Here is a 98,973-nt window from a genome sequence, read left to right on the forward strand (position 1 = left end):
GTGAGTCAATAAATTTCCTATTTGATCGATTTCAATGATCAAAAGTGATGCCTTTCAAATTCACTTAGCTGGCCTGGCGAAGGGTTCGCAGAGCCTCAATCCCTTATATGTTTTTTCGGGGGATGAGCCACTACTCATGATGGAGGCTGTGGATAGCCTTCGCGTATTTGCCAAAACCCAAGGATTTACTGAACGCGATGTGATGGTGCAGGATCGCTACTTTGATTGGCCCTTGTTGTTAAGTGTTGGGCAATCCATGTCTCTATTTGGCGATAAGCGCTTTGTGGAACTACGCATGCCCACTGGCAAACCTGGTCGTGAAGGGGCGGATGTATTAAAACAATTTGCAAATGGATTGGGATCACCCGGTTCAGAGATTGATGTGATTGTATGCATGCAGCTTCCGCGCTTGGATATGAAAACCAAGAGCTCAGCTTGGTTTATGGCCCTTGATGAGGCCGGAATGGCAGTACAAATTGATTCGATTGAGCGTAGTCAATTGCCCCAATGGATTGCTAAGCGAATGTCACTGCAGTCGCAATCGGTTGAACCTGGGGAAGTGGGGCAGCGCAGTTTGCAATGGATGGCCGATCAAGTGGAGGGTAATTTAATCGCCACTCATCAGGAGATTCAGAAGCTGGGGCTTTTATATCCCAGCGGAGTGATTTCCGATGAGCAAATTCGTGCTGCAGTTCTGAAGGTTGCTCGCTATGACCTATTTGAACTAACAGAAGCACTACTTTCTGGTGATGCGGCACGTCTGAATCGAATGGTGGATGGCCTGCAAGGTGAGGGTGAGCCCTTGCCTCTGATTCTGTGGGGGATTAGCGATGAGTTAAGAACGCTTAATCGGGCTCAAGCTGCGCTTGTAGCCGGAGAGAGTTTGCCAACCATCTTTCGCAACTATCGAATTTGGGGAAAACGTGAGAAGCTTTACCCGATGGCTCTCAAGCGCATTCAACCCAAGAAACTCAAACAAGCGCTAGTACTTGCGGCCAATTTAGATAAGCAGGCAAAGGGTCTATGGGTTCGGGATCTTCCAGCCAATCCTTGGGATGGATTGCGACTCGTTGGGAGTTTATTGCGTTAGAGTATCAACTATGGCAAATGAGATAAACCAAACGATTGAGCAAATGATGCTGACTATTGGTCAGCAAGCGCGCCTCGCTTCAAGGGCGATGGCCAGGGCCAGTTCGCAACAAAAGAATCAGGCATTAAGTAATATTGCAAAGGCGGTTCGACGGGATGTCGCAAAGATTTTGGCGGCCAATGCGCGTGATGTGGAGCGAGCCAAGGCCAGTGGTCATGATGCCGCCTTTGTGGATCGCTTAACCATGACCGAGAAGTCGATTGAGACCATGGCCTTGGGCCTTGAGCAAATCGTGACTCTGGGTGATCCGATTGGTCAGATCACTCCATTTAAACAGCAGCCCTCTGGTATTTTGATTGGGCAAATGCGCGTGCCACTCGGTGTGATTGGCATTATTTACGAATCACGTCCCAACGTAACGATTGATGCCGCAGCGCTATGCTTAAAGTCAGGAAATGCTGTCATTTTACGAGGTGGATCGGAGGCGATAGATTCGAATACATTCTTAGCTGGATTAATTCAGGAGGGGCTGGCTGCCGCTCAATTGCCAGCCAATGCCGTGCAGGTTGTACAAACGACTGATCGGGCTGCGGTTGGAAAAATGATCACCATGACCGAGTACATTGATGTAATTGTGCCGCGGGGTGGCAAGAGTTTAATTGCGCGCCTGATGCAAGATGGCCGAGTGCCCATGATCAAACACCTCGATGGTATTTGCCATACCTTTGTAGATGAGGCTGCGGATGTCGATTTAGCGATTAAGGTCTGCGATAACGCGAAGACCCAGCGCTACGCTCCCTGCAATGCGATGGAGACGCTACTTGTTCATGGCAAGATCGCGCCTCAGGTTTTACCTAAGCTTTGCCGAATTTATCAAGACAAGGGCGTGGAGTTGCGGGTAGATGTAAAAACACGTTCATTGCTTGAATCGAATCAATTGACTAACTTGGTCGATGCTACTGATGAGGATTGGCGCACCGAGTATCTAGCTCCGATTTTGTCGATCAAGATTGTTGAGAGTCTTGATGAAGCGATGGATCACATTGAGCACTATGGCAGTAAGCATACCGATGCGATCATTACCCAAAATCAAGAGCATGCTAATCGTTTCTTACGAGAAGTCGATAGTGCGAGTGTGATGGTCAATACCAGTACTCGGTTTGCAGATGGTTTTGAGTATGGTTTGGGTGCCGAGATTGGGATTTCCAATGACAAGTTGCATGCGCGTGGCCCGGTTGGTCTTGAGGGGCTGACCTCCTTGAAATACGTGGTCATGGGTCACGGTGAAGTTCGTCAGTAATTTTAATAAAGAGAGTCTATGTTTGATGGTTATCTTTGGGCAAAAACCCTTCATATTGTTCTAATCGCATCTTGGTTTGCAGGCCTTTTTTATTTACCCCGTATTTTTGTGAATCTGGCACAAGAAACGAATGAGGTCGCCTATGAGCGTTTAATCGGGATGGCAAAACGACTCTACCGTTTTATGACCATCCTGATGATGCCAGCGGTCGCTTTGGGACTCATTTTGTGGCTGTATTACGGAGTTGGCCGCGGCTCGATCTGGATGCATGTGAAGGTGCTATTGGTGCTGATTGTGATTGCTTACCATTTGCAATGTAAACGTCTCCTTAAGCAATTTGTTCAAAAACAAAATACCAAAAGCCATGTGTGGTTCCGATGGTTTAATGAGGCCCCAGTGTTGCTGATGTTGGTGGTTACTGCTCTCGTAGTGATTAAGCCCAACTAATCCCCATTGTGAAATTTTTCATTGTTTGTCCGGGCGGGCTTGAAACAGTTTTAGCTCAGGAGCTTCAGGAGATTGTTGCTCGACCTGAGATAAAAGCATTGGGGCGATCATCGGTTGATCCAGCCCCCTCAAGCCTAACTGGCGGAATGGGGGTTGAGGGACCGCTTGCCATAGCAATGGCAGTAAATCTGCATTCACGGATTGCTAGTCGTGTTTTACTGAAGATGGCCGACGGACCCTATCAATCCGAGGATGACCTTTATCGCCAAGCAAAAGCGATTGGTTGGGAAGATTGGTTTTCCTCGAATCAAACACTTCGGGTCGATATTACAGCGCAACGATCGCCATTGAAGAGTCTGAACTTTGCTACTTTGCGGATCAAAGATGCGATTGTTGATCGTTTACGTGAGCAAACGGGTGGGCGCCCAAATATTGATACGGTCAATCCCGATGTTCGAATTCAGGTTCATCTGACGCAACAACACGCCACGATCTATTTGGATACCTCGGGTGAACCTTTGTTCAAACGCGGCTGGCGGGAGGAAAAGGGTGAGGCGCCCTTAAAAGAGAACTTAGCTGCTGGGATTTTGCGATTAACCAACTGGCAAGCCTCAATGCCGCTTTATGACCCGATGTGCGGCAGTGGTACTTTTTTGATTGAGGCTGCCCAAATAGCCTTGCATATTCCAGCGGGGGCGCTACGAGCGCGTATATTTGGCTCATCAAATCAAAATGCGACCGTATCGTGGAAGCAATCGGTTGTGCAAACTGGCTTTGGCTTTTTACGACTCAAACCCTTTTTGAGTTCTTTGGAGAAAAAGAACTGGCAGACACTTTGCGATGTTGCGAAGACGAAAATACATCAGCATCAAAATGATGCCATTGCTATCAGTGGCAGCGATATCAACGAGAGAATGATTGCGATGTGTAAGGCAAATTGGCAACGCGCGCAGTTACCTGGATTGCCTGTGGTTCGACAATTAGATGCTATTGCGATTAGGACCACCGTTGATTTAAGCGAAGGGCAAAAGGGGGTGATGGTATTTAATCCACCTTATGGAGAGCGCCTAGCCATGAAAGGTGGCGACTCCGATCGACCCCATAGCTTTGGTGATAGCAAGGCTGCATACATGCAAAAACGACGTACGAGCCGAGAGCCTTTAATAAAAGAGCCGATTGATCCGAAGTTTGCAACGCTACTCGATCAGTTTGGTAAGCAGCTGAAAGACCATTTTGCGGGTTGGGAGATCTTTGTTCTTACTGCAGACATGGGCTTACCGGGCCATTTACGCATGAAAGAGTCTAAGCGCACCCCATTATTTAATGGCCCCTTGGAATGCAGGCTTTTCAAGTTTGAGATTCGGGGGCGAAGCGATCCTCAGAAATCGTAAAATGAAGTTTCAATCTGAAAGAAATAACAAATGGAATATAAAACCTATATGTGCCTGATCTGCGGCTGGATCTACGATGAAGCCAAAGGTTGTCCGGATGATGGCATTGCGCCTGGAACTTTGTGGAAAGATGTTCCCATGAACTGGTCGTGCCCCGAGTGTGGTGCGCGCAAAGATGATTTTGAGATGTGCGTGATCTAATCATCTAGATCTTCTTGATTAATACTATGAGCCAAAACGATCAACTCTTCACACGCGCCCAGAAAACGATTCCGGGTGGCGTGAACTCTCCAGTGAGGGCATTTCGGCAAGTGGGAGGCACCCCCCGATTCATCAAGCGTGCACAGGGCCCTTATTTTTGGGATGCCGACGATAAGCGCTATGTTGATCTCATCATGTCTTGGGGCCCTATGATTGTTGGGCATGCAAACCCCGAGGTGGTGGAAGCAGTGCAGCGCGCAGCGACTCAGAGTTTTAGTTATGGTGCCCCGACCGCAGGGGAGATTGATCTTGCTGAGCGCATTTGTGAGCTAATGCCAGCAATCGAGCAAATTCGCTTGGTTTCAAGTGGTACCGAAGCGACCATGAGTGCTCTGCGTTTAGCCCGCGGTTATACCAATCGCGATTTAATTATCAAGTTTGAGGGCTGTTACCACGGCCATGCGGATAGCTTGTTGGTCAAAGCCGGTTCTGGTTTGCTCACCTTTGCCGATTCCACTAAGAATGCACCTTCATCGGGTGGGGTGCCTCAGGATTTGGTGAAACATACTTTAGTGCTCCCCTATAACGACGTTGGCGCTTTAGAAGAGGCCTTCAAGCGCCATGGTGATCAGGTCGCTGCATTAATTTTGGAGCCCATTGCTGGCAATATGAACTTGATTCGTGCGACCCCCGAGTTTGTCAAGGCGGTTCGTTCGCTCACCCAGCAATATGGCGCCGTATTAATTTATGACGAGGTAATGACGGGATTTCGGGTGGCCTTGGGCGGTACCCAATCTTTGCATGGCATTAAGCCTGATTTAACCTGCCTTGGGAAGGTCATGGGTGGCGGTATGCCCATGGCAGCTTTTGGCGGCAAGCGAGAGATCATGACAAAACTTGCTCCCTTGGGCAATGTCTATCAAGCGGGCACCTTATCTGGTAACCCCGTTGCAGTGGCTGCGGGAGCGAAGACCCTGGAGATTATCTCGCGACCCGGGTTCTTTGAATGCCTGACCGAGCAAACCAAAAAATTGATGGCAGGATTACAGCAAGAGGCCAATCGAGCCAAGATCCCATTCTCGGTTGATAGTGTTGGGGGTATGTTTGGGTTTTATTTTTCGCAGACGGTACCAACTTCATACGAAGCAGTGACCAAAACCGATATTGAAGCCTTCAAACGTTTCTTTCATGCGATGTTGGACGAAGGTGTTTACCTTGCTCCCTCTGCCTATGAGGCTGGATTTACATCGATTGCACACGACAACGCAGTGGTCGATGAGATTATTCGAGCAGCTCAGCAATCGTTTCAGAAGATTTAATACGCTCACATCCGTAGCGGGTGATCATAGCCCGCCACACTGACTGTCTTAATCGTAAGCGATTTGGAATCCCCAACCAAACCCTTGAGGCTCATAGTTTCCAAGTGGTTAAGATCGATTGCAGTTAGGGTGCCACCCCATACGCAGCCAGTATCAATTCCAATGACGCCTTGGCGATTGAGTAAGCCAAGTGTTGACCAGTGACCAAAGACAATCGGTATCGATTTTGTTTTACGCTCTGGAGCCTCAAACCATGGGAGATAGCCAGCCGGGCCGCTTTCTAATCCCTCTTTACTCTTGAATTCCATTTCGCCTTGAGGAGTGCAAAACCGAATCCGGGTTAGGGTATTCGTGATTAAACGTAAACGATCAAAGCCAGTCAATTTTTGATCCCAGCGATTCGGTGTATTGCCATACATTTGGGCCAAGAAATCACGATAGTTTTTATGGCGTAGTGCAATCTCCACCTCATGGGATAAAGATAAGGTTTTCTTAAGACTCCATTGGGGTAGCACCCCTGCGTGTACCAGCAAGACTTTCCCATTGCTCAGCGCCATGGGTCGGTGCCTTAGCCAATCAATGAGCGCTCGCCGGTCGGGCGCTGCCAAAATATCATCAATCGTATCGAGTGGTTTGGTGTCACGAAGCCCTGCATCGCATGCCAATAAATTGAGATCATGGTTTCCTAAAATGCACTCCGCTATCCCATCCTCTTGAAGTTGCTTCAGGCGTCGCAGAGTCCCTAACGAGTCTGGACCACGATTAACGAGATCTCCCAGAAAAATGAATTTAGAACCACGAGGGAGTTTCTTGATGAGTTGATTGAGGGGGTTTAAGCAACCCTGTACATCACCAATCGCAAAGATGCGCGTCATTACTCAAGCCACTTTTTTCACAACGTTGTAGCGAATCAAGGTCGCCTTACGGGCTTCATCATGATCGATAATGGGTCGGGGGTAGTCTTTGCCCAAAACAATACCCGCTGCCTCGAGTTCAAGCTGACCTGCTAGCCAGGGCGCATGAATTGATTTATTGGATAGCTTTTCAAGGGCGGGAATGTAGCGGCGGATAAACTTACCATCGCTATCAAAGCGCTCAGACTGGGTGATGGGGTTAAAGATACGGAAGTAGGGCTGAGCATCGCATCCAGAAGAGGATGCCCATTGCCAACCACCATTGTTAGAGGAAAACTCAAAATCGTTCAGATGCTCTGCAAAATACTGCTCACCCCAGCGCCAATCAATACCCAGGTCTTTACATAAGAAACTGGCCACGACCATCCTTAAGCGATTGTGCATATAGCCCGATTGATTGAGTTGGTGCATGGCCGCATCAACTAATGGATAGCCAGTTTGGCCATCGCACCAGGCTTTAAAGAGTTTTTGTGCTTTAGCACCTTGTTCCCAAACAATCTTGTCATAGTCGGGCTTAAAGGATTGGCCGCTGGCAAGGCGAGGGTGATTGGCCAAAATCATGAAATAGAAGTCTCTCCAGATGAGTTCGCTCAGCCAAGTGCTTGCACCAAGGCTGCCTGCCAGCATTCGACGATGAGCCTCGCGCACCAAACCCCGGATCGATAGGAGACCAAAGCGCAAGTAAGTCGAGAGGTAGCTGACCCCTTTGGTTGCTGGGAAGTCTCGGCCAATGTTGTATTGATCAATTCGTTTTAGAAAGTCACTCAAAAAGAGCTCGGCACCTCTCTGACTTGGGGGCAGATATTTTTCTATACCAGTCGGTCTAAATCCCATCGATTCCAGCGAAGGGATGCCGGTATCGATGCTCTTGGGAATGGGAGCATATCGACCCTGTAAGCCAGCATTAGGTAGATCACAGACGAAGGGCTCAAGATCCGATGGATTGAGTTTCTTAAGCCACGCATTCTTGTATGGAGTGAAGACCGAGAATACTGTTTCAGAGTTGGTTAACACTTCGGACTTCTCAAAAATAACCTGATCCTTAAAATGCTGGAACTTCACTCCATCTGTTGCGAGCGTTTTCGCAATGGTCTCATCACGCAAAATTGCCGAGGGTTCATAGTCATGATTCGTAAAGACTGCTTGCACACCAAGTTGTTTAGCTAAGGTGGGGATCAGTTCGGTTGGATTGCCATGACGAGCAATAATTCCACCTCCTTGGGCTCTTAGCGTTTTATCTAGATCTTCAATCGTTTGCCAAATGAAATCCACCCTGCGATCAAAGCCCCGGCCTTTAGAGAGTAGGGGGTTCAGAATCGTGGTGTCAAAGATAAAACAGACCCAGACCTGTTGATGCTTTTTTAGGGCGTAATGAAGAGCCGCCTGATCATATAGGCGTAAATCACGTCGAAGCCAAACTAATGCACTAGTCATAGGCTCTATCTTATTCGGGAATGCGATTTTGATTATGATGCCCCCATGGATAGCCTATTTTTTATTATCTCGAAGATTGTTCAATTCGCAATTGAGCCTTTAAACCTGATTTTCTTGGTTACCCTTCTAGCATGGTTCTTTCTTGCCATTCGCAAGCCCGTCTTCACCAATCGCCTTTTAGTACTTGCAGTCATTGGATTCTTTGGCGTGGGTTACATGCCCATTCCTGAGTCTTTGATCCGCATTCTGGAAGATGCCGTTCCTAAACCATCGATCCAGAATCTCAACCCCGACCAATTTGCTGGAATCATTATTTTGGGTGGGGCTATCGAGGGTGAAGATGTTGCTGTTGATCGTGGTGAGATATCTCTTAAATCATCGGCTGAGCGAGTGACGAAGGGACTAGAGCTCATTCGTAAATATCCTGATAAGCCATTTATCTTTAGCGGTTTTTCGGGAAGGGTAAATCCAAGAGGGATGTCAGAGGCCGATGCCTTTAAGCGATTGATTCAAGAGCAAGGGCTTGCGGATAGTACAAATGCTACCGCCTTTTATGAGAATCAATCACGCAATACTTATGAAAATGCCATTTATTCAAAAAAGATTATCGATGCCATTTATCTACTATCCCCAAACCCACAGTTAAAACCGTGGCTATTAGTCACCTCCGCGAGTCATATGTATCGCTCTGTGAAGATCTTTGAAAAGCAAGGTATTCCAGTGATTGCTGTCCCTGTCGATTACCAAACAGCCAATACCTTGCAATGGCGCGAATTTGATTTAACGGAAGGTGCATTTCTGTGGAATAAGCTATTGCACGAATATATTGGGATTGCAGCCTATCAATTGACTAGAAAAATATCACTTTTCTGAATTCCTGAGGCTTGCTAGAATGAGTTGTGAGCCAAGCTAATGCCTTCTCCTCATCTAGTTCCTTTGCTAATCAGTTCTTGTTAGCCATGCCGGGAATGCTGGACGAAAATTTTTCAGGTTCCTTGGTTTATCTTTTGGAACATAGTGATAAGGGTGCTATGGGATTGGTGGTGAATCGCCCGACCGATATAGTACTTTCAACCCTGTTTGAGAAAATTGAGCTAAAGCTCGAAATCGCACCACTCCTTGATCAGCCGGTTTATTTTGGTGGCCCCGTTCAGGTTGAGCGAGGATTTGTTCTGCATCCGACTGATCTTGCTGAGAAGTACTCATCTTCATTAATCATTGCAGATGGTCTCACCATGACCACATCTAAGGATGTCCTTGAGGCAGTAGCAAATGGCTCTGGACCCGAGAAGTTTCTGATGACCCTAGGCTATGCCGGTTGGGGTGCAGGACAACTCGAAGAGGAGATTTCTTTGAATGGGTGGATCAATATCGCCATCCCAAATGATCAAATGCAAACGATTATTTTTGATACGCCATATATCGATCGTTATCAAAAGGCAATGCAGGTTCTAGGCTTTGATCTGGCAAGCCTCTCTGGAGAAGCGGGGCATGCCTAATGATGCTTCAAATCCAGTAACGATTGTTCTAGGATTTGATTACGGCACTAAGCGGATTGGGATAGCAGTTGGTAATTCGTTGACAGGAAGCGCTCAAGCTTTAGATGTAATCCAAAATATCAACCCTGATCAAACCCATCAAAAAATTAAAGAGTTAATTCATGAGTGGCAACCAAGTTGTCTAGTGGTGGGTTTACCATTGCATCCAGACGGGGCAGAACATGCGATGACCAAACGCTCACGATCGTTTGGCCAACAGCTTGGTAAGCAATTTGGTAAGCCGATTCACTTTATCGATGAGCGCTATTCCTCAGTGTTACTAGAACAAGACTCCCAGTATCAAGGGGCTTTAGATTCGCATGCAGCCGGATTACTTTTAGAGCAGTTCTTTCGTGAGCGCAGTTAAAATTAGGGTGCTCACTAATTTAAGCGAAAATAGCTCTCATGAACGCTGAAGCCCTCTATCAAGACCTACTCCGGCACCTGAAAGTGGGTTTGTTTTCGAAAGCCTCGAATCCTCCTGTTTACTTAGCTGGCTTGGCGATTGGCGGGGCCTGGATTGCAAAGCGCTTGGCAAAAGATCTTAATCTTCCTCAGCATGGGGTGATTAATGTCTCCTTTCATCGCGATGATTACGCCGAGAAGGGTGTTCGAGCGCTTGAGAGTGCCAATACTATGCCAACCGAGCTAGCATTTGATGTAAATAATGCCCACATCGTCTTGATTGATGATGTGCTGTTTACAGGACGAACGGTACGCGCCGCACTGAATGAGTTGTTTGATTTTGGCCGGCCTGCTCAGGTATCTTTGATGGTCTTGGCTGACCGTGGGGAACGTGAATTACCAATTTCAGCCGATTTTGCTGCGCAGTCAATATCACTCCCACGTTCACAAATCTTGGTTTTAGAACAAGATGCGAATGCGCACTTTCATTTTCAGATTGAGGAGCGACTCAATTGACGCTGCAGTCTCAACCGAATCCGATGACCAATCAATTGAACCGAGATGGCAAGCTGACCCATCTGCTTACTTTGGAGGGGATGCCAAAAGAGCAAATTCTGTACATCCTTGATACCGCAAAGCAGTTTGTCAGCGTTACATCGCCCAATCGAGAAGTAAAAAAAGTGCCTTTACTTCGTGGCAAGAGCGTCTTTAATTTGTTCTTTGAGAACTCCACTCGAACGCGAACTACTTTTGAGATTGCAGCCAATCGCCTCTCGGCCGATATTATTAATTTAGATATTCCAACCTCATCGACTTCCAAAGGCGAAAGCCTGATGGATACAATCGATAACCTAATTGCGATGCAGGCTGACATTTTTGTGGTGCGCCATAACATCTCAAAAGCTCCAATTGAAATCGCCAATCATGTTCCAGAGCATGTGCATGTGATTAATGCTGGGGATGGTAGCCATCAGCATCCCACGCAGGGCCTGCTTGACGCCTACACGATGCGACACTTTAAGCAAGATTTCTCAAAACTGAAGGTGGCCATCATTGGGGATATTTTGCATAGCCGTGTAGCCAAGTCGAATATTCATGCTCTAACGACCTTAGGTTGTCATGACATTCGTGCGATTGGACCTGAGAGTTTATTACCAAGTGATTTAGCTAAAGACTTAAGCGCGCTGGGTGTGAAGATCTTCCATAAAGTGGAAGACGGCATTAAAGATGCAGATGTTGTGATGACCCTGAGAATCCAAAAGGAGCGCATGGATCAAGGTCAGGTACCAGAGGGTGCAGCGTTCTTCTCTCAATTTGGCCTCAATGCCGAACGTTTGGCATTAGCTAAGCCTGATGCGATCGTGATGCATCCAGGCCCCATGAACCGTGGAGTTGAAATTGACTCCGCCATTGCCGATGGTAAGCAATCGGTGATATTGAACCAAGTTACTTTTGGGATTGCCATTCGCATGGCAGTAATGTCGATTGTTGCTGGTAATTAGGATTTGGCGTTGACCAACAATTTGGCATTGAGCAAAAACCCTAGCTCTTCTGGGTATCAAAATTGGCTCATCCTATCCCATGGTTTTAATATGGATGGGCGTGCTGCAAGTCAAACGATCACCGATAAGATTCCGTATTTGATGGATGCCGGTATTCAGTTATCCGTACTAAGCGCTATTACAGGAAGCAAAGACCGCCGATTTTTTCATCAGCAGTTGATTGCCTGGGGACCTGCCGCATTTCGTTTTGACTTTCGCCATTGGTTTGCTAATCGCTTTGGCCGAGGAGTGCTCTACAAAATCATTACACCGCTAATATCGATTGTTTTATCACCACTCATTTTGCTAGAGAAACTTGTGTGGGGATATTCAAGTCAGTGGTCATGGGCGTTTCCAGCCTACCTTGCTGGACTGCGGTTAATACGGCAGGGTAAGGTTAACCTGATTTATTCAACGGGTGGCGCTTGGTCTGCCCATTTAGCAGGACTATGGTTAAAAAAGAAAACGAATCTTCCATGGATTGTTGAGGTTCATGATCCTTTGGTGATTCGTCTGGATGAAACTGACCAAGGAATGGAGATTCCCAAAGAGCCGGATGCGAAAAAGAGGTATTGGCTTGAACAGCAAATTTGCCAACACGCAGACTTGGTATGGTGGTTTACGGAGGGCGCTTTGCACTATGCCAAAAAGCGTAATCCCAATTTAGGCAATCAGAGCTATGCCAAGGGCGTCATGATTATTCCCGGCGCCAACCCCCCAGATGTGGATACTGTGATTGCTCAAACAATGCATCACTACGGTTCTCATTTAAACATTGCGCACTTTGGGTCCTTGGCAGATGATCGGTCTCTCACACAAGTATTAGCGGTGCTCCCCCAGTTTTTTACCGAATATCCTCAGGCAAGAGATCAGATTCGATTACATATTTATGGTGCGCAATTAGATAGAAAGAGTAAGGAGTGGTTAAATCAATCCCCCTATCAAGATAATGTGATTGAGCACGGACGCCTTGAGTTTGATCCGAGCACAGGCCTCACAGGAAGACAGCGGATTGCAATCCAGATGCAGCAATCGGATATCTTGCTCTTACTGCATGGTAGTACCGAGTGGTGCCGCGAATACATTCCATCCAAGTTATATGATTATTTTTGGACAAGCAGGCCAATTTGGGGCTTGGTTTATGAAAATCTACAGCTTGATACCTTACTCAGTAGGCGAGAGTCATATGTTTCTGATGCAAAGAATCCTGAGGCAATTCTCAATTCGTTGAAGAAAATATACTCCGATTGGATCGCAAAAACCTTACCTGAGCCTTCTATTCCAGCCATCTCAGTTGAAGAAGCGGTTGAGAAAATTTTGAGTGAAGTTAGGAATTCAAAGTAACATAAATAGTGATGACTAATAATTTACCGAACATTGTTCTTTATTGCTGTACGTTTTCACGGGATCTATTGCGAACCGTTCGTATGGCCGAGAGTGTGACTAAGCACAATAAGTCAAAAATACCCTTTTATATTTCAGTGCCCGATGATGAGGTCGATCTATTTAGGGGGAAATTAAAGGATATCCCAGTCACCATTTTTGGTGAACAGGAAATTTTTCGAGCAAATCCGAAATTGGATATCAAAAAGCTTTATGAGGTTCCTGGGGGTATTCGACAGCAGGTAATTAAGTCAGAGTTCTGGCGTTTGGGAAAATCAGAGAATTATTTAGTATTAGATGCTGACTGTGTCTTTATCCGAGACTTTGATGAGTCAGATTTCATAGCCAAGGACAATATTCCATATTCAGTGATTCACGAGGGACGTGATTTATTGCAGGCAACCAATCAATTTGGGCCAGAGAGAACCCGTGAGCATTTCTTAGCCGATCGCGAGCCCATCAAGGCTGCGATAGGTCGACGTGGAATTACCTATGATTATGGTTACGCCCCCTTTTTATGGAGTGCGAAAGTCTGGAAATCATTTGATGAGAACTACCTAACACCCAAAAATCTGAATTTCCTAGATGCAATTTTATATTGTGGGTCTGAATTTACCTGGTATGGAGAGTCACTGGTTAATTATCAGGCGATACCCATTTATCCCAGAGAGCAACTCTTTCGCCATTATCACTACGAAAATCAGCTATGGATTGATCGCACCCTTGGGTATACCGAAGCGAAATTAGCCAAGGACTACATGGGCGCTGTTTACCAATCGAACTGGCAAATTTGGAAGCATTATGGCGGTAAGAAAAAGTCAGCAATTTCTTTGGCATGGCGATTTATTCGTAGGGGGCTACAAATTTTGATATTCAAAATCAAAATTATTATCAATCTTCTATTTCATTAGAGTGAATGTTGCGAATGAATTATGAGTCGACTGGATTTGAGCCAAATTACTCTGTTTTGTTTTGAGACCAGAGAGCCATTGCTTGCAGAGTGGGCTATCAAACAATGTCTATCCCGGGTTGATTTTAAGAATGTGGTGCTAGTTACTAATGTATCTTTGGTAAAAAATCCTTTGCCAGAGATTGAGTATGTTCAGGCGCCCAAAATTCGATCGGTAAAGGATTATTCAAAATGGATGATGACTGGGTTGAGGAATTATGTATCAGGCTCTCATGTTTTAGTGATTCAGTGGGATTCATTTGTTACTAATCCCAATCTATGGAGTAATGATTTTCTAAACTATGACTATATTGGCCCTGTCTGGCCTCATCACCCTGAAACTCCAGTCGGCAATGGAGGATTTTCATTAAGGTCGGCTCGACTTCTGAGCGCTTTATCGGATCCAGAAATGAGAATTGGTCATCCTGAGGATTACTACATCTGCGCTGAGAATAAGAAATTACTCGAAGAAAAATATGGCATTCAATTTGCCCCAGTTGCGATTGCGGAACAATTTGCGGTTGAGCGCACAGCATGGCACCCAGCGTTTGGATTTCATGGGCTATTCAATTTCGGGCGAGTTTTATCACCACAGGATATGGAAGTAGTTTTGAGAATGATACCAACCTCATTTCTTAAGGGATTAGATGCCTATGATTTAGCCAATTATTTATATGACAAAGGGCAGATCCACCTTTTTCATTTACTTGCAAAGAAAATTAAGTTTTCCAAAAAAATGCGTTATCGATATTTAAGTCTTAAGTTTCGATACCTCTTTTCTTGATTAAAATCATTCTTTTTAATAAGGCATATTGTGATCTTACTAACCGGTGGCGCAGGATTTATTGGGGGCAACTTTGTGCTTCGCTCCACGACCGTGCAAAATAGCGGTTTAGTTAATCTTGATAAGTTAACTTATGCTGGGAATTTGCAAACCCTCCAATCGATTTCTGGTATGCCAAATTATCACTTTTATCAAGGCGATATTAGTGATCGAGCATTGGTGGCTCAAATACTAGAACGGTACCAGCCTGAAGCGGTGATTAATTTTGCAGCAGAGAGCCATGTAGATCGTTCAATTCATGGGCCTGGAGACTTTATTCAAACCAATATTGTGGGGACCTTTAATTTACTCGAATCAGTTCGAGCCTATTATGAAAAATTAGGTGATGATCAAAAGAATAAGTTTCGGTTCTTGCATGTCTCAACCGATGAGGTTTACGGTACCCTAGATCAAACAGATCCACCATTTGCCGAAACGAATCCCTATGAGCCCAATAGCCCATATGCAGCATCCAAGGCAGCATCTGATCATTTGGTGCGCGCCTGGTTTCATACCTATGGCCTACCTGTTTTGACAACCAATTGCTCAAATAATTATGGACCATATCAGTTCCCAGAAAAGTTGATCCCATTAGTGATCCATAACGCGCTTAAGGGTAAGCCATTGCCAGTGTATGGCGATGGAAAGCAAATTCGCGACTGGTTGTATGTGGAAGATCATTGCGATGCAATTCAGGCGGTGTTGGAGCGAGGACGTCTTGGCGAGACCTACAACATTGGGGGCAATAACGAAAAAACGAATGTTTCGGTGGTGGAGACCATTTGTCGTATTTTGGATCAATTGCGACCCCGGGCAGATCAGAAGAGCTATTTAGAGCAGATCACCTTTGTTAAGGACCGCCCTGGCCATGATCGACGCTACGCGATTAATGCCTCGAAGATCGCAAACGAATTGGGTTGGAAGCCAAAAGAGACCTTTGAATCCGGTATTCAAAAAACGGTGCAGTGGTATTTGGACCACCAAGATTGGGTCGAGGGTGTTGTTTCTGGCTCTTATCGCGACTGGGTTGCAAAGCAATACAATTAAATTGCTCATGAAAAATCTTGTATTTGGTAAAGATGGTCAGCTAGGCCGGGCATTTCAGTTGGCATTGGGCGATAGCGACTCTATTTTTATCGGTCGGCAAGAATGTGATTTATCGAATAGTCGCGCAATCCTTGAATGCCTTCGCGAGATAAACCCTGATTGCATTATCAATGCCGCTGCCTACACGGCGGTTGATAAGGCAGAGGAGGAAAAGGAAGTCGCATTTGCAGTAAATGCATTAGCCCTGAAGGCAATAGCTGAGTATTGCGCTGCTCATCAAAAAAAGCTGATCCATTTTTCATCGGATTATGTATTTGATGGGATGAAATCATCACCTTACGTCGAGAGCGATCTTTGCATGCCTCTAAGCGTATATGGCAAGAGTAAATATGCTGGTGAGTTGGCCATTATTGAAGCATTTGCTTCCCAGCCGATGCCATTAGGCAAAGCAAGTAGTTACTATTCGATTCTCAGAACGAGTTGGGTATATGGTGATGGGGCAAACTTTATACGTACGGTCTTGCGATTGGCTAAGGAGAGAAGCTCGCTCAATATCGTTGCCGATCAGTTTGGTGTGCCAACCTCAACCGATTGGCTGGCAAAGCTTACTATCGACGTCCTTCAAGAGTCTCAATGGGTATCAGGTGTTTATCATGCTGTTCCAGCAGGTCGCACCAGTTGGTATGAGCTTGCGCGGTTTGTCGTAGAGTATGCTCAATCCCTGGGTGTACAGTTTGCGCTCGATGTTGGCCAGATTCTTCCAATTCCGGCTAGTGATTACCCACTACCCGCAAAACGACCGATGAACTCTCAGTTGTCTACGCGTAAGCTGGCAGATGCCTTACCAAGTTACCAAAATCTACTCGCCCAAGATTGGAAAATAAGCGTGGAGTCATACCTTTTAAATTTAAAGTCGCAGGGCCTGCTTTAACCATAAGTGAGCCGGTGCATAGTTTAAGATGCACATATTCGATGCAAAAGGCTGATTGATGAGTATTCAACGAAAGGGCATTATTCTTGCTGGGGGCTCAGGTACCCGCCTGTACCCAGTGACCCAAGCTGTTTCAAAGCAGCTGATGCCGGTTTACGACAAACCCATGATTTACTACCCCTTAACGACCTTGATGCTCTCGGGGATTCGGGAGATTTTGATTATTTCTACCCCGCACGATACCCCCCGTTTTCAGGAGCTTTTGGGTGATGGAAGTCAGTGGGGTGTGCAATTTCAATACGTGGTTCAACCATCACCGGATGGATTGGCGCAAGCATTCATCTTGGGAAAATCATTTATTAATCATCAGCCTAGTACCCTGGTGCTTGGCGATAATATTTTTTATGGTCATGAACTGGTTAACCAGCTCCATCGAGCATCTGAACAGGATCATGGTGCAACGGTTTTTGCCTACCACGTACATGATCCCGAGCGTTATGGTGTAGTGGAATTCAATGATCAACGCAGAGCACTGTCGATTGAAGAAAAGCCCAAGCAAGCTAAAAGTAATTATGCGGTGACGGGACTTTACTTCTATGATGAACAAGTGTGTGAGATTGCTGCTTCCATTAAACCAAGCGCCCGAGGGGAGCTTGAGATCACGGATGTGAACCGGGTCTATTTAAACCAAAATCAACTTGAAGTTGAAATCATGGGCCGTGGCTATGCCTGGCTAGATACCGGCACTCATGACTCTCTACTCGATGCTGCCGGTTTTATTGCGACGCTGCAAAAGCGTCAAGGTTTAATGGTGGCTTGTCCCGAAGAAATTGCCTATCGTAATGATTGGATTAGCGCAGCAGACGTAGAACGAATTGCCGCACAACTGAGTAAAAATAGCTATGGTCAGTACCTCCGAAAAATACTCGCCGAGTCTCATTAAGAGCAATGACCTCACCACTTAAGCTAACAGCTAAAAAAACGTCGCTACAAGATGTATTGGTGATTAAGCCAAAGGTCTTTGGTGATGAGCGAGGGTGGTTTTATGAGTCCTTTAATCAGCAGGAGTTCTTAACCGCAACAGGTATTGCTACTCCTTTCGTGCAAGATAACCATTCGCTTTCAAAGCAAGGCATTTTGCGAGGCCTTCACTATCAAACCCAGCATGTCCAAGGCAAATTAGTGCGGGTAACCCGCGGTGCTGTTTTTGATGTCGCAGTCGATTTACGACAATCATCTCCCACTTTTGGTCAATGGTTTGGTCTTGAGCTTAGCGCCGATAATCATCTGCAGCTTTGGATTCCACCTGGCTTTGCTCATGGCTTTCTGGTTTTATCTGAATATGCTGAGTTTTTGTACAAAACAACCGACTATTACGATCCAAGTAGTGAGCGGTGCTTGATTTGGAATGATTCGACCCTTGCGATTGAGTGGCCAATTGATCAAATTGGCGGTGCACCGCAACTCAATGCAAAAGACTCAGCGGGCCTTTTTTGGGATGAGGCGCCCAAGTTTTAAATGCAGCAAGCGCAATCCCCCCATTTTTTATTGGTCAAGCTATCTTCATTAGGGGATGTGCTCCATAACCTTCCGATTGTTTGGGATATTCGGCAGCATTATCCAAATGCCACAGTCGATTGGGTGGTCGAGGAGGCGTATGTCGATCTTTTAAAGCCCCTTCAATCAAGCAATAGTTTTAAAGGGATTGACCGGATTATTCCAATTGGTTTGCGGCGCTGGAAAAGAAATATTCTGAGCGTGAGACATTGGCAAGAATTGAGGCAATTTATTCATGTTTTACAGCAAGATCAATACGACGTCATTATTGATTCGCAAGGATTAATGAAGTCGGCAGTAGTAGCTAAGTTAACTCATCGTACGCAAGCGGGGAAAATTACTGGGCTTGCGAATGCGACCGAATTTTCAGGATATGAGCCTTTAGCTAGAATGTTTTACTCCGACTCGGTTACCGTACCCAGAAAGTGCCATGCAGTTGATCGCTCACGTTATCTTCTAAGTTCTGCTTTAGATATTGCTCTAATTACGCGTTCGTCTATTCCCAAGTTCTACCCAGAGTCTTTTGTAAAAGACCTTACTAATCAAGATTTGAGTCCTGAAATTGCAAAGCATTTAAAAACCCCTTATGTTTTATGTTTTCATGCGAGCGCCCGGGCTGCGAAGCGGTGGGATATCCAAGGCTGGATTGCAGTTGGGAAGTTTTTATTAGAGCGGGGCTTACACCCAGTATTTCCATGGGGGAGCCCCCATGAGAAACAAATCAGTCAGCAAATTGTTGAGGGGATTGGTGGTGGTGATTGTGGCGCTATGGTGCCCCCAGCTTATTCCATCACGCAGTACTTTGAAATTACCAGTCATGCCCGATTAACAATCGGTGTGGATACGGGCTTAACTCATTTGGCCGCAGTACTAGGTCGCCCCACGATTGAAATCTATTGCGACTCTCCAATTTGGAAAACAGAGGGATATTGGTCAAATCAAGTGATTAATCTTGGCGACATAGGTCAGCCGCCCAGCATTGAGAGTGTTCTCAGTGGAATTGAGCGTTTGATCTCATCCTAAATGATTAACGTAGTAGCGCGTTAATCGCAATTAAGTCCTCATCGGATAGATTGGCGGCCTGGGCTTTTAGGCGCAATGCATTCATGATGGTGTCATAGCGTGCCTTATAGAGAGAGGCACGCGTGGTAAAGAGTGTATCTAAGGCAATTAAGACATCGATGTTAATGAGGGTGCCAACGTTGTAACCTAACTTACTGGATTCCACTGCGGTAGCCGAGGATTTCTCAGCTGCTTCCAGTGCCTTAACAGTAGCTAAACCACCATAGAATCCGGTAAAGGCTTGGCGAGTTGCCTGGGCAGCGGTACGACGTAAATTGTCATAATCTGCCTTTGACTTATCAAAAAGTGCTGCATTTTGTCGAATGACGGACATATTGAAACCACCCGACACGATAGGCAGTGTCATTTGTAATGCCAGGGTATTGTTATAAATATTTTGGGTTGGTAGGGGGTTAAAGTTCAGAGCAGAACCATTCGATTGGTTAAAACCCGCAGTCCCCACAAAGTTAACGCTTGGATAGTTTGCGGCGAGGGAGGCCTTATATACACTCTCGGCTAATTGCACACTGAGTTGACCCGCTAATACTCCATAGTTGGCATTTTCGGATTGCGTAATCCAATCCTCCAATGCTTGGCCCGGGGGGAGTTTGGGGCTGACACTTTCCGCAATCGGAACTCCCTTGATATCTTTATTCCGCGCTCTTGGATCGGCCACCACTCCAGCAATCGAAACGTCTTTTGCCATTGGTTTAATGTGTTTGACGGGATGGCCAATTAGCTGTTCAAGGACCCCACGTTTAACGACCAGGTCTGCATGAGCAGCAATCTCTTGAGCATTAGCGACATCAAAGCGTGCCTGAGCATCATTGGCATCAACGATCGTAGCCGAGCCGATCTCAAACTTGGCTTTTGCAGCCTGCAGTTGCTGACGAATTAACTCCTTTTTACTCTTGAAGAGCTCAACATTGTCTTGGGCCGTCAATACATCAAAATAGGCTTGGGATACTCGTATGACCAAATCCTGTTGAGCCTGATAGAACTGCAGATCAGAAATTTTGCTGTTGAGGTCGCCTTGTTTAAATAGTTGTACCCCACTTAAGTTAAAGACTGGCTGGGTCAGCGTCACGGTATAACTACGTTGATCAAAAATTCGGTTACTTCCCTCACCGTGCTGGAAAAACCGCGTTGCCGTTGGGTTAGCCGAGACCTGGGGTAACAATACGGATAGGCCTTGCCAGTAAAGTTCTTTTCGGGCCGCTAAATTAAAGCGTGCGCTGTTGATGACCGGATCATTAAATGCAGCCTCCTGATAAAGGCTAAGGAGATCTAAGGTTCGACCCTCGAGTGCTTTGCGGTTTTGGGGGTCCGTTAAATTCGACGAAATCGGCGGAATTGGAATAGCAGTTTGTGGCGGCGCCTCGAGCTTTAGAAGGTCTTGAGGACTTAAGGTCTTGGGTAATTCATTATTTGCTGGCGTGACAGTGACCGATCCTTGATTATTAGTTTGTGCTAATACCTGGCTAGATACCATCCATCCAGCCAGTCCAATGAGGGCAATAATCGGGAACCGTTTCATCGAATGCATGATCCGAAGTTTAAGCCCAAACGCTAAATTCATGAGTTTAGGGGTTTAAGGCTTTAGTATTGATGCCTATGGATCCATTACTGCTATTCAAAGCCCTGATCCTCGGGATTGTTGAGGGCTTAACCGAGTTTTTACCTATCTCGAGCACCGGGCACTTAATCTTGGTGGGGGATCTCTTAAATTTTAATGATGAGCGTGGCAAGGCCTTTGAAATCATTATTCAGTTTGGCGCCATTTTGGCAGTGTGCTGGGAGTACCGTGAGCGCCTATTCAAGGTGACCAATACCTTTTTCTCGAGTAAACAATCGCAAAAGTTTGTTTTGCATGTGGTTATTGCTTGTATTCCAGCCATGGGGCTTGGTCTGATTTTTGGTAAGTTCATCAAGGCTCATCTGTTTTCACCAGTCCCTGTGGCAAGCGCATTTATTGTGGGCGCCTTTGTGATCTTCTGGGCAGAGTACCGTCAAACCAAAGCGTCGACCATGAAGAAAATCGATAGCATTGACCAGTTAACTGCGATCGATGCCCTAAAAGTGGGGCTAGCCCAATGCGCGGCTCTCATACCAGGTACCTCACGCTCTGGAGCCACAATTATTGGCGGGATGCTATTTGGCTTGCCGCGAGCCGTTGCAACCGAATTCTCCTTCTTTTTAGCAATCCCGGTCATTGGTGGGGCAACTGCGTATGAGTTGCTCAAGATTGCAAACTCACCCCAAGCATTTGGTTTTGCTGATTTTGCACCTACCCTTTTAGTTGGTTTTGTCGCAGCCTTTATCTCCGCATTTATTTGTGTGCGCTGGCTGATTCATTATGTTGCGCATCACAACTTTATCCCCTTTGCTTGGTATCGTATTATTTTTGGCGTTTTAGTTTTGGTGACCTCGTACACCGGTCTTGTCGCTTGGTCTAACTGATAGTTATAGAGTAAAAAATATGAACCTTTCAATCGATGCTATACAAGCCAATATTCAGTTGGCCTTGGCACCTGTCTTTCTCCTCACGGCTGTTGCTACCTTAGTTGCTGCGATCACAGCACGCCTGGCGCGTAATGTAGATCGGATGCGCTTTATTCAGAATCAGCTGTATGGCGATCAGCAGCTTAGTCAAAAGCTGAAGACACATTATGAGAAAGAAATTGATGAGTTCAAGACCAGGGGAAGGTTATGCACTCTAGCCATTTTCTTTGATGTCTTAGCAGGCGTTTTAATTTCTCTGACTGTTCTTGAGCTATTTTTAGTACAAACCGGTGCCGGAAAATTAGTCAATGTGGGTTATGTTCTGATCACCTTTGTTGCTGGTTTGGTCTCATTTGTGGTTTCTCTAACACTTATCTTGGTTGAAGTTGTCTTTGCCTATCGCTCAACGAGTTGGGATATGCCTGCACAAGAGATATCTCAAATGCCCACAACACCCAAGGAATAAAATCAGGCGAAATTCTCGATTTTTGAAAGACAACGATGTCCATCAATCAAAACAAAATCCTCATCTCCGGCGGCGCAGGCTTTTTAGGCTCTCATCTCACTGAACGCCTGCTTCGTGAGGGTAATGATGTTTTGGTGGTGGATAACTTTTTTACCGGTAACAAACAGAACCTTGTGCATTTGATGAGTAATCCAAAATTGGAGATCATGCGCCATGATGTGACCTTTCCTTTGTATGTCGAGGTTAATCAGATCTATAACTTAGCGTGTCCAGCCTCCCCAGTTCACTATCAATACGACCCCGTGCAAACGACTAAAACTAGCGTGCACGGTGCAATTAATATGCTCGGTTTAGCTAAGCGGACCCGCGCTCGTATTTTGCAAGCCTCTACGAGTGAGGTCTATGGTGATCCAGAGGTGCATCCCCAACCAGAAGGCTATTGGGGTAGAGTCAATCCGATTGGCATTCGGTCCTGCTATGACGAGGGTAAGCGTTGTGCTGAGACCCTATTTTTTGACTACTTTCGCCAACATCAAACCGATATCAAAGTGGTAAGAATCTTCAACACCTACGGCCCAAGGATGCATCCCAACGATGGCCGCGTGGTGAGCAACTTTATCGTGCAGGCATTACAAGGTAAAGACATCACGATTTATGGGGATGGATCTCAGACCCGAAGTTTTTGCTATGTGGACGACCTTATTGATGCTATGGCTCGGATGATGGCGACAGAAACTGGCTTTACGGGGCCAGTCAATATCGGGAACCCAACTGAATTTACGATGCTTGAACTTGCCCAATTGGTTCTCAAGCTTTCTGGTAGCAAATCAAAAATTGTCTATCAACCACTACCCTCGGATGATCCAAAGCAGCGTCAGCCGAATATTGATTTAGCTAAGGCCAAATTAGGATGGACGCCTAAGGTATCTCTAGAAGATGGGTTAAGAGAAACTATCAGCTATTTTTCAAAGCTCTTAAATGTTTAAAAGCATTCGGCTGAGGTTAAGGCAAATCACTTTTTTTCTTGAGAGCATCTTCCGGTCAAAAAAGCTAATTCAAAATCCGAGACCAATTAATTTAGTCAGGGCATGTAAATTCAAAGACACTCGCTTAGCAGAGAGCATCTTTTGGACAAAATTTAATCCAATAGAAGTTAAATTTAATGTTAATTATTTAAGCTCGGATATCGACGTTGTTCGCTGGCATGCAATAAGCCCAAATCAATTGGAGTTTGATATCAATATGAATGCCTCGAATGAGGCCTTAGAACCTACATTTAGAAGAATCTTTGATATATCGCCGTTATTAAAAAAATTTCACGCGTCCGAATATTTTCATAGCGGTTGGATCGATATTAATCTTGGCGATTATGCAAAAAAAGACGGATTAGCATTTTGCTCTAATCGTGAGAATCAAATTCTGATTCCTGATATTGATTTTATTGGAACTCACGGATACGATGAAATGCGCTCGTATTTTGGGAGCAATCTAATTCCGTGGGAACAAAAGAAAGAGATTTTATTTTGGAGGGGATCCAGTACTGGCATCTCGCCCTCTGGGTCATGGAGGGATCTTCAGAGAATCAAGTTATGTGAAATAGCCGCTAATTCTAAAAATCAGGACCTATTTGATGTTGGGTTGAGCAATATTGTTCAATTGAATAAAAGCGCTGAAAATGAAATTAAAACTTTGGGCTACCTAAAAGACTATAAATTGGCATTCCCCCAATATCGTAGACACTTTTCATAACGCAATTTGACGTTGTTCGAACGCCATTGGACTTAGTTGGGCAAGATGCTTGTGACGCCTTACCCGATTGTAGAACTCTTCGATGTATTCAAAGATCTCTGATTTGGCTTGTGCCCTAGTGGGATAAATCCGTTTCTTAATTAATTCACTTTTGAGGCTGCTAAAGAAGGATTCAGCCACTGCGTTATCCCAGCAGTTGCCACGCCTGCTCATGCTCGGGCTTAATCGATTATCTTTGCACCAGCGGGCAAATGCATCACTACCGAACTGGCTACCTTGGTCGGAGTGGATGATAAGACCATTCTTAGGCTTTCTGCGCCATACCGCCATCGTTAAGGCATCCAGGACCAAGCGGGTTTCCATACGTGCTTGCATGCTCCAGCCAACCACTAATCGGGAGTGCAAATCAATCACTACCGCCAAGTACAACCAGCCTTCGTAAGTTCGGATATAGGTAATGTCGGTCACCCAGGCTTGATCAGGGGCATCATGGGTAAATTGACGTTGCAATTGATTGGGTGAGACTAGAGACGGTCTACCGATCCGATATCGCGGACGCTTATACCCGCGGATGGAGCGCAGTTGCGAGGCCTTCATGAGTCTTGCCACTCGGTTTTCACTACAGGCTACACCCGCTTCCCTGAGGTCATGGTAAATCCGCGGGCTGCCATAAATCCCCATACTCTGATCATAGAAGTAACGGATCTGTTCTGATAACTTGGCGTTCTCCAGAGCCCGGGGTGATTGAGGTTCTTTTAACCAAGCGTAATAGCCACTGCGGTGCACCTTCAGAACCCGGCACATGCTCAAAAGCCGGAACTCCTGGCGATGCTCTTTGATAAACGCGTACTTCACTCGGACACTTTGGCAAAGTACGCGGCGGCCTTTTTTAGGATGTCGCGCTCTTCAGTGGTTCGCCTCAGTTCTGCTTTGAGTTTGGTCATCTCGGCTTGCAGCGCTTTGATGTCTTCTATTGGTTTCTCATCTGACCCCTTGAGTTTTCGGGTCCAGGTATACAGCAGGCCGACAGGCACCCCCAAGCGTCTGGATACCTCAACTGCTGAATGCCCTTTATCTAAGATCTGCTTAACCGCTTCTAATTTGAACTCAGCGGTGTATTTGGTTCGCTTCATCACTACTCCCTTGATTCATTGTTGACAATATTAACTGTCTACTGAATCGGGGGAATGCCAAATCAATCAAGTTAATCAATACATTTAAATACCTTATCGATGTAGATGGCAATAGTAATGCTTGGTCAAGTCTATTTTTGAAGCTTCTGTCTGGCTCAGTCGTACTTAAGGTTGAATCCGAGGACGGATACAAACAGTGGTATTACGATCGCTTAATTCCATGGCAGCACTATGTACCCGTAAATAAGGACCTTTCTGATCTTCAAGAAAAGCTTGATTGGCTTAGAGATAATGACGATAGGGCAAAGAAACTAGCAAAATTAGGTAAAGATTTCGCTTTCGATATTTCATTTGAAAAGGAATTAGCTAATAGTCTCGATTTAATCAAAAATAATCTTGTTATTCCAAAGGCTAAATAAATATGAATGCCCCATCTTCTCGAAAATTCCTTAAGGCAATTTTTTACTTGATTTTGACAAAGGCACCGCTTATTGTTATTACATGTTTTGTGAATACCTATATTCAAAAAAATAAAATTATTAAGTTTCAAAATATAGAAAGTAAGCACCGAGAGAAAAATTTTTCTACTGATTGGTTTACTGGCAATATTCCTTATTGGATGATTATTTTTAACAAATTTCAAATGTTGAACAAGCCCCTTTCTTGCCTTGAAATTGGTTCATGGGAGGGTCGATCATCCCTATTTATTCTTGACTCATTACCGAATTCAAAATTAACTTGTGTGGATACATGGGAGGGTGCTGATGAGCACAAGGGATCGAAAATTTTGAATACAATCGAGCAGAATTTTGATGCCAATCTTTCTGATTATCGGGATAGGCTTACCAAATACAAAGGGACTTCTTTTTCATTTTTTGATAATCTAGAAAGTCACACTAAGTTTGATTTAATTTACATTGATGGATCCCATTATATTTATGATGTAATGGTTGACGCGCTTAAATCATTTGCCCATCTTAATGTGGGCGGCGTGATGATTTTTGATGATTTTTTTTGGGGCTATTATGATGATCCAATATCCAATCCAGCCTCTGCTATAAATACGTTTATTTCGTTAAAGAAGAGATATTTGCAAGTTGAAATGGTTTATTCGCAAATTATCATTTCTCGAATTGCTGATGAGAATCGTATTAATCACTGATGATTAATGATAGTAGTTCTTTGAGACACCGAATTCGCTCGTTTGTTCGTAGAGCAGGCCGTACTACTAATGCCCAAGAGCATGCGATTGCAACCTTAGGTAGTCAATTTCTCCTGCCATATCAAGAGGCATTATTTGATTGGTCAGTATTTGGTCCGTCGTATCAGAATGCTTCGCGCATTGTCGAGATCGGCTTTGGCATGGGTGAGTCCACCGCTCAGATTGCACAAGTTCGTCCAAACGATGCATTTTTAGGTCTTGAGGTTCATGAGCCTGGGGTTGGTGCGCTTCTTAAGCGTATTGGTGAGTTGGATCTTCACAATCTTCGCTTAATTTCCCATGATGCTGTTGAGATACTCGAGCGGATGATTGCACCCAATTCTTTGGATGGGGTTCATATTTTCTTTCCAGATCCATGGCATAAAACGCGTCATCATAAACGCCGTTTAATTCAAAAAGAATTTGTAGAACTCCTCGTTTCCCGATTGAAGCCTAATGGCTATCTTCACCTGGCAACGGATTGGCAGCATTACGCGGAGCAAATGCTCTTAGTTCTCAATCACCATCCTCTATTACGAAATCAATCCACTCAAAAAGTTCGCTTAGGAGCCATTCTCGGTATCGATCAGGATCAAACTATCGGTGGTATTGATTGGACAGCTAAGCACTTACAAGAGACGCATGAGGGTTTTGTGGATAAGCCCTCGTATCGTCCGCTGACCAAATTTGAGAACCGTGGTCTCAAATTAGGCCACGGGGTTTGGGATTTGCTTTATCGCAAGCATGTGCCTTAAAGACCCATACAGACGTATTTCATTTCAAGGTACTCGTCGATTCCCCAGGAGCTACCCTCGCGTCCTAAGCCAGATTGCTTGACCCCACCAAATGGGGCTACTTCATTCGAGATCAGTCCGGTATTGACCCCCACCATACCAAATTCGAGGGCTTCGGCGACCTTCCAAACCCGACCAATATCCCGACTGTAAAAGTAAGACGCTAGACCAAATTGACTGCTATTAGCCAATCGAATCACTTCATCATCATTCTCAAACGGTATTACTGGCGCAACCGGACCAAAAGTTTCTTCATGGGTAATGAGCATGGCATTGGTAACATTAGCAAGAACGGTTGGTTCATAAAACGTTCCACCCAGACTGGCGCGTTTACCCCCAATAACAAGTTGCGCCCCTTTGCTCACTGCATCGGCTACATGCCGCTCTACCTTTTCAATGGCAGCTTGATCGATTAGGGGCCCTTGAGAAACGCCTTGCTCTAGACCATTTCCAATCTTGATTGCTTTGGTTGCCAGAGCTAACTTTTCTACAAAGGCATCGTGCACCTTTTTATGGACATAGAACCGGTTGGCGCAAACGCAAGTTTGCCCGGCATTTCGGTATTTGGAGCTCATTGCGCCCGATACGGCAGCATCAATATCCGCGTCGTCAAACACAATGAAGGGCGCATGACCGCCAAGTTCTAAGGAGAGTTTTTTGACCGTTGGGGCGCATTGCGCCATCAGAATGCGACCTACTTCTGTAGAGCCGGTAAACGATAGATGGCGTACCGTTGGGGATTCACATAGAACCTTGCCAACTGCAATGGATTGCTCGGCATCTGCGGTCACGATATTAATGACCCCTTGCGGGACCCCTGCTTGTTGGGCAAGTTCAGCAATTGCGAGTGCTGAAAGCGGAGTTTGTTCTGCAGGCTTGATCACGATGGTGCATCCTGCTGCCATTGCTGGTGCGATTTTGCGCGTAATCATGGCAATCGGAAAGTTCCAGGGGGTAATGGCAACGCAGACCCCAATGGCTTGCTTTAAAACAATGGTGCGCTTATCGCCCCAGGTGGTTGCTGGAATCGCCCCCATTACGCGTTTGGCTTCTTCGGCAAACCATTCCACAAAGGAAGCGCCGTAGACCACTTCCCCTTTAGCTTCGGCAAGAGGTTTGCCTTGCTCAAGAGTCATGAGGGTGGCGAGATCATCTGCATTGGCCAGAATTAACTCAAACCACTTGCGCATCACCTGGGCACGCTCTTTGGCCAGCTTGCCCTTCCAGGCATTGAGGGCTAGCTCTGCAGCGGAAATTGCCTCTTCGGCATCCGAGGCATTTAAATTGGCAACCTTAGCAATGATGTCACCGGTTGCGGGGTTGGAAACTGCAAATCGCGCGTTCCCTGACGCTTTCACCCACTGGCCGTTGATCAACGCATCCTCATGAAAAAGACCAGGGTTCTTGAGGAGCTTATGGAGATCAGCAATGGAATTGGGGACGTTCATGATGTTCTTCTTTTGAGTAAGTTGTGTCTCGATGACTTAGTGTAATCCCAACCGTCGAGAAGGATTATTGGGAATAATTTGGTTCGTAGGGGAGGTGATTGACTCCAGAAATCCGAAAAGAGATTCTTCAATCGTATTACCTATGGAGCCAATGATGATTTCTGAAAACCACTACTAATAGTGGGTTGAACTCAATTGCCTGCCTATAGGTAGTTGGAAATCGTTATTTTTTCTTTCAAATTATGAAAATAAATCCCGAACCGATGTTTTTTTCATGATGAGGAATAAGTGATGACTAACTTAATTAAACCATTGTTTTAACTGATCTTTTTATATTCAGCGTCGCATCATATTAGGGTTTAAACGGATAATATGAATTAATTGATATATAAAACCATTTCTTTATTCTTGACAGGTTATATAGGGGTTTCTAAGATTCGGCATGTTTAACAGTTGTTGCACTGCAATATAAATAGAGTCTTGTTATTTAGATTCTATCTATTGTGTGTGACCCAAACAATGAAACCATTTAATTTTCCAAAGACAATTGGGATTGAACAGCACTTAGCCTCTGCATCTTTAGCTAGGCTCATACAGCGCCTATTTGCATTTTTGGTTGCCGCAATTCTTGCCGTTTGGTTACTTGGCCCCCGCACTGGCGCCGGAATCTTTGATCTTGCCCACTATTTAGTTCCCGCCGAAGCCCGCGTACTGATTCTCGGGGCGGATAGTGCTGAAATCTTAACGGCTGATGAGTCCGCCAATCAACTCAAGTTTTGGAGCATAAACCCACAGACCATCCCCTCGATTGCAGGACCCGCATCACAAATTCCGGGGCATTTGGTCGACTTAAGTGCGGTTGATCGGTCGATATTGGGTTCAGAGACCGAGCGTCGCGCAGTTGCCGAACATTTGGCTAAAAAGTTTCGGATCTCTTTAGAGGACACACTTTTCTATGTCAATCAAGCCATGATGGTGAGTAAAGAGGTTAACCTAGACCCCACCCTAATTTTGGCAGTGATGGCGACTGAATCTAGCCTAAATCCTCGTGCTGAGAGCCGTGCCGGTGCGCAAGGATTGATGCAGGTTCGAACCCATGTTCATCAAGAGAAATTTGAGCCTTATGGCGGCCCCTTAGCGGCCTTTATCCCTGAGGCAAATATTCGGGTGGGGGCTCTGATTTTGAAGGCTTGTATCGCTCGAGCTGGTTCGCTTGAGGATGGTTTAAAGAGTTATTTGGGCGCTCCCAATGCAGCGAGTGGGGTTGGTACCTATACCCATAAGGTATTTTCAGAGCGCGAAGAGTTACGTAACGTTGCGCGCCGTTTAGGCGGTAACGTTTAGTTCGCTACGATTTCAGCTTGCCGCAGTTTTTGGGCAAGCTGATCTAAAACCCCATTCACGTATTTATGGCCATCGGTGCCACCAAAGGTTTTTGCTAATTCAACCGCTTCATTAATTGCTACTTTGTAGGGCACCGATAGATCGGCAGCTAACTCATAGGTGCCGATTAGCATAGCAGCATGCTCTACTGGTGATAGTTCAGCCAAGGGTCGATCTAACTCCGGAATAATCAATGCATCAAGTTCTTGGTGCTGGCCAATCACCCCCTGGAAGATACTTGCAAATAAATCACCCTGACATTTTTTAAATGCTGGGTCTTCGCCAAGTTGTTTCGTGATTGCGCTGATCGTTAAGGGGGCATCACTTAGCTCACCCGCCTTTTGAATCACCAAATACTGATAAATACCTTGTAAGGCATATTCGCGGGCACGCCGCCTAGGCGTGAGCGAGCGCTTTGGGTTAGGGGTCGATCCAGCCGTCATGTGATTATGCTGACTCAATATCAAGATCAGGATTGATGGCTAGGGCGAGATTGGCCATTTCAACCGCAGCGCGCGCACAATCACGGCCCTTTTCGAGAGTGCGAGCAAATGCTTGATCGTCGGTGTCGCACGTTAGCACCCCATTGGCAATCGGAATACCATGATCCAAACTAATACGAGTAATGGCACTCGCAGATTCATTGGAGACCAATTCAAAGTGGTAGGTTTCCCCCCGAATGACAGCACCTAGGGCGATCATGGCATCAAACTCGTGGGTCTTCGCAAGTTGGGAGAGGGCAAAGCCAATCTCTAAGGCGCCAGGTACGGTCACTAACTGAATATCGTGATGAGCCACACCTAAGTTCAGTAGCTCGGTAATGCAGGCCTCCGATAGGGCTTTGCAGTGCTCTTCATTAAAACGAGCTTGCACGATCGCAACCCTGAGATCTTGGCCATTTAAGTCAGCCTCAAAGACATCGATGTCGTTCATGCGCTATTCCTCAAGATTGGATGGGTGTGTAGGGGATGTGATCAATAATTTCCAATTGATAGCCAGATAAACTCGGTACCCTGGAGGAGTTGGCTAGTAAACGCATTTTGCGTACACCTAAGTCTTTGAGGATTTGCGCTCCAATTCCGTAACTGCGGAAATCCGTTTTACGCTCCGCACCCGATTGACCGGGTGGCTTTGAGGGATTATGATCAGAACCTTGGTCCAATTGAGTTAACTTTTCAAACTGCGAAAGCCATTTGAGTTCATTGGGAGCCGCAACTCCAGCAGCATTAAGTAAAACAGCAACGCCGCACGGCGCATTGGCGATCACTTGCAAGGCTTTGCTCAAAGGCCATGAATGCGTGGATTGATCAATATCTAAAAGATCCAAAACGGTAACTGGTTCATGAACCCGCACAATGGATTCTTCGGCGGATTGTGGATTTCCTTGAACCAGTGCAAGGTGTAAACAGTTACTCGGTGTGTCCCGATACACCACACCCGTAAAACGACCCCAAGGACTGGCAAACTCACGCACGCCTTCGCGCAACACAATACTCTCTGTTTGGCTCCGATACTGAATCAGATCTGCAATCGTTCCAATCTTGAGTTGATGCTCTTTAGCAAACTCGATGAGATCCGGTAAGCGCGCCATGCTGCCATCGTCTTTCATGATTTCGCAAATCACGGCAGTGGGTGAGCAACCCGCAAGACTCGCTAAATCACAACCGGCCTCGGTGTGGCCAGAGCGGATTAAGACACCTCCAGGTTGAGCCATTAAAGGGAAGACATGGCCTGGTTGTACTAAATCGGCTGGTTTGGCATTTGGGGCAACTGCGGCTTGGATGGTGCGTGCTCGATCGGCTGCTGAGATGCCGGTGGTCACGCCACTGGCAGCTTCAATTGAGACCGTAAAATTTGTCCCTAAGGCTGTGCCATTGTCACGAACCATCAGCGGCAAGTTTAATTGTTGGCAACGCTCTTTGGTGAGTGTGAGGCAAATGAGACCCCGACCGTGCTTGGCCATGAAGTTAATGGCCTCGGCACTGACGTGATCAGCCGCAAGAACCAAATCACCTTCATTCTCACGGTCCTCTTCATCAACCAAGATGATCATCTTGCCAGCACGAAGGTCGGCCACAATCTCATGAACGGGGCTAATGGCTGGTAATGGTGAGTTTGGCATGGTTGTGGAATTCGTAAATAGAGCGTCATTTTAAGCCTTCTTGCTGTTTGTAGGGCTCTACGACAGGATTTTCCGAAGCGGCCGATGGTGAAGCCTTGTGGATTTGGGAACAATCTCAGGGACTAAATACTTTAGGAATAACCCAATGAACCATGACCATTCACCTGAATCTGGAATGGTGTTATTTGAACTTTTGATTGCGATGAGCCTTATCGTGGGCAGTATTACGGTCGCGCATACGGTTTATTCAAAACTCGTCATGAAGTCTATTCAATTGGAGCAGTCGCATGCAGCGTGGGTTCATCAGAAGAACCAGCATGAGATTGCACTTTACCTCAATCGATTCAAAAGTCAGCAACCAAACAATGTGCCTCGTTCAAAACGATGAGCCTGCTGGCATGCTTAACAGCGCTTTCGCTCGGTAGCATTTTGCTATTGCCGCCAGCATGGTTGGTTCATCGAGTACTTACTTATCAGGCTCAAATCGAGGACCGTGTTTTACTACAACAGAATATGGATCGCTCACTGGAGTTAATCAGTCGAGCGATTCAGGGTGCAGGGTATCTAGCTAGCTCAACGCAGCATCCATTGATCGCAAATCCAATCACCGTCCAAAAAGGAGGTTCCTCTCGCGGTTCTGACGCCATCGTACTCACCCAAGATATTCCGGATAAATTGGGGTATGACTGCATGGGTAATCCCTTGACAGTCGAGCGAACCATCAAGCAACAGGCTTATCAGCGGTTTTATCTAGAGCCCAGTCGGCACGATTCTAGAGCTCAGATATTGATGTGTCAGAGCGTCGATCGTCAGGGTCGATTGCATCAGGGTGAAATTCTGAATAACGTGCAGTCCTTGCAGATTGACTGGGTGCGAGCACACTCACTGACCCAAGCGCCTGATATCTCTCGGACTCCAAGCGGCTTAGTTAGCATTACCCTGCGCGTGCAACCCCATGCAGGACCAAATAACCCAACGCGGGTCATCGAGCAGACACACTACATCAGTCAGCGCCACGGAACTTATAACCCATGATATTCCTCTGGGTCATGAGTCTTTTGCTATATCTGGCTTGGGCGGTTACCCAGTTGGAGTCGGTGCTCGCCCTTGAGATTCAATCGCAAGCGACTCAGGTTCAATATCAGTCCGAGTTTGAGAGAGCAGAAGCACTTTTGGCGCAGTGTGAAGATCAGCTCAGAACATTATTGATTCATGAGCTAGATTCTTCGCAGGACTTCGATGCATTAGGTTCAGAGGGCTGCCGACTAAAGCTCATGAGTAGAACACAAATGGTCCACCAACAGAAACATCCAATCAAGAACACACTATTGATTGAGTTGGAGGTTGGCCAAGGGATTCGGCTTCGTAGCGCGCTTCGTTATCAAATCGCCAGCCAACACCTTAGCCGCATCAATTGGCAGCCAATCTATGAGTAGCAATCAGAAATGGTGTTTATTTGACTCACGAGGGTATGGGGAGCAGGGGTATACCTTATTGGAGTTGATGGTGGTCATCGCGCTCATCAGTTTGCTGCTGATGTTTGGAGTACCTCAGATACAAACCCAGTTTTATGAGCGAGAGCTCGAGCATGCGACGCGCCAGTTCATTTATCACGCTCAGTTTGCTAGGCAGCGTGCTCTCTATGGGGGTCGCGATATGTTCTTAAAGCCAAGAGCAACGGATGATGACGAAGCGAATTGGAACTCAGGCTGGCAGCTTGAGGGGATCGGTTTAAAGGACTCACCAGAAATAATTGTTCGGCATTCCTTGCCTGCCAATATTGCAATTCATTCCAAGGGGTTTGTGGATCCACATTCTGGGCAAAGCCAGATTCGATTTAACCCTGCAGGTGCCGCGAAATCAAAACACGGGGGCTTTGTTGCTAACCGCTTAGTTTTTACCCACACGAAGAACGCAGACCTGCAACGTCATGTGATTCTGGCAGCGAGTGGCCGCTGGCGCATTTGCAACCCAAATTCTGCTGTGAATCGAAAAGGGCTGGGTTGTTAGTGAATTTAGTTAGATCAATAAATCGGGTTTAATAGCGCTATGACCCAATTTAGTTCATTTGATCGGCAGATGATGGCCTTGGCACTTGATGAGGCTAAGAAAGCCCTATACCTCTCTAACCCCAATCCACGGGTGGGTTGCGTCATTACCAAAGGCGAGCAGATTTTGGGCCGGGGGTTTACCCAGCAAGTGGGGTCTCAGCATGCCGAGATTGAGGCGATTGCTAATGCACGACGGCTTGGGGCAAGTGCCGTTGATTTTGCTGCCAGCACCTTTTATGTCACGCTTGAGCCTTGTTCGCATACTGGTCGCACACCCCCGTGTTGTGATGCGCTGATAAAGCTTTCGCCAAAGCGTGTAGTGATTGCCATGCAAGACCCCAATCCTAAGGTCTCGGGGCAGGGGATAGCGGCCTTGCAAAAACATGGCATTCAGGTGGATCTTGGTTTAATGGCCCATGAGGCGGCTCTGGTTAATCCTGGCTTTATCAAACGTATGACCCAGGGTCTTCCGTATGTGCGCATGAAAATCGCATCGAGTCTGGATGGTCGTACTGCGCTACCCAATGGACAGAGTCAATGGATTACAGGGCCAGCTGCTCGTGCAGACGGTCATCATTGGCGGGCTCAGGCTTGTGCCATTCTTTCAGGGGTGGGTACGGTTAGGGAGGATAATCCAGCTCTCACGGTGCGTGAGGTGAGTACTCAGCGTCAGCCATTGCGAGTGATTGTGGATTCGCAATTGGAGATTCCCTTAGGGGCTAAGGTACTGAGTGATGCAAATGCCATTATCGTTTGCGCTAATCCAGAGCCAAGCCATTTACTTAAAACTCAAAAAGAGTTAGCAGGGCGCGGTATTGAAGTGGTACAACTTGCGAATGCAAAGGGCAAGGTGGACCTGCCTAAACTCTTTGCGTATTTGGCTAAAGAGCGCGAGATCAATGAAGTCCATGTCGAAGCAGGTCACAAATTAAATGGTTCACTCATTCGTGAGGGTTGTGTGGATGAGCTCCTCATCTACCAAGCGCCTTGCTTCTTGGGTGAGGGCCTAGGAATGGTCAATATTGGACCGCTTCAAGAACTATCACAGAGGGATTCTTGGAGAATTATTGCACATACTCTGATCGGAGATGATCTGCGCATACGCGCTGTAAGGTCATAGTATTTACTGCCTTTCAAACTGATATAGTGCATTCATGTTTACTGGAATCATTACCGCCATTGGTGAAATTACCCATCTCGCTCCCAAAGGCGATGGCCTCCATTTAACCGTCACAACCCCTGCTAACTACCTTGATGATGTAGCGATTGGCGATAGCATTGCCCTTAATGGCGCCTGCATGACGGTTACGACCATGCAAGCTAATGTTTTTGAGGTTGATGTTTCTAGGGAGTCGATCTCAAAAACAACAGGGCTCGACAAACTTGGGTCTGTGAATCTAGAAAAGGCCCTACGGTTTAACGATCGTCTTGGAGGCCACTTAGTTAGTGGCCATGTCGATGGAGTAGGCACGGTTCAATCATTTACTCCTGTTCAAGGTGATGCGTATGGCTCATGGAAGTTAGTAATCGATGCCCCGCAATCATTGGCCCCTTATCTGGCCTACAAAGGATCGATTGTGGTGAATGGCGTATCGCTAACCGTCAATCAAGCGGGGTCCAAAGATCAGTCCCAATGCCCCATTGAAATCAATATCATTCCTCATACCCTAGAGAACACAGCACTCGGCAAACTCAAGGCAGGCGATCACGTGAACTTGGAAGTGGATCTGATTGCGCGTTATGTTGCACGCATGCTTGGCAAAGACCCGACTTAAAACTGATAGCGTGTTGGATCGGCTACCCCAGCCTCTTTAAATCCCGCTTTACGAAGTTGACAAGATTCACAGACACCGCAGGCTTGGCCTTCTTGATTGGCTTGATAGCACGACACCGTTTGGCTGTAATCAATTCCTAGAGACTGGCCCAGTTGAATGATCTGCGCTTTACTCATGGAAATGATGGGCGCGTGGATCCGAAATCTTTGCTGCTCATCAATAGACTCGACCCCAGCCTTCGTTGCCAAGTTCGCCATGGTTTCAAACGACTGCACATACTCTGGGCGGCAATCCGGATATCCAGAGTAATCGACCGCATTAGCTCCATAGAACACATCAATACTTCCTAGGGACTCTGCCCAGGCCAAAGCCATCGAGAGCATGATGGTGTTGCGAGCAGGCACATACGTGATCGGAATCGCAGCGGTCTTGGGATCACCTTCGGTAGGTACGCGCAGTGTCTGGTCAGTGAGGGCTGATCCACCAAAGCGGGCGAGGTCTAAGTGGATGATCTCATGGCGCTCGACACCAAATGATTGTGCAATCCGTTTTGCAGCATCCAATTCAGACGAATGCTTTTGGCCGTAATGAACGGAGAGAGCATAACAGCGATAGCCTAGTTGTTTGGCAAGCGCCAGAATGGTTGTGGAGTCCAAACCACCGGAGAACAGAATGACCGCGGGGCTATTGGGAGTGCGTGCCTGTGACGGATTAAACGAATGCTTAAAAGCAGAAAAGTCCAAAATTAGAAATCCAGGATCTACTTACTTGATGTTAGCAACAATTGGCTTTGCTTCTTTGGCAGCCTCAGAGTCTGGATACTTGGTGATTAGATCGCTCAGAACCTTTTTGGCGACCGCTTTCTTACCAGACTCAAGATTGGCATTACCAAGGGTTAACATCGCCGCAGGCACTCGCTGATGGCCTGGGAAACGAGTGATTAGTGTTTGCAATTGATTGATGGAGCCGTTGTAATCTTTAAGAGCGTATTTGGTATTGCCAGACCAAAAGAGTGCAAGGGGTAAATAAGGGCTAGATGGGTATTTCCGGATAAACGCATTGAGATCGGTATCGGCTTTTTTAAGCTGATTGTTCTGAAACGCATTGAGCGCTTCTTCATACGCTGCTCGCTCACCGGGTTGGACCACACCAGTCACACCTTCAACCTCTACGGTTTGGGGTTCAAATCGAGTTAGTCGACTGTCTAAATCTTGATAGTAGGTTTTTTGATTCTTGGTGAGATCTTCCGTTTGCTTTTGCAAGGTCTCGATTTGGCCGCGTAGTTGAGCGTTTTCTGTACGTAGTTTTTCGATCTGATTTTGTAGGTCCAAAATAGCGCCTTGCGAGGCCTGAACCGACTTGCGCATTTCTAGAATGGCTTTGCGAGCCTCGTCATCCGAGAAGATCGCCCACGCATTACTCGAAAGTAATGCGCCTAATGTCAGCGTAAGAGCAGTTCGAGTAAAGCAGGAGATAGCAGTCAATCGAGAGTACTCTTATTTAGTGATGTAAATAATGTCAGCGCGACGGTTTTCAGCCCACGCAGCTTCAGTATTACCTTCTGCTTTGGGCTTTTCTTTTCCAAGACTCACGGCTTCCATTTGACTATCGGGTACGCCCAGTGCTGCGAGTGCTTTACGAACTGCATCGGAGCGCCGTTGACCGAGAGCGAGGTTGTATTCAGCAGTACCACGATCATCCGTATTACCCTGAATCATGATCTTTTGTTGGGGGTTTTGCTTTAAGAAAGCAGCTCCAGCTTGCAGCATATTTTGATATTGGGGTTTGATGGTGTATTCATCAAAGTCAAAATAGATACTGCGCTGAAAGAGGGGGCTCTTAGGATCATTCCAAGGCTGAGAAGCAATATTGCTACTTTTGGCTTCTTGGGTTTTCATGGTACTGACATCATCTAACTTCACTCCCGATGAGCAGGCACTGAGTAGGCCGACGCCTCCCAAAATGCTGGTCAGTACAAAGCGACGCTGGGGTGATGTAGTTTTCATGCGCTCTCCCTCGAATAAATTGATGGTGTTCGTAAACCGATGGACTGCAAACTAATTCGTATTATGCCTTGGATCATGGAGCACTAAAACGAATTAACGATCCATGAATGGCCCCCACGATGGTTGGCGCACATCCGATCCTGGAACACTCAAAATTTGTTTGACATAGCCATCGACCGAAACCGCTGCTAGTACTTTTTTACCCCCGACTTGGGTTGAGTACAGAATATAGCGACCGTTGGCTGCAAAACTTGGGGATTCGTCAAAGCTAGTATCGGTCATGGGTGTGCTATCACCCGTGAGGAGATTCATTAGAAAGAGCTTGTAACCACCGCCTGCGCCACCGATATACGCTAAATACTTGCCATCGGGAGAGATGCGTGCTGAGGTTGCATAGGGTTGCTTAAAGGTGATTCTTCTGGCTGGTTCGCCGCGCTCCCCATCGGCACTCATCCGATAAATTTGTGGGTTGCCACCACGATCGCTCGTGAAATAAATAAATTTACCGTCTGGAGAAAACTGCGGTTCAGTATCAATCGTATTGCCTTGGGTGAGGCGTCGCAGATTACTACCATCGGCATTGACTCGATAGATTTGCGTATTACCATCTTTAGAAAGCGAGATCGCTAAGCTCTTGCCGTCAGGGGCCCAGGATGGGGCGCTGTTGTTGCCGCGCTCATTGGAGAGAACAATGCGACGGCCGGTCGCCAGCTCATGCACATAAACGATGGGCTTACGATCCTCAAAGGATACATACGCAATCTTTTGACCATCGGGTGACCACGCTACTGAAATGATGGGCTCACTGCTATTCAGTGCGTTGCGCATGTTTTGACCATCGGCGTCCGAGATCACTAAGCGATAGCGCTTACCTTCTTTCATGACATATGACAGACGGGTGGAGAATACGCCACGCTCACCCAAGAGTTTGAAGATGATGTCGTCCGAAATTTTGTGGGCCGCAAGGCGCAAGTTATCCTCGCTTGCCGACACGATCAAACCGTTGAGGCTCTCACCTTTACGAATGTCATACAAGCGGTAACGAACCTCATACTGCCCAGGGGATTTTTGGGTGACCGAGCCAACGGCTAGGGCATCGGCTCCGCGCGCCGCCCACGTTTTGAAGTCGGGAACCACTTGATCGTCCTCAACACCGTTACCAAGCTCAATATTTCGGAAGTAGCCGCTGCGTGTGAGATTTTGACGAATCACATCAGAAATCTTGACCGGTAATTTGTCTTCGTCTTTAAATCGGGCAACCGCAATCGGATAGAGGGTTTGACCAACACCTTTGATCTCGATGTTCATTTGAGCATTCACGGGAGAAATGAACAGTCCCATGAAAATAGTTAGTGCTAGCAGGGAGGCAATACGAATGCGCTGAAATGTCATGGACATTATTCTAGACGCTAGCCATGAACCCTGAACTAATCCTTTGGTTTAAAGGTTAATTTGATTTGACGCATGGGAATTTTGCCGTTTTGGTCCCGCGGCAGGCTCTCGGCACGATCAATCGCAATTAAGACCGCACGATCCCAGGCTGGATCGGTGCTGGGCGATGTAACAGTCCGTTTCAAAATCATGCCATCGGGAGCGAGATCAACCAACACCACCACCGTTGGATTACCACTCGTAGACTCCGCATTAAAGACGATGAGGGGTTTAATCTTCTTGCGGACCCGATCGGCGTAGCCGGGCGGGGCATTACCACCTGCACCCACGCCATCACCCACTTTGCCACCGCTACCGCCCTCGGCACCTGCAGCTGCTTTGAGACGGGCCAATTGATCTAGGCGTGCTTTCTCCGCCGCGGCAGCTGCTTTTTTAGCGGCCGCATCTTCTTTGGGATCCACCTTTTTCTCGGGTGGCTTGGTTTCTGCTTTCTTCTCCGGCTTGGGCTCAGGTTTTCTGACCACCTCTTTGGGCGGCTCAGGCGGCGGTTTGGTTTTCTTAATGACGATCTCAGCCGCTTCGGGCTTGATATCTATTTTGGGGGTAGGCGTCACACTTGGGGGTGGAACGCTTGCATCCCAGAGCTCGACCTCAACACCTGCAGGGCTAGAACTCGTTTTCCAATGAATCCCCAGAGTCAGCAGAGCAATCAGAAAAAGATGTGCCCCTAAGGAGAGCGCAAACGCCTTGGTAGTGCCTGGTTCGCGATCCGCATGAAACTGCCACGAGGAATTAAGGGTCGCGCTACTCATGCTGACTCATCATTACTGACCACGTACAGCCAATCCCACCCGCTTGACGCCATTTTCTTTTAAGCGTGACATCACATCCATCACCACTTCGTATTTGATGGATTTATCGGCTGCAAGTACCACCGGTTGCTCAGCAGATTTCTCAGCTTGAGAGCGCCCAAAGGCACCGAGCTCTAATTTAGTAATGGTCTGTGCACTCTCACCCTCTTTACGAATCGTAATGGCCTCATCAGCACCAATCGTAATAAAGACCGGGGGCAGGGCTTGTACCTTGGCGCCACCGACGGTGGGAAGATTGACTACTCCGGGGTTAACGAGCGGTGCGGTCACCATAAAGATGACCAAGAGCACCAACATCACATCGATGTAGGGCACTACATTAATGTCCGCAATCGCTTTCCGACGAGAGGAGCGAAAGGATGAGCGGCTAGCCATGATAATTAGAGGCGAGCGCCTTGACGTTGCAAAATGTTGGTGAACTCTTCGATAAAGGATTCAAAATGAATCGAGAGGCGATCAATATCGGTGGAGTAGCGGTTATACGCCACGACTGCAGGGATGGCTGCAAATAAACCAATCGCAGTGGCTACCAGGGCCTCTGCAATCCCTGGGGCCACAGAGGCAAGAGTAGCTTGTTGCACATTGGCCAAGCCTCGAAAGGCGTGCATGATGCCCCAAACTGTTCCGAGGAGTCCAATATAGGGTGAGACCGAGCCAACGGATGCTAGAAATGGCAAATTGGCCTCTAAACGATCCATCTCGCGCTGATAGGCGGCTTTCATGGCGCGCCGTGCCGCATCGATTTCTTTGGCTTTTAAAAACTCTTGCATCCCGGCAGCAAAGATGCGTTCTAAGACTGCCGCGTTGGCTTGGTTGCCGGCACTACTCATTTTGCGCTGAGCAGCCTCAAATAAGGTTTGTAAGTCGCCGCCCGCCCAAAAGTCACACTCAAAGCGCTCGGTTTCGCGTTGCGCAGCACGTAGGGTCGAGCCCTTACGAAAAATGATGGTCCACGAGGCTACAGAGAGGCTCAAGAGCAACACCATCACTGCTTGGACCAAGATGCTGGCATTGAGAACCAGGGTCAGAATAGAAAGGTCTTGAGTAGGGTTCATAAGGACTTTGTATTATGGAGGGTAATTTTAGCCAATCCGCACTGGATTGCCGAAGTTTAATTGTCGTATTTTGTTATTGCTTTGTGATTAATTAGGAAGCCACTATGTTTGATCGTCAACACACTTTAGCGCAGATTGACCCTGAGTTATGGGCCAGTATCCAAAACGAGAACCGTCGTCAAGAGGAGCATATTGAGCTCATCGCCTCTGAAAACTACACCTCACCCGCGGTGATGGCCGCTCAGGGCTCGCAGTTGACCAATAAATACGCAGAAGGTTATCCGGGTAAGCGCTATTACGGCGGTTGTGAGTTTGTGGATGTGGCTGAGCAATTGGCGATCGATCGGGTCAAAAAATTGTTTGGAGCTGATGCTGCGAATGTGCAACCCCATTGTGGTGCATCGGCCAATCAGGCCGTTTTCTTGGCCTTTCTAAAGCCTGGCGATACGTTTATGGGCATGAGTCTCGCTGAAGGTGGCCATCTGTCCCACGGCATGACACTCAATATGAGTGGTAAATGGTTTAACGCCATCTCCTATGGCCTCGATCAAAACGAAGCGATTGACTATGAGCAAATGGAGAGCTTAGCGCGTGAAAAGAAACCCAAACTCATCATTGCTGGTGCATCCGCTTACTCCTTGCAAATTGATTTTGAGCGCTTTGCAAAAGTGGCTAAAGAGATCGGTGCTATTTTTATGGTCGACATGGCGCACTACGCAGGCTTGATCGCGGCAGGTGTGTATCCCAATCCAGTGCCCTATGCCGACGTGGTGACCTCCACTACGCACAAGAGTTTGCGTGGCCCACGCGGTGGCATCATTCTCATGAAGGCTGAGCATGAGAAAGCGATTAACTCGGCAGTATTCCCCGGCATGCAAGGCGGACCGCTGATGCATGTGATTGCGGCAAAGGCGGTGGCTTTTAAAGAAGCGCTGGAGCCCAGCTTTAAGGACTATCAAAAGCAGGTGATTGCTAATGCGCAAGCCTTAGCGAATTCGTTGATTGAGCGGGGTCTACGGATTGTTTCGGGTAAAACCGAGTCACATGTCATGCTCGTCGATCTGCGTGCCAAGAAAATTACCGGTAAGGAAGCCGAAGCTGCATTAGGCGCTGCTCACATTACCGTGAACAAAAATGCAATTCCGAACGATCCTGAGAAACCGATGGTAACGAGTGGAATACGCCTAGGCTCACCCGCCATGACCACGCGTGGCTTTAAAGAGGCCGAAGCCAAGCAAGTGGGGCAACTGATTGCCGATGTGCTCGATCATCCGAATGATGCCAATCATTTAGCGAAGGTGCGTGAGCAAGTGAATGCGCTCACCAAACGATTCCCTGTTTACGGAAATTAAGCTTCATGCGCTGCCCGTTTTGCCATAGTGACGATACCCAGGTGATGGATACCCGGGTATCGGACGAGGGCGATTCGGTCAGGCGTCGCAGGCGCTGCGCATCGTGCGATAAGCGCTTTACCACGTATGAGCGGGCCGAGCTGAGTCTGCCTGCGATTGTGAAAAAAAATGGCAGTCGCGTGGAGTACAGCCATGAAAAATTAGTGAGCTCGATCCGCTTAGCGTTACGTAAACGCCCGGTTTCCTCGGATGCAGTCGATGATGCGATCGGACGCATCGAAGAAAAATTGATGGCCTCCGGTGAAAAAGAAATCCCCAGTGAGCGCGTTGGTGAACTAGTAATGCGTGAGCTCAAACGCTTAGATAAAGTCGCCTACATCCGCTTTGCATCGGTCTATCGCAGCTTTGCCGATCTTGAGTCGTTTGAGAGTGCTCTCAAAGAGCTAAAGTAAAAAATTTACTGTAGCGCTGCGAAAATTGCTTTGGTGATGTCGTCCACCGAACCTGTGCCAGACACCTTCCGATACGCCGGTGCCTTCACTCCAACACTTGCTGGCTCGCTAGCCCACTTTGAATAGTAGTCCACGAGAGGGCGTGTTTGATCGGTGTAGACCTGCAAACGCTTACGCACGGTTGCCTCTTGATCGTCATCACGTTGAATGAGGGGCTCACCCGTCACATCATCTTTGCCATCTACTTTTGGGGGATTAAATTTGATGTGATACGAGCGACCCGAAGCAGGGTGCACGCGGCGACCACTCATGCGCTCAATAATGGCATCAAAGGGCACATCAATCTCAAGCACGTAGTCAATGGGCACCGCCGCATCTTTCATGGCTTGCGCTTGTGGAATGGTTCGTGGAAAGCCATCAAAGAGGTAGCCTTTGTGGCAATCGGGTTGGGTTAAGCGATCTTTAACTAAGCCAATGATGATGTCGTCAGAAACCAAGCCACCCGCATCCATAATTTTCTTGGCGGCGATTCCGAGAGGAGTGCCCGCCTTGACTGCAGCGCGCAGCATATCGCCAGTGGAGATTTGCGGAATCCCAAATTTTTCACAAATAAATTGGGCTTGCGTTCCCTTGCCCGCACCTGGAGCACCTAGCAAAATTAAGCGCATGTCATCCCCTGTCTTGTTCTTTCATTCCCTATAGTCTAATTGATTGCACCGACTTAGGGCAGATTTATTGGGGCCCGCTTCTTAGCGAAATCCCTTAAAAGAATTTACGCACGCGCTCCAGATCTTCGGGGGTGTCCACACCGGCTGGTGGTAGTTCAGAGGCAAGGTGTACTGCGATACGGTAGCCATGCCAGAGTACACGTAATTGCTCCAAAGACTCAGCAATCTCTAATGGGGATGTTACAAGTTGCGCATATTGTTTTAGAAAACCCACGCGGTACGCATAAATGCCAATGTGGCGATAGTACGTAGGTGACGATTGGGTGCGATCGTAGGGTATGGCTGCTCTCGAGAAATACAAGGCTTCGTGCTGTTGATTAAGAACCACTTTGACCGCATTCGGATTGGTAATTTCCTCGGCACTCTGAATAGCCACGGCTGCTGTGCTCATCACGCATTCGGAGTTTGCTGCTAATGTATCAGCGACTTGATTGATGAGCTCCACTGGTATTAAAGGCTCATCGCCTTGCACATTCACGATCAGGGCTTCGTCATCTAAGCCTAGGCGAGAGGCAACCTCCGCAATCCGATCGGTGCCACTCGGGTGATCTTTACGGGTCATGATGACGGTTAAGCCCGCCGCTTGGCAGGCTGATTCGATTTCAATGGTATCGGTAGCAACTAAAATTTGTTTTGCTTTGGATTGCGCGGCGCGCTCAGCAACGCGCACCACCATTGGTTTACCCCCAAGATCGGCGAGCGCTTTGCGCTCAAGGCGGGAGGAGGCCAAACGCGCCGGGATGACAACAGTAAAGACGGTCATCGCAAGCAATTATTTAGAGAGCGCAGCGGCTTCTTCGGGGCTGAGACTTCTCGCTTCGTCAACGAGCATGACCGGAATGTCGTCACGAATCGGGTAGGCCAGTTTATCGACTTTGCAAATGAGCTCGAGCTTATCCTCATCCAAATGGAGCGAGCTCTTACAAATCGGGCAAACCACAATATCGAGTAGATTTCTATTCATCATCGGAGGGCCTCAATCATCACTATGTGCTCATCATAGCCCAAGACCTGGGATTATTTGAGATAGGGATTGGGTCGCGTAATCACCTCTTGCATCCAATCACTAAACACAGGTGGGATCTCTAAACGCATCGGAACCACCCAGATACGAGAATCCTCAATTCCAGCGCATTTGACCGCATCTTTTTCGGTGATTAGGATGAGATCTACAGGAAGTGATTTGAGATCATTGTGCTGAACCGGTGCGTGATCGGGCAAGGCTAGAGTTTGATCAATATGCACTCCCAATTTAGTGAGTGCATCAAAAAACTTTTTTGGATTACCAATCGCTGCAAGTGCGCCTACTTTTAATCCAACCAAGCGACTGAGCATTTGCGTAAAGCTGATTGGCTCATTGGGCCGATGTAGGGGATACGCGCTATCGATCTTCGGACTCAAGTGTAGTTCGCGAGAACTAGGAAAAGGCTCGCTCTGGGCAGGAGATTCCCCAATGGTGATGGTTGCATCGCGCTCACGCTTAGCACTCTCGCGCAGTGGCCCAGCGGGCAAGAGTCTGCCATTGCCATCCCCGCGCTCATCCTCAACGACCAATTCCAGATCACGCCCACCTTCGCGTGCAGGCCAGCGGACTAAGGCCGCATGCTGCAAACCATCGTCACTAATGATCACATTGATCTGCGGATCGGACTGTAAAAGCGCATCAATGCAGGCTTTGCGTTTGCGATAGACCCAAATTGGCACGCTGTCATGAATGCGTTGCGCCATCAGCACGGGTTCATCGCCAACTTGATTGGGCTTACTGGCACGATTAACACGTGTGGGTTGCGTGAGTGATGAACGAGTATTGGGTTGATAGCCACGGCTAATCACGCCAGGTTTAAAGCCTCGTTCGATCAATTCATTAGCAAGCGCAATCACGAGTGGCGTCTTACCTGTGCCCCCCACCCGAATATTGCCCACGATGATGATCGGCACTGGCGCAGCGCGATAGATCCCCAGAGTATGCAATAGGCCAGAGTCCACGATCAACTGCTTGATCCAAACCACGAGGCCATAGAGCCATGCCAAGGGCAGCAAAACAAGACTGATGAAGCGATCGATAAGTGCGCGAATGGGCGATTGAGAGAAAGAAGATTTTTCCCAAAAGCGCGGCGAAGTTTTGAAGAGCATTATTTTTTCGCTTGACTACTAAAGGCGATGTTCGGTAGACCTGCATCGCGAGCGAGTTCCAGTACGGTCATCACAGCTTGATGCGGAGCGCGAGCATCGGCATCAATGCTAACCCGTAGGTTTTGCTCAGGAGCAGTGTTCATTTGCTTGAGTGCGCTCCCCAGTTGAGCGCGATTCATGACCTTACCATTAAGTGCAAAGCGGCCATCGCTACTCACCGCAATATTGATCTCACGCGCTGAGTCGACCGTCTCTAACCCAGAGGCGGTTGGCAGGGTAATCGCAATTTCTTGGAACTTGGTAAACGTGGTGGAAATCATCAAAAAGATCAGGATGACCAAGAGGACGTCAATAAATGCGATTAGATTGATTTCAGGTTCGGCATAGGAGAACGAGCGGGATGAGCGACCCAAATGTATGCCAAAGCGAGAGGAGCTTTTGTGCGAAGTGTCGAGCCAGCTCATGAGGATGATGAAGCCGATTGTGGATACAACTTCTTAAACAACTGCCGGGTGCATTCCTCGCATTCACGCTGGCGTTGATCGGCCACTGCTCGTAAGATCCGCCATCCAGCCAGTGCCGGGATTGCGATTAAGAGGCCAAACGCGGTGTTGTAGAGCGCAATCGAGATGCCATGCGCCAATTGCTGAGGATTAGTCGCGCCAACGCTTGCAGCATTGACCGCACTACCAATCGTTCCACCTTGACTACCAAAGATCTCAATCATGCCCACCACAGTGCCAAAGAGGCCCAGCAGTGGGGCAACGGTGGCGATCGTGGCGAGCGCTCCTAAATAGCGATCTAATTTGGTCCAAAGGTTTTGGGCGAGGATTTGCAGCTCCTCAATGGCAACCTCGGCCGAGTGCCCCAAGGCATGCTCACGTAAGACCCCAGCTAATAGTCCGCCAATCGGGGAGGAGCTTGTGAGGTGATTGATGAAGTTCGGATCCTTGGCCAAGGTCGAGGTGGCAGCAAAGGCCTCTTCAATCGACTCTTTACGAACAATGTGGGTTTTACGCAAATACCAGCTGCGTTCGAGCAAAATGGCTAAGCCCAGGATGGATATGGCAAGGAGGGGCCAGATCGGCCAGCCCGCAGCGATTAAGATGGAATACATGAACGGTATTTTCATGCAAATTCAGAAAAGCCCAAAAAAGCGGGTAACCCTATTCCATCCAGCAAACCAGTTTCATCAAACGATGGGCTTTCATGCCACCTTGTGGATAACTCTGTGCAAAACTTTGTGCAAATACCGCTCTAAGTCCTTGATGGGTGGTGTAAGTCCTTGATTTATGCTTGAAGATCAGTCCATTCAAACGATAAAAATATGATTTTAAATCAATTACTTACATTTTCACTGTTGGATGAATACGACATCCATAAAGAGCGAGTATTCACTAACTTTATGACTTTTCCTGTCAGTCAAGCCTTGTGGATATGTCGCGACCCGCAAGCCCATATAGTTACAGGAAGGTGACGCTTTGATGACGGAAAAATCAAGGCCGATCCTAAGCGTTGGCGATCTAAACCGCGCCATTGCTGAGTCTTTGACCGAACAGTTTGAGTTTGTCATGGTTAGCGGGGAGGTTTCGAACTTCAAAGCTTATGACAGCGGGCACTGGTATTTCTCGCTAAAAGACGAAGAAGGCCAGATTCGCTGTGTGATGTTTCGGGGAAAAAATCTGCAAGTCGGATTTATGCCCCAATCTGGGGATCAAGTCGAGGTCAGTGCCTCGGTTAGCATGTATGTGCCTCGTGGTGATGTTCAGCTCACGATCCATGCTTTGCGTAAAGCAGGCCTAGGCGGTCTTTATGAAGCTTTTCTAAAACTCAAAGAGAAGTTAGCCAAAGCCGGCTTATTTGACGAAGAGCGTAAACGCGCAATTCCATCTCATCCCAAGGCAATTGCGATTGTGACCTCAACGCAAGCCGCAGCCTTGAAAGATGTGCTCACCACCTTAGCGCGTCGTGCGCCACATATTCCGATCTTTATCTATCCAACTCTAGTGCAGGGTGCGGATGCACCTCCTGGGATCATCAAAGCCATTCAGAAGGCTAATGATGATTGTTTGGTAGAGGTGATTCTCCTCGTGCGGGGCGGGGGCAGCATTGAAGATCTATGGGCATTTAATGACGAGCAGCTGGCGCACACCATTGCCAACTCGGACATACCAATCATCAGTGGCGTGGGGCACGAAACGGATTTCACGATTGCTGATTTTGTAGCGGACCTGCGAGCGCCTACACCAACCGGTGCCGCTGAATTAGCCACCCCAAAACGAGAGCAACTTTTACAAGAGCTGAAGAGCTATCAAGAGACGATTGCTCAGCGTCTGGAGCAGCGTCTCGAGCGCGAAGCCCAAACACTTGATCAAATTAGTCTGAGACTCAAGCACGCTTTACCAAACCCGGAGCGCATGCGCGAGCAAATTGAGCAATGGCAGCAACGTTTGTCTCAAGGTGTACGCGTGTATCTAGAGAGCCTGAAACGCAATCAGGCACATTGGCTTACTCAGCTTGAAACCCTCAATCCGCAACGCACGCTCGAGCGGGGTTACGCAGTGATTTTGGATGAGAATCAAAAGGCCGCAAGGCAACCCAGTGATATTCGAGAGGATGAGCGGTATCAGCTTTGGCTTGCAGAAGGCAAGATGCAAGTTGCCTTTAAAAAAATAGATAGCTAATTCTTATCCTCTTGGGTTGGAGCGCACACCCTTGATTCTTCCAATATGGAGTCTGCCAAATTAAAGAGAACTTTAATTTGAAAGTTGCGTATTAAAGTTTTCTTTAATATGGACTTCAATCAAAATTAGGAATCTGCCAAAAGCTAGTCTCTTATTCATCTTTTGGGGAATAATGGCGAAGAAATGGCATTTGTCGGCTCAAGATTTTAAGAAGATGCAGATTTATCTCTAAACCTTCACCTTTTGTTTGCTCGCCACTCTTATTGATATCGCAGATTTTTTGATGGGCTGCTCAATCAAAATATTAGGCGAAATGCCGAAGCGCTTCGAAATCGCTTTAACTTGACGAAGGTTTAGTTTTCTCGCTCCAGATAGAAGCTGGGATATAACGCTTTGGTTGCCAATTTCAGGTAGATCCGACTGTCGAAGCCCGTGTTGATCCATCAAAAACTTAAGAATTTCTTGAGGTTTAGCTTGATCGATTGGGAAATGTTCTCTTTCATACGAGCGAATCAATTCACATACGATCTCAAAAAGATTAAGTAACGAATGCTTTTTTGAGCAGCCAATCGCATCCGATAGATGGTCGGCGAGCAATACCATTCGCTCATAGTCTTTTCGGTTATGAATGGGAGAAAGGGCAACAGTTTTGCTAAGTTGCTGCCAGGCATTTTCTAATTCGAGCATGTTCATTTCTTCCACCGTCCCTTATCGTAAATGGCATGGGTAAGAATCTGCTTAATGTAACAAATTTGTTTTGAAAAACTTATAAAAGTTATTAATCGATATCGATTTCCACAAATATCAAAAACAATTAAATCTTCGACTTTATCCATCGTTCCAAATACAGACTTTAGTTGAGAATAATTGTCGAATGACTGGGATTCAATAATTCTTCTCCAACTTTGTAGGGGTTTAAGGGCATCTGGGTGGTTTGCTGAAAACTCAATGATTCGTTTATTGGAAATGACGCGCATTACCCATTTTATTGCAAAATGCAATAAAAAGAAAGACGAATATTTAACCCCTGAAAAAAAGAATCGGATTAATTAAAAAAGATTGGTTCAGGAATCAGGTCGACTCCGAAGGTTTCTTTCACCCTTTTCTGAATTTGTCCTGCAAGCCCAAGTAGTTCCCCTACATTCCCACCACCCCGATGGGTGAGGACCAAGGCTTGTTTGTCATGAACTCCCACATTACCCGTTTGCATCCCTTTAAAGCCACACTGGTCGATGAGCCATCCAGCGGCAAGCTTGCTATGGGTGGTTGATTCTGGATAACTCACAATCTGTGGAAATTGGGCTTTTAAGGATCGTAATTGTTGATTGGAAATTACAGGATTTTGAAAAAAACTACCCACATTACCAATCACCTTGGGATCCGGTAACTTTTGAGTGCGGATGGCACACACTGCATCAAAGACTTCTTGAGCAGCAATGGTCTCGATTGCGCGATTGTCAAAATGGTTGGCAAGATCGGCGTATGACACACGTGGTTGCCATACCTTGGGAAGATCAAAAATCACCGCTGTGATCACAAAGCGATTTGGTTCATCTTTAAAAATACTGTGCCGATACGAAAATTGGCAATCCGTTTTTGATAGACTGACCCACTGATTGGTTTGGCAATCGTAGGCCTCCACCGCATCGATGTACTCTTTGACTTCAACTCCATAGGCGCCAATATTTTGGATGGGCGCTGCGCCAACCGTGCCTGGAATCAAAGCAAGGTTTTCGAGACCCCGATAGTTCTGATCTAAAGTCCAGCGAACGAAGTCATGCCAGTTCGCTCCGGCTCCTACCCGCAACCTTGTCTTCGCAGCGTGATTCTCAAGAACCTCGATGAAATCGATATCCATCAGCAGGGTGAGCCCGTGCAATCGGGCAGGCAAAACGACGTTACTGCCCCCTCCAAGAATGCGATGGGGCAGCCCCGCATTTTTGGCCCAGGTAATCGCTTGGGGGATTTGCTCAGCCTGGGTAATCGGCAAAGCCCACTGCGCAATTACCTCAAAGCCTAAGGTATTTCGCTCTCGTAATGGGTAATTGGCCAGTGGCTTGCAATCCGAGTTCATGCCACAATCTTATTCGGGTTTTGCATGAAGAACGAAATTGGTCTAAAAATAGCAAAACCGTCATGATTACAACATTCGTTTGGAGAGGTAAATGCCATCATTTGATACTGTGTGCGAACCTAATGTCGTAGAGCTCAAAAATGCCGTCGAGCAAGCTAATAAAGAAATTACGAACCGCTTTGACTTTAAAGGCTCTGACGCGCGGGTTGAGCAAAAAGATACTGAACTGATTTTGTTTGCTGATGACGACTTCAAGTTGGGGCAAGTGCGCGATGTACTTTTTAGCAAAATGGCCAAACGCAATGTGGACGTACGATTTTTAAAAGATGACAAGACCGAGACGATGTCAGGCGACAAGCGTAAGCAAACCATGAAACTCATAAAAGGCATCGAGCAAGAGCTTGCTAAAAAGATCGTACGCATTATCAAAGACAGCAAAATTAAAGTGCAAGCGAGTATTCAGGGCGATGCGGTGCGCGTGACGGGGGCCAAGCGCGATGATTTGCAAACCGCAATGGCCTTGCTCCGAAAAGAAGCGAGCGAAGCCCCGTTGGCGTTTAACAATTTTCGTGATTAGCTTGTGGCTCTAGCATCACAAAACGCAATTGATCAATTTTGCGATGCCTGTTGGCTCGAAGATGGCCTCTCTAAAAATACGCTAAGTGCCTATCGGCGTGATCTCACCTTGTTTGCCGCCTGGTTGGGCGAGCAAAATAATGCCACCGATCTCTTTCAGGTAAAGGAAGGGGATCTCACCGCTTACATGGCAGCGAAGCGCTCTGATAAAGCAACGACCGCTAATCGGCGTCTCACGGTCTTCAAGCGCTTTTATCGCCATGCATTGCGCCTTGGCTATGTCAAAGAAGATCCGTGTGCGAAGCTACACGCTGCCAAGCAAGCACAGCGTTTCCCCAAGGTCTTGAGTGAAGATCAGGTGATTGCGCTACTCAATGCCCCGAATATTGAGGAGCCTTTGGGATTACGCGATCGCACCATGCTCGAGCTGATGTACGCAAGCGGCTTACGCGTCTCAGAAATTGTGTCACTCAAAACCGTATCGTTGGGTCTCAATGAAGGGGTGGTGCGCGTGGTCAACGGTAAGGGTGGTAAAGAGCGGATTGTGCCCTTTGGTGGTGAAGCAGGGCAGTGGTTGCGCCAATACCTACAAGAAGCCCGACCGATTCTTTTGGAAAGAAAAAACTGCCAAGAGGTTTTTGTGGGGCGCCGCACGGGTACTGGATTAACGCGTCAAGCGTTTTGGTTCATCATCAAACGCTATGCGAGTCTGGCTGGCATTCAAGCGGCGCTTTCTCCCCATACTCTACGTCATGCGTTTGCCACCCATCTCTTGAACCATGGAGCTGATTTGCGCGTAGTGCAACTCTTGTTGGGGCACGCAGATATCTCCACCACCCAAATTTATACCCATGTGGCCCGTGAGCGTCTCAAATCCTTACACGCCACACACCATCCGCGTGGTTCTTAATCAAATCCGCTAGTATTGATTTATGGACGAGTTGATAAAGTATTTTTGGTTGATCCCAGTGGCGTATTTGCTAGGATCGGTCTCGTTTGCGGTGGTCGTGAGTCGTGCGATGGGCTTGCCTGACCCCTATACGCATGGTTCTAAAAATCCAGGCGCAACTAATGTCTTACGCACTGGTAATAAAGTAGCCGCTGCCCTCACCTTGATTGGCGATGCCGCCAAAGGGTGGTTGGCGGTCACTCTCGCGCGCGCAGTCTTAGGCGACCCCAGCCAGGAAAGCGTCAACATTCTCTTGGGGCTGGTAGCGATCGCTGTCTTTATGGGCCATCTCTATCCAATCTTTCATCGCTTTAAGGGAGGTAAGGGTGTCGCCACAGCCGCGGGGATCTTATTTGCCATCAATTGGGCTTTGGGCTTGGCCACCTTAGGAACCTGGCTCATTGTGGCAGTCTTTATGCGCTATTCATCACTTGCTGCCCTGTGTGCCGCAGTCTTTGCACCGATTTATTTCACCTTTCTCTTTGGCGTACAACCTATGGGATTAGCCATTGTCGTGATGAGTGCGCTCCTTATTTATCGCCATCGCAGTAATATCCGAAATCTTCTCAATGGCACGGAGACGCGCCTGAGTAAAAAGTAGTGAATTAAAAATATCTAATCAAAATCAACGAAAAAACAATCAATCATGACTATCGCTATTGTCTGTGTCATCCTCGCTGGTTTTTTACCCATCATTGCGGCGGGCATTGCGAAGTTTGGCCCCACTGAGAACGCCGCAAGTGCTCCCTATGACAACAATAAGCCGCGCGAGTGGCTTGCCAAACAAACGGGATTGCGCGCGCGTGCGAATGCAGCGCAAGCCAATACCTTTGAGTCCCTGCCTTTTTTCTATATTGCGATTGCAATCGCAATGTTTTTGCAAGCTCCGCAAGACCGTATTGATGTCTTGGCCATTACTTACCTTCTAGCCCGCGTAGCCTATATTGCGTGCTATGTGATGGACTGGGCGAACCTGCGCACCTTCGTGTGGCTTGTTGGATTTGCGTGTACAGTAGCTCTATTCTTTCAAATTTAGGTCAGCACCTAACCATCCAGATCATTCATGCCTCGCACGACAACATTAAAGCCATCTAAGGTGAGTACTAAAACAGCCACTCGTAAAACTCGCAAAAGCGACGAGGGCGTGCCACTGTCGCAAGTGATTCGTAGGCGCATTCAAGCAAAGAAATCTCGCTTTCATGCCAACGACAATATTGCGCAGTTCATTGAGCCCGGTGAGATCGATGGCTTGATTGATGAGGTGGCGGGTAAGCTCCAAGGAGTCCTTGAGAGTTTAGTAATTGATACCGAGAGTGATCACAATACGCGTGGTACCGCCTATCGCGTCGCGAAGATGTATGTCAATGAAGTGTTCGCTGGGCGCTATACACCGCAACCGAGTCTTACACGTTTTCCGAATGTCAGTCGCTTAAATGAACTCATGATCATCGGACCAATAGCTGTTAAGAGTGCGTGCTCGCACCATCTGTGTCCGATTATGGGGCGCGTGTGGATTGGAGTCTTGCCTGACAAGCAAACGGCGCTGATTGGCTTGTCTAAATACGCTCGCATCACCGAATGGGTGATGTGTCGGCCACAGATTCAGGAGGAGGCCGTCGTTGAGCTTGCCAATATCCTCGAAGAGAAGATGAAGCCCACTGGATTGGCACTTGTCATGGAAGCCGATCACTTTTGCATGCAATGGCGCGGCGTGAAGGATCTCAATTCCAAGATGGTGAATAGTGTGATGCGCGGTTCATTCTTAAAAGATGCGAATCTGCGCCGAGAGTTCTTAGCTCTCATGGACAAGCAGCAAGGTAAGTAATAATTAACATTACTTATCATTTAATGGTTTGAATTAAGTCGGCTTATTTAATTACTCTTGATTGATCATTAATCAATGAATCAAAATAAAAAAATTGCTCTCGTTACCGGTATTACCGGACAGGATGGCTCTTACTTAGCGGAGTTCTTATTAGAAAAGGGCTACGTGGTGCATGGCATTAAACGACGTGCCTCCCTGTTTAATACCGATCGTATTGATCACTTGTATCAAGACCCCCACATTAATCACCGTAACTTTGTATTGCACTACGGAGATCTCACCGATACCAGTAATTTGATCCGGATTGTGCAACAAACCCAACCCGATGAAATTTATAATTTAGGGGCGCAAAGCCATGTAGCCGTCTCTTTTGAGTCTCCCGAGTACACGGCCGATACCGATGCGATTGGGGCGCTGCGCATCCTAGAGGCCATTCGGATTTTAGGGCTTGAGAAGAAAACCCGGTTTTATCAAGCCTCGACCTCTGAGCTCTATGGTCTCGTGCAGGAGATTCCGCAAAAAGAAACCACGCCGTTTTATCCGAGAAGCCCCTATGCAGTCGCTAAGCTCTACGCCTATTGGATTACCGTGAACTACCGCGAAGCCTATGGAATGTATACCTGCAACGGCATTCTTTTTAACCACGAGTCTGAGCGCCGCGGCGAGACCTTTGTAACCCGTAAGATTACCCGAGGACTTGCGAATATCGCCCAAGGCATTGAACAGTGCCTCTACATGGGTAATATTGATGCGCTACGCGATTGGGGTCATGCCAAAGACTATGTGCGGATGCAGTGGTTGATGCTCCAGCAAGACAAGCCAGACGATTTTGTGATTGCCACTGGTGTGCAATACAGTGTGCGCGATTTCATTCAAAAGAGTGCGAATGAGTTAGGGATCACACTCACATTTGAAGGCAAAGCCGAAGCCGAGAAGGCGATCGTGGTGAAGATTGAAGGAAATAAAGCACCTGCTTTAAAGGTAGGCGATGTGATTGTGCGCATTGACCCGCATTACTATCGCCCCACCGAAGTCGAAACCCTATTGGGCGATCCCAGTAAGGCCAAGCAAAAACTCGGCTGGGTCCCCGAGATTACCTTAGAGCAAATGATTGCTGAGATGATTTCGCATGACCTCGATGTGGCCAAACAAATGGCGCTCTTGCGCCAACACGGCTACAGCATCTCGGTGGGTAAAGAAAACTAAACCCGTCTCAATCAACTCTGTAGGCAGACCAATCTTTTATGACCGATTCTTCAAAAGAGCGTGTCTATATCGCGGGTCACCGCGGCATGGTGGGATCTGCGATTGTTCGTGAGCTTACGCGTAAGGGCTATACCGATTTGGTGGTTCGCACGCATCACGAATTGGATCTGACCGATCAAGCGGCCGTCAGACACTTTTTTGAAACTGAGAAACCGACCCAGGTATATCTTGCCGCTGCCAAGGTCGGTGGGATTCATGCGAACAATACCTATCCCGCAGAGTTTATTTACGACAACTTGATGATGCAAAGTAATGTAATTCATCAGGCATTTTTAAGTGGGGTCAAAAAACTCCTCTTTTTAGGATCGAGCTGCATTTATCCGCGCTTAGCACCGCAACCCATGAGCGAAGATGTGCTACTCACGGGAAAGTTAGAGTCCACCAATGAGCCCTATGCGATTGCCAAAATTGCCGGGATCAAAATGTGCGAGAGCTATAACCGGCAGTATGGAAAAAGTCATGGAATTGATTACCGCTCGGTGATGCCCACCAATCTCTACGGTCCTGGGGATAATTATCACCCCGAAAATAGCCATGTGATTCCAGCACTCATTCGTCGATTTCATGAGGCAAAGCAACGCGGGGACGCACAAGTCGCCATCTGGGGTAGTGGCAAACCCTATCGCGAGTTTTTGTATGTGGATGACATGGCAAGAGCTTCGGTCTTTGTGATGGAGCTCGATCAAGCACGTTATCATCAAGTCACCGAGCCCATGCAAAGTCATCTGAATGTAGGCTATGGTTCAGACGTGACGATTGCCGAACTGGCCCAAGCGGTAGCCAACGCGATTGGTTATAGCGGCGCGATTGTTTACGATGCAACGAAGCCCGATGGTTCTCCAAAAAAATTGATGAGTTCCAAGCGTCTTAATGCCTTAGGCTGGAAACCCAGTGTTTCGCTTGAGGCTGGCTTGACATTAGCTTATGAAGATTTTTGTAAGTCTCAAAACATTCAATCTTAGTTGATCTGAGAATTATTCTCATTTAAAAAATCAATCAAATCAGTCACTTATAAAACACTACGATGAGTGTTGATTTGTGTTTTAAGATTCCATTTGCAGTTTTTTAGAACACGGAGAATCCATGAAAAACACACGTCGTCAATTTTTGATCATGTCTGCTGCTGGTGCAGCAACTTTGTCCCTCAATAACTTGGCTCACGCCCAAGCCATGGTTGCTGAGACCGATCCACAAGCACAGGCTTTAGGTTATAAAGCTGATACCACCAAGGTCGATACCAAGAAGTATCCTAAGCATGCCAATACTCAACGTTGCGATAACTGTGCGTTGTATCAACCAAAAGGCGCTGCTGCTGGCGGTTGCAGCCTTTTTGCTGGTAAGCAAGTGGCCGCTGCAGGCTGGTGTTCTGCTTGGGCTAAGAAGGCCTAATCGCCTAATTTCCCAAAAGATTCAACATCGCTTCGGTGTTGAGCCAAACAAAAATGGCGCTCATTTGAGCGCCATTTTCTATTCCTAAAGAAATTTCAGATTAGGAATTTGCCAAGTGTGCTTCGAGGGTCTTGGTGAACTTGTTGGCGTGGCTGCGCTCAGCCTTTGCTAAAGTCTCGAACCAATCAGCGATCTCGTCAAAGCCTTCTTCACGAGCGGTCTTGGCCATGCCTGGGTACATATCGGTGTACTCATGGGTCTCACCAGCAATCGCTGCTTGGAGAGCCTCAGCAACGGTCTTAGCAGGCATACCAGTACCTGGCTCGCCAGCACCACCATTGATCAAATACTCCATGTGACCATGGGCGTGACCGGTCTCACCTTCGGCGGTGGAGCGGAAAACAGCAGCTACGTCGTTTGCGCCAGCAATGTCAGCCTGGTTTGCGAAGTACAAATAACGACGGTTAGCTTGGGATTCACCAGCAAATGCTTCTTTTAACGACTGTTCAGTCTTGGTACCTTTTACCGACTTAGCCATATAATCTCCTTAATAATCAATAGGTTAAAAAACTAGAGGAGGATAGGATCTGACAAATAAAAAGAAAAATCCTACTCACACCACATCACTATTATGGAAAAGAAACGCTAGCGAATAATCGTATTTTTATATAGAGTTGATAGAAAAAATCAACCTATTTAGTAATATAGATTAAATAAATCAATCGGTTAGCTTTCAATAATCTAATTGCTACTGATGGCGGTGCTTTGCATACCAATTCAAAGTTACTCCAAAGGAATAATTTTGATGATGTATTTAAGGTCTATCGGATAATAAAGGGCTGTTGATCACTTCAATCTCTATGAGCATTCCTACAAAAATTGTTCCTGTCATTCTGTGTGGGGGGTCGGGCACCCGATTGTGGCCACTATCTCGTGCGGGATTTCCAAAACAGTTTTTGGTACTTTCTGGGACCCAAAGCTTATTTCAGCAAGCCTTTCTGCGTTTGCAATCTCTGGCTTCCAAAGAGATCGAAATTGATAAAAATCTGATTGTCACCAACGAAGAACAACGGTTCTTGGCGCTCGATCAACTGCTCGAGTTAAAAGCTCAGATGTCAATCAAGGCACCAATTCGTTTTTTACTCGAGCCACAGGGCAAAAATACAGCCCCCGCACTCACTTTGGCTGCCTTGGACGCCTTGGAAGTCAATCAAGATCCCATCTTGGTCATTACGCCGGCTGATCAAACGATTCAAGATCAAGACGGGTTTACAAAGGCATTACATAAAGCCATTGATGTTGCAAAAGATGGTGCGATTGCGATATTGGGAATCGAGCCCACCAAACCGGAGATAGGGTATGGCTACATTCAGGTCGATAACCAATTAAACCGAGGCGCGCATTCCGTGATCCGCTTTACCGAAAAACCCAATCTTGAGACAGCCAAGCAATATCTGGACCAAGGCGGCTTTTATTGGAATAGCGGTATGTTTGTTCTAAAGGCAAGCCTTTGGTTAAAAGCGCTCAATCTCTTTCGTGACGATATTGCGGATATGACCGAGAAGGCATGGAAAAACCATCAAGTGGATACCTTAAGCCAAGTCGAGTTTGTGCGTCCTAACAAAGAACTTTTCTCGCAGATCCCAGCGGAATCAATCGACTACGCCGTTATTGAAAAATGTCCGCAGTCTGATATTCCAATCCAGATGGTGCCCCTCAACGCGGGTTGGAATGATCTCGGTGCTTGGGATGCGGTCTGGCAAGTGGCCGAACAAAGCGCGGAGGGTAATGCCGCGATCGGGGATGTGCTCTCTGCCAATACTACAAACACGCTAGTAATTGCCAATCATCGCTTAGTGAGCACCGTGGGCGTGAATGACCTCATCGTGATCGAGACTGCTGATGCAGTACTCGTCGCTAATAAAGAGCAAAGCCAAGACGTTAAGGCGATTGTGAGTCAACTCGAGGCAAGTAAGCGCGAAGAGAAAAATCTGCACCGCAAAGTCCATCGACCCTGGGGCTGGTATGACAGTGTGGATGAGGGCGAGCGCTTTAAAGTGAAACGCATTCAAGTGAAGCCCGGAGCAAGTTTATCGTTGCAAATGCATCACCACCGTGCGGAACATTGGATTGTCGTGAAAGGTACCGCAGAAATTACCAACGGCGATCAAGTCATCACCCTCAATGAAAATCAAAGTACCTACATTCCCCAAGGGCAAAAGCATCGCCTCACCAATCCGGGTACGACCCCGCTAGAAATCATTGAGGTGCAATCGGGTAGCTACCTGGGGGAAGACGACATTGTGCGTTTTGAAGACACCTTCGGACGTAAATGACAATAGAACTACATTTTTTATGCAGGCAATGAATTCTCTCGGGCGAACTCAACAAAAAAAGCCACTCGCCTCAATTGTCCTTCTGACCTTCAATCAAGAACACTTTGTTGGGGATGCTCTACGAAGTCTCTTGAATCAAGATTATGAAAATCTTGAAATTGTGATTAGTGATGATTGCTCAAGAGATGGCACATGGAATCAAATTCAGAAAATACTGAATAGTTACACAGGTACTAAAAAAATCATCACTAATCAGAATCCCATTAACTTAGGTATTGTTCGAAATTATGAGGCTGCTTTTCGTAAAACGTCTGGCGAATTAATTTTTATGGCGGCAGGTGATGATATTTCATTACCAAATCGTTGCTCACGTTCGATTGAATTTTGGTTGAGTTGCGATAAAGACTATGACCTGGTCGCTGCTGACGCGGTTGATATGTCGTATACAGGAGAATACCTTCGCATCAAAGAAAATGATCCCCTCGAAGATTGGACCATCCAGAGGTGGTTTAAGCGCAGACCCTATTTCTTTGGGGCAAGTCAAATGATTACCCGAAGACTCTTAAGTTTGGCACCGCTTAATCATAATCTTCCCTACGAAGACCAGTGTCTGGTTTTTAGGTCTTTACTGATGGCCGGGGCCATTCGACTTCCTGAAGCCTTGGTGTGCCATCGGCGCGGTGGGTTGACCCAATCGATTGGCTTTAAAATACAATTTGGCCAAGGTAGATCTCAAATTAGTAAAGATATGTTGGGAGAATTAGCTGAGTTAGATCAATTCTTGAGCGATGCAACGGCTCTCAATAAATGTTCTGAAGTTGAAGACGCGGTTCGGCAAAGAATGATTTATTGTCAAATCATTATTGAACTTTTTAAAGCTCCAATATCCATCCAAGCGGCTAAAAAATTTTGGCAAAGTCCACATATTTCAGTAAATCTCAAATTACGCTATCTACGCTACTATTTTTTTTATCCGATCCTGGCAATCGCTCACTACCTTCGCGATATCTTTCGCATGGTCAGAAGTTTAATTGCCCATGGGCGTCTTAATAAATAATGCTTAGCAACTGAATCAGACATAACTCAATGATTAAAAATCGACCATTACTTGAGGATGGCAAGGATCGCGAAGTTCCGGTACCACCCACAATACGATTGGGATTGGTGATTGCATTTGCACTGTTATGGGCTATCTGGATTCAGCCCCATACTATTGCGCTACGTCACGTATTATTGACGGTGGGATCGCTGCTGGGCTTGTATGTCATTATTCAAAATCGTTCGCTCATGCGAACTAAGGAGGCTATCCCGGTTTATCTCATGGGGACCCTCTTTTTGTGGGTTACTTTCCACTTATTCTTTTTAAATAGCAAATTTGAGCTCCAACTTGATGAATATTTAACCATATGGAAGAGAATTTTGTGGGCCGCACCGTTTGCAATTGGCCTAGGAATTGCTCTTGGATCAAAACAAAATCTAATAGGCGAAACACAAAAAGGATCCAACAAACAATATTTAATAGTCTGGTGGATTTTTTACTTAGGCATTGCCACCCCGACCATCATTTATTTAACTCGGGCCTTACTAATGATGATGGCCGGCAAATTCGGCTGGACACTACCAAATTATGCAATGCTGCTGCCTATTCCATCCACCTGGCACATACCCAAGATGGGCTACATCTTCTTTTGTTTACCGGCACTGGCAATCGCCTGCAGTCAATTCGTAATTCTTTTCAATCAAAAATCCCGTTTTATTGTTTACTACGCTGGCATCTACGCGGCGACTATTCTGGCAGTGTTTCTTGTTTTTTATTTAGAAAATGCCAAGAATGGATTTGCCTATGCGACCAGCCTGTGCCTATTGATGCTGGCAGTTGTTTCCTTAAAGAACCGTTTCAATTGGGGCTGGCGCAACGGTGCCATTCTTTTGCTGAGCTTGGGCATCGCTGGTATTTTATTGGTTCAACACGTGAAGCAAAACGATTCATGGAGAACACTATTCGCCGATATCAAGGTCGCAACGCAGCTCGAAGAAATCGATGCATGGAAGGACTATGGCGCAAGGGGATTGCCAAAAAACGAAATGGGTTCAGTAGTAAGTGTTACAAACTATACGCGCGCTGCCTGGGCCCAGGTGGCGATCCAGCTTATTCTTGAGAGGCCGTTGGGTTATGGCCTGCTTTACCAGTCTTTTGGGCATTTTGCCAAAGAGAAGTGGGCAAACTCAACCCTAGATACCTCTCATAGCGCCTGGCTTGACCTCACCCTCGCCATCGGCATCCCCGGGATAGTCTTGGTACTTGCCTCCGCCGCATTGGCCTTTAAAAATTTATTCCAACGAGAGTCGAATTCTTTCACAGTTGCTACGCTGTGGATGATGCTAAGCATCTTCATGCTGATGATAACAACCGAGGTTGCTCGGCAAGTGTACATAGAGGCTTTATTTTTTGTAATTCTTCTAGTGGCTGGAATGGGCATCGCTTCCTTAAATCGATTTAAGTTAAAGTGCTAGCAACGTTCAATTGAGGCCCCTGACTCTTAAATCATTTAAAAATAAGTAATACTCCTTTATCGTACATTCATGCCAATCAACGACTCCCAATCAACCCCGTCGGCTCAGCTAGACGATGAACTATCGCTCCTCGACATCATCGAGTTCATGCAAGAGAGCTGGAAAACCATCGTCGGGTTCACGGTGCTCGGCATCGCAGGCGCTGGTCTTTATCTTTGGGCGGTCCCCAAGCAGTACGAGGCGAGCGCCCAAATCAAGATGGCGCAGATCGCAAACTTCAACAACAACAACAACATTAACCCCCTGGGCATCAACATCGAGGAACCGCAGGCGCTCATCGTCCGCATGGCGCTGCCGACCTCCTACCCCAAGGAGACCATCGCGCTCTGCGGCATGGTCGACCAAAAGGACCCCGAACTCACACTCGCGAGCAAGGCAAAGCTTTCCATCCCCAAGGGGGTGGGCGGGACCGTGGACCTAAAAGTTCGTGACGCCTCCAAAGAAATTGCCAAGGCCTGCACAAACGCCGTCTACCAGTTGATCAAGTCAAGTCAGGCCCAGCTCGTGGCCCCCTACATCGACGAGGCCAGCAAAAAATTAAAGATCGAGGAGGAGCGCCTAGGCCGCGCCACTCAGGTCATCGCCAAGGCCGACAAGTCGGGCGCCGCCGTGAGCGCCGCCTACCTCGCCACCCGCGACGAGATCCGCTACCTGCTCGACCAAATCTCGAACCTGCAAAGCATCATCACCGGCAACGAAAGCCGCGCCGCCCACCTCACCGCACCGATCTACCTAAAGGACGAGCCGGTCTTCCCCCAAAAGCGCAATAGCCTTTTAATTGGGCTACTGCTCGGGGGCCTCCTAGGACTGGTCTTCACCCTGGCACGCAAGTGGTACCGATCCAACCGCACGGCCTTAAAACATTAAAACCTTAAATTGCCCCGTAGCCCCAAAGCGCTCGCGCTCTGTCGCACCCACGGTACAGGGCCCGCCTGTTGCAGGCTATATATTCCCTGCATTCCTCCGACTGAGCGATTGAAGGAATCACTACCCTTCAAAATCAATTAACCCACCTAAAAAAGTACAGCCCCAAAAAACCTGTTCACACCCTGAACAACTGGTTATAATATTTTTAATCATTAACCCATTGCGGTAAAACTCAACAATCGTAAAACCCATCCACCGTAAACCCGCAAGATAGCCCCATGACCGCAGCCGCCACCAGTCATTGCCCAGAAGTATCGGCCCAGCGACCACAGAAGTTGCCGGCAGAAGGGTCGTTACATTCAACCAAGGTCTCGGAGGTACACCTCAGGTTATTAAGTCTGCTCGAGCAAAACCCCGCCTGGACCCAGCGCCAATTGGCTGACGCCCTAGGGGTAAGCCTTGGCAAGACCAACTACTGCCTGCGTGCCTTACGGGACAAGGGCCTCGTCAAGTGGGGCAACTTCTCGCAAAACCCCAACAAGTTTCAGTACATGCACCTCCTAACCCCCAAGGGCATCGCCCAAAAGCTGCAGATGACCGCCCACTTCTTGCAGCGCAAGGAGCGCGAGTTCGAGGAGTTGCGTATCGAGATCGCGCGCCTGCGTGCAGAGCTTGGTGAAATGAATACCATCTCCGTTGCTGTAATACCGACGCTGGTGGAAAGCCCTCCGCCTAGCGCGAGCGCTCCAGTGGGGCAAACCGCATGAGGAGCCTAGCGAATGCATTACAGAGCATGACCACCCAGGTGAGCGATGGCCCCTCGGGCGGATGCGCAGAAGGGACTACCGCAACAAAATTTAGTGCAGCAGCTATGCCGGCAGCATCATGGGGTGTGGGAACTGAAGCCCGGGAGCGGGCATTAGCGGGCTTGAGTAGCTTTAATCATGAAATTTGAATCAGGTATTTAGTGATTATTTCAAATAACGTTTGTTCAAAAATTGAACAAACGTTTCAAGAAGTCTACAATAAGCTAGGTCAACCAAAATAGTGCGACAGAGCGGTATCCTATTCGAAATAAACAAGTGCTAGAAACAAAAATATTTAATGCAAATATAGATGCAAAATTCACTCAACAATTTAGTCAATAATTTATCCATGACCCGTAAAGAAGAAATTTCTTTTCGGGTAATGCGCTTCTTGCAAGAAAACCCTGATCTCACGCAGCGTGAACTTGCTGAGAAACTAGGTATCAGCCTCGGTAGCGTTAACTACTGTCTCAAGGCGCTTATGGAAAAAGGAATGGTGAAGATGAAAAACTTTGCCAATTCTAAGAACAAGTTTGGCTATGTCTACGTGCTCACTCCTGCTGGTCTTGAAGAAAAGGTTGCCATTTCCCACCGCTTTCTGCAGCGCAAGATGGATGAGTACAAGATGCTGAAGATGGAGATTGAGGTACTTAGTGCAGAGGTTGTTGAAAACATTCAACAACCAAATTCTCCATAAAATTTTTTAATTATCGTTTTGAATACAAAACCAAATTTGTGGAACCCCAATGCTCAAAAACTCAATTGTCCTTATTACTGGAGGAACAGGCTCTTTTGGTAATACCTTTGTGCCCATGACGCTGGCCAAATACAGTCCAAAAAAAATAATTATCTTCTCGCGTGACGAGATGAAACAATGGGATATGGCAAAAAAGTTCCAGGGTGATAGCCGTGTACGCTTTTTTATTGGCGATGTTCGAGACAAAGAGCGCCTGTACCGCGCCTTGGACAGTGTGGACTACGTTGTTCATGCAGCCGCCACCAAAATTGTGCCTACAGCTGAATATAATCCTTTTGAGTGCATCAAAACTAACGTCAACGGTGCCATGAATCTTATCGACGCTTGTATCGACAAAGGCGTCAAAGGCGTGGTAGCGTTATCTACCGACAAGGCTAGCAGCCCCATTAACCTTTACGGCGCCACTAAGCTCACGTCTGACAAACTGTTTGTCGCTGGCAACGCCTACTCCGGCGAGCATGGCACCCGTTTTTCTGTTGTGCGTTATGGTAATGTCATGGGTTCACGTGGTTCGGTCATTCCGTTTTTCTTGTCCATTCGCGACAAAGGCGTGCTCCCCATTACCGACGAACGTATGACTCGCTTCATGATTTCTTTGGAGCAAGGGGTAGAGTTGGTTTGGCACGCTTTCGAAGATATGGTTGGTGGCGAAATATACGTCAAGAAAATTCCGTCCATGAAGGTGACTGACCTGGCACGTGTTGTTGCCCCCGAATGCAAGCAAGAATTAGTCGGCATTCGGCCAGGCGAAAAACTGCATGAGCAGATGATCGGCGCCGAAGACGCATACTATACGTTTGAGTACCCTGAGCATTTCAAAATTCTTCCCACCATCAACAATTGGGGCAGCAGCCCCGAGCGAATCAAAGATGGAAAAAAAGTGCCCGAGGGCTTTGTCTACTCTAGCGACAACAATGCCGTTTGGATGGCTGAATCTCAGTTACAAGCTTGGATTGAAACCAACCGCGAAAAAATTGGGAGAATTTGATAGTGATTCCTTATGGTAGCCAGGATATCAGCCAAGCTGACATTGATGCGGTCGTGGCTGCACTGCAGTCAGATTTTCTGACTCAAGGCCCTCAAGTGCCCCTGTTTGAACAAACCGTAGCTAGTCACGTTGGCGCCAAACATGCGCTTGCAGTCAACAGTGCCACCTCTGCTTTACACATAGCCTGTCTGGCGCTGGGTCTTGGCCCTGGTGACTGGCTCTGGACTACCCCTGTAACTTTTGTGGCCTCGGCCAACTGTGGCTTGTACTGTGGCGCCCAAGTGGACTTTGTTGACATAGATCCACGTACCTACAACCTATGCCCCAAAGCTTTAGAGTCCAAATTGCTTGCCGCCCAAAAATCAGACAAACTGCCCAAGGTGGTGGTGGCAGTGCATCTGTCTGGCCAGCCTTGCGACATGACAGCCATCCGCGTGTTGGGCCAAAAGTATGGCTTCAAAATTATTGAAGACGCCTCGCACGCAATTGGCGGGAAATACAAAGGCGAACCTATTGGTAATGGTCGCTACAGCGATATTACGGTATTTAGTTTTCACCCGGTCAAAATTATCACCACCGCCGAAGGAGGTATGGCCCTAACTAATAGTGATGAGTTGGCAGTACATATGGGATTGCTGCGCAGCCACGGCATTACTCGCGACACAGCACAAATGACACACGCACCAGACGGCCCCTGGTACTACCAGCAAATTGGTTTGGGCTTTAACTACCGAATGACCGAATTGCAAGCAGCTCTGGGTTTGAGCCAAATGCAGCGGCTCGACATCTTCGTGGCCCGCCGTCACCAACTGGCCCAGCGCTATGACCAACTACTTGCCGCTTTACCGGTAACCACACCTTGGCAGCAAACGGACAGCTATTCGGGGTTACACCTCTATATTATCCGCTTGAAGTTGGACAAGATCTGCAAAACCCACCGCCAGGTTTTTGAATCACTCCGCGAGCAAGGTATTGGCGTTAATTTGCACTACATTCCAATACACACCCAGCCCTACTACCAGCGAATGGGTTACAAAATGGGTGATTATCCACAGGCCGAAAAGTATTATGCTGAGGCCATCAGCCTGCCTATGTATCACACTCTGAGCTATATCCAGCAAGACCAGGTGGTGGCCGCACTGCAGCGAGCCCTGGCCGTATGAGACTGGCTATTATTCCAGCCCGAGGCGGTAGCAAGCGTATACCGCGCAAAAACATCAAGTACTTTTGCGGCAACCCTATAATCGCCTGGTCCATTGCCGCTGCGCAGCAAAGTGGGTGTTTTGACCGCATCATCGTTAGCACCGATGACGCCGAAATCGCCAAAATTGCCCAGGCTCACGGCGCGGAATCGCCGTTTGTGCGCCCGTCCGAACTGTCGGATGACTACACCGGTACTATCCCTGTGATTGCACACGCTGTTGCCTGGCAAAACGCTAATGGACAAGCGGTTACTCAAGCTTGCTGTATTTACGCCACAGCACCCTTTGTGCAAGCGCAAGATCTGCAGCGCGGTCTGAACGTGTTGAAAACCAGCGGTGCGCAATATGCCTTTTCTGTGACGAGCTATACCTTTCCTATCCAGCGAGCCATTCGCATCACTTCCGAACAGCGTGTGGCCATGTTTCAGCCAGAACACTTTACCACTCGCTCGCAAGACTTGGAAGAGGCTTGGCACGATGCTGGCCAGTTTTATTGGGGGGAGGCTAGTGCTTGGCTGGCTTGCAAGTCTCTGTTCAGTGAAGATGCCGCACCCGTCTATCTTCCGCGTCATCGCGTTCAGGACATCGATACACCAGAAGACTGGCAACGTGCAGAATGGCTTTTTATGGCCATGCAACACCAACAAGGTCTAGCCTGATGCACATTACCTTTCGTGCCGACGCTTCGCTGCAAATTGGTACGGGCCATGTTATGCGCTGCCTGACCTTAGCCGACGCGCTGCGTGAGCGCGGGGCAATCTGTAGCTTTGTGTGCCGCCCGCATCAGGGACACTTGATGGCACTGATTAACCAGCGCGGCTATCGCGTCTTAGCATTGCCTAAGCTTCTAGAGGGCTCCGAGCTCAACCCGAACGGCACAGCGCATGCCCACTGGCTGTGCACGGACTGGACTACGGATGCGCAAGACACCCAACAAGCGTTAGCTGCGGACACGGGCGACCAGCCTGTGGACTGGCTAGTGGTGGATCACTACGCCTTGGATGCACGTTGGGAAAAAACGCTGCGCCCACAAGCCAAATGCATAATGGTCATAGATGATTTAGCCGATAGGCCGCACGTTTGCGACCTCTTGCTTGACCAGAACCTGGGCCGGAAAGACGAGGATTATATCGGCTTGCTCAATGGGAAACCCGTAACTTTGATTGGCCCGCAATACGCGCTGCTGCGCCCCGAGTTTGCGGCGATGCGAGCACAAAGCCTAGAGCGGCGCCAGAGCCCTCACCTGCGTCGTTTGCTCATTACTATGGGCGGAGTAGATAAAGATAATGCTACCGGTCAAGTGCTGGCGGCGCTGCAAAGCTGCAACTTGCCTGCTGACTTGAGCTTGACTGTGGTTATGGGGCTACATGCGCCATGGCTAGTTCAAGTGCGAGCACAGGCAACACAAATGCCTTGGTACACCGAAGTGTTGGTGGGGGTGGATAACATGGCTCAACTGATGGCTGAGTGTGACTTGGCTATTGGCGCGTCGGGCAGTACCTCTTGGGAGCGGTGTTGCCTGGGCGTGCCGACCATTCAGATTGCACTGACCCAAAATCAAGTAGCTATTGGGCAGGCGCTAAGTAATTCCGGCGCAGCTCTCGCGGTAAAAGGTAATGCCATTGCGCAAACGCTCCCAAATCTTGTTCGCACTGTGGCAAATGCGGACAAGCTTTCCGCTATATCTTTGGCATCAAGTTCGATTACGCAGGGCAAGGGTACATTACTTGTATCCGACTTCATGAAAAGAGTATATGAAAATCACAATATTGTGCAGTGACCCACAGCACCCTATAAATTCATACATCCAACGCTGGGTAGAAGCGCAAGTGGGTATGCATGAGATCGATATCGTTCAGAAGAAATCACAGCTGCGCGGTGGGGATATTTTGTTTTTGATTTCTTGTTCGGAAATTATCAACGCAAGTGATCGGGCCCAATATGATGCTTGCCTTGTGCTGCACGCTAGCGATCTACCCAAAGGCAGAGGTTGGAGCCCCCACATTTGGGCGCTAGTGCAAGGTGCAGAAATGATTACCTTATCCATGCTTGAAGCAGAAGACAAGGTTGACAGTGGTCGCATTTGGCACAAAATGCATATTAGCGTACCAAAGCACGCCTTATGGGACGAAGTTAATCACTTATTATTTACTGCTGAAGTGGACATGATTCAGTATGCGATTCAAAACTACGCACTGGTAACACCACAAGATCATATGGAAACGGACCAAGCGACCTATTACTCTAAACGCACCCCGCAAGACAGCCGGATTGATCCATACAAAAGCATTCAAGAGCAATTTGACTTGATACGTGTGTGCGATCCGAACCGATTCCCTGCCTATTTTGAATACCTGGGCCAACGTTATATCTTGAAGCTGGAGAAATCCAATGAGAAATGAAATCAATATCGCAGGCCGAAAAATTGGACCTGCTTACGCCCCTTATGTGATTGCCGAAATGTCGGCTAACCATAACGGCAACATTGAGACAGCGTTTCGCATTATTGAAGAGGCCAAAAGGGCAGGTGCGGATGCCATTAAGATGCAAACCTACACGGCTGACACGCTCACGCTAAACTGTGATTTGCCTGACTTTCAGATCAATGACGGGCTTTGGGCGGGACGTACTCTATATGAGTTGTACGAGTGGGCACACACTCCCTGGGATTGGCACAAGCCTTTGTTTGAACATGCTCGTAAGCTCGGTATAACCATCTTCAGCTCGCCCTTTGATAACAAGGCCATTGACCTGTTAGAAGACCTTAACACCCCTGCATACAAGATTGCGTCTTTTGAGGCGGTAGATCTACCACTTATTAAATATGCGGCTAGTACACGTAAACCAATAATTATTTCCACAGGCATGGCCGATGCGGAAGAAATTGCCGAAGCCATTCAAGCCGCCCGCGAAGGTGGTTGCAAAGAGCTTGCGGTGTTGCATTGCGTAAGCGGCTACCCTGCACCCGCAGAGGATTACAACCTTCGAACTATCCCCGACATGATCGAGCGTTTTGGTTTGGTTACGGGCTTGTCTGATCATACGTTAGACAACACGACTGCGATTGCCAGCGTGGCACTAGGAACCAGTTTGGTAGAAAAGCACTTCACACTTGATCGTTGCGGTGGGGGGGCAGATGACAGCTTTAGCTTGGAGCCTGTCGAATTGGCTAACCTTGTTACCAGTCTAAAAACTGCATGGAAAGCTTTAGGCAATATAGATTATGGACGCAAATCCAGCGAGCAAGGAAGTGCCAAGTTTAGACGGTCGCTTTATTTTGTTAAATCGCTTGAGGCTGGCGAACCTATACCTAAAGATGCGATTCGAAGTATCAGACCTGGATTTGGTATTGCACCCAAGCATATGGAAAGAATAGTTGGAGCTATTCTAAAGTCAAGTGTAGATATTGGAACTCCTGTTTCATGGGAAATTTTAGAAATAAATCACTCTTGAGTTACTGACTGCGCGGAATGGTAAAGCCTCTTGGGTCAATATAACTTTAAGTTAATTTTTTAATAAAAAATCGATATTTCAAAATAAATCTGAAAATAAAATGGCTTTCAAATTTTAAAAAATAAATTTAATTAAAATTAGATAAAAACTTATATTTATAAAGCATTAATCCAAAGTCAAATGAATGAGCTCCTTAAAGTAATTAATTTAATAAAAAAAAATAATAAATCAGGGCTGCTGACTTTGACAATAGTTCTAACTACGTCAGTAGGCCTCTTTGAAATCTTTTCTCTAGGAGTAATTTATTATTTAATCAAAATACTCCTAGATGATCAAAATAAATTAAAATTTATAGAGGAAATTGAACAATATTTAGAAATTAATATATTGCAAGATAGTATTTCTGGATTATTAGTAGCTTTAATTGTTTTATTAACAATAACCAAGGCGGTGGCATCATTACTGGCCACATATTTCCAGCAGACGCTCGTATTTAATACTGCCGTTAATGTGTCCAGTGAGCTCTTTTTGAAGTACACATCCCAGTCGTATAGTTATTTTGATAAAAAAGGATCCTCCTATTTTCTAAGAAATTTAACAAGTGAAATTAATCAGTTGATCGACAATGGACTCCTGCCCACAGTAACATTATTAACCGAAAGTATTTTAGCGGGATTGCTTGTAATCGCTCTCATAACTATAAATCCGAGTGGCGCTTTAATTTTTTCTTCTGTAATATTTTTATATTGGAGTTTAAATAATAAAATAACTGGAAATTTGTTGACAAAATGGGGTCGAATACGTCAAATCCTAGAAAAAGAAAGAATCGAAGGAATTCAGGCTACATTTGAAGCGATCAAGGAAACAATTTTATATTCTCTACAAGAGCGTCAAAAGAATGAATTTAGAAATCGAACACAAATCACATTTGACCTCCTGAAAAAACATGTTTATTTGCAGCAAATACCAAAAAACTTGCTAGAACTAATAGCTTTTTTGACAATAATTTATCTGGCAACATCGACGCAAAATAAAGAGGGTGGTGATATTGTTGCTTTTGTAACAATATTTACGGGAATACTTATAAAACTAATTCCTTCAATGCATCGGATCACAAATTCGTTTAATTCATTGAAATATTCTAAAGATGCCATCAAGACAATTACAGACGGGCTTGAATTAGATGTAAGAAAAAGCTATTTTGACAAAAAAAAAGAATCAGCTTTATCTAATGAAATTGAAATTAAGATGGTGGGGGTAAGCCTTTTGCTTGGCGAAAAAAAAATAATTGAAAACTTTAGCCAAGAATTTAAAACTGGAGAGGTGATCGCGATAATTGGTAAAAGCGGAGCGGGAAAGTCAACACTTCTTGATTTAATCATTGGATTGAGATCTCCAAATTTGGGAAGTGTTAGATACCACAAAAACGGTGTAGAAGTTAGTTGTAATGAAATATGTGTTGGCTACGCACCGCAATCATCTTACATTTTCAGTGAAAGCATAGAATATAACATTACCTTAAGAAGAGGTTGTGTCGACAAGGACCTTTTAGACAGATCAATTAATATGACTGGTCTACATAATGTAATTGAATCTCAACCAAATGGAATTGATCAAATAATCGGAGTGAGCGGCGTTAGTTTATCAGGAGGGCAGAGACAAAGAATAGCATTAGCAAGAGCTTTATATCGTTGCCCGGAATTATTGATATTAGATGAGCCGACAAGTGCACTAGACCCAACTTCAGCCGTCGAAATTATGAATAACCTACTACTAATAAAGAGTACGACATGTTTGCTAATAGTTACACACAGCGATGAAGTTGCAAATATGGCAGATCGAAAAATTGAATTAAAGGAGTTGAAATGATTGGAATAAGAACCGCATTAAAAAAGTTTAAATTTAATTATTGGCAATCTGGCGAGGTTGCGAGAAGATATCACGAAGCAACAAAATCAACTTCTGACTACACATCTAAAATAACCGATGAATATTTAAACATATTAGTGACGAAATTGACTAGAAAATCAAAGATATTAGATCTTGGTTGCGGTACTGGAGCGATAACTCGTCGACTAATTAATTATGGTCATGATGTAACTGCAGTCGATATAAGTTTGCAAATGCTTGAGCAATTAAAGGCTAGTTGTCAGCATGAAACACTTAAGACTATTCAGGGGGATATATTCGCTCTCGAGGCTTTGGTCGAGCATGGTTCGTTTGATGCAGTGGCTACAAGATGGGTAATACCGCATTTCCCGAACTGGATTGCAATACTGCCGAAAGTGGTCGATGTTCTAAAGCCTGGTGGATATTTTCTATTCGATATAGGAAGTGATGATAACTATACAATTGCTCAAGAAAGGTTTGAATTAGACAAGCATATATTTGGCTACAATGACGATAACACAAAATTAGGTAAAAACTTTTACGCGAGTTCGGGAATCAAAGAATTAAATAGTATTGCGAATTTTGCTAACTTTGAGGTGGTATCAATAAATACTTTTGGTTTTTTTAGACAAAATGCAATCATCGCATCAGCTGCTAGAGGTTATGGTTTCGAAACGTATAAAGAAGAATTTGCCAAGCACTACGAGAACCCTGATGTGAAGAAATTTGTAGATTGGTTTGATAGCCTTATAACGCCTGGATTTCCATACGGAATGGTTAATACCCTTGGAGTCTTGCTTAAAAAGAATCCTAAATGATTGAATATAGTAACAAATTTAGATTTGGGTCAAATGTATGGGGTGGAGTCTTTGACTTTCTAAATAGCGGAGGTAAATCTTTTTTATATCCTAAACTTATAATAAAAAAATATAAAAAAAAGCCTTCTCAGTTTTTATCATCGATCCTAAACAACAATTGTGGCATTCAGTCAATGCCAAAAGCCCTCATAATCGGAACATCTAATTTAAGCGAATTACGTCAAGTTTTTGATAATAATGAGATACTGTGTCTAGGTGGATTAGGGGATGCTATTCAGTGTAAAAAATTAGGTATTCCATATATTTCTAACTATACTTTAACGAAAAATTTGTATAACTGCTGGTTTAATTGTGATATAGAGAAATTTAATAAACTTATAAAGTTTACATCGAATATTTTAAATGAAAATAATATAAAAAAAGTTGTAGTTTCAAATGACAGTTTACCGCTCGAGAGGTTGATCATTTATTCTGCTCGAGATTTGAGTATAAAGACTTTCTGCATTCAACACGGGTTATTTTCAAGAAAAATACCTGATATTAATGATGGAAAATATGCAGATATAATATTATGTTATGATATTTATCAGCGACAAATACTGCTTGACAGCGGGTCAACAAATCCGATCTCAATAGGATATCCCTTTACTTCATTGAGTCAATCATCCTGTCAGGATCGCAAATCACTTTTATTTTTTGGCCAACCTTGGTCAAGGTATTATTCAGATAAACATGATGCTTATATTAGTGTGGTGGGAAATATAAAAAAATTATGTGAGGAATTCGGGATAAATTTTAAGTACAAACCCCATCCCTCCGAAACCATTATTGCTAATGGAGTGATAGACAAATCATCTCTAGACAAAAGTGATCTTCAGTCTACTTTAGATAAGCATTTCATGTTCTGTTCAATAAGTTCCACGGCTTTATTACAAGCATCTCTTTTAGGTAAGCTCGTATTCCAAATATATGATCAATTTTTTCTTGATGAACGTTATCAGGATTTTGGATATTGCTACTCGATATCTATTCAAGATAAATATAAATTTTTGGAGCTAATTAGGTTTGGAATGCCTTTAAAGTTGCCCTCTGATAATAAAAGAATACATAGACTTAAAGAAGTTTTAAGAGGTTGAAATGAGCAAAGTAAACATCCATATTCAGAAAAACACTCCTCAATTCATAAAATATTATGAGGATCCAAAATCAAAACTTATTGAATTGATAAGGGAGTATAAATTTAAATCAGCAATTGAAATCGGATGTGGAGGTGGCAGTAATCTTTCAGAGCTAAAAAAAATTAACCCAAATTGTTTTACTGTTGGTATTGAGCTTCGCCCTGATCTCCAGGAAAAGCTTAAGAGGAATGATTCCGTAAATGAATTTTATATAGGTGACGTATTTGAATTACTTCCAATTCTAGATCGATCTTTTGATGTGATAATTTTAAGTCACGTACTTGAGCATTTCAGTGATCCTGAAAATTTGTTAAATGCATGTAAAAAGTTAGCAACCAAAAATACAATTTTTTTGATTGCATTACCAAATATCCGTCATATTTCAGTTTTAGCTCCATTGATTTTTTCTGATCAATTTGAGTATAAGTCTGCAGGAATATTGGATATTACGCACCTTCGATTTTTTACAAGAAAAACTGCTGAAATTTTAATAGAAAGTTGTGGTCTACATATTATGAATTGTAATCCAGAAATAAGTAATCGAAAGTCGGGCTTTGTGAACAGAATGACACTCGGATTAATGTCTGGGTTTTGTGCTCATGCATATAATTTTATATGCAAAATGAAAGTGTAAAATTATATGAAAATAGTAACAATAATATCTGCAAATTATTTGGCTTACGCAAAGACCTTAGCACTTTCAGTCAAAAAAGCAGATCATGGGGCTCTTTTAGTTTTGATTGCAGACAAAAAAGCATCGTGCAAGGAAAAATTAGAATATATCTCAGAATTTGATTATATATTTGCGGAGGACATAGGGATCCAAAGTATCCATGAGATGGCATTTAAATATGATATTACCGAATTTAATACAGCATTAAAACCTTTTTTTTTAGAATATGTAATTAATAATATTAATGACAGAGTTGTTTATCTAGATCCTGATGTATTTGTGTATGAACGACTAACGCCAATACAAGATGCGTTGCAACGTAGTTCAATCCTCTTAACACCACATAGTACAACACCAATTATGGATGGATTGCGGCCATCAGATATCGATTTTTTGAGAACCGGAGTATTTAATTTGGGTTTTATAGCAATCAAAAAATGTGATGAGGTTAAAAAATTTCTTTGCTGGTGGAAGTCGAGGTGTGAGAAATTATGTTTTAACGATACTGCTTTTGGAACTTTTGTCGATCAAAAATGGATTGATTTAGTACCATGCTATTTTTCTAAAGTTGAAATCTTAAAAATTGCGGGATTAAATGTTGCTTATTGGAATATCCATGAACGGACTTTATCAAAAAATAATGGAAAATTCTTAGTGAATGGAGAGCCCCTGTATTTTTTTCATTACAGTGGAATTGATACAAAGAAACCAGATGATTTCTCGAAACATCAGAGTCGCACCTCGCTAACCTCTAATAGTTCATTAAGAGAGCTTGTTGCAAGTTATATAGCATTACTTTTGGAAAATGGTATACAGATCTATCAAATGATACCTTATGGTTTTAATTATCTCAATGACGGCTCTTACATTAGTCCTACAGCGAGGCGAGCACTTGTAGTCTACGGCGACACGGTTCTCGATCCGTTTGACAGTAAAGAAAATTTTCAGCTGACTTTGCGCCGGTCTGGTTTACAGTGTGACCAATTTCCTGATGTGGGTTCTGTTAATACACGAAATTTTTATAAATATAGAAAATTTGCCAAATATATAAACATGATGATCCGCGCCTCTGCTTTTATTTTTGGAGCAATCAGGATGTTTAAGTTAATTCGATATTTTTCTATTGTTTCGAGAGAATCCCATTATCAATCAATTCTTCTTGGACAGGAAATGGACTTTTCACATCCTAAGGATCGGTATTTCTTAGGTAATAACATTGATAGATAGATATTCTCTTTATTAATCTGAGAATTAATTGATTATAAAGCTATATTTAATTACCTAAATTTTTAAAGTCTAAATTTCATAATTCAAATTAAAATTTTTATTAATAAACGTAGATTCAAACACGAAGTGCAACACGGTTTAAAGATTGACTAAAGACTTCACTTGGTGTTTTAAATCCCAATCGTTCTCTGGGTCTGTTATTTAATTGTTCTTGGATCATTCTAAGCTCGGCCTATCTGGCTTTGGGTTTTTCCGTCTTTCATGAGGATATAAATCTGATATCGTTCAGTTTGGCTAAGGTGTTGATAGGTCATGGCGACTTTGACTTGCAGGTCTAGAAGCTTTGGATACTAAAACATCCTTAGCCTCCTTACCTAGTTGTTCAAAGTTGCACTTCGTGGTTGAATTCACCAAATTTGTAAAGTAAGATGGTAAATCTTTCTAATAATAAGAAGCTTAATAAAATATTTAGAATTTATATTAATAGTTGTTTGGAGTGATCAAGCCACAAAATTTTTATATTTATAATGAAAATAAAAGCTAGTTATATCGATTTTTTTTTTGTGACGCTTACCTTTGCCTGTCAAATATGGACAATTAAGTTTGGTCTATTATCATTGCCAATCCTTGTTTATGGAATTATGGGTACCGCAGCAGTATTTATAGAAAAAAAAATAGAGTTCCTTTATCTCATATTAATACTAGTATTATCTTTTTCACTTGCTTTGACTACTCTCAATGATGGGGCGGGAATATTTCACTATAGTTATTATTTTGGGATAATAACAATTTTTTTCATATTTATTTTTTTTTATTTAGCTCAGGCCATACGTGAAAAAACTAAAAAAGACTATCATTCAGTTTATTTTTTAGCAATATTGCTTGCTATTGGATTTGTGATACTAAAAACTCCAGAAAAGTTATTAATAGCATCAGATGGTAATGTCGGACTTTTTAATGAAAAGGGACTCTTTTCTTATTATATTACTTTGATGGCAGGCTCCTATTGGTTCATTAAAAGAAATTTATTATCCGTAATATTTTTCGTGATGGTTTTAATTTATTGTTCAATAATTCAAGAGGCAACTAGAGCAATCTTACCGTTTATCGCTGTTATCCTGGTATTTTTGAAAAATATTAGGATAAGTTTAAGAGTAATTTTTATTTCAATTTTATTTATTTTTTTGGCATTATTTTTTTTCATGGAGCCATTAATCTATAAATTAAATATTGCGCTAAATGCAGGTGGAGTTGATGGACGTAATGCTGCCGTTACTATCTTAATTGAGCAAGGCTTAAATAATTTATATCTGGGTAATGGATTTCATTCTTATCTTGGTAATAGGTGGGAACTTCTACCGATGCCAGGCGATTTCCCATATGATTATCCGGGTTCAATGCTACTTGAATTGATTTACGAAGTTGGCATTCCATTGACAGTAATAATAGTTGCGGTATTGACTAAAGTAGTTTTTGGGAAAGTTAGTCTATTTGGAATGGCTGCTGTTTTATCAGTTGTTATTTCTGGTGGAAAGCAAGATATTTTAATGTGGTATACGCTAATAGTTTTAGCTCGCCTAAATAAGCATTCAACATAATTTTCTAATTACACCCAAAAATTCCTCATTCAGGCACATATGCAAAAAAAAGGGGGGGGTAAATTAAGGCAAGTCGTGAACATTCCTGTTATTGTAACTATTTATGTTCAAAGTATTGCTGCATAATTAATTTGATTGGTATTGATATCATATGGTAATCCCCCCATTTTTTAACCGAACCCAGAAGTAGGATTCATTAAGCAACCATGGCTAGTCGCTGTTTCGGGGTAATACCGCCCAATGCCATATTTGGACGTTGATGGTTATATTTATACATCCACTCTGTTGCAAACTCTTGAACTTCATCTACGCTTTGCCAATAATGCTGCGATAGCCATTCATACCTCACGGTGCGATTAAAGCGCTCGACATACGCATTTTGCTGTGGTTTACCGGGTTGGATATGGGTAATATGGATCTGATGTTTGGCTGCCCATTCCATCAGTCTGCCGCTCACCAGTTCTGGCCCGTTGTCCGCTCGTATAACGGCAGGCTTACCGCGCCAAGCAATGATCTGATCTAAAGCGCGGATTACGCGCTCGGATGGCAGCGAGAAGTCCACCTCAATGCCCAAAGCTTCCCGGTTAAAGTCGTCAATCACGTTAAAGAGGCGGATGGATCTGCCATCTTGTAACTGGTCATGCATAAAATCCATCGACCACACCTGGTTGATACCGAGCGGCACCACCAAGGCATCGGGCTTATCCCGTACCAAACGCTTGCGGGGTTTGATGCGCAGGTTCAGTTCTAACTCCCGGTAAATCCGGTAAATGCGTTTGTGGTTCCATTTGAAGTTCTTGACATTGCGAAGGTGCAAATAGCACAGCCCAAAGCCCCAGCTGCGGTTGTTATCCGTCAATCGGATCAGCCAGTTGGCAATCTGCTCGTTCTCGGCATTACTCTTGGCCTCATAGCGATAGCAAGACTCGCTAACCCTAAAAGCTTCGCAAGCCAAACGAATGGGGATTGCTTTATCTCTGACTGCCCGCTGGGCCATCTCACGTCTGTGAGATGGCCTCACCACTTTTTTGCGAGGGCTTCGGTCACGATCTCCGCCTTAAGCTTCTCTTCGATATACATCTTCTTTAAGCGGGCGTTCTCTGCTTCAAGCTCCTTCATGCGAGCCATCATCGAGGTATCCATGCCGCCATACTTGGCGCGCCACTTGTAAAAGGTGGCAGAGCTAATGCCGAGCTCTCGGCAAACATCAGGAACACCCAAGCCAGCATCAACCCGTTTAAGGGCATCCATGATTTGGCTATCGGTAAATTTAGAACGCTTCATGCAGAACTCCTCTATTAGAGAAAATTCTACCTCTGAGGACGGTTAACCTGTGGGGGGATTACCATATAAGCGAAACTAAAGAGACAGTATGAGGAGGTTTGTTTTGAACCCTTATGAGGTTAAAAAATAATTCGACTGCAGCTTAGACTAGATTTTAGAATAGATTAGCAGTTAAAACTTAAAGATCAAAGATTAATTGCAAGATCCCATTAAATATCAGTTATATTTACTTTCCATTTTGAATTTGACTAATGTTGTCACCGTATGTTACAACAATTATCGAATATAAGTTGATAATATTACGGCTGAGCATATTTACTGTAAGGCTAATTTAAATAATTTTGAGGTGGAGCTTGATATTTTGCGCAAAATACTAGTAATTAAACTGTCGGCCATCGGAGATGTCCTTGTTTCTTCACCTATATTTGGCCTTCTGGCAGTTGATAATGAGGTTCACCATCTTGTTATGGAACAATGTAGTAGTGTGACCTTGAATAATCCTTCAATTACAAAACATCATATTATTTCTTTAATTCCATCAGGAAATCGATGGCTCGATCTTTGGCAAACCTTTAGGCTAATACTCAAACTTCGAGAAGAAAAATATGATGTGGCATTTATCCTGCATAGAAATATTGTGTTTCAAATCATCTGCCGGCTCGCGGGTGTTAGGAAAATCTATGGCTTCAGTTCTCGCTTGAATCCATTTTTTACTAATCATATGCCTTATCGCTTTGATGTGAATCGCACGCTACAGGAGTGCAAATTATTACGACTTGGTGGCTTCAATGTTAAAGATCCAGAATGCTTAGAATTTTACCCACAGATCGATGTGTTGCCACCAAGACTTCTCTCAATATTGCCAGAACGGTTTGTTGCCTGTAATCCTGGGGGTGGCAACCCTCACTCGCCAGCAGATAATAGATTATGGCCTATTGAGAATTATGCAGAATTGATTCGTCGTTCACCCTTACCTTTTGTAATCCTTGGCTATGGACAACCGGATGAGCAGCTCGTAATTAGATTATGTAAATTACTTGAACCTAAAGAAATTATTAACCTTGTAGGAAAAACTAGTTTTTCAGAAACAGCCTTGATTCTAAAGCTAGCTACCCTATATGTTGGGAATGATAGTTCGTTGATGTTCCTGGGTGCGGCTATGCAGACCAAAACAATAGGATTGTATGGCCCAACCCAAGTTGAGGCAGCCAAGCCAATTGGGAAGCAACAGTATGCAATTCGAAGCGATTCCTCATGTTCTCCATGTTATGACCCTTATCTTGGTATTAATGGGAGGATGTATACCTGTAACAATAATATATGCATGCAGGAAATTGAAGTAGAGAAAGTACTCGGCAAAATGATGAAAATACTTGAATTAAGGGCCAGTCAAGTATGAAACTAACTGTCATGAAGTTTTTTGACAAAATGCTGGCATCCATCATTATTTTTATTAGTAAAAAGATAGCATTGTATGAAAAACCAAAGAAAATACTTATTATTAAGTTATCAGCCATGGGAGATGCGGTCTGTCTAATGCCAGCAGTTAGACAGTTGTATTCAGCATTTGATGATGTCCAGATCGACTGGTTTACTAGCGCTCGCTCTGCTCCCCAACTGTTTTCAGGTATTCCATTCATTCATAACATTTATATATTACCAACCTCGCCATTTCATTTGTTTACATTTCTTATAAAGAATACTTTCAATTTTTGTAAATATGATTTGATTATTGATTTTGACCAATATTACAGATTCTCAGAATTAATCTCCTTTTTCGGTAAAGTTAATGCAGGGTTTGTTACTCCACTTAAAGGAAGAAAATTTTCATTGTCTATTCCCTATGATCCCATTAGAAATGAAAAGCTGATTTTCTCTGATCTTGTGAATCAGATTATCGGCCATTATAAAGGCCGAATAACTCAATATAAGTCTGAACTCCCAGAATTATTGATTGGCTTTCTGCCGACTAGGCGTTTGATGAGTTTTGTAAATCAATTTTCAGGCTCAAATAAATTAGTCTTGATCATTTATCCTGGTTCTAGTTCTAATGCAGACTATCGTAGATGGCCAATTTCGCGTTACATAGAACTGATTGCAAGGTTTAATCAAATTTGTGAAATTATTGTAGCCGGCGGGCCAGATGAGCTTTCACTAAAACACAGTCTTGCAAGGGAGGGATATAGCGCACTGGATAATATTGGATCCTGGTCCTTGCATGAATGGTTGTGGATATTCCGAAATGTAAAAGGTTTTTTTGTGGGTAACGATGGCGGCTTACTTCATCTAGCAGAAAGTCAGGGTATGCCAGTCATTGGAATTTTCGGGCCCGCTTTTTATTCAAAATGGGGTTCTATTAATCCGAATAGCTCAGTTGCCGAAATTGAATTGGAATGCAGACCGTGTTTAAAAAATTATTTAGGGCAAGTTCCAAATCGTTGTGGGCGAGGTGATATTAAATGTCTTGCAGATATTTCTACTGAGACAGTGGGTTTTTTAATTCAAAAGAAATTGTCTTCTAATCATTGAATTGTATTTAATATTACCATTCATCGAGTGAATTATTTATGTTTTTTTGAACTTTAACTTTAAAAATTTTATTGATAAAATTTTACTTCCGAAAAATATCGAAATTGTGAAATAAGTCTAAATTAAATTTTAGTTAAACTAATTTTAATATTAATAATTTGGGAAATATTAACTTCTAATACAGGCCTGAAAGCAGTTGCTTAAATAAAAAAATTTGGAATTCCTATATAAATCTACTTATTCAATTGACGTTATTTTCCAAGAAAATAATTAGTTTCTAAATTTTTTTCTTTTAAGATATTTATTATATTCACATCATATACTGTTTTTTGAATCAAATAAAAAATTGAGACACTTAAGCTTGGGAACAATTTAGAAAGCTTAGTGGCTAAATATGGGGGAGCCCCATACATATTAGCCCCATCTATGGATCTAATCTGTAAACCACCGATCCCATCAATGATTCTTTTAAATTCCTGAAGCGTGAAACCCCGAACATGCGCATCATCCGCCTTGACGCAACTAGGTTGAATCCCTGTTAAAAGCTGCAATCTACAATGAAATGCGGCCATATTTGGAATCCCAACAATTAAATGCCCCCCTATTCTAGTAACTCGTACCTGCTCATGTAGAACCCAAAGCCAATTTTTTAAATGTTCGAATACCTGATTACAGATAGAAACATCAAAAAAATTATCTTGATAGGGGAGTCGTTCAAACTCTAAATCAATATCGGAAATCTCCACTCCATCGACAGGCATAAAATTGATCCCATAGAGCTCAGTATTGGCTTGACCTGCAATTTCTCGAAATATCTTCAAATCCCTTCCTTCGCCGCATCCTAGGTCTATAACCTTCAGTGAGTCACTTTGATAGAGCTCTTTAGCATAATTCTGGATTATTCTCTCCCCATAGTTTAAATAGTAACCCTGATCACGCCATTTTTTTAGAAGTTTCATACTTTCTGCCTATGTGAGTGCAAATTTAATTCATGATAATTACTTGAATAAATTTTTAAATTAAATTTTATCTTACTTTTGATATAGAAATTGTATTGTATCGGGCGCTTCATAAAACTATTCATTATATTCCTACATCTAGATTACAAATAATCTAAAAAGGGGCAGTTAACCAATTTTTAGACATTTATCAAGATTTTAGTAATGCATAGCAACTCGCTATTTAATCAAATTTTCATATGGCCTGTAGTCTTAGAATTATTAATTCTGACTTTGGTTAAGAACTACTTAGTTACGGAATATTGGGAAGAATCGTGTTTTCAAAAAATCACTCCTACACAGCTCTTCGAGATAAGTAAATTTCCATAAATAGAGTATTAATGTAATGAACCTACTAATAATAATTAAGGTATCATTAGATATGAATTAACTAAATTTTGAAAACTTTACGTAATAGATGCCATGTTCAAATAAATTACGTTTAAATATAGTGATAAAGGATATTTTTTTAAAATAGACTACAGGGTGCAATATCTCATAAGTTGTACTTTTATGTTTTGGTTAACCAATTGGAGTGGTGCTATCTTAGTTCTTGCACTAAATTTAGAATAAAAATATCAGGATCAATACTTTATGCAGACTATAAGTGTCATTGGTGGTAGTGGATTTATTGGGACAAGATTAGTACGTCGGCTAAAAAATAACGAACAACTAAACATTGAAATTATTGATAAGGTGCAAAGTAAAGCGTACCCGGACCTAAATAAATTGGGTGATGTTAGATTTGCTGAACAACTTAGAGCCTCAATTTCTAACTCATCAGCAATAATCAATTTAGCCGCTGAACATCGCGATGATGTTCGTCCGTTGAGTCTTTATGACGAAGTCAACATTGGAGGCGCTAAAAATATTTGTAACATTGCGAATGAGATAAGTGTGCAGACGATTGTGTTTACCAGCACTGTTGCGATATATGGTTTCTCACAAAATGACACGAATGAGTATGGAAAAATTATCCCTTTTAACGATTATGGACGTACGAAATGGGAGGCGGAACAGGTCTATAAACAATGGCAGGCTGAAGACCCTCAAAATCGGACCCTAGTCATTGTTCGTCCAACCGTGGTTTTCGGAGAGAGAAATAGGGGTAATGTCTTTAATTTGCTTAGACAAATTGCTTCCGGTAAGTTTGTTATGGTTGGGGATGGGTTAAACCGAAAGTCAATGGCCTATGTTGAGAATGTCGCGGCATTCATTGAGTATTCATTAAATTTCAAACCAGGGGTGCATATCTTTAACTATATTGATAAGCCTGATTTCACAATGAATGCTCTTGTAGTCCATGTCAATAATTTATTAGGGAGGTCTTCTGAGATTAAATTTAGATTGCCATTCTCTTTGGGGTGGTTAATTGGATCTAGCTTTGATTTGGTTGCAAAAATTACAGGTAGAAAATTTCCTATCAGTGCAATTAGAGTTAAAAAGTTTTGCGCTAATTCAGTATATGAATCAGCCGTAGACTCAACTGGATTTACTCCGCCAGTACCCTTAATGGAGGCAATTGAAAAAACAGTTCGTTTTGAATTCATTGAGGACCATAAGGATGAGCAGGTTTTTTATTCAGAATAGTAATTGCATTAATTGAAATACTGCATTTAATATTCGAAAGTTTAAGCGATTGCATTGCTAAATTCCAGATACCTCATCACCGTATCTGATTTTGACCACCTACCCCGCTGCATAATAATTGGCATACTTGCTCCAGAATTTAGTAAATCCTGAGCAGCGCCAACGCGCATGGAGTGACCGCTGATCTGTTCAATAAGCCCGTCTTCAAGACCGGCATTTTTAGCAATTCGTTTATAAATACGGTTAATCTGCCCAGAGCCAAGTGCGCTCTGTGAAATTCTTCCTCCGCGATCAATGCCAACCATGAGGTATTCCTGTTCCTTGGAAAGTTTTTCTATCCATCTTAGCAGGGCTAGATAAGCTCTTTGGCTTAGATGCAGCCATTTTCCCGACGAATCTTGATCGGTTTTACTTTTTCTTAGAAGAATGGATGCACTTTCGCTACCATTTTTAATATTGATCTTCACATCTTTCACCTTTAGAGATGCAAGCTCACTTCGTCGACATAGCGTGTCATAAGCTACCAGTAGCAGTGCCCGATCCCGAATTCCTCTAATTGAGTTTTCGGTAGCCAAAAGAAGCTTGTCTAATAAATCCCCATTTATGCCGAGAGCCTGTTTGGCTGACCGCCCTAGCTTGCGGTGCATTCTGCGCATCTCTAGATTGACATCCGGATCCTTTGAGGGGTCATCGAGTCGATTAAGTCTATGAATGGCAGATAGCCCGCATAGGGCTCGTCTAATGCTCGCAGAGGCTCTGCTAGATTCAGATAATTTTGAAATGTATTGAACCACTAAACTTGGCTGAGCGGGTAGTGCATTTGCATTCCTTTTATGGCAAAAGTTTATGAAATCAGTAAAGTCTGCCCGATAGGCCCTAATAGTAGATGCTGCATAGGCACCCTCAATCTTGACGATGGTTTCTTGAAGAAGTTTGTAATCTTGATTTAAGTCTTTTTGCTTCTTGGATTTGGTTAACCCTGGATTGGACTTATTTGCTGTCAGCGATCTTTTTCGGACTGGACTTTTGGTTATAGATTGTGCAAAATCATGATTAATAAGCATTTTTTATCACCTTAGTAATAAATATTTTTAATTAATTAGTATTTATTATTAATAATATAGTAAAAATTACTTGATTACAAGCGATCAAATACGTGCTGCTAGGGCCATGCTTAGATGGAGCGGTAAGGACTTGGCAGAAAAATCAGGGCTCGGTTTTTCAACACTGATGCGCTTGGAGTCGCTCGAGGGTGTGCCTGGTACGCATGCGAAAACATTAGAAGTTATTGAGAAAACTTTTGAGAAGGCAGGCATTCAATTTATCGGCACACCTGACGATGGACCTGGCGTGAGGTTATTTTGTAAAGGTAAGTAGATGGCGAAGACTGCCCCCGTTACCAAATCACGACGCTCCGGCGGGCCCAAAAGTGAGGAGGGTAAGAGAGCGAGCTCCCGGAATGCCTTAAGGACCGGCGTCTACTCATCGATGATTGTTTTGCCCGGCGAAGATGAGTCCGCGTTTCGGGAGCTTGAGGAGCAATTTATCCGCGACTTTGATCCGCGTGATATTGCCGAGAGCGCAATCGTTCGAGAACTTGCCACGATTACTTGGAAAAAGCTGCGACTCGAAAAGCTTGAGCAGTCCTCCTTCTTGCGCGCCATGAATGCGCCTATTAATGATTACGATTTTTCTGACTACGGCATTCGCTTCAATAACGAGACCTTCGCATTCTTTTTGAGGGGACTTGTTGTGACGATGGAGGAGGCAAAGGTCCAGGAGTCGAGGCTGGCCATAGTTTCAAAGTTCCAAGGCAAATTTCTGACAAGCGAGCAGTACCGGACCATCCATTCAAAGCACCCAGAAATTTACCGTGAGATCGTTGAGCTTGGGCTGAGCTGCAACTGCTTTGATTCAGAGCCCTCGATCGATGAGCTGGTTCTAAGCTACATCGAGCTCGAGAACGGTGGCGAGCAGTCGCTCGCCAGCTATGCGCTTGAGCGGATTATTAAGAGCGCCCAGAATATTCTTTGGTACTTTAAGCGATACGACGCGATTCAGGAAGCTGTTGTCAAAATCAAAGAGGAGCGCCTACTCGAACTCATGCAGATCGATAAGACCCGCCGCATCCATGACGACCTGAGTCGGACCTTCTACCGGGCGCTGACGGGGCTGCGTAAGCACCAAGAGTGGCGCCGCAGGGCGCTGATTGTCGATATCTCTCCTGAGGAGGGCGAGGGTAGCAGGCGGCTTGGGAAATAGATCCCTCGATTGATAGAGGCCCTAGGTTTATTTCAATTCATTAAACCACTCAATCCACTGTGTTTTACAAAACGGACTAATTCTCATTTGGAGGCTGCCTAAACCAGCCTATTTTAGGTAGATGGGGACCGAGTCAGGTGAAGAGAGGCATGCTAATGCCATGTATCGCGCCTATCACCATCGGAATTCTTGGGTAGGGGCTGTAAGCGCAACCCCTTATTCATTTACTTCGGGGGGGGGCGGTTGCTAATCACCGCGGGGGTTTTAAAGGTCACGATGGTGCGGTAGGCGTAGACATAAAACACAATAAAGACCGCTGCCGAGATCATGAGTAGTGAGGTCGAGTCCCACCATAACATGGCGGGGATTGCGCCCAGGCTTGAGAGGATCCAGAGGTAGGGCGAGGTCTTGGCATTACGCAGGTACTGGTGGGGCTTGCCGTCGTGGTAGACCCAGCGCATCACGCGGCGGTAGATGAGACTATGAAAGTGAGCGCCGTCGGGAAGCCCGGGGTTGCGGCCCTGGTGCACGGCCCTGCGCCAGATGGTAAAGAGGGTCTCAAAGATCGGGTAGGCATTGACCATGAGCGCAAACCAGGGCGATACGGATGGATGGCGCACCACCAATAGGATCGAAGCGATCGCGATTAAAAGACCGATCAAGTAGGCGCCGCCATCGCCCAAAAAGATGAGGCCCTTGGGGTAGTTCCAGAGAAAAAAGCCAGCAATCGATCCGATCGTGATGAACGCAAGACCGATGACGAGCGGATCCTGAACCTTAAGGGCCACATAAAGAATAGCGGTCGCCGCGATGATGCCCACCATGCTCGCTAAGCCATTAAAACCGTCGATGATGTTATACGCATTCGAGAGCCCCGCGATGGCAAACGCCAAAAAGAAGATAGCGACCGCGGGGTAGGCCATCAGGCTGTCGACGATCGGAATATCGAGACGAATGGAAGCGATGTCAAAGAGAAACAGAAACAAAGCCCCGGAAATGAATGCGGCCATGAGCCGCACCTTGACCCCGATGCGTTTGGTGAGGTCCTCGGCAATTCCGAAGGTAAAAACGGGCAGGGCCGCAAGCATCATTAGGGCGAGAGAATTTGCTAACGGGGGATTGGTCAACGAGCCCACAACGATTGCGGTTATCAATCCGGCCGCAATTCCGAGGCCGCCGATTCGGGGGGTAACCTCCTCATGAAATTTTTGCGGACCATCTAGGTCATGATCCCCAGTAAATCGTAGATGCCAATCCCGGTAGCGGATCAGAAGTCCACAAACCACGAGACTTGCAAACAGAGAGGTAAGTAATAAAATCATCCCTTAATTATAAAACTTATAAAAATACCGCTAACATAGGTATAAGCAAGTCATCAGAGTTTTCGCTAAATATGTCTGATGGTTCAGCAAGGAATGAATGCGCTCTGCAAACCATGTGCTCGGGATATTGTGTAAACCATGTGTCCGGTACGTACCTCCGCAGGACTGCCTTTGATCTCGTAATACATGCCGAGGCATTCGGAGAGAAGGGCATAAAGACCCTTGTTGGATTTGTCGTAAAAGTCGCGTTGCCAAACTTGACGACGGGTTGCTAGGGCATCGAGTTTAACCAATGTCGCGCTAGCGATTTCATGCTTCTGATTTGCTGTGATTCTCATGTGCTGCTCCTTAGTTAAGTTAAGTGTCAACCCAACTTGGGTTTAAAAGGTATTGCAGCGCGCGCTTTGTTGAGTTGACGAAAGCAGTATATTTTTTTTCGTATTTTTCGTGCAAATCAGAATGTTGTTTTATTTCCTTGACACAAAAATCGGAAAAGTCAAAGCCACGTGCTTATTGGCTTAGCGGGTGATTTTATTTTTTAAAAAAAATCACTAAAAAACTCCGTTTGAAAATTCCATGCAAAATTAAGTGTGAAATTATTGTGAAAATTTTCAGTGAAATGTTTTGAATTTACTATTAATCGTAGGCGAAAACTTCGCTCTACAAATGAAAAACCAGCCGGGTGATGGGCTGGTTAATATGAGTACAGCAGAGGGTACTTGGTTAAGAATTAGCTTGTCTTTGCTTAATCAGTTCGGCAGCTGGAATGCGTACCACTTTACCGTTTATTGAAGTCACAATCGCCGTATTGGTTTGGATAGCTAGATCAATAGCTGCTTTGCCAGCACGTTGCATAGCATTGTAGGATCCAGCGATATCAGGATCGGGGGAATTGCGAATATCTTTAGTAAAAGTTTTCATAGTTAGCTGCAATCTACTTGCTCTGGCGGGGTAGTATCACCGTTTAACATTACCCATGAGTTTACTGCCTTTTGGTATTCGGGTAAATTCCGCAATCCAGTTGTAAAACGCCTGCGAATGACCTCTTCGGGGATATTGTGGCCACCTTGCGCTACCCGCTCTGCAACGCGAGAAATTGCCAATTCTGGTGAGCTTAAGGCTATAAACCAGAGCTTGACTGTATACCCCAGTTTTTCCCATTTTTTGATGCGCTGCAGATAGTGAGATCCAGATAGAGTGGTTTCGAAAGCAAAGCTTTCTCCTGTCTCTGTGCACTGATCAATTTCTTCAAGCATTAGCCTAGCTGCTTTAAAAGCAACAGCTTCTGGGTTAAACGGGGCTAACCCTGCAGCAATGAGGTCGGCATTGATAAAGCGAAAGGTATGCGCTTCTTGAGGCAAGAAGTCTTTGGCAAAGGTGGTTTTGCCAGCCCCATTAGGGCCAGCAATAATAATGATTTTCTTTTCAGAATTCATACAGTGATTTTACTGTTCTATTGAAAACCTAGATCAACTCCACAGCATTTCTCTTTTGCTCATCATTGACATCGATGTACCTTTGGGTCACCGCAATGGACCGATGACCAGCTAACGAGGCTAAGATTCGCACACCAATTCCTTTATTAGCCAAAGTCGTAATAAAGAATTTTCTGCCCGAATGACTGCTGCCACCACTAATACCGACATTTTTGTAGAGCTGATGAAACCAAACACACAATCCATTTGGACTAAAGCGCAGGCGATGTTCTGTATGAAAGAAGGGAATATCCGCGCCTTTGGCGTGTCTTGTGGTGAGGTAATTGGCTAACTCGGTTTGTAGGCGCTGAGATACAAATACCGTTCTGGGATATTTTCCTTTGGTCTGCGCTGCACTTAGGTGAATCTCGTTTTTAATGGTGCCATCGGGGTTCACTACGTCCCCCATGGTGAGTGAGGCTATTTCGGCGACCCTAAGTCCTCCGAGAAAGCTGGTAAGAACAATTGCGCGATCACGCAAAGCGTATTTTTTGATACTAACGTAGTCCAGAACTTGATCAAGTTCGGCTTGAGATAAGGTTTTTGCTTGTGCCATTTGGTTCTCCTGTCATAAATAAAATGCGTGTTTTTAGTATGTTTTCTTAAAGGCAAAAGGTCGACCTCAGTTTGTTTGCGAAGTGTCACGTAACAGGACAAAAAGACCTTCCATAAATCAATGACTTACAAATCGGGTTAAGAATATAGTTATTTTCTTAACCCGTATTTGCTTATAAGTATTTAGCTAAATCTTCTGAATATCGTGGGATTTAGACGACAAAACCCCACGATACTAGTTAACACCTCAAATCACTGGATAGCATGCTTTTGTAGGTTTGCTAGTGCTTGCTTATATCCCCCGGAAAATACGCCGTTTGTAGACGGTTTTTGAGGGGTGTTTAGCTCGGATTGTGTCGTAGCTATCAGTGCAGGCGTGGGTTTACCGGGAATTCTGGCAATGCAGCTACGAATAGGCAATTCCCAGTATTCATTGATCCCATGCGCCGTATCATCAATTTGGATGGTAATTCTGCTGTAGTTCATATCTAACGCTGCGTACCCCTCTACAGCACTCTTGATACCAGCTTCGTATCGATAGATCCAGCTCATCAAGACGCCGTCTTCATTAACAGGTGGGTTAGCTAGGCGATTAGCCATTTCCACATGCACTGGACTCTTTGGAAAGTGAAACCAAGCTTCAACTTCCTCAAAATCTACTAAATACTTGGCATAAGGACTGGGGATCTCTAATGTGCCGTTGTAGATAGCATTGCGATATTGACCTTTGCCAAAGGTTGTCCCGTACATTTTGTTTTCCCATAAGCGGGCTGTGATTTCTTTCATTTTTAATCTCCTTGAATGTTGAAAGGAGTCGCGGTGTTGCTTGAGATACAAGGAGTAGCAGAGACAAAAGATAGTTGCTGTTACTTGAGTTGCTGTTCAGAGCTACTCATTTGCCCCAAATACAGCAACTAACTGCATCTCTTACTGCAACTTATTTCTTAATCGCATCTCAATGCAACTCATTACGCGACTCGTAAATATTTAGTCCTTGTTAATAAAAACCGTATTTTTTCTATCCAAAATTAGCCGATTTTCTAATTAGGAAAAAAGAGGTCGACCAAAACGCCATACCGAAAACACACTTAATGAACCCATTAACTACATAGGAGAATCAAATGAGCCAATTAAGTCATCTCAAACTAGTCGCAGTCAAAAAGCCTCGTAATATGCCTGCAATTGTTATCCGCAGAAATAAGCTGGGATCCAAACTCTGGGAGCAGATCCAACTAGCTAAAAGTCAGCTGGATGGAACACCATTTGTAGTGATGAAATACAAAACTGTTAAAGATCGTGAAACAGGGATACGCAAGCAGGTGGAGGTGCCCAAACGCATCAAGCCTTGGTGGTTTCAAAGTGAAGAGGGAAAAGTCTGTGTGGCATTCCCCCGATTCAGTAGACAGTTAATATTGTCAACAATGAATCAAGGGAGTAGTGATGAAGCGAACCAAATACACCGCTGAGTTCAAATTAGAAGCGGTTAAGCAGATCTTAGATAAAGGGCATTCAGCAGTTGAGGTATCCAGACGCTTGGGGGTGCCTGTCGGCCTGCTGTATACCTGGACCCGAAAACTCAAGGGGTCAGATGAGAAACCAATAGAAGACATCAAAGCGCTGCAAGCCGAGATGACCAAACTCAAAGCAGAACTGAGGCGAACCACTGAAGAGCGCGACATCCTAAAAAAGGCCGCCGCGTACTTTGCCAAAGTGTCCGAGTGAAGTACGCGTTTATCAAAGAGCATCGCCAGGAGTTCCGGCTTTTGAGCATGTGCCGGGTTCTGAAGGTGCACCGCAGTGGCTATTACGCTTGGTTAAAAGAACCTCAATCACCCCGGGCTCTGGAGAACGCCAAGTTATCAGAACAGATCCGTTACTTCTATGATCAGAGTATGGGGATTTATGGCAGCCCGCGGATTTACCATGACCTCAGGGAAGCGGGTGTAGCCTGTAGTGAAAACCGAGTGGCAAGACTCATGAAGGCCTCGCAACTGCGCTCCATCCGCGGGTATAAGCGTCCGCGATATCGGATCGGTAGACCGTCTCTAGTCTCACCCAATCAATTGCAACGTCAATTTACCCATGATGCCCCTGATCAAGCCTGGGTGACCGACATTACCTATATCCGAACTTACGAAGGCTGGTTGTACTTGGCGGTAGTGATTGATTTGCACTCCCGATTAGTGGTTGGCTGGAGCATGCAAGCACGTATGGAAACCCGCTTGGTCCTGGATGCCTTAACGATGGCGGTATGGCGCAGAAAGCCTAAGAATGGTCTTATCATCCACTCCGACCAAGGTAGCCAGTTCGGTAGTGATGCATTTGCCCGCTGGTGCAAAGATAATCGATTAAGCCCGAGCATGAGCAGGCGTGGCAACTGCTGGGATAACGCAGTGGCTGAATCCTTCTTTAGCAGCCTCAAAAGTGAATTAATTAAGAAACGGATTTATCCCACTAGGGCACAAGCCAAATCAGAGATCTTTGAATACATCGAAGAGTTCTACAATCGGGTAAGGCGTCACAAGCATCTTGCCCAACTAAGTCCAATGGCGTTCGAACAACGTCAAATTGCGTTATGAAAAGTGTCTACGATATTGGGGGAATGCCAGTGTCGCCGTGAAATATGGCAGCTGGACTATAGAGTTGGCCAAAGGTAAGCCTAGCGTGGAGGTGGCTAGTGGAGAGGCCTTAATAAAAGCTTTGGAATCTATTAAAGCAGCGGTAGAAGCGGGAGAGCTTGATGAGCAGATTGAAGCTGCAAGTGCTGGGCTAAGAGTGGGATTTAGGCGTTAACAGAAAGATTTTGATGATTCAAATCTAAAGCATGAGTTGGTTGTATGCTTGCTATAGCGCAACCAATGATTACCTTGTACTGATCTATGAGCTATACCTCTATTAGCATTCTTAAATTATCAGCAACCCTTCCTCAAGTTAGAGACATTACTGAATTACTTGGGTATAAAAAAGTTAAAAATGCTTTCAAAGCGCCCAATCAAATCGCAAGCTATTACTGGTTTGATGAAAAGGATTATCGCTCTTGGACGGGTGTTGAGTTGGAGGTATATAAAACAAGAAAAGGTCCAATTAAGATTTTCACAAGATCAAGAGTTTCGAGAAGTTATTGGGATCTTTTGCAGCAAAATAGAACTTTGAAGTTATTGAGGGATCTATTTGGCGGTCATTTTGAAAGTGATGCAGGCAAAAATCGCTATTGGCGTCCAAATGGAGCAGCACCTTCACCGTTGTCCTCCGGTTGTTATCTTGCTCGTTGGAGGTTTCACAACAATCTTCAGCGAGCTGAGCTTTATCTGCAGCATCGTAACCTAGGTGGTGACTTAGCAAAAGATGTGCCTTCGGGACTTCCTTTTATAGATGAATTAAATCCACGCTTATTATCAAATAATATGTTGGTTCCCTATTTAATAGCGGCATGGGAAGAATATTTCCGAGCAACTTTTACTGCTTGTTTGCGCTACTCTCGGAAAAGAGAGTCCGCACTAAAGCAAGCAAAGCTTGGCCATGTTGAATTTGAGCAATTGATTGCGGGCAGCCTACAAGCGGAAAGATTAATAGCGGAATCTTTTTCATTCCAACGTCCAAGCATAATTGCAAAAAATTTTGGATATGTCGATTCTAAAATTGATATTGCCGCAATTTTACGTAAGCCGTATAGAGGTAGAAAAGAAAGTCTATTTGATCTTATAGAGAATATTGTTAGCGATCGAAATCAGCTTGTACATACTGGAGAAATAAACATCAATCTTTTTGATGCAAAATTAAAGGCGTTATTTGTAGATTTAACCCAGGCTGTAGACCGCGCATATCAGCATATTGCTAAGCAGAGCAATTTTGATCCAATTTATGATTATTAATACATCCTATTAAGATCTTAATCAGCACTTCTGGGGGTTATTTTGAATGATTGAATCTTATTATTGGCGAGAAGACCTTCTGGATCATGCTCGAAGACTTAGGCCTGTAAAAAATCCAAAGCGCTGGAGCGACCGTGCTTTGGTCATTTTTGAAAAAGAACTCATGATTTCTTTTTATATCGTCCGAACCTTACTTGAGAGGGATAAGACATCAAAAAAATCTGATGATTACAGAGTTTCAGTGCGCTGTGTGCCATGGAATAGAAGGTCTCTCACTAAGTTAAATTATTTTGATATTGAGAGGCTTTATTCTTTTGATCGCGAATTTGATGACAAGATATCCGTGAAGCATTTAGCCAATCAATTTATTCATTCCAGGGCAATTTTTGCAATACGAGATAAAACTCGAAATTGGTCTGAAATTATGCTTTGCTCGGACCGTCAGGCAAAGAATGTTCTTTATAGAGTCTCAATTGATGAAATTCGGAAAACTCTTCTTTTTGTGGGCAAAGACTATGCCGAATCCTTAAGCTACATATGGGATCCTAAAATTGAGGATTATCAAGTTAAGCGTGGTTGACTACCGGGTTTGCTAAATATCTATATGAAAAGATATAAGGCAACAGTCAATGCAGCAGGGATGTGGGTGGAGACCATTTTGTACGCCCAAAACCAGGCTCAGGCATATAGGTTGTTTCAAGCTATCTTTGGAGCCAAAAACGTGCCACATCAACCGCTGCAGATTGGTTAACTATGAGATTCAATGAAATTGCCCCACAAAAACCATTAAGCCCAGAGCAAGCTAGGCTTAAGTCAATGAAGGAACGTGTAAAGCGCGATCAGCAGGCTGTAAAAGCTGAACGAGCTAGACAGAAGATTAAGGCTGGTCAGGCGGAGTTGGCTAATGTTAACTAAATTTCTGTCACTTAATCATGTCCCCATATCCCCAAATTACTGTCCCAATGCATACCCAAATTAAGCCGTAATGGGTAGGCAGTATTTTAAAATAATCACGAAGTTTTAGCGGTTCTATTAAATCGTTTTCCCCCATGATGGTAAGTTGCTTATGGATTGTGGCTCCTTCATTGGTAGTTCTTATTACATAAAAACTTTCCAGAATAATTCCATATAAAACTATCAAACACCCGGACCTGGAAAAAGCAATAGATTGGGCATCGTTGGAGCATAGCTGCCAATAGAAACCGGCACCCAAGATCGCAAATGGGATAACGTATTTAAGGATAGTTATAATGGTAGATTTCATTTGAAGACTCTCCTGCTAGTCTAAACAGAAATTATTAGATTGCTCAAGTGTCTCGAAACACGACACTTGTTTAGTGGTGATATCGATATTCCTGAGTCTTACCGCCATAGCCATAGCTAGTAGCCCTAACATCTTGCACATAGATATAGCTCTCTTCATGAAGGTTGCCCAGAATTGACCCAAAACCCTCAAATGCTTCCTTGATGTACTGAGCCTTCTCATCTTTGGTATTGGTCTCATCAGTAATCTTGATATCAAAGTAAATGCTGTTCTTGCCTTGCTCGCTTAATAGCTTGCCACCCACAAACCAGCAGTCTGTATCTACATATTCAATGGCAATGGCAGTAACTTCCTTTTTCTTACCCAGAATACGGTGGGTAAGGTCTAGTAGTAGTTCATTAATGGCTTTAGTCGTAGCGATACTCTTTTGTCCGCTGACTTTCACGTTCAAGATTGGCATGTAATCCTCCTTTGTAAATAAATCAAATTATTAAAACTAATTAGCTATGCAACTATTAGGGAAATAAAAAAGTCCCGTTACTTCAGTGCAGAGCTAATGCCCCGAAGTTGTCCAACAACATCTTCAAAATGCTCGGTTCCTAACGTTTTCTTCAGGCGCTTGGTAACAGCTCCACTGGCTGCATTAATGGCATCCTTCATTTCAATCGCCTTTTTAGTGGGGTGGATCTCTTGTTCGCGACCATCTTTCTCTGAAGTTAGGCGTTTAATTAGGCCCAATCTCTCCAAGCCATCTAATCCTCTCGTAGCAGTAGGGCGGCTGATATTCATCTCTAAAGCCAACTCACTTTGTAATAGTGGGGCTTTATCTAAAACCACTCTGAGCATGAATGCTTGGGAGGGGGTAAGGCCAAAGGGCTTAAATGCACTAGTCCATTCCCGCTCTAGCTGACGAGCTAGGCTGGTGGTATTGAAATAGAGGCATTGTTCAAACATAAGGGTAGTGTAGTACATTTTAATTAGCTATGCAACTATATCGTTACCCTCTATCTAAGTGGTGGCTATTTGTATCTCTTTTAATCTTTGTATGCGAGGTAGCTCCGGGTCAGTTTCGCACCGTTTGATGAATATCTCAAAGTCACTAATAAGAGAGTCAAAACTATTTAAATCAGCAACGTCTCGATCTTGAAGGCTTTGAATTAGCTTCTCACGTGGAATGCTTTGAATATATGCATAAGTCTCATTACTGCCGGGGAAAACCCACCATAGTGGATGCTCTTCGCCAAAATCAAAGAAAACATGACCTGAGCACTCAGACCAATTTTTAAGAAGATTCCCTTTTGGAAAGAATGTTCGACATTTATTTGGAGATAGTGGGTCAGGGGATTGTCCATAGACCATGCCATTTTTAAATGGCTCAATATCGCATTTACGTTTTGTGCCATCTACAACCCAAATGAGTTTTTGGTAAAAGTTTTCTCTTGAACGTCGTTCGTCTAAATTAAGCACTGAATGCTGAAATTCAATAACCCAGCCAGCTTTGGTTTTGACATCTGCAATATGCTTTTCGCCAGTATTGTCATGTTGAATATATTCCTGCCAATCGCTGGGAAATTGATCTTTCCAGGAGCGATGCCATTCTGATTCTTTCTCCCACCAGGGGTCACATTGACCTTGATTCTTGTGTGCCCAGTGATGTACGCGGACTCGTCCACATTTAGCGGTCATTTGACAACCACATGCAGGGCAGAGGCCAGATAGTTTTGGCTCGGCCTCTTGGCGCTGTCCGTTTACTAGTGAGAATTTCATGGATTTATGCTACCCCAAAAGACTAGTTTGTCGGGTAACCCGACAAACCGTATACCTAAGTGTCGCGTTTCGCGACGCTTGACTGCCTGGTGTGTGTAAGTAGCTGCTTACTGTGAAACCATTGGCCAATATAAGTCTAAAGTTTTGGCACCAAAATGACTCACAAAATAGTCAAAAATCAGAGTAAAAATACTTATAAATTTTTGAGAGAAAAGACTTATCAAAGTGCTTATAAACCACTAAAATTAGTGCAGGTTAACAATCTAAGCACTAGATGTAGTGTTTCACTCTGGAGTAGTTGGGAGCCTGCAAAAAGAAAAAGTGGCCGGAATTCGAGCTCCGACCACTTTGGTGTCGACTCCCTGGTGAGGTGCCAACGGTTTTGCTAGATAAGCATATTTAGTTTAACAGTATCTTCTTCTTGCCCGTCAACCCAGGCTAACAACTTTGTTAGAAAGGGTTTTGCCATGGGAAATAAGCCAGGTCAAAACACTGGTAACCAAGGTGGGATATTCCAGCAAGTGACACTAACGGGCAAGCCTGTCGGTAACTATGTAGCTGTGCCGGATCATCGCCCATTGCCTCCGACAACTAAGCCGGGGCATACGTGGAAGCCAGTGGTAACAACACCAAACAATAAACGTTAAGGTGGGTGAGGGGGATTCCCCCTCATTTTTTGATTAAATTTAATTTGGGTTGGTTGTTATGGAAAGATATAAAAATCTAAGCGGTAAATCTAACATTCACTCCTATCAATTGCATAGCGATTCAATTGATATATTGTTTAACGATGGATGGTTTTATTCTTACTCGAATGCGAGTGCGGGCGGTGGAAACATTGACCAAATGAAATTGTTAGCTACTAATGGCTTTGGTCTCAATGGATTTATTATGAGACACGTTAAAAAACTTTATGAAAGAAAATGGAGGTAGTTCGTACTTAATTGCTTTTGTCGATTCATGAATGGAATTGAAGGCGAAGACATGTACCAGTTAAAGGTTATTAATGGGAAAAATGTATTTATTGTTGAATCCCATCATCACGCTTTGTTGCCTTGGAGCCTCATAAAGAAGGGGTTTGATGCCAACCTGATACTCATTAGCTTAGATCACCATACTGATTGTATGCCCGCTTTTAACGCACATAGATGCATTGAAAGTAAGTCTGATGACGCAAAATATGATCAGATGTTCGAGACTCTATTCTCTGATTTTAATTATCAAGACGAAAAAAGTGTGCTCAGAGCAATTTATAAATTAAGATATGACGAGCAAATTCATACGGCAATTTGCGGCAAAATTTTTACACATTCCTTTTCAATAAATTTTTCGGATCAAACCCCCTCTGTTGAAGAGTTGACATATCGCAATTTGATCAGCATTCAATTTAAGAAAATGCTTCATGAAGGTATTCCATTAAAAGAGATTGAAAAACCCAAGGGTCCTTACACTTATGAATTGCCAAGGAATGGAATGTTTACGATTTCTCCAGATTGTTATCTTGGTTGTCTAAAGGTGCCACATGATGATGAATGCCGAATTCGTCTTTACGCAGATGCCATTGAGTCAGACTACTTAAGTTATCAACTTGCAGTAGCCAGTCAAATGTCTTTTACATCTGGATTGGGATCGCTCGATAAATCGCCATATGTTTTAGACATAGATTTGGATTACTTCCATTCGGATAAATCAATTAAGCCGAAAGATCCCAAAAAGTTTTATTCGTTGATTCGTGATGCTAAAGCATTGACTGTTGCAATGGAGAGACGTTGCGTTGAAACTTTGAAATTAGAGGGCGGGTAATCCCCCCATTTTTAACCGAACCCAGAAGTAGGATTCATTAAGCAACCATGGCTAGTCGCTGTTTCGGGGTAATACCGCCCAATGCCATATTTGGACGTTGATGGTTATATTTATACATCCACTCTGTTGCAAACTCTTGAACTTCATCTACGCTTTGCCAATAATGCTGCGATAGCCATTCATACCTCACGGTGCGATTAAAGCGCTCGACATACGCATTTTGCTGTGGTTTACCGGGTTGGATATGGGTAATATGGATCTGATGTTTGGCTGCCCATTCCATCAGTCTGCCGCTCACCAGTTCTGGCCCGTTGTCCGCTCGTATAACGGCAGGCTTACCGCGCCAAGCAATGATCTGATCTAAAGCGCGGATTACGCGCTCGGATGGCAGCGAGAAGTCCACCTCAATGCCCAAAGCTTCCCGGTTAAAGTCGTCAATCACGTTAAAGAGGCGGATGGATCTGCCATCTTGTAACTGGTCATGCATAAAATCCATCGACCACACCTGGTTGATACCGAGCGGCACCACCAAGGCATCGGGCTTATCCCGTACCAAACGCTTGCGGGGTTTGATGCGCAGGTTCAGTTCTAACTCCCGGTAAATCCGGTAAATGCGTTTGTGGTTCCATTTGAAGTTCTTGACATTGCGAAGGTGCAAATAGCACAGCCCAAAGCCCCAGCTGCGGTTGTTATCCGTCAATCGGATCAGCCAGTTGGCAATCTGCTCGTTCTCGGCATTACTCTTGGCCTCATAGCGATAGCAAGACTCGCTAACCCTAAAAGCTTCGCAAGCCAAACGAATGGGGATTGCTTTATCTCTGACTGCCCGCTGGGCCATCTCACGTCTGTGAGATGGCCTCACCACTTTTTTGCGAGGGCTTCGGTCACGATCTCCGCCTTAAGCTTCTCTTCGATATACATCTTCTTTAAGCGGGCGTTCTCTGCTTCAAGCTCCTTCATGCGAGCCATCATCGAGGTATCCATGCCGCCATACTTGGCGCGCCACTTGTAAAAGGTGGCAGAGCTAATGCCGAGCTCTCGGCAAACATCAGGAACACCCAAGCCAGCATCAACCCGTTTAAGGGCATCCATGATTTGGCTATCGGTAAATTTAGAACGCTTCATGCAGAACTCCTCTATTAGAGAAAATTCTACCTCTGAGGACGGTTAACCTGT

At 45.1% G+C, this 98,973-nt stretch carries 114 protein-coding genes and 1 pseudogene (1 of these 115 cut by a window edge); 75 read left to right on the top strand and 40 right to left on the bottom strand.

Annotation, left to right across the window (positions count from 1 at the left end; genetic code table 11):
- The 7 genes in view from AOC32_RS01235 to hemL are tightly spaced (at most 30 nt apart) and all read left to right on the top strand, a layout consistent with a single transcriptional unit that may run on beyond the window.
- Nucleotides 1–12 carry the final stretch of an LPS-assembly lipoprotein LptE gene (locus AOC32_RS01235; RefSeq protein WP_108507757.1) on the top strand. It extends 516 nt beyond the left edge of the window, so the window shows 12 of its 528 coding nt (coding positions 517–528); its start codon lies off the left edge, out of view; it ends in the stop codon at nucleotides 10–12.
- Between the two features lie 22 nt (nucleotides 13–34).
- Complete coding sequence (gene holA / locus AOC32_RS01240) at nucleotides 35–1,090, top strand: DNA polymerase III subunit delta (RefSeq protein ID WP_108507758.1); 1,056 nt, start codon at nucleotides 35–37, stop codon at nucleotides 1,088–1,090.
- Between the two features lie 10 nt (nucleotides 1,091–1,100).
- Nucleotides 1,101–2,390, top strand: a complete 1,290-nt coding sequence (locus AOC32_RS01245; protein ID WP_108507759.1) for a glutamate-5-semialdehyde dehydrogenase — start codon at nucleotides 1,101–1,103, stop codon at nucleotides 2,388–2,390.
- A gap of 18 nt (nucleotides 2,391–2,408) precedes the next feature.
- Entirely contained in the window at nucleotides 2,409–2,837 is a 429-nt protein-coding gene (locus AOC32_RS01250; protein WP_108507760.1) for a CopD family protein, read from the top strand.
- Nucleotides 2,838–2,845: 8 nt separating this feature from the next.
- Entirely contained in the window at nucleotides 2,846–4,228 is a 1,383-nt protein-coding gene (locus AOC32_RS01255; protein WP_108507761.1) for a THUMP domain-containing class I SAM-dependent RNA methyltransferase, read from the top strand.
- Between the two features lie 30 nt (nucleotides 4,229–4,258).
- Nucleotides 4,259–4,429: a rubredoxin gene (locus tag AOC32_RS01260; RefSeq protein WP_108507762.1), complete on the top strand. Its 171-nt coding sequence runs from the start codon at nucleotides 4,259–4,261 to the stop codon at nucleotides 4,427–4,429.
- A gap of 26 nt (nucleotides 4,430–4,455) precedes the next feature.
- A complete protein-coding gene (hemL, locus tag AOC32_RS01265; protein WP_108507763.1) occupies nucleotides 4,456–5,748 on the top strand; it encodes a glutamate-1-semialdehyde 2,1-aminomutase in 1,293 nt (430 codons plus the stop codon).
- 5 nt (nucleotides 5,749–5,753) lie between these two features.
- Here the strand turns inward: hemL and AOC32_RS01270 are convergent, their stop codons facing one another.
- Both AOC32_RS01270 and AOC32_RS01275 read right to left on the bottom strand, forming a co-directional pair.
- A complete protein-coding gene (locus tag AOC32_RS01270; protein ID WP_108507764.1) occupies nucleotides 5,754–6,623 on the bottom strand; it encodes a symmetrical bis(5'-nucleosyl)-tetraphosphatase in 870 nt (289 codons plus the stop codon).
- 3 nt (nucleotides 6,624–6,626) lie between these two features.
- On the bottom strand, nucleotides 6,627–8,096 hold the full coding sequence (locus AOC32_RS01275; protein ID WP_108507765.1) for a cryptochrome/photolyase family protein: 1,470 nt from the start codon (nucleotides 8,094–8,096) through the stop codon (nucleotides 6,627–6,629).
- 45 nt (nucleotides 8,097–8,141) lie between these two features.
- On the opposite strand from AOC32_RS01275, the gene AOC32_RS01280 reads away from it, so the two are divergent.
- From AOC32_RS01280 to waaC, 13 genes are all read left to right on the top strand, one after another.
- Nucleotides 8,142–8,969: a YdcF family protein gene (locus AOC32_RS01280; RefSeq protein ID WP_108507766.1), complete on the top strand. Its 828-nt coding sequence runs from the start codon at nucleotides 8,142–8,144 to the stop codon at nucleotides 8,967–8,969.
- A gap of 86 nt (nucleotides 8,970–9,055) precedes the next feature.
- Entirely contained in the window at nucleotides 9,056–9,595 is a 540-nt protein-coding gene (locus AOC32_RS01285; RefSeq protein WP_108509282.1) for a YqgE/AlgH family protein, read from the top strand.
- Nucleotides 9,588–10,001 (top strand): Holliday junction resolvase RuvX, encoded by a 414-nt coding sequence (ruvX, locus tag AOC32_RS01290; RefSeq protein ID WP_108507767.1) that lies wholly within the window; start codon nucleotides 9,588–9,590, stop codon nucleotides 9,999–10,001. The genes AOC32_RS01285 and ruvX overlap by 8 nt, the downstream gene beginning before the upstream one ends.
- A 38-nt stretch (nucleotides 10,002–10,039) precedes the next feature.
- A complete protein-coding gene (gene pyrR / locus AOC32_RS01295) occupies nucleotides 10,040–10,555 on the top strand; it encodes a bifunctional pyr operon transcriptional regulator/uracil phosphoribosyltransferase PyrR (RefSeq protein ID WP_108507768.1) in 516 nt (171 codons plus the stop codon).
- A 23-nt stretch (nucleotides 10,556–10,578) separates the two neighbouring features.
- The gene (locus AOC32_RS01300; protein ID WP_108509283.1) at nucleotides 10,579–11,541 is read left to right on the top strand and encodes an aspartate carbamoyltransferase catalytic subunit; all 963 of its coding nucleotides are present in this window, start codon (nucleotides 10,579–10,581) and stop codon (nucleotides 11,539–11,541) included.
- Nucleotides 11,542–11,568: 27 nt separating this feature from the next.
- Nucleotides 11,569–12,924, top strand: a complete 1,356-nt coding sequence (locus AOC32_RS01305) for a glycosyltransferase (RefSeq protein ID WP_234409767.1) — start codon at nucleotides 11,569–11,571, stop codon at nucleotides 12,922–12,924.
- A gap of 11 nt (nucleotides 12,925–12,935) precedes the next feature.
- Nucleotides 12,936–13,874: a DUF6492 family protein gene (locus AOC32_RS01310; RefSeq protein WP_159074873.1), complete on the top strand. Its 939-nt coding sequence runs from the start codon at nucleotides 12,936–12,938 to the stop codon at nucleotides 13,872–13,874.
- 78 nt (nucleotides 13,875–13,952) lie between these two features.
- The gene (locus tag AOC32_RS01315; RefSeq protein WP_159074874.1) at nucleotides 13,953–14,696 is read left to right on the top strand and encodes a DUF5672 family protein; all 744 of its coding nucleotides are present in this window, start codon (nucleotides 13,953–13,955) and stop codon (nucleotides 14,694–14,696) included.
- Between the two features lie 30 nt (nucleotides 14,697–14,726).
- The gene (gene rfbB, locus AOC32_RS01320) at nucleotides 14,727–15,782 is read left to right on the top strand and encodes a dTDP-glucose 4,6-dehydratase (protein ID WP_108507771.1); all 1,056 of its coding nucleotides are present in this window, start codon (nucleotides 14,727–14,729) and stop codon (nucleotides 15,780–15,782) included.
- A 7-nt stretch (nucleotides 15,783–15,789) separates the two neighbouring features.
- Nucleotides 15,790–16,713, top strand: a complete 924-nt coding sequence (gene rfbD, locus AOC32_RS01325) for a dTDP-4-dehydrorhamnose reductase (protein ID WP_108507772.1) — start codon at nucleotides 15,790–15,792, stop codon at nucleotides 16,711–16,713.
- A gap of 58 nt (nucleotides 16,714–16,771) precedes the next feature.
- Complete coding sequence (rfbA, locus tag AOC32_RS01330; RefSeq protein WP_108507773.1) at nucleotides 16,772–17,656, top strand: glucose-1-phosphate thymidylyltransferase RfbA; 885 nt, start codon at nucleotides 16,772–16,774, stop codon at nucleotides 17,654–17,656.
- Between the two features lie 5 nt (nucleotides 17,657–17,661).
- Nucleotides 17,662–18,231: a dTDP-4-dehydrorhamnose 3,5-epimerase gene (gene rfbC / locus AOC32_RS01335; RefSeq protein WP_108507774.1), complete on the top strand. Its 570-nt coding sequence runs from the start codon at nucleotides 17,662–17,664 to the stop codon at nucleotides 18,229–18,231.
- Nucleotides 18,232–19,293: a lipopolysaccharide heptosyltransferase I gene (gene waaC, locus AOC32_RS01340; RefSeq protein ID WP_108507775.1), complete on the top strand. Its 1,062-nt coding sequence runs from the start codon at nucleotides 18,232–18,234 to the stop codon at nucleotides 19,291–19,293.
- A 4-nt stretch (nucleotides 19,294–19,297) separates the two neighbouring features.
- On the opposite strand, the gene AOC32_RS01345 is transcribed toward waaC, so the two are convergent.
- A complete protein-coding gene (locus tag AOC32_RS01345) occupies nucleotides 19,298–20,878 on the bottom strand; it encodes a TolC family protein (RefSeq protein ID WP_108509285.1) in 1,581 nt (526 codons plus the stop codon).
- A gap of 68 nt (nucleotides 20,879–20,946) precedes the next feature.
- Between AOC32_RS01345 and AOC32_RS01350 the strand changes: the two genes are divergently transcribed.
- From AOC32_RS01350 to AOC32_RS01365, 4 genes are read left to right on the top strand one after another with little or no spacing between them, the layout of a single operon-like run.
- Nucleotides 20,947–21,792 (top strand): undecaprenyl-diphosphate phosphatase, encoded by an 846-nt coding sequence (locus AOC32_RS01350; RefSeq protein WP_108507776.1) that lies wholly within the window; start codon nucleotides 20,947–20,949, stop codon nucleotides 21,790–21,792.
- A gap of 19 nt (nucleotides 21,793–21,811) precedes the next feature.
- Nucleotides 21,812–22,300 carry a DUF2721 domain-containing protein gene (locus AOC32_RS01355; protein ID WP_108507777.1) on the top strand — a complete coding sequence of 163 codons (489 nt, stop codon included), beginning with the start codon at nucleotides 21,812–21,814 and terminating at the stop codon, nucleotides 22,298–22,300.
- Nucleotides 22,301–22,335: 35 nt separating this feature from the next.
- Nucleotides 22,336–23,286, top strand: coding sequence for a UDP-glucuronic acid decarboxylase family protein (locus tag AOC32_RS01360; protein WP_108507778.1), 951 nt, complete (start codon nucleotides 22,336–22,338; stop codon nucleotides 23,284–23,286).
- Nucleotides 23,279–24,049 (top strand): hypothetical protein, encoded by a 771-nt coding sequence (locus AOC32_RS01365; RefSeq protein WP_108507779.1) that lies wholly within the window; start codon nucleotides 23,279–23,281, stop codon nucleotides 24,047–24,049. Before AOC32_RS01360 ends, AOC32_RS01365 begins: the two co-directional genes overlap by 8 nt.
- Here the strand turns inward: AOC32_RS01365 and AOC32_RS01370 are convergent.
- Nucleotides 24,044–25,182 (bottom strand): IS3 family transposase gene (locus AOC32_RS01370; protein WP_407675544.1). Its coding sequence is split into 2 segments (ribosomal slippage): nucleotides 24,044–24,942 and nucleotides 24,942–25,182, totalling 1,140 coding nucleotides; the frame shifts between segments, so codons are not numbered across the junction. The two genes, AOC32_RS01365 and AOC32_RS01370, sit on opposite strands and share 6 nt — an antisense overlap.
- 65 nt (nucleotides 25,183–25,247) lie before the next feature.
- Between AOC32_RS01370 and AOC32_RS01380 the strand changes: the two genes are divergently transcribed.
- From AOC32_RS01380 to trmB, 3 genes are read left to right on the top strand one after another with little or no spacing between them, the layout of a single operon-like run.
- Nucleotides 25,248–25,601 carry a glycosyl transferase family 90 gene (locus AOC32_RS01380; protein WP_267895632.1) on the top strand — a complete coding sequence of 118 codons (354 nt, stop codon included), beginning with the start codon at nucleotides 25,248–25,250 and terminating at the stop codon, nucleotides 25,599–25,601.
- Between the two features lie 2 nt (nucleotides 25,602–25,603).
- Nucleotides 25,604–26,344, top strand: a complete 741-nt coding sequence (locus tag AOC32_RS01385; protein ID WP_108507783.1) for a class I SAM-dependent methyltransferase — start codon at nucleotides 25,604–25,606, stop codon at nucleotides 26,342–26,344.
- Nucleotides 26,344–27,138: a tRNA (guanosine(46)-N7)-methyltransferase TrmB gene (trmB, locus tag AOC32_RS01390; protein ID WP_108507784.1), complete on the top strand. Its 795-nt coding sequence runs from the start codon at nucleotides 26,344–26,346 to the stop codon at nucleotides 27,136–27,138. The genes AOC32_RS01385 and trmB overlap by 1 nt, the downstream gene beginning before the upstream one ends.
- Here the strand turns inward: trmB and AOC32_RS01395 are convergent.
- Nucleotides 27,135–28,625 carry an NAD-dependent succinate-semialdehyde dehydrogenase gene (locus AOC32_RS01395; protein ID WP_108507785.1) on the bottom strand — a complete coding sequence of 497 codons (1,491 nt, stop codon included), beginning with the start codon at nucleotides 28,623–28,625 and terminating at the stop codon, nucleotides 27,135–27,137. The two genes, trmB and AOC32_RS01395, sit on opposite strands and share 4 nt — an antisense overlap.
- Nucleotides 28,626–29,144: 519 nt before the next feature.
- Between AOC32_RS01395 and AOC32_RS01400 the strand changes: the two genes are divergently transcribed.
- A complete protein-coding gene (locus tag AOC32_RS01400) occupies nucleotides 29,145–29,969 on the top strand; it encodes a lytic transglycosylase domain-containing protein (protein ID WP_108507786.1) in 825 nt (274 codons plus the stop codon).
- Here the strand turns inward: AOC32_RS01400 and nusB are convergent.
- The 3 genes from nusB to ribBA are packed head-to-tail and all read right to left on the bottom strand — an operon-like array spanning nucleotide 29,966 to nucleotide 32,130.
- Nucleotides 29,966–30,451, bottom strand: coding sequence for a transcription antitermination factor NusB (gene nusB, locus AOC32_RS01405; protein WP_108507787.1), 486 nt, complete (start codon nucleotides 30,449–30,451; stop codon nucleotides 29,966–29,968). The genes AOC32_RS01400 and nusB overlap by 4 nt on opposite strands.
- Before the next feature lie 4 nt (nucleotides 30,452–30,455).
- Nucleotides 30,456–30,941, bottom strand: a complete 486-nt coding sequence (ribH, locus tag AOC32_RS01410; protein WP_108507788.1) for a 6,7-dimethyl-8-ribityllumazine synthase — start codon at nucleotides 30,939–30,941, stop codon at nucleotides 30,456–30,458.
- A 10-nt stretch (nucleotides 30,942–30,951) separates the two neighbouring features.
- Entirely contained in the window at nucleotides 30,952–32,130 is a 1,179-nt protein-coding gene (gene ribBA, locus AOC32_RS01415; RefSeq protein ID WP_108507789.1) for a bifunctional 3,4-dihydroxy-2-butanone-4-phosphate synthase/GTP cyclohydrolase II, read from the bottom strand.
- Between the two features lie 145 nt (nucleotides 32,131–32,275).
- Here ribBA and AOC32_RS01420 point away from each other — a divergent pair, with 145 nt between their 5' ends.
- The 6 genes from AOC32_RS01420 to AOC32_RS01445 are packed head-to-tail and all read left to right on the top strand — an operon-like array spanning nucleotide 32,276 to nucleotide 35,956.
- Nucleotides 32,276–32,518, top strand: coding sequence for a hypothetical protein (locus AOC32_RS01420; protein ID WP_108507790.1), 243 nt, complete (start codon nucleotides 32,276–32,278; stop codon nucleotides 32,516–32,518).
- Nucleotides 32,515–33,165, top strand: a complete 651-nt coding sequence (locus tag AOC32_RS01425; RefSeq protein WP_108507791.1) for a hypothetical protein — start codon at nucleotides 32,515–32,517, stop codon at nucleotides 33,163–33,165. The genes AOC32_RS01420 and AOC32_RS01425 overlap by 4 nt, the downstream gene beginning before the upstream one ends.
- A 14-nt stretch (nucleotides 33,166–33,179) precedes the next feature.
- On the top strand, nucleotides 33,180–33,566 hold the full coding sequence (locus tag AOC32_RS01430) for a hypothetical protein (protein ID WP_108507792.1): 387 nt from the start codon (nucleotides 33,180–33,182) through the stop codon (nucleotides 33,564–33,566).
- The gene (locus AOC32_RS01435) at nucleotides 33,559–34,140 is read left to right on the top strand and encodes a pilus assembly FimT family protein (RefSeq protein WP_108507793.1); all 582 of its coding nucleotides are present in this window, start codon (nucleotides 33,559–33,561) and stop codon (nucleotides 34,138–34,140) included. The genes AOC32_RS01430 and AOC32_RS01435 overlap by 8 nt, the downstream gene beginning before the upstream one ends.
- Nucleotides 34,141–34,179: 39 nt before the next feature.
- Nucleotides 34,180–35,301: a bifunctional diaminohydroxyphosphoribosylaminopyrimidine deaminase/5-amino-6-(5-phosphoribosylamino)uracil reductase RibD gene (ribD, locus tag AOC32_RS01440; RefSeq protein WP_108507794.1), complete on the top strand. Its 1,122-nt coding sequence runs from the start codon at nucleotides 34,180–34,182 to the stop codon at nucleotides 35,299–35,301.
- Nucleotides 35,302–35,335: 34 nt separating this feature from the next.
- Entirely contained in the window at nucleotides 35,336–35,956 is a 621-nt protein-coding gene (locus AOC32_RS01445; RefSeq protein ID WP_108507795.1) for a riboflavin synthase, read from the top strand.
- Here AOC32_RS01445 and queC read toward each other — a convergent pair.
- The 7 genes from queC to tolQ form a co-directional block, all read right to left on the bottom strand.
- Nucleotides 35,953–36,630 (bottom strand): 7-cyano-7-deazaguanine synthase QueC, encoded by a 678-nt coding sequence (gene queC, locus AOC32_RS01450; RefSeq protein WP_234409821.1) that lies wholly within the window; start codon nucleotides 36,628–36,630, stop codon nucleotides 35,953–35,955. The two genes, AOC32_RS01445 and queC, sit on opposite strands and share 4 nt — an antisense overlap.
- Before the next feature lie 90 nt (nucleotides 36,631–36,720).
- A complete protein-coding gene (ybgF, locus tag AOC32_RS01455; protein ID WP_234409769.1) occupies nucleotides 36,721–37,440 on the bottom strand; it encodes a tol-pal system protein YbgF in 720 nt (239 codons plus the stop codon).
- Between the two features lie 12 nt (nucleotides 37,441–37,452).
- Entirely contained in the window at nucleotides 37,453–37,962 is a 510-nt protein-coding gene (pal, locus tag AOC32_RS01460; RefSeq protein ID WP_108507797.1) for a peptidoglycan-associated lipoprotein Pal, read from the bottom strand.
- Nucleotides 37,963–38,055: 93 nt separating this feature from the next.
- Nucleotides 38,056–39,354: a Tol-Pal system beta propeller repeat protein TolB gene (gene tolB, locus AOC32_RS01465; protein ID WP_199908509.1), complete on the bottom strand. Its 1,299-nt coding sequence runs from the start codon at nucleotides 39,352–39,354 to the stop codon at nucleotides 38,056–38,058.
- Nucleotides 39,355–39,389: 35 nt separating this feature from the next.
- Nucleotides 39,390–40,166, bottom strand: a complete 777-nt coding sequence (gene tolA / locus AOC32_RS01470) for a cell envelope integrity protein TolA (protein ID WP_108507799.1) — start codon at nucleotides 40,164–40,166, stop codon at nucleotides 39,390–39,392.
- A 12-nt stretch (nucleotides 40,167–40,178) separates the two neighbouring features.
- On the bottom strand, nucleotides 40,179–40,601 hold the full coding sequence (tolR, locus tag AOC32_RS01475; RefSeq protein ID WP_108507800.1) for a protein TolR: 423 nt from the start codon (nucleotides 40,599–40,601) through the stop codon (nucleotides 40,179–40,181).
- A gap of 5 nt (nucleotides 40,602–40,606) precedes the next feature.
- Nucleotides 40,607–41,281, bottom strand: a complete 675-nt coding sequence (gene tolQ / locus AOC32_RS01480; RefSeq protein ID WP_108507801.1) for a protein TolQ — start codon at nucleotides 41,279–41,281, stop codon at nucleotides 40,607–40,609.
- 104 nt (nucleotides 41,282–41,385) lie between these two features.
- Here tolQ and glyA point away from each other — a divergent pair, with 104 nt between their 5' ends.
- Both glyA and nrdR read left to right on the top strand, forming a co-directional pair.
- Complete coding sequence (gene glyA, locus AOC32_RS01485; RefSeq protein ID WP_108507802.1) at nucleotides 41,386–42,633, top strand: serine hydroxymethyltransferase; 1,248 nt, start codon at nucleotides 41,386–41,388, stop codon at nucleotides 42,631–42,633.
- Nucleotides 42,634–42,638: 5 nt separating this feature from the next.
- Complete coding sequence (nrdR, locus tag AOC32_RS01490; RefSeq protein ID WP_108507803.1) at nucleotides 42,639–43,085, top strand: transcriptional regulator NrdR; 447 nt, start codon at nucleotides 42,639–42,641, stop codon at nucleotides 43,083–43,085.
- Nucleotides 43,086–43,090: 5 nt separating this feature from the next.
- Here the strand turns inward: nrdR and adk are convergent, their stop codons facing one another.
- From adk to AOC32_RS01520, 6 genes are all read right to left on the bottom strand, one after another.
- A complete protein-coding gene (gene adk, locus AOC32_RS01495) occupies nucleotides 43,091–43,753 on the bottom strand; it encodes an adenylate kinase (protein ID WP_108507804.1) in 663 nt (220 codons plus the stop codon).
- Nucleotides 43,754–43,847: 94 nt separating this feature from the next.
- Complete coding sequence (gene kdsB, locus AOC32_RS01500) at nucleotides 43,848–44,576, bottom strand: 3-deoxy-manno-octulosonate cytidylyltransferase (RefSeq protein ID WP_108507805.1); 729 nt, start codon at nucleotides 44,574–44,576, stop codon at nucleotides 43,848–43,850.
- Nucleotides 44,577–44,585: 9 nt separating this feature from the next.
- Entirely contained in the window at nucleotides 44,586–44,777 is a 192-nt protein-coding gene (locus AOC32_RS01505) for a Trm112 family protein (protein ID WP_108509287.1), read from the bottom strand.
- Nucleotides 44,778–44,830: 53 nt separating this feature from the next.
- Complete coding sequence (gene lpxK / locus AOC32_RS01510) at nucleotides 44,831–45,946, bottom strand: tetraacyldisaccharide 4'-kinase (protein ID WP_108507806.1); 1,116 nt, start codon at nucleotides 45,944–45,946, stop codon at nucleotides 44,831–44,833.
- Nucleotides 45,946–46,410, bottom strand: a complete 465-nt coding sequence (locus AOC32_RS01515) for an ExbD/TolR family protein (protein WP_108507807.1) — start codon at nucleotides 46,408–46,410, stop codon at nucleotides 45,946–45,948. Before AOC32_RS01515 ends, lpxK begins: the two co-directional genes overlap by 1 nt.
- Nucleotides 46,407–47,078: a MotA/TolQ/ExbB proton channel family protein gene (locus tag AOC32_RS01520; protein ID WP_234409770.1), complete on the bottom strand. Its 672-nt coding sequence runs from the start codon at nucleotides 47,076–47,078 to the stop codon at nucleotides 46,407–46,409. The genes AOC32_RS01515 and AOC32_RS01520 overlap by 4 nt, the downstream gene beginning before the upstream one ends.
- 352 nt (nucleotides 47,079–47,430) lie before the next feature.
- On the opposite strand from AOC32_RS01520, the gene xseA reads away from it, so the two are divergent.
- Nucleotides 47,431–48,630: an exodeoxyribonuclease VII large subunit gene (xseA, locus tag AOC32_RS01525; RefSeq protein WP_108507809.1), complete on the top strand. Its 1,200-nt coding sequence runs from the start codon at nucleotides 47,431–47,433 to the stop codon at nucleotides 48,628–48,630.
- A 228-nt stretch (nucleotides 48,631–48,858) separates the two neighbouring features.
- On the opposite strand, the gene AOC32_RS01530 is transcribed toward xseA, so the two are convergent.
- The 3 genes from AOC32_RS01530 to murB form a co-directional block, all read right to left on the bottom strand.
- The gene (locus tag AOC32_RS01530; protein WP_159074875.1) at nucleotides 48,859–49,332 is read right to left on the bottom strand and encodes a helix-turn-helix domain-containing protein; all 474 of its coding nucleotides are present in this window, start codon (nucleotides 49,330–49,332) and stop codon (nucleotides 48,859–48,861) included.
- A complete protein-coding gene (locus AOC32_RS09920) occupies nucleotides 49,320–49,607 on the bottom strand; it encodes a type II toxin-antitoxin system HigB family toxin (protein WP_108507811.1) in 288 nt (95 codons plus the stop codon). The genes AOC32_RS01530 and AOC32_RS09920 overlap by 13 nt, the downstream gene beginning before the upstream one ends.
- A gap of 68 nt (nucleotides 49,608–49,675) precedes the next feature.
- Complete coding sequence (gene murB, locus AOC32_RS01540) at nucleotides 49,676–50,704, bottom strand: UDP-N-acetylmuramate dehydrogenase (protein WP_108507812.1); 1,029 nt, start codon at nucleotides 50,702–50,704, stop codon at nucleotides 49,676–49,678.
- A gap of 91 nt (nucleotides 50,705–50,795) precedes the next feature.
- On the opposite strand from murB, the gene AOC32_RS01545 reads away from it, so the two are divergent.
- The 8 genes from AOC32_RS01545 (at nucleotide 50,796) to AOC32_RS01580 (ending at nucleotide 56,709) form a co-directional block, all read left to right on the top strand.
- Complete coding sequence (locus AOC32_RS01545) at nucleotides 50,796–51,281, top strand: YajQ family cyclic di-GMP-binding protein (protein ID WP_108507813.1); 486 nt, start codon at nucleotides 50,796–50,798, stop codon at nucleotides 51,279–51,281.
- Between the two features lie 3 nt (nucleotides 51,282–51,284).
- On the top strand, nucleotides 51,285–52,190 hold the full coding sequence (gene xerD / locus AOC32_RS01550) for a site-specific tyrosine recombinase XerD (protein ID WP_108507814.1): 906 nt from the start codon (nucleotides 51,285–51,287) through the stop codon (nucleotides 52,188–52,190).
- Nucleotides 52,191–52,212: 22 nt separating this feature from the next.
- On the top strand, nucleotides 52,213–52,830 hold the full coding sequence (gene plsY, locus AOC32_RS01555) for a glycerol-3-phosphate 1-O-acyltransferase PlsY (RefSeq protein WP_108507815.1): 618 nt from the start codon (nucleotides 52,213–52,215) through the stop codon (nucleotides 52,828–52,830).
- A gap of 45 nt (nucleotides 52,831–52,875) precedes the next feature.
- Nucleotides 52,876–53,265 carry an MAPEG family protein gene (locus tag AOC32_RS01560; RefSeq protein ID WP_108507816.1) on the top strand — a complete coding sequence of 130 codons (390 nt, stop codon included), beginning with the start codon at nucleotides 52,876–52,878 and terminating at the stop codon, nucleotides 53,263–53,265.
- Nucleotides 53,266–53,292: 27 nt separating this feature from the next.
- The gene (gene folE, locus AOC32_RS01565; protein ID WP_108507817.1) at nucleotides 53,293–54,054 is read left to right on the top strand and encodes a GTP cyclohydrolase I; all 762 of its coding nucleotides are present in this window, start codon (nucleotides 53,293–53,295) and stop codon (nucleotides 54,052–54,054) included.
- A gap of 75 nt (nucleotides 54,055–54,129) precedes the next feature.
- Nucleotides 54,130–55,260, top strand: a complete 1,131-nt coding sequence (gene gmd, locus AOC32_RS01570) for a GDP-mannose 4,6-dehydratase (protein ID WP_108507818.1) — start codon at nucleotides 54,130–54,132, stop codon at nucleotides 55,258–55,260.
- A gap of 38 nt (nucleotides 55,261–55,298) precedes the next feature.
- Nucleotides 55,299–56,282 (top strand): GDP-L-fucose synthase, encoded by a 984-nt coding sequence (gene fcl / locus AOC32_RS01575; protein WP_108507819.1) that lies wholly within the window; start codon nucleotides 55,299–55,301, stop codon nucleotides 56,280–56,282.
- A gap of 121 nt (nucleotides 56,283–56,403) precedes the next feature.
- Nucleotides 56,404–56,709: a high-potential iron-sulfur protein gene (locus tag AOC32_RS01580; protein ID WP_108507820.1), complete on the top strand. Its 306-nt coding sequence runs from the start codon at nucleotides 56,404–56,406 to the stop codon at nucleotides 56,707–56,709.
- 100 nt (nucleotides 56,710–56,809) lie between these two features.
- Here the strand turns inward: AOC32_RS01580 and AOC32_RS01585 are convergent, their stop codons facing one another.
- A complete protein-coding gene (locus tag AOC32_RS01585; RefSeq protein ID WP_108507821.1) occupies nucleotides 56,810–57,247 on the bottom strand; it encodes a rubrerythrin family protein in 438 nt (145 codons plus the stop codon).
- Nucleotides 57,248–57,569: 322 nt separating this feature from the next.
- Between AOC32_RS01585 and AOC32_RS01590 the strand changes: the two genes are divergently transcribed.
- From AOC32_RS01590 to AOC32_RS01670, 18 genes are all read left to right on the top strand, one after another.
- Entirely contained in the window at nucleotides 57,570–59,045 is a 1,476-nt protein-coding gene (locus tag AOC32_RS01590) for a mannose-1-phosphate guanylyltransferase/mannose-6-phosphate isomerase (protein ID WP_108507822.1), read from the top strand.
- Nucleotides 59,020–60,102 carry a glycosyltransferase gene (locus AOC32_RS01595; RefSeq protein WP_159074876.1) on the top strand — a complete coding sequence of 361 codons (1,083 nt, stop codon included), beginning with the start codon at nucleotides 59,020–59,022 and terminating at the stop codon, nucleotides 60,100–60,102. The genes AOC32_RS01590 and AOC32_RS01595 overlap by 26 nt, the downstream gene beginning before the upstream one ends.
- A gap of 29 nt (nucleotides 60,103–60,131) precedes the next feature.
- Nucleotides 60,132–61,559 carry an O-antigen ligase family protein gene (locus AOC32_RS01600; protein WP_108507824.1) on the top strand — a complete coding sequence of 476 codons (1,428 nt, stop codon included), beginning with the start codon at nucleotides 60,132–60,134 and terminating at the stop codon, nucleotides 61,557–61,559.
- Between the two features lie 69 nt (nucleotides 61,560–61,628).
- The gene (locus AOC32_RS01605; RefSeq protein WP_108507825.1) at nucleotides 61,629–62,486 is read left to right on the top strand and encodes a Wzz/FepE/Etk N-terminal domain-containing protein; all 858 of its coding nucleotides are present in this window, start codon (nucleotides 61,629–61,631) and stop codon (nucleotides 62,484–62,486) included.
- Nucleotides 62,487–62,764: 278 nt separating this feature from the next.
- Nucleotides 62,765–63,253 carry a MarR family EPS-associated transcriptional regulator gene (locus tag AOC32_RS01610; RefSeq protein WP_108507826.1) on the top strand — a complete coding sequence of 163 codons (489 nt, stop codon included), beginning with the start codon at nucleotides 62,765–62,767 and terminating at the stop codon, nucleotides 63,251–63,253.
- Complete coding sequence (locus AOC32_RS09720) at nucleotides 63,250–63,441, top strand: hypothetical protein (RefSeq protein WP_159074877.1); 192 nt, start codon at nucleotides 63,250–63,252, stop codon at nucleotides 63,439–63,441. The genes AOC32_RS01610 and AOC32_RS09720 overlap by 4 nt, the downstream gene beginning before the upstream one ends.
- A 161-nt stretch (nucleotides 63,442–63,602) precedes the next feature.
- Entirely contained in the window at nucleotides 63,603–63,989 is a 387-nt protein-coding gene (locus tag AOC32_RS01615) for a MarR family EPS-associated transcriptional regulator (RefSeq protein WP_108507827.1), read from the top strand.
- A 49-nt stretch (nucleotides 63,990–64,038) separates the two neighbouring features.
- Nucleotides 64,039–65,037 (top strand): UDP-N-acetylglucosamine 4,6-dehydratase (inverting), encoded by a 999-nt coding sequence (gene pseB / locus AOC32_RS01620; protein ID WP_108507828.1) that lies wholly within the window; start codon nucleotides 64,039–64,041, stop codon nucleotides 65,035–65,037.
- Nucleotides 65,038–65,039: 2 nt separating this feature from the next.
- Nucleotides 65,040–66,200 carry a UDP-4-amino-4,6-dideoxy-N-acetyl-beta-L-altrosamine transaminase gene (gene pseC / locus AOC32_RS01625; protein WP_108507829.1) on the top strand — a complete coding sequence of 387 codons (1,161 nt, stop codon included), beginning with the start codon at nucleotides 65,040–65,042 and terminating at the stop codon, nucleotides 66,198–66,200.
- Entirely contained in the window at nucleotides 66,197–66,898 is a 702-nt protein-coding gene (pseF, locus tag AOC32_RS01630) for a pseudaminic acid cytidylyltransferase (RefSeq protein ID WP_108507830.1), read from the top strand. The genes pseC and pseF overlap by 4 nt, the downstream gene beginning before the upstream one ends.
- On the top strand, nucleotides 66,898–68,019 hold the full coding sequence (pseG, locus tag AOC32_RS01635) for a UDP-2,4-diacetamido-2,4,6-trideoxy-beta-L-altropyranose hydrolase (protein WP_108507831.1): 1,122 nt from the start codon (nucleotides 66,898–66,900) through the stop codon (nucleotides 68,017–68,019). Before pseF ends, pseG begins: the two co-directional genes overlap by 1 nt.
- The gene (locus AOC32_RS01640; protein WP_108507832.1) at nucleotides 67,994–68,641 is read left to right on the top strand and encodes a formyltransferase family protein; all 648 of its coding nucleotides are present in this window, start codon (nucleotides 67,994–67,996) and stop codon (nucleotides 68,639–68,641) included. Before pseG ends, AOC32_RS01640 begins: the two co-directional genes overlap by 26 nt.
- On the top strand, nucleotides 68,631–69,692 hold the full coding sequence (pseI, locus tag AOC32_RS01645; RefSeq protein WP_108507833.1) for a pseudaminic acid synthase: 1,062 nt from the start codon (nucleotides 68,631–68,633) through the stop codon (nucleotides 69,690–69,692). Before AOC32_RS01640 ends, pseI begins: the two co-directional genes overlap by 11 nt.
- Before the next feature lie 180 nt (nucleotides 69,693–69,872).
- Nucleotides 69,873–71,561 carry an ATP-binding cassette domain-containing protein gene (locus AOC32_RS01650; RefSeq protein ID WP_108507834.1) on the top strand — a complete coding sequence of 563 codons (1,689 nt, stop codon included), beginning with the start codon at nucleotides 69,873–69,875 and terminating at the stop codon, nucleotides 71,559–71,561.
- Nucleotides 71,558–72,400: a class I SAM-dependent DNA methyltransferase gene (locus AOC32_RS01655; RefSeq protein WP_108507835.1), complete on the top strand. Its 843-nt coding sequence runs from the start codon at nucleotides 71,558–71,560 to the stop codon at nucleotides 72,398–72,400. The genes AOC32_RS01650 and AOC32_RS01655 overlap by 4 nt, the downstream gene beginning before the upstream one ends.
- Nucleotides 72,397–73,536 (top strand): hypothetical protein, encoded by a 1,140-nt coding sequence (locus tag AOC32_RS01660; protein WP_108507836.1) that lies wholly within the window; start codon nucleotides 72,397–72,399, stop codon nucleotides 73,534–73,536. Before AOC32_RS01655 ends, AOC32_RS01660 begins: the two co-directional genes overlap by 4 nt.
- A 1-nt stretch (nucleotide 73,537) precedes the next feature.
- Nucleotides 73,538–74,212: a class I SAM-dependent methyltransferase gene (locus AOC32_RS01665; protein WP_108507837.1), complete on the top strand. Its 675-nt coding sequence runs from the start codon at nucleotides 73,538–73,540 to the stop codon at nucleotides 74,210–74,212.
- A gap of 6 nt (nucleotides 74,213–74,218) precedes the next feature.
- On the top strand, nucleotides 74,219–75,478 hold the full coding sequence (locus AOC32_RS01670) for a hypothetical protein (protein WP_108507838.1): 1,260 nt from the start codon (nucleotides 74,219–74,221) through the stop codon (nucleotides 75,476–75,478).
- Nucleotides 75,479–75,593: 115 nt separating this feature from the next.
- On the opposite strand, the pseudogene AOC32_RS09830 reads toward AOC32_RS01670, so the two are convergent.
- Nucleotides 75,594–75,707, bottom strand: a pseudogene (locus tag AOC32_RS09830) (IS30 family transposase); the annotation flags it as partial.
- Nucleotides 75,708–76,005: 298 nt separating this feature from the next.
- On the opposite strand from AOC32_RS09830, the gene AOC32_RS01680 reads away from it, so the two are divergent.
- The gene (locus AOC32_RS01680) at nucleotides 76,006–77,076 is read left to right on the top strand and encodes a hypothetical protein (RefSeq protein WP_108507840.1); all 1,071 of its coding nucleotides are present in this window, start codon (nucleotides 76,006–76,008) and stop codon (nucleotides 77,074–77,076) included.
- Between the two features lie 196 nt (nucleotides 77,077–77,272).
- Here the strand turns inward: AOC32_RS01680 and AOC32_RS01685 are convergent.
- A protein-coding gene (locus AOC32_RS01685) for an IS3 family transposase (RefSeq protein ID WP_108507841.1) occupies nucleotides 77,273–78,360 on the bottom strand; the annotation gives its coding sequence in 2 pieces (ribosomal slippage) (nucleotides 77,273–78,108 and nucleotides 78,108–78,360; 1,089 coding nt in all).
- Between the two features lie 346 nt (nucleotides 78,361–78,706).
- Between AOC32_RS01685 and AOC32_RS01690 the strand changes: the two genes are divergently transcribed.
- Both AOC32_RS01690 and AOC32_RS01695 read left to right on the top strand, forming a co-directional pair.
- Nucleotides 78,707–79,759: a glycosyltransferase family 9 protein gene (locus tag AOC32_RS01690; protein WP_108507842.1), complete on the top strand. Its 1,053-nt coding sequence runs from the start codon at nucleotides 78,707–78,709 to the stop codon at nucleotides 79,757–79,759.
- Complete coding sequence (locus AOC32_RS01695) at nucleotides 79,756–80,889, top strand: glycosyltransferase family 9 protein (protein ID WP_108507843.1); 1,134 nt, start codon at nucleotides 79,756–79,758, stop codon at nucleotides 80,887–80,889. Before AOC32_RS01690 ends, AOC32_RS01695 begins: the two co-directional genes overlap by 4 nt.
- 251 nt (nucleotides 80,890–81,140) lie before the next feature.
- Here AOC32_RS01695 and AOC32_RS01700 read toward each other — a convergent pair whose 3' ends face one another.
- Nucleotides 81,141–81,848 (bottom strand): class I SAM-dependent methyltransferase, encoded by a 708-nt coding sequence (locus tag AOC32_RS01700; RefSeq protein ID WP_108507844.1) that lies wholly within the window; start codon nucleotides 81,846–81,848, stop codon nucleotides 81,141–81,143.
- Between the two features lie 633 nt (nucleotides 81,849–82,481).
- Between AOC32_RS01700 and AOC32_RS01705 the strand changes: the two genes are divergently transcribed.
- Nucleotides 82,482–83,477 (top strand): NAD-dependent epimerase/dehydratase family protein, encoded by a 996-nt coding sequence (locus AOC32_RS01705; RefSeq protein WP_108507845.1) that lies wholly within the window; start codon nucleotides 82,482–82,484, stop codon nucleotides 83,475–83,477.
- 41 nt (nucleotides 83,478–83,518) lie between these two features.
- Here the strand turns inward: AOC32_RS01705 and AOC32_RS01710 are convergent, their stop codons facing one another.
- Nucleotides 83,519–84,541, bottom strand: a complete 1,023-nt coding sequence (locus AOC32_RS01710) for a site-specific integrase (protein WP_108507846.1) — start codon at nucleotides 84,539–84,541, stop codon at nucleotides 83,519–83,521.
- A gap of 106 nt (nucleotides 84,542–84,647) precedes the next feature.
- Here AOC32_RS01710 and AOC32_RS01715 point away from each other — a divergent pair, with 106 nt between their 5' ends.
- Entirely contained in the window at nucleotides 84,648–84,854 is a 207-nt protein-coding gene (locus tag AOC32_RS01715; protein WP_199908510.1) for a hypothetical protein, read from the top strand.
- A complete protein-coding gene (locus AOC32_RS01720) occupies nucleotides 84,855–85,739 on the top strand; it encodes a hypothetical protein (protein WP_108507847.1) in 885 nt (294 codons plus the stop codon). It begins immediately after the preceding gene.
- A 224-nt stretch (nucleotides 85,740–85,963) separates the two neighbouring features.
- Here AOC32_RS01720 and AOC32_RS01725 read toward each other — a convergent pair whose 3' ends face one another.
- The 6 genes from AOC32_RS01725 to AOC32_RS01750 form a co-directional block, all read right to left on the bottom strand.
- Complete coding sequence (locus AOC32_RS01725; RefSeq protein ID WP_108507848.1) at nucleotides 85,964–87,061, bottom strand: MraY family glycosyltransferase; 1,098 nt, start codon at nucleotides 87,059–87,061, stop codon at nucleotides 85,964–85,966.
- 83 nt (nucleotides 87,062–87,144) lie between these two features.
- Nucleotides 87,145–87,399 carry a hypothetical protein gene (locus AOC32_RS01730; protein ID WP_108507849.1) on the bottom strand — a complete coding sequence of 85 codons (255 nt, stop codon included), beginning with the start codon at nucleotides 87,397–87,399 and terminating at the stop codon, nucleotides 87,145–87,147.
- Nucleotides 87,400–87,784: 385 nt separating this feature from the next.
- Complete coding sequence (locus AOC32_RS01735) at nucleotides 87,785–87,982, bottom strand: hypothetical protein (protein ID WP_108507850.1); 198 nt, start codon at nucleotides 87,980–87,982, stop codon at nucleotides 87,785–87,787.
- A 2-nt stretch (nucleotides 87,983–87,984) separates the two neighbouring features.
- Entirely contained in the window at nucleotides 87,985–88,497 is a 513-nt protein-coding gene (locus AOC32_RS01740; RefSeq protein ID WP_108507851.1) for a zeta toxin family protein, read from the bottom strand.
- Nucleotides 88,498–88,525: 28 nt separating this feature from the next.
- On the bottom strand, nucleotides 88,526–89,092 hold the full coding sequence (locus AOC32_RS01745) for a tyrosine-type recombinase/integrase (RefSeq protein WP_108507852.1): 567 nt from the start codon (nucleotides 89,090–89,092) through the stop codon (nucleotides 88,526–88,528).
- Nucleotides 89,093–89,343: 251 nt separating this feature from the next.
- A complete protein-coding gene (locus AOC32_RS01750; protein ID WP_108507853.1) occupies nucleotides 89,344–89,877 on the bottom strand; it encodes a hypothetical protein in 534 nt (177 codons plus the stop codon).
- Between the two features lie 335 nt (nucleotides 89,878–90,212).
- On the opposite strand from AOC32_RS01750, the gene AOC32_RS01755 reads away from it, so the two are divergent.
- The 5 genes from AOC32_RS01755 to AOC32_RS01780 all read left to right on the top strand — a co-directional run bounded on the left by AOC32_RS01755 (nucleotide 90,213) and on the right by AOC32_RS01780 (nucleotide 93,543).
- On the top strand, nucleotides 90,213–90,557 hold the full coding sequence (locus AOC32_RS01755) for a DUF6641 family protein (RefSeq protein ID WP_199908511.1): 345 nt from the start codon (nucleotides 90,213–90,215) through the stop codon (nucleotides 90,555–90,557).
- A protein-coding gene (locus AOC32_RS01765) for an IS3 family transposase (RefSeq protein ID WP_456107110.1) occupies nucleotides 90,532–91,670 on the top strand; the annotation gives its coding sequence in 2 pieces (ribosomal slippage) (nucleotides 90,532–90,787 and nucleotides 90,787–91,670; 1,140 coding nt in all). Before AOC32_RS01755 ends, AOC32_RS01765 begins: the two co-directional genes overlap by 26 nt.
- A 37-nt stretch (nucleotides 91,671–91,707) precedes the next feature.
- Nucleotides 91,708–91,884 (top strand): hypothetical protein, encoded by a 177-nt coding sequence (locus AOC32_RS01770; protein WP_199908512.1) that lies wholly within the window; start codon nucleotides 91,708–91,710, stop codon nucleotides 91,882–91,884.
- A gap of 86 nt (nucleotides 91,885–91,970) precedes the next feature.
- The gene (locus AOC32_RS01775; RefSeq protein WP_108507854.1) at nucleotides 91,971–92,963 is read left to right on the top strand and encodes a hypothetical protein; all 993 of its coding nucleotides are present in this window, start codon (nucleotides 91,971–91,973) and stop codon (nucleotides 92,961–92,963) included.
- A 46-nt stretch (nucleotides 92,964–93,009) separates the two neighbouring features.
- Nucleotides 93,010–93,543, top strand: coding sequence for a hypothetical protein (locus tag AOC32_RS01780; protein ID WP_108507855.1), 534 nt, complete (start codon nucleotides 93,010–93,012; stop codon nucleotides 93,541–93,543).
- A gap of 342 nt (nucleotides 93,544–93,885) precedes the next feature.
- Here the strand turns inward: AOC32_RS01780 and AOC32_RS01785 are convergent, their stop codons facing one another.
- The 4 genes from AOC32_RS01785 to AOC32_RS01800 form a co-directional block, all read right to left on the bottom strand.
- Entirely contained in the window at nucleotides 93,886–94,227 is a 342-nt protein-coding gene (locus AOC32_RS01785; protein ID WP_108507856.1) for a hypothetical protein, read from the bottom strand.
- 70 nt (nucleotides 94,228–94,297) lie between these two features.
- A complete protein-coding gene (locus AOC32_RS01790; protein WP_108507857.1) occupies nucleotides 94,298–94,687 on the bottom strand; it encodes a tautomerase family protein in 390 nt (129 codons plus the stop codon).
- A 77-nt stretch (nucleotides 94,688–94,764) separates the two neighbouring features.
- The gene (locus tag AOC32_RS01795) at nucleotides 94,765–95,181 is read right to left on the bottom strand and encodes a MarR family winged helix-turn-helix transcriptional regulator (protein WP_108507858.1); all 417 of its coding nucleotides are present in this window, start codon (nucleotides 95,179–95,181) and stop codon (nucleotides 94,765–94,767) included.
- A 54-nt stretch (nucleotides 95,182–95,235) separates the two neighbouring features.
- Entirely contained in the window at nucleotides 95,236–95,994 is a 759-nt protein-coding gene (locus AOC32_RS01800) for a competence protein CoiA (RefSeq protein ID WP_108507859.1), read from the bottom strand.
- Between the two features lie 960 nt (nucleotides 95,995–96,954).
- Between AOC32_RS01800 and AOC32_RS01815 the strand changes: the two genes are divergently transcribed.
- Nucleotides 96,955–97,797, top strand: a complete 843-nt coding sequence (locus AOC32_RS01815; RefSeq protein WP_108507862.1) for a UPF0489 family protein — start codon at nucleotides 96,955–96,957, stop codon at nucleotides 97,795–97,797.
- A gap of 37 nt (nucleotides 97,798–97,834) precedes the next feature.
- Here the strand turns inward: AOC32_RS01815 and AOC32_RS01820 are convergent.
- A protein-coding gene (locus AOC32_RS01820; protein WP_108507841.1) for an IS3 family transposase occupies nucleotides 97,835–98,922 on the bottom strand; the annotation gives its coding sequence in 2 pieces (ribosomal slippage) (nucleotides 97,835–98,670 and nucleotides 98,670–98,922; 1,089 coding nt in all).
- Nucleotides 98,923–98,973 lie beyond the last annotated feature (51 nt).

Origin of the sequence: Polynucleobacter acidiphobus (assembly GCF_003065385.1) — a bacterium.
Lineage (GTDB): Bacteria > Pseudomonadota > Gammaproteobacteria > Burkholderiales > Burkholderiaceae > Polynucleobacter > Polynucleobacter acidiphobus.

Bases quoted from the DNA above. Each gene is read 5' to 3' on its own strand.
- holA (WP_108507758.1), top strand. From the start codon at position 35: ATGATCAAAAGTGATGCCTTTCAAATTCACTTAGCTGGCCTGGCGAAG.
- AOC32_RS01245 (WP_108507759.1), top strand. From the start codon at position 1,101: ATGGCAAATGAGATAAACCAAACGATTGAGCAAATGATGCTGACTATT.
- AOC32_RS01250 (WP_108507760.1), top strand. From the start codon at position 2,409: ATGTTTGATGGTTATCTTTGGGCAAAAACCCTTCATATTGTTCTAATC.
- AOC32_RS01260 (WP_108507762.1), top strand. From the start codon at position 4,259: ATGGAATATAAAACCTATATGTGCCTGATCTGCGGCTGGATCTACGAT.
- hemL (WP_108507763.1), top strand. From the start codon at position 4,456: ATGAGCCAAAACGATCAACTCTTCACACGCGCCCAGAAAACGATTCCG.
- AOC32_RS01270 (WP_108507764.1), bottom strand. From the start codon at position 6,623: ATGACGCGCATCTTTGCGATTGGTGATGTACAGGGTTGCTTAAACCCC.
- AOC32_RS01275 (WP_108507765.1), bottom strand. From the start codon at position 8,096: ATGACTAGTGCATTAGTTTGGCTTCGACGTGATTTACGCCTATATGAT.
- AOC32_RS01280 (WP_108507766.1), top strand. From the start codon at position 8,142: ATGGATAGCCTATTTTTTATTATCTCGAAGATTGTTCAATTCGCAATT.
- AOC32_RS01285 (WP_108509282.1), top strand. From the start codon at position 9,056: ATGCCGGGAATGCTGGACGAAAATTTTTCAGGTTCCTTGGTTTATCTT.
- ruvX (WP_108507767.1), top strand. From the start codon at position 9,588: ATGCCTAATGATGCTTCAAATCCAGTAACGATTGTTCTAGGATTTGAT.
- pyrR (WP_108507768.1), top strand. From the start codon at position 10,040: ATGAACGCTGAAGCCCTCTATCAAGACCTACTCCGGCACCTGAAAGTG.
- AOC32_RS01300 (WP_108509283.1), top strand. From the start codon at position 10,579: ATGACCAATCAATTGAACCGAGATGGCAAGCTGACCCATCTGCTTACT.
- AOC32_RS01310 (WP_159074873.1), top strand. From the start codon at position 12,936: ATGACTAATAATTTACCGAACATTGTTCTTTATTGCTGTACGTTTTCA.
- rfbD (WP_108507772.1), top strand. From the start codon at position 15,790: ATGAAAAATCTTGTATTTGGTAAAGATGGTCAGCTAGGCCGGGCATTT.
- rfbA (WP_108507773.1), top strand. From the start codon at position 16,772: ATGAGTATTCAACGAAAGGGCATTATTCTTGCTGGGGGCTCAGGTACC.
- rfbC (WP_108507774.1), top strand. From the start codon at position 17,662: ATGACCTCACCACTTAAGCTAACAGCTAAAAAAACGTCGCTACAAGAT.
- waaC (WP_108507775.1), top strand. From the start codon at position 18,232: ATGCAGCAAGCGCAATCCCCCCATTTTTTATTGGTCAAGCTATCTTCA.
- AOC32_RS01345 (WP_108509285.1), bottom strand. From the start codon at position 20,878: ATGCATTCGATGAAACGGTTCCCGATTATTGCCCTCATTGGACTGGCT.
- AOC32_RS01350 (WP_108507776.1), top strand. From the start codon at position 20,947: ATGGATCCATTACTGCTATTCAAAGCCCTGATCCTCGGGATTGTTGAG.
- AOC32_RS01355 (WP_108507777.1), top strand. From the start codon at position 21,812: ATGAACCTTTCAATCGATGCTATACAAGCCAATATTCAGTTGGCCTTG.
- AOC32_RS01360 (WP_108507778.1), top strand. From the start codon at position 22,336: ATGTCCATCAATCAAAACAAAATCCTCATCTCCGGCGGCGCAGGCTTT.
- AOC32_RS01365 (WP_108507779.1), top strand. From the start codon at position 23,279: ATGTTTAAAAGCATTCGGCTGAGGTTAAGGCAAATCACTTTTTTTCTT.
- AOC32_RS01385 (WP_108507783.1), top strand. From the start codon at position 25,604: ATGAATGCCCCATCTTCTCGAAAATTCCTTAAGGCAATTTTTTACTTG.
- trmB (WP_108507784.1), top strand. From the start codon at position 26,344: ATGATTAATGATAGTAGTTCTTTGAGACACCGAATTCGCTCGTTTGTT.
- AOC32_RS01395 (WP_108507785.1), bottom strand. From the start codon at position 28,625: ATGAACGTCCCCAATTCCATTGCTGATCTCCATAAGCTCCTCAAGAAC.
- AOC32_RS01400 (WP_108507786.1), top strand. From the start codon at position 29,145: ATGAAACCATTTAATTTTCCAAAGACAATTGGGATTGAACAGCACTTA.
- nusB (WP_108507787.1), bottom strand. From the start codon at position 30,451: ATGACGGCTGGATCGACCCCTAACCCAAAGCGCTCGCTCACGCCTAGG.
- ribH (WP_108507788.1), bottom strand. From the start codon at position 30,941: ATGAACGACATCGATGTCTTTGAGGCTGACTTAAATGGCCAAGATCTC.
- ribBA (WP_108507789.1), bottom strand. From the start codon at position 32,130: ATGCCAAACTCACCATTACCAGCCATTAGCCCCGTTCATGAGATTGTG.
- AOC32_RS01420 (WP_108507790.1), top strand. From the start codon at position 32,276: ATGAACCATGACCATTCACCTGAATCTGGAATGGTGTTATTTGAACTT.
- AOC32_RS01425 (WP_108507791.1), top strand. From the start codon at position 32,515: ATGAGCCTGCTGGCATGCTTAACAGCGCTTTCGCTCGGTAGCATTTTG.
- AOC32_RS01430 (WP_108507792.1), top strand. From the start codon at position 33,180: ATGAGTCTTTTGCTATATCTGGCTTGGGCGGTTACCCAGTTGGAGTCG.
- AOC32_RS01435 (WP_108507793.1), top strand. From the start codon at position 33,559: ATGAGTAGCAATCAGAAATGGTGTTTATTTGACTCACGAGGGTATGGG.
- ribD (WP_108507794.1), top strand. From the start codon at position 34,180: ATGACCCAATTTAGTTCATTTGATCGGCAGATGATGGCCTTGGCACTT.
- AOC32_RS01445 (WP_108507795.1), top strand. From the start codon at position 35,336: ATGTTTACTGGAATCATTACCGCCATTGGTGAAATTACCCATCTCGCT.
- pal (WP_108507797.1), bottom strand. From the start codon at position 37,962: ATGAAAACTACATCACCCCAGCGTCGCTTTGTACTGACCAGCATTTTG.
- tolB (WP_199908509.1), bottom strand. From the start codon at position 39,354: ATGACATTTCAGCGCATTCGTATTGCCTCCCTGCTAGCACTAACTATT.
- tolA (WP_108507799.1), bottom strand. From the start codon at position 40,166: ATGAGTAGCGCGACCCTTAATTCCTCGTGGCAGTTTCATGCGGATCGC.
- tolR (WP_108507800.1), bottom strand. From the start codon at position 40,601: ATGGCTAGCCGCTCATCCTTTCGCTCCTCTCGTCGGAAAGCGATTGCG.
- tolQ (WP_108507801.1), bottom strand. From the start codon at position 41,281: ATGAACCCTACTCAAGACCTTTCTATTCTGACCCTGGTTCTCAATGCC.
- glyA (WP_108507802.1), top strand. From the start codon at position 41,386: ATGTTTGATCGTCAACACACTTTAGCGCAGATTGACCCTGAGTTATGG.
- nrdR (WP_108507803.1), top strand. From the start codon at position 42,639: ATGCGCTGCCCGTTTTGCCATAGTGACGATACCCAGGTGATGGATACC.
- adk (WP_108507804.1), bottom strand. From the start codon at position 43,753: ATGCGCTTAATTTTGCTAGGTGCTCCAGGTGCGGGCAAGGGAACGCAA.
- kdsB (WP_108507805.1), bottom strand. From the start codon at position 44,576: ATGACCGTCTTTACTGTTGTCATCCCGGCGCGTTTGGCCTCCTCCCGC.
- AOC32_RS01505 (WP_108509287.1), bottom strand. From the start codon at position 44,777: ATGAATAGAAATCTACTCGATATTGTGGTTTGCCCGATTTGTAAGAGC.
- lpxK (WP_108507806.1), bottom strand. From the start codon at position 45,946: ATGCTCTTCAAAACTTCGCCGCGCTTTTGGGAAAAATCTTCTTTCTCT.
- AOC32_RS01515 (WP_108507807.1), bottom strand. From the start codon at position 46,410: ATGAGCTGGCTCGACACTTCGCACAAAAGCTCCTCTCGCTTTGGCATA.
- AOC32_RS01520 (WP_234409770.1), bottom strand. From the start codon at position 47,078: ATGAAAATACCGTTCATGTATTCCATCTTAATCGCTGCGGGCTGGCCG.
- xseA (WP_108507809.1), top strand. From the start codon at position 47,431: ATGACGGAAAAATCAAGGCCGATCCTAAGCGTTGGCGATCTAAACCGC.
- AOC32_RS09920 (WP_108507811.1), bottom strand. From the start codon at position 49,607: ATGCGCGTCATTTCCAATAAACGAATCATTGAGTTTTCAGCAAACCAC.
- murB (WP_108507812.1), bottom strand. From the start codon at position 50,704: ATGAACTCGGATTGCAAGCCACTGGCCAATTACCCATTACGAGAGCGA.
- AOC32_RS01545 (WP_108507813.1), top strand. From the start codon at position 50,796: ATGCCATCATTTGATACTGTGTGCGAACCTAATGTCGTAGAGCTCAAA.
- plsY (WP_108507815.1), top strand. From the start codon at position 52,213: ATGGACGAGTTGATAAAGTATTTTTGGTTGATCCCAGTGGCGTATTTG.
- AOC32_RS01560 (WP_108507816.1), top strand. From the start codon at position 52,876: ATGACTATCGCTATTGTCTGTGTCATCCTCGCTGGTTTTTTACCCATC.
- folE (WP_108507817.1), top strand. From the start codon at position 53,293: ATGCCTCGCACGACAACATTAAAGCCATCTAAGGTGAGTACTAAAACA.
- gmd (WP_108507818.1), top strand. From the start codon at position 54,130: ATGAATCAAAATAAAAAAATTGCTCTCGTTACCGGTATTACCGGACAG.
- fcl (WP_108507819.1), top strand. From the start codon at position 55,299: ATGACCGATTCTTCAAAAGAGCGTGTCTATATCGCGGGTCACCGCGGC.
- AOC32_RS01580 (WP_108507820.1), top strand. From the start codon at position 56,404: ATGAAAAACACACGTCGTCAATTTTTGATCATGTCTGCTGCTGGTGCA.
- AOC32_RS01585 (WP_108507821.1), bottom strand. From the start codon at position 57,247: ATGGCTAAGTCGGTAAAAGGTACCAAGACTGAACAGTCGTTAAAAGAA.
- AOC32_RS01590 (WP_108507822.1), top strand. From the start codon at position 57,570: ATGAGCATTCCTACAAAAATTGTTCCTGTCATTCTGTGTGGGGGGTCG.
- AOC32_RS01600 (WP_108507824.1), top strand. From the start codon at position 60,132: ATGATTAAAAATCGACCATTACTTGAGGATGGCAAGGATCGCGAAGTT.
- AOC32_RS01605 (WP_108507825.1), top strand. From the start codon at position 61,629: ATGCCAATCAACGACTCCCAATCAACCCCGTCGGCTCAGCTAGACGAT.
- AOC32_RS01610 (WP_108507826.1), top strand. From the start codon at position 62,765: ATGACCGCAGCCGCCACCAGTCATTGCCCAGAAGTATCGGCCCAGCGA.
- AOC32_RS09720 (WP_159074877.1), top strand. From the start codon at position 63,250: ATGAGGAGCCTAGCGAATGCATTACAGAGCATGACCACCCAGGTGAGC.
- AOC32_RS01615 (WP_108507827.1), top strand. From the start codon at position 63,603: ATGCAAAATTCACTCAACAATTTAGTCAATAATTTATCCATGACCCGT.
- pseB (WP_108507828.1), top strand. From the start codon at position 64,039: ATGCTCAAAAACTCAATTGTCCTTATTACTGGAGGAACAGGCTCTTTT.
- pseF (WP_108507830.1), top strand. From the start codon at position 66,197: ATGAGACTGGCTATTATTCCAGCCCGAGGCGGTAGCAAGCGTATACCG.
- pseG (WP_108507831.1), top strand. From the start codon at position 66,898: ATGCACATTACCTTTCGTGCCGACGCTTCGCTGCAAATTGGTACGGGC.
- AOC32_RS01640 (WP_108507832.1), top strand. From the start codon at position 67,994: ATGAAAATCACAATATTGTGCAGTGACCCACAGCACCCTATAAATTCA.
- pseI (WP_108507833.1), top strand. From the start codon at position 68,631: ATGAGAAATGAAATCAATATCGCAGGCCGAAAAATTGGACCTGCTTAC.
- AOC32_RS01650 (WP_108507834.1), top strand. From the start codon at position 69,873: ATGAATGAGCTCCTTAAAGTAATTAATTTAATAAAAAAAAATAATAAA.
- AOC32_RS01655 (WP_108507835.1), top strand. From the start codon at position 71,558: ATGATTGGAATAAGAACCGCATTAAAAAAGTTTAAATTTAATTATTGG.
- AOC32_RS01660 (WP_108507836.1), top strand. From the start codon at position 72,397: ATGATTGAATATAGTAACAAATTTAGATTTGGGTCAAATGTATGGGGT.
- AOC32_RS01665 (WP_108507837.1), top strand. From the start codon at position 73,538: ATGAGCAAAGTAAACATCCATATTCAGAAAAACACTCCTCAATTCATA.
- AOC32_RS01670 (WP_108507838.1), top strand. From the start codon at position 74,219: ATGAAAATAGTAACAATAATATCTGCAAATTATTTGGCTTACGCAAAG.
- AOC32_RS01680 (WP_108507840.1), top strand. From the start codon at position 76,006: ATGAAAATAAAAGCTAGTTATATCGATTTTTTTTTTGTGACGCTTACC.
- AOC32_RS01695 (WP_108507843.1), top strand. From the start codon at position 79,756: ATGAAACTAACTGTCATGAAGTTTTTTGACAAAATGCTGGCATCCATC.
- AOC32_RS01700 (WP_108507844.1), bottom strand. From the start codon at position 81,848: ATGAAACTTCTAAAAAAATGGCGTGATCAGGGTTACTATTTAAACTAT.
- AOC32_RS01705 (WP_108507845.1), top strand. From the start codon at position 82,482: ATGCAGACTATAAGTGTCATTGGTGGTAGTGGATTTATTGGGACAAGA.
- AOC32_RS01710 (WP_108507846.1), bottom strand. From the start codon at position 84,541: ATGCTTATTAATCATGATTTTGCACAATCTATAACCAAAAGTCCAGTC.
- AOC32_RS01715 (WP_199908510.1), top strand. From the start codon at position 84,648: ATGCTTAGATGGAGCGGTAAGGACTTGGCAGAAAAATCAGGGCTCGGT.
- AOC32_RS01720 (WP_108507847.1), top strand. From the start codon at position 84,855: ATGGCGAAGACTGCCCCCGTTACCAAATCACGACGCTCCGGCGGGCCC.
- AOC32_RS01725 (WP_108507848.1), bottom strand. From the start codon at position 87,061: ATGATTTTATTACTTACCTCTCTGTTTGCAAGTCTCGTGGTTTGTGGA.
- AOC32_RS01730 (WP_108507849.1), bottom strand. From the start codon at position 87,399: ATGAGAATCACAGCAAATCAGAAGCATGAAATCGCTAGCGCGACATTG.
- AOC32_RS01735 (WP_108507850.1), bottom strand. From the start codon at position 87,982: ATGAAAACTTTTACTAAAGATATTCGCAATTCCCCCGATCCTGATATC.
- AOC32_RS01740 (WP_108507851.1), bottom strand. From the start codon at position 88,497: ATGAATTCTGAAAAGAAAATCATTATTATTGCTGGCCCTAATGGGGCT.
- AOC32_RS01745 (WP_108507852.1), bottom strand. From the start codon at position 89,092: ATGGCACAAGCAAAAACCTTATCTCAAGCCGAACTTGATCAAGTTCTG.
- AOC32_RS01750 (WP_108507853.1), bottom strand. From the start codon at position 89,877: ATGAAAGAAATCACAGCCCGCTTATGGGAAAACAAAATGTACGGGACA.
- AOC32_RS01755 (WP_199908511.1), top strand. From the start codon at position 90,213: ATGAGCCAATTAAGTCATCTCAAACTAGTCGCAGTCAAAAAGCCTCGT.
- AOC32_RS01775 (WP_108507854.1), top strand. From the start codon at position 91,971: ATGAGCTATACCTCTATTAGCATTCTTAAATTATCAGCAACCCTTCCT.
- AOC32_RS01780 (WP_108507855.1), top strand. From the start codon at position 93,010: ATGATTGAATCTTATTATTGGCGAGAAGACCTTCTGGATCATGCTCGA.
- AOC32_RS01785 (WP_108507856.1), bottom strand. From the start codon at position 94,227: ATGAAATCTACCATTATAACTATCCTTAAATACGTTATCCCATTTGCG.
- AOC32_RS01790 (WP_108507857.1), bottom strand. From the start codon at position 94,687: ATGCCAATCTTGAACGTGAAAGTCAGCGGACAAAAGAGTATCGCTACG.
- AOC32_RS01795 (WP_108507858.1), bottom strand. From the start codon at position 95,181: ATGTTTGAACAATGCCTCTATTTCAATACCACCAGCCTAGCTCGTCAG.
- AOC32_RS01800 (WP_108507859.1), bottom strand. From the start codon at position 95,994: ATGAAATTCTCACTAGTAAACGGACAGCGCCAAGAGGCCGAGCCAAAA.
- AOC32_RS01815 (WP_108507862.1), top strand. From the start codon at position 96,955: ATGAATGGAATTGAAGGCGAAGACATGTACCAGTTAAAGGTTATTAAT.